At 60.5% G+C, this 113,436-nt stretch carries 104 protein-coding genes (2 of these 104 cut by a window edge); 57 read left to right on the top strand and 47 right to left on the bottom strand.

Features of this window, described 5'->3' with window-relative positions; translation table 11 throughout:
* Both ABD903_RS20500 and ABD903_RS20495 read left to right on the top strand, forming a co-directional pair.
* On the top strand, positions 1-393 hold the 3' portion of the coding sequence (locus ABD903_RS20500; protein ID WP_345227292.1) for a hypothetical protein. Its footprint begins 327 nt before the window's first position; the window shows 393 of its 720 coding nt (coding positions 328-720); the start codon falls outside the window, past its left edge; it ends in the stop codon at positions 391-393.
* A 17-nt stretch (positions 394-410) separates the two neighbouring features.
* Positions 411-1,196 carry an SDR family oxidoreductase gene (locus ABD903_RS20495; protein ID WP_345227290.1) on the top strand — a complete coding sequence of 262 codons (786 nt, stop codon included), beginning with the start codon at positions 411-413 and terminating at the stop codon, positions 1,194-1,196.
* Positions 1,197-1,225: 29 nt separating this feature from the next.
* Here ABD903_RS20495 and ABD903_RS20490 read toward each other — a convergent pair whose 3' ends face one another.
* The 4 genes from ABD903_RS20490 to ABD903_RS20475 form a co-directional block, all read right to left on the bottom strand.
* Positions 1,226-1,603, bottom strand: a complete 378-nt coding sequence (locus ABD903_RS20490) for a hypothetical protein (RefSeq protein WP_345227288.1) — start codon at positions 1,601-1,603, stop codon at positions 1,226-1,228.
* A 167-nt stretch (positions 1,604-1,770) separates the two neighbouring features.
* Complete coding sequence (locus ABD903_RS20485; protein ID WP_345227286.1) at positions 1,771-2,649, bottom strand: ATP-grasp domain-containing protein; 879 nt, start codon at positions 2,647-2,649, stop codon at positions 1,771-1,773.
* A gap of 125 nt (positions 2,650-2,774) precedes the next feature.
* Positions 2,775-5,213 (bottom strand): M4 family metallopeptidase, encoded by a 2,439-nt coding sequence (locus ABD903_RS20480; RefSeq protein ID WP_345227284.1) that lies wholly within the window; start codon positions 5,211-5,213, stop codon positions 2,775-2,777.
* A gap of 420 nt (positions 5,214-5,633) precedes the next feature.
* On the bottom strand, positions 5,634-6,950 hold the full coding sequence (locus tag ABD903_RS20475) for an amidohydrolase (protein WP_345227282.1): 1,317 nt from the start codon (positions 6,948-6,950) through the stop codon (positions 5,634-5,636).
* Between the two features lie 143 nt (positions 6,951-7,093).
* Here ABD903_RS20475 and ABD903_RS20470 point away from each other — a divergent pair, with 143 nt between their 5' ends.
* The 3 genes from ABD903_RS20470 to ABD903_RS20460 all read left to right on the top strand — a co-directional run bounded on the left by ABD903_RS20470 (position 7,094) and on the right by ABD903_RS20460 (position 10,378).
* A complete protein-coding gene (locus tag ABD903_RS20470) occupies positions 7,094-7,915 on the top strand; it encodes a WG repeat-containing protein (protein ID WP_345227280.1) in 822 nt (273 codons plus the stop codon).
* Positions 7,916-7,979: 64 nt separating this feature from the next.
* Positions 7,980-8,702: an energy transducer TonB gene (locus ABD903_RS20465; protein ID WP_345227278.1), complete on the top strand. Its 723-nt coding sequence runs from the start codon at positions 7,980-7,982 to the stop codon at positions 8,700-8,702.
* A gap of 119 nt (positions 8,703-8,821) precedes the next feature.
* Positions 8,822-10,378 carry a hydroxymethylglutaryl-CoA reductase gene (locus ABD903_RS20460; RefSeq protein WP_345227276.1) on the top strand — a complete coding sequence of 519 codons (1,557 nt, stop codon included), beginning with the start codon at positions 8,822-8,824 and terminating at the stop codon, positions 10,376-10,378.
* A gap of 105 nt (positions 10,379-10,483) precedes the next feature.
* Here ABD903_RS20460 and ABD903_RS20455 read toward each other — a convergent pair whose 3' ends face one another.
* Together ABD903_RS20455 and ABD903_RS20450 are read right to left on the bottom strand one after the other, a co-directional pair.
* Positions 10,484-11,008 carry a hypothetical protein gene (locus ABD903_RS20455; protein WP_345227274.1) on the bottom strand — a complete coding sequence of 175 codons (525 nt, stop codon included), beginning with the start codon at positions 11,006-11,008 and terminating at the stop codon, positions 10,484-10,486.
* A gap of 105 nt (positions 11,009-11,113) precedes the next feature.
* Entirely contained in the window at positions 11,114-12,319 is a 1,206-nt protein-coding gene (locus tag ABD903_RS20450; RefSeq protein WP_345227273.1) for a homogentisate 1,2-dioxygenase, read from the bottom strand.
* Between the two features lie 145 nt (positions 12,320-12,464).
* On the opposite strand from ABD903_RS20450, the gene ABD903_RS20445 reads away from it, so the two are divergent.
* The gene (locus tag ABD903_RS20445; RefSeq protein ID WP_345227271.1) at positions 12,465-13,211 is read left to right on the top strand and encodes a hypothetical protein; all 747 of its coding nucleotides are present in this window, start codon (positions 12,465-12,467) and stop codon (positions 13,209-13,211) included.
* Between the two features lie 23 nt (positions 13,212-13,234).
* Here ABD903_RS20445 and ABD903_RS20440 read toward each other — a convergent pair whose 3' ends face one another.
* Positions 13,235-14,920: a S41 family peptidase gene (locus tag ABD903_RS20440; RefSeq protein WP_345227269.1), complete on the bottom strand. Its 1,686-nt coding sequence runs from the start codon at positions 14,918-14,920 to the stop codon at positions 13,235-13,237.
* Between the two features lie 331 nt (positions 14,921-15,251).
* Between ABD903_RS20440 and ABD903_RS20435 the strand changes: the two genes are divergently transcribed.
* The 5 genes from ABD903_RS20435 to ABD903_RS20415 all read left to right on the top strand — a co-directional run bounded on the left by ABD903_RS20435 (position 15,252) and on the right by ABD903_RS20415 (position 18,782).
* Complete coding sequence (locus ABD903_RS20435; protein ID WP_345227267.1) at positions 15,252-15,872, top strand: hypothetical protein; 621 nt, start codon at positions 15,252-15,254, stop codon at positions 15,870-15,872.
* 43 nt (positions 15,873-15,915) lie between these two features.
* Positions 15,916-16,545 (top strand): hypothetical protein, encoded by a 630-nt coding sequence (locus ABD903_RS20430; RefSeq protein WP_345227265.1) that lies wholly within the window; start codon positions 15,916-15,918, stop codon positions 16,543-16,545.
* Between the two features lie 155 nt (positions 16,546-16,700).
* Positions 16,701-17,114: a Holliday junction resolvase RuvX gene (ruvX, locus tag ABD903_RS20425; protein ID WP_345227263.1), complete on the top strand. Its 414-nt coding sequence runs from the start codon at positions 16,701-16,703 to the stop codon at positions 17,112-17,114.
* Positions 17,111-17,698, top strand: a complete 588-nt coding sequence (gene def / locus ABD903_RS20420) for a peptide deformylase (protein ID WP_345227261.1) — start codon at positions 17,111-17,113, stop codon at positions 17,696-17,698. The genes ruvX and def overlap by 4 nt, the downstream gene beginning before the upstream one ends.
* A gap of 97 nt (positions 17,699-17,795) precedes the next feature.
* Positions 17,796-18,782 carry a zinc dependent phospholipase C family protein gene (locus tag ABD903_RS20415; RefSeq protein ID WP_345227259.1) on the top strand — a complete coding sequence of 329 codons (987 nt, stop codon included), beginning with the start codon at positions 17,796-17,798 and terminating at the stop codon, positions 18,780-18,782.
* Positions 18,783-18,875: 93 nt separating this feature from the next.
* On the opposite strand, the gene ABD903_RS20410 is transcribed toward ABD903_RS20415, so the two are convergent.
* A complete protein-coding gene (locus ABD903_RS20410; protein ID WP_345227257.1) occupies positions 18,876-19,391 on the bottom strand; it encodes a GNAT family N-acetyltransferase in 516 nt (171 codons plus the stop codon).
* A 73-nt stretch (positions 19,392-19,464) separates the two neighbouring features.
* Between ABD903_RS20410 and ABD903_RS20405 the strand changes: the two genes are divergently transcribed.
* Positions 19,465-19,836, top strand: a complete 372-nt coding sequence (locus ABD903_RS20405; protein ID WP_345227255.1) for a DMT family protein — start codon at positions 19,465-19,467, stop codon at positions 19,834-19,836.
* A 153-nt stretch (positions 19,837-19,989) separates the two neighbouring features.
* Here the strand turns inward: ABD903_RS20405 and ABD903_RS20400 are convergent, their stop codons facing one another.
* From ABD903_RS20400 to ABD903_RS20390, 3 genes are all read right to left on the bottom strand, one after another.
* Positions 19,990-20,430, bottom strand: a complete 441-nt coding sequence (locus ABD903_RS20400; protein ID WP_345227253.1) for a DUF1810 domain-containing protein — start codon at positions 20,428-20,430, stop codon at positions 19,990-19,992.
* Between the two features lie 216 nt (positions 20,431-20,646).
* A complete protein-coding gene (locus tag ABD903_RS20395) occupies positions 20,647-22,131 on the bottom strand; it encodes a T9SS type A sorting domain-containing protein (RefSeq protein WP_345227252.1) in 1,485 nt (494 codons plus the stop codon).
* A gap of 55 nt (positions 22,132-22,186) precedes the next feature.
* Positions 22,187-23,716, bottom strand: coding sequence for a T9SS type A sorting domain-containing protein (locus ABD903_RS20390; RefSeq protein ID WP_345227250.1), 1,530 nt, complete (start codon positions 23,714-23,716; stop codon positions 22,187-22,189).
* Between the two features lie 184 nt (positions 23,717-23,900).
* On the opposite strand from ABD903_RS20390, the gene ABD903_RS20385 reads away from it, so the two are divergent.
* Entirely contained in the window at positions 23,901-26,222 is a 2,322-nt protein-coding gene (locus ABD903_RS20385) for a patatin-like phospholipase family protein (RefSeq protein WP_345227248.1), read from the top strand.
* Between the two features lie 125 nt (positions 26,223-26,347).
* Positions 26,348-26,995 carry a hypothetical protein gene (locus ABD903_RS20380; protein ID WP_345227246.1) on the top strand — a complete coding sequence of 216 codons (648 nt, stop codon included), beginning with the start codon at positions 26,348-26,350 and terminating at the stop codon, positions 26,993-26,995.
* A 100-nt stretch (positions 26,996-27,095) separates the two neighbouring features.
* On the opposite strand, the gene ABD903_RS20375 is transcribed toward ABD903_RS20380, so the two are convergent.
* Positions 27,096-29,270 (bottom strand): T9SS type A sorting domain-containing protein, encoded by a 2,175-nt coding sequence (locus ABD903_RS20375; RefSeq protein WP_345227244.1) that lies wholly within the window; start codon positions 29,268-29,270, stop codon positions 27,096-27,098.
* 425 nt (positions 29,271-29,695) lie between these two features.
* Here ABD903_RS20375 and ABD903_RS20370 point away from each other — a divergent pair, with 425 nt between their 5' ends.
* From ABD903_RS20370 to ABD903_RS20355, 4 genes are all read left to right on the top strand, one after another.
* Entirely contained in the window at positions 29,696-31,498 is a 1,803-nt protein-coding gene (locus tag ABD903_RS20370) for a M61 family metallopeptidase (RefSeq protein ID WP_345227242.1), read from the top strand.
* Between the two features lie 337 nt (positions 31,499-31,835).
* A complete protein-coding gene (locus ABD903_RS20365; RefSeq protein ID WP_345227240.1) occupies positions 31,836-32,504 on the top strand; it encodes a carboxypeptidase-like regulatory domain-containing protein in 669 nt (222 codons plus the stop codon).
* Between the two features lie 191 nt (positions 32,505-32,695).
* Positions 32,696-33,106 carry a hypothetical protein gene (locus ABD903_RS20360; protein ID WP_345227238.1) on the top strand — a complete coding sequence of 137 codons (411 nt, stop codon included), beginning with the start codon at positions 32,696-32,698 and terminating at the stop codon, positions 33,104-33,106.
* A 251-nt stretch (positions 33,107-33,357) separates the two neighbouring features.
* Positions 33,358-33,738 (top strand): hypothetical protein, encoded by a 381-nt coding sequence (locus ABD903_RS20355; RefSeq protein ID WP_345227236.1) that lies wholly within the window; start codon positions 33,358-33,360, stop codon positions 33,736-33,738.
* A 158-nt stretch (positions 33,739-33,896) separates the two neighbouring features.
* Here ABD903_RS20355 and ABD903_RS20350 read toward each other — a convergent pair whose 3' ends face one another.
* Entirely contained in the window at positions 33,897-34,904 is a 1,008-nt protein-coding gene (locus ABD903_RS20350; protein WP_345227234.1) for a glycoside hydrolase family 43 protein, read from the bottom strand.
* Between the two features lie 220 nt (positions 34,905-35,124).
* Here ABD903_RS20350 and ABD903_RS20345 point away from each other — a divergent pair, with 220 nt between their 5' ends.
* On the top strand, positions 35,125-35,556 hold the full coding sequence (locus tag ABD903_RS20345) for a carboxypeptidase regulatory-like domain-containing protein (RefSeq protein WP_345227232.1): 432 nt from the start codon (positions 35,125-35,127) through the stop codon (positions 35,554-35,556).
* Positions 35,557-35,799: 243 nt separating this feature from the next.
* Positions 35,800-36,261: a carboxypeptidase-like regulatory domain-containing protein gene (locus tag ABD903_RS20340; protein ID WP_345227231.1), complete on the top strand. Its 462-nt coding sequence runs from the start codon at positions 35,800-35,802 to the stop codon at positions 36,259-36,261.
* A gap of 83 nt (positions 36,262-36,344) precedes the next feature.
* On the opposite strand, the gene ABD903_RS20335 is transcribed toward ABD903_RS20340, so the two are convergent.
* From ABD903_RS20335 to ABD903_RS20325, 3 genes are all read right to left on the bottom strand, one after another.
* On the bottom strand, positions 36,345-36,776 hold the full coding sequence (locus tag ABD903_RS20335) for a hypothetical protein (protein WP_345227229.1): 432 nt from the start codon (positions 36,774-36,776) through the stop codon (positions 36,345-36,347).
* A 68-nt stretch (positions 36,777-36,844) separates the two neighbouring features.
* The gene (locus ABD903_RS20330) at positions 36,845-37,939 is read right to left on the bottom strand and encodes a PAS domain-containing sensor histidine kinase (RefSeq protein ID WP_345227227.1); all 1,095 of its coding nucleotides are present in this window, start codon (positions 37,937-37,939) and stop codon (positions 36,845-36,847) included.
* A gap of 225 nt (positions 37,940-38,164) precedes the next feature.
* Positions 38,165-38,443 carry a hypothetical protein gene (locus ABD903_RS20325; RefSeq protein ID WP_345227226.1) on the bottom strand — a complete coding sequence of 93 codons (279 nt, stop codon included), beginning with the start codon at positions 38,441-38,443 and terminating at the stop codon, positions 38,165-38,167.
* A gap of 269 nt (positions 38,444-38,712) precedes the next feature.
* On the opposite strand from ABD903_RS20325, the gene ABD903_RS20320 reads away from it, so the two are divergent.
* The 6 genes from ABD903_RS20320 (at position 38,713) to ABD903_RS20295 (ending at position 44,398) form a co-directional block, all read left to right on the top strand.
* Complete coding sequence (locus ABD903_RS20320; protein ID WP_345227224.1) at positions 38,713-39,636, top strand: SMP-30/gluconolactonase/LRE family protein; 924 nt, start codon at positions 38,713-38,715, stop codon at positions 39,634-39,636.
* 342 nt (positions 39,637-39,978) lie between these two features.
* The gene (locus ABD903_RS20315) at positions 39,979-40,431 is read left to right on the top strand and encodes a carboxypeptidase-like regulatory domain-containing protein (RefSeq protein WP_345227222.1); all 453 of its coding nucleotides are present in this window, start codon (positions 39,979-39,981) and stop codon (positions 40,429-40,431) included.
* A 377-nt stretch (positions 40,432-40,808) separates the two neighbouring features.
* Positions 40,809-41,444, top strand: coding sequence for a helix-turn-helix transcriptional regulator (locus ABD903_RS20310; RefSeq protein ID WP_345227220.1), 636 nt, complete (start codon positions 40,809-40,811; stop codon positions 41,442-41,444).
* Between the two features lie 153 nt (positions 41,445-41,597).
* A complete protein-coding gene (locus ABD903_RS20305) occupies positions 41,598-43,286 on the top strand; it encodes a hypothetical protein (RefSeq protein ID WP_345227219.1) in 1,689 nt (562 codons plus the stop codon).
* Between the two features lie 434 nt (positions 43,287-43,720).
* Complete coding sequence (locus ABD903_RS20300) at positions 43,721-44,128, top strand: hypothetical protein (protein WP_345227217.1); 408 nt, start codon at positions 43,721-43,723, stop codon at positions 44,126-44,128.
* Between the two features lie 51 nt (positions 44,129-44,179).
* Positions 44,180-44,398, top strand: a complete 219-nt coding sequence (locus ABD903_RS20295) for a hypothetical protein (RefSeq protein WP_345227215.1) — start codon at positions 44,180-44,182, stop codon at positions 44,396-44,398.
* Between the two features lie 85 nt (positions 44,399-44,483).
* On the opposite strand, the gene ABD903_RS20290 is transcribed toward ABD903_RS20295, so the two are convergent.
* From ABD903_RS20290 to ettA, 5 genes are all read right to left on the bottom strand, one after another.
* Complete coding sequence (locus tag ABD903_RS20290) at positions 44,484-47,165, bottom strand: DEAD/DEAH box helicase family protein (protein WP_345227214.1); 2,682 nt, start codon at positions 47,163-47,165, stop codon at positions 44,484-44,486.
* Positions 47,166-47,168: 3 nt separating this feature from the next.
* Positions 47,169-47,414, bottom strand: a complete 246-nt coding sequence (locus ABD903_RS20285) for a hypothetical protein (protein WP_345227212.1) — start codon at positions 47,412-47,414, stop codon at positions 47,169-47,171.
* Positions 47,365-49,074 (bottom strand): DNA methyltransferase, encoded by a 1,710-nt coding sequence (locus tag ABD903_RS20280; protein ID WP_345227210.1) that lies wholly within the window; start codon positions 49,072-49,074, stop codon positions 47,365-47,367. The genes ABD903_RS20285 and ABD903_RS20280 overlap by 50 nt, the downstream gene beginning before the upstream one ends.
* Positions 49,075-49,367: 293 nt before the next feature.
* The gene (locus ABD903_RS20275; RefSeq protein ID WP_345227208.1) at positions 49,368-50,795 is read right to left on the bottom strand and encodes an ATP-binding protein; all 1,428 of its coding nucleotides are present in this window, start codon (positions 50,793-50,795) and stop codon (positions 49,368-49,370) included.
* A gap of 68 nt (positions 50,796-50,863) precedes the next feature.
* Positions 50,864-52,531, bottom strand: a complete 1,668-nt coding sequence (gene ettA, locus ABD903_RS20270; protein ID WP_345227206.1) for an energy-dependent translational throttle protein EttA — start codon at positions 52,529-52,531, stop codon at positions 50,864-50,866.
* 580 nt (positions 52,532-53,111) lie between these two features.
* Here ettA and ABD903_RS20265 point away from each other — a divergent pair.
* The 4 genes from ABD903_RS20265 to ABD903_RS20250 all read left to right on the top strand — a co-directional run bounded on the left by ABD903_RS20265 (position 53,112) and on the right by ABD903_RS20250 (position 56,621).
* Positions 53,112-54,431 carry a DUF349 domain-containing protein gene (locus tag ABD903_RS20265; protein ID WP_345227204.1) on the top strand — a complete coding sequence of 440 codons (1,320 nt, stop codon included), beginning with the start codon at positions 53,112-53,114 and terminating at the stop codon, positions 54,429-54,431.
* 118 nt (positions 54,432-54,549) lie between these two features.
* Positions 54,550-54,771, top strand: coding sequence for a DUF2795 domain-containing protein (locus tag ABD903_RS20260; protein WP_022821757.1), 222 nt, complete (start codon positions 54,550-54,552; stop codon positions 54,769-54,771).
* 70 nt (positions 54,772-54,841) lie between these two features.
* Positions 54,842-55,627, top strand: coding sequence for an ABC transporter ATP-binding protein (locus ABD903_RS20255; protein WP_345227202.1), 786 nt, complete (start codon positions 54,842-54,844; stop codon positions 55,625-55,627).
* Positions 55,628-55,790: 163 nt separating this feature from the next.
* Complete coding sequence (locus tag ABD903_RS20250; protein WP_345227201.1) at positions 55,791-56,621, top strand: hypothetical protein; 831 nt, start codon at positions 55,791-55,793, stop codon at positions 56,619-56,621.
* Between the two features lie 18 nt (positions 56,622-56,639).
* On the opposite strand, the gene ABD903_RS20245 is transcribed toward ABD903_RS20250, so the two are convergent.
* The 4 genes from ABD903_RS20245 to ABD903_RS20230 all read right to left on the bottom strand — a co-directional run bounded on the left by ABD903_RS20245 (position 56,640) and on the right by ABD903_RS20230 (position 61,276).
* Entirely contained in the window at positions 56,640-57,815 is a 1,176-nt protein-coding gene (locus ABD903_RS20245) for a lycopene cyclase family protein (protein ID WP_345227199.1), read from the bottom strand.
* A gap of 68 nt (positions 57,816-57,883) precedes the next feature.
* Complete coding sequence (locus ABD903_RS20240) at positions 57,884-58,531, bottom strand: RBBP9/YdeN family alpha/beta hydrolase (protein WP_345227197.1); 648 nt, start codon at positions 58,529-58,531, stop codon at positions 57,884-57,886.
* Between the two features lie 362 nt (positions 58,532-58,893).
* A complete protein-coding gene (locus tag ABD903_RS20235) occupies positions 58,894-59,763 on the bottom strand; it encodes an LOG family protein (RefSeq protein WP_345227195.1) in 870 nt (289 codons plus the stop codon).
* A 244-nt stretch (positions 59,764-60,007) separates the two neighbouring features.
* A complete protein-coding gene (locus tag ABD903_RS20230) occupies positions 60,008-61,276 on the bottom strand; it encodes an ABC transporter permease (protein WP_345227193.1) in 1,269 nt (422 codons plus the stop codon).
* Between the two features lie 208 nt (positions 61,277-61,484).
* Here ABD903_RS20230 and queA point away from each other — a divergent pair, with 208 nt between their 5' ends.
* The 7 genes from queA to ABD903_RS20195 all read left to right on the top strand — a co-directional run bounded on the left by queA (position 61,485) and on the right by ABD903_RS20195 (position 68,706).
* A complete protein-coding gene (gene queA, locus ABD903_RS20225; protein WP_345227192.1) occupies positions 61,485-62,537 on the top strand; it encodes a tRNA preQ1(34) S-adenosylmethionine ribosyltransferase-isomerase QueA in 1,053 nt (350 codons plus the stop codon).
* Between the two features lie 115 nt (positions 62,538-62,652).
* On the top strand, positions 62,653-63,333 hold the full coding sequence (locus tag ABD903_RS20220) for a 2-C-methyl-D-erythritol 4-phosphate cytidylyltransferase (RefSeq protein ID WP_345227190.1): 681 nt from the start codon (positions 62,653-62,655) through the stop codon (positions 63,331-63,333).
* Between the two features lie 81 nt (positions 63,334-63,414).
* The gene (locus ABD903_RS20215; protein WP_345227188.1) at positions 63,415-64,203 is read left to right on the top strand and encodes an enoyl-CoA hydratase-related protein; all 789 of its coding nucleotides are present in this window, start codon (positions 63,415-63,417) and stop codon (positions 64,201-64,203) included.
* Between the two features lie 226 nt (positions 64,204-64,429).
* A complete protein-coding gene (locus tag ABD903_RS20210) occupies positions 64,430-66,160 on the top strand; it encodes a DUF1800 domain-containing protein (protein WP_345227186.1) in 1,731 nt (576 codons plus the stop codon).
* A gap of 132 nt (positions 66,161-66,292) precedes the next feature.
* Positions 66,293-67,876, top strand: a complete 1,584-nt coding sequence (locus ABD903_RS20205) for a DUF1501 domain-containing protein (protein ID WP_345227184.1) — start codon at positions 66,293-66,295, stop codon at positions 67,874-67,876.
* Positions 67,877-68,008: 132 nt separating this feature from the next.
* Positions 68,009-68,329, top strand: coding sequence for a hypothetical protein (locus ABD903_RS20200; protein ID WP_345227182.1), 321 nt, complete (start codon positions 68,009-68,011; stop codon positions 68,327-68,329).
* A 164-nt stretch (positions 68,330-68,493) separates the two neighbouring features.
* Positions 68,494-68,706: a hypothetical protein gene (locus ABD903_RS20195; protein ID WP_345227180.1), complete on the top strand. Its 213-nt coding sequence runs from the start codon at positions 68,494-68,496 to the stop codon at positions 68,704-68,706.
* A gap of 59 nt (positions 68,707-68,765) precedes the next feature.
* Here ABD903_RS20195 and ABD903_RS20190 read toward each other — a convergent pair whose 3' ends face one another.
* From ABD903_RS20190 to ABD903_RS20150, 9 genes are all read right to left on the bottom strand, one after another.
* Positions 68,766-69,434 (bottom strand): SOS response-associated peptidase, encoded by a 669-nt coding sequence (locus ABD903_RS20190; protein ID WP_345227178.1) that lies wholly within the window; start codon positions 69,432-69,434, stop codon positions 68,766-68,768.
* A 130-nt stretch (positions 69,435-69,564) separates the two neighbouring features.
* The gene (locus tag ABD903_RS20185; protein WP_345227176.1) at positions 69,565-70,371 is read right to left on the bottom strand and encodes a class I SAM-dependent methyltransferase; all 807 of its coding nucleotides are present in this window, start codon (positions 70,369-70,371) and stop codon (positions 69,565-69,567) included.
* 99 nt (positions 70,372-70,470) lie between these two features.
* Entirely contained in the window at positions 70,471-71,322 is an 852-nt protein-coding gene (locus tag ABD903_RS20180) for an MIP/aquaporin family protein (RefSeq protein WP_345227174.1), read from the bottom strand.
* 63 nt (positions 71,323-71,385) lie between these two features.
* Complete coding sequence (locus tag ABD903_RS20175) at positions 71,386-72,141, bottom strand: alpha/beta fold hydrolase (protein ID WP_345227172.1); 756 nt, start codon at positions 72,139-72,141, stop codon at positions 71,386-71,388.
* 68 nt (positions 72,142-72,209) lie between these two features.
* On the bottom strand, positions 72,210-73,547 hold the full coding sequence (locus ABD903_RS20170; RefSeq protein ID WP_345227170.1) for a family 1 glycosylhydrolase: 1,338 nt from the start codon (positions 73,545-73,547) through the stop codon (positions 72,210-72,212).
* Between the two features lie 65 nt (positions 73,548-73,612).
* Positions 73,613-75,295, bottom strand: coding sequence for a GMC family oxidoreductase (locus ABD903_RS20165; RefSeq protein ID WP_345227168.1), 1,683 nt, complete (start codon positions 75,293-75,295; stop codon positions 73,613-73,615).
* A 10-nt stretch (positions 75,296-75,305) separates the two neighbouring features.
* Positions 75,306-75,920, bottom strand: coding sequence for a gluconate 2-dehydrogenase subunit 3 family protein (locus ABD903_RS20160; protein WP_345227166.1), 615 nt, complete (start codon positions 75,918-75,920; stop codon positions 75,306-75,308).
* A gap of 283 nt (positions 75,921-76,203) precedes the next feature.
* Positions 76,204-77,055, bottom strand: coding sequence for an SDR family oxidoreductase (locus ABD903_RS20155; RefSeq protein ID WP_345228111.1), 852 nt, complete (start codon positions 77,053-77,055; stop codon positions 76,204-76,206).
* Between the two features lie 209 nt (positions 77,056-77,264).
* Positions 77,265-78,410 carry a PA14 domain-containing protein gene (locus ABD903_RS20150; protein ID WP_345227164.1) on the bottom strand — a complete coding sequence of 382 codons (1,146 nt, stop codon included), beginning with the start codon at positions 78,408-78,410 and terminating at the stop codon, positions 77,265-77,267.
* Positions 78,411-78,703: 293 nt separating this feature from the next.
* Between ABD903_RS20150 and ABD903_RS20145 the strand changes: the two genes are divergently transcribed.
* The 4 genes from ABD903_RS20145 (at position 78,704) to ABD903_RS20130 (ending at position 81,879) form a co-directional block, all read left to right on the top strand.
* Entirely contained in the window at positions 78,704-78,829 is a 126-nt protein-coding gene (locus tag ABD903_RS20145; RefSeq protein WP_345227162.1) for a hypothetical protein, read from the top strand.
* A gap of 169 nt (positions 78,830-78,998) precedes the next feature.
* A complete protein-coding gene (gene crtD / locus ABD903_RS20140) occupies positions 78,999-80,510 on the top strand; it encodes a 1-hydroxycarotenoid 3,4-desaturase CrtD (RefSeq protein WP_345227160.1) in 1,512 nt (503 codons plus the stop codon).
* A gap of 25 nt (positions 80,511-80,535) precedes the next feature.
* Positions 80,536-81,228: a carotenoid biosynthesis protein gene (locus ABD903_RS20135; protein WP_345227158.1), complete on the top strand. Its 693-nt coding sequence runs from the start codon at positions 80,536-80,538 to the stop codon at positions 81,226-81,228.
* Positions 81,229-81,270: 42 nt separating this feature from the next.
* Positions 81,271-81,879: a TetR/AcrR family transcriptional regulator gene (locus ABD903_RS20130; protein WP_345227156.1), complete on the top strand. Its 609-nt coding sequence runs from the start codon at positions 81,271-81,273 to the stop codon at positions 81,877-81,879.
* Between the two features lie 84 nt (positions 81,880-81,963).
* On the opposite strand, the gene ABD903_RS20125 is transcribed toward ABD903_RS20130, so the two are convergent.
* The 6 genes from ABD903_RS20125 to ABD903_RS20100 all read right to left on the bottom strand — a co-directional run bounded on the left by ABD903_RS20125 (position 81,964) and on the right by ABD903_RS20100 (position 85,704).
* Positions 81,964-82,206 (bottom strand): DUF6952 family protein, encoded by a 243-nt coding sequence (locus ABD903_RS20125; protein ID WP_345227154.1) that lies wholly within the window; start codon positions 82,204-82,206, stop codon positions 81,964-81,966.
* Positions 82,207-82,215: 9 nt separating this feature from the next.
* On the bottom strand, positions 82,216-82,533 hold the full coding sequence (locus ABD903_RS20120) for a thioredoxin family protein (RefSeq protein ID WP_345227152.1): 318 nt from the start codon (positions 82,531-82,533) through the stop codon (positions 82,216-82,218).
* Positions 82,534-82,676: 143 nt separating this feature from the next.
* Positions 82,677-83,345 carry a phage tail protein gene (locus ABD903_RS20115; RefSeq protein ID WP_345227151.1) on the bottom strand — a complete coding sequence of 223 codons (669 nt, stop codon included), beginning with the start codon at positions 83,343-83,345 and terminating at the stop codon, positions 82,677-82,679.
* A 2-nt stretch (positions 83,346-83,347) separates the two neighbouring features.
* Positions 83,348-84,031 (bottom strand): phage tail protein, encoded by a 684-nt coding sequence (locus ABD903_RS20110; protein ID WP_345227149.1) that lies wholly within the window; start codon positions 84,029-84,031, stop codon positions 83,348-83,350.
* A gap of 10 nt (positions 84,032-84,041) precedes the next feature.
* Complete coding sequence (locus ABD903_RS20105) at positions 84,042-84,698, bottom strand: phage tail protein (RefSeq protein ID WP_345227147.1); 657 nt, start codon at positions 84,696-84,698, stop codon at positions 84,042-84,044.
* Between the two features lie 43 nt (positions 84,699-84,741).
* Complete coding sequence (locus ABD903_RS20100) at positions 84,742-85,704, bottom strand: hypothetical protein (protein WP_345227145.1); 963 nt, start codon at positions 85,702-85,704, stop codon at positions 84,742-84,744.
* Between the two features lie 92 nt (positions 85,705-85,796).
* Between ABD903_RS20100 and ABD903_RS20095 the strand changes: the two genes are divergently transcribed.
* Positions 85,797-86,549: an arylesterase gene (locus ABD903_RS20095; RefSeq protein ID WP_345227144.1), complete on the top strand. Its 753-nt coding sequence runs from the start codon at positions 85,797-85,799 to the stop codon at positions 86,547-86,549.
* A gap of 177 nt (positions 86,550-86,726) precedes the next feature.
* Here the strand turns inward: ABD903_RS20095 and glgP are convergent, their stop codons facing one another.
* Positions 86,727-88,376 carry an alpha-glucan family phosphorylase gene (gene glgP / locus ABD903_RS20090; RefSeq protein WP_345227142.1) on the bottom strand — a complete coding sequence of 550 codons (1,650 nt, stop codon included), beginning with the start codon at positions 88,374-88,376 and terminating at the stop codon, positions 86,727-86,729.
* Between the two features lie 425 nt (positions 88,377-88,801).
* On the opposite strand from glgP, the gene ABD903_RS20085 reads away from it, so the two are divergent.
* The 4 genes from ABD903_RS20085 (at position 88,802) to ABD903_RS20070 (ending at position 95,162) form a co-directional block, all read left to right on the top strand.
* Entirely contained in the window at positions 88,802-90,676 is a 1,875-nt protein-coding gene (locus ABD903_RS20085; protein ID WP_345227140.1) for a glycoside hydrolase family 13 protein, read from the top strand.
* A gap of 139 nt (positions 90,677-90,815) precedes the next feature.
* Complete coding sequence (locus ABD903_RS20080) at positions 90,816-91,523, top strand: SDR family oxidoreductase (RefSeq protein ID WP_345227138.1); 708 nt, start codon at positions 90,816-90,818, stop codon at positions 91,521-91,523.
* A gap of 95 nt (positions 91,524-91,618) precedes the next feature.
* Positions 91,619-93,487 carry an alpha-amylase family glycosyl hydrolase gene (locus tag ABD903_RS20075; RefSeq protein ID WP_345227137.1) on the top strand — a complete coding sequence of 623 codons (1,869 nt, stop codon included), beginning with the start codon at positions 91,619-91,621 and terminating at the stop codon, positions 93,485-93,487.
* A 58-nt stretch (positions 93,488-93,545) separates the two neighbouring features.
* Positions 93,546-95,162: an MFS transporter gene (locus tag ABD903_RS20070; protein WP_345227136.1), complete on the top strand. Its 1,617-nt coding sequence runs from the start codon at positions 93,546-93,548 to the stop codon at positions 95,160-95,162.
* Between the two features lie 96 nt (positions 95,163-95,258).
* Here ABD903_RS20070 and ABD903_RS20065 read toward each other — a convergent pair whose 3' ends face one another.
* Positions 95,259-95,669, bottom strand: coding sequence for a hypothetical protein (locus tag ABD903_RS20065; RefSeq protein ID WP_345227134.1), 411 nt, complete (start codon positions 95,667-95,669; stop codon positions 95,259-95,261).
* A gap of 192 nt (positions 95,670-95,861) precedes the next feature.
* On the opposite strand from ABD903_RS20065, the gene ABD903_RS20060 reads away from it, so the two are divergent.
* Together ABD903_RS20060 and ABD903_RS20055 are read left to right on the top strand one after the other, a co-directional pair.
* Entirely contained in the window at positions 95,862-96,971 is a 1,110-nt protein-coding gene (locus tag ABD903_RS20060; RefSeq protein ID WP_345227133.1) for a glycosyltransferase, read from the top strand.
* A 102-nt stretch (positions 96,972-97,073) separates the two neighbouring features.
* Positions 97,074-98,927 (top strand): family 10 glycosylhydrolase, encoded by a 1,854-nt coding sequence (locus ABD903_RS20055; RefSeq protein WP_345227132.1) that lies wholly within the window; start codon positions 97,074-97,076, stop codon positions 98,925-98,927.
* 295 nt (positions 98,928-99,222) lie between these two features.
* On the opposite strand, the gene ABD903_RS20050 is transcribed toward ABD903_RS20055, so the two are convergent.
* A complete protein-coding gene (locus ABD903_RS20050; protein ID WP_345227129.1) occupies positions 99,223-100,947 on the bottom strand; it encodes a M28 family metallopeptidase in 1,725 nt (574 codons plus the stop codon).
* 280 nt (positions 100,948-101,227) lie between these two features.
* Here ABD903_RS20050 and ABD903_RS20045 point away from each other — a divergent pair, with 280 nt between their 5' ends.
* Positions 101,228-101,770 (top strand): Riean_0653 family protein, encoded by a 543-nt coding sequence (locus ABD903_RS20045; RefSeq protein ID WP_486334023.1) that lies wholly within the window; start codon positions 101,228-101,230, stop codon positions 101,768-101,770.
* A gap of 10 nt (positions 101,771-101,780) precedes the next feature.
* Positions 101,781-102,323, top strand: coding sequence for a Riean_0653 family protein (locus ABD903_RS20040; RefSeq protein WP_345227125.1), 543 nt, complete (start codon positions 101,781-101,783; stop codon positions 102,321-102,323).
* Between the two features lie 82 nt (positions 102,324-102,405).
* On the opposite strand, the gene ABD903_RS20035 is transcribed toward ABD903_RS20040, so the two are convergent.
* On the bottom strand, positions 102,406-104,373 hold the full coding sequence (locus tag ABD903_RS20035) for a vWA domain-containing protein (RefSeq protein WP_345227123.1): 1,968 nt from the start codon (positions 104,371-104,373) through the stop codon (positions 102,406-102,408).
* A gap of 184 nt (positions 104,374-104,557) precedes the next feature.
* Between ABD903_RS20035 and ABD903_RS20030 the strand changes: the two genes are divergently transcribed.
* Entirely contained in the window at positions 104,558-105,166 is a 609-nt protein-coding gene (locus ABD903_RS20030; RefSeq protein ID WP_345227121.1) for an RNA polymerase sigma factor, read from the top strand.
* Positions 105,153-106,340: an energy transducer TonB gene (locus tag ABD903_RS20025; protein ID WP_345227119.1), complete on the top strand. Its 1,188-nt coding sequence runs from the start codon at positions 105,153-105,155 to the stop codon at positions 106,338-106,340. The genes ABD903_RS20030 and ABD903_RS20025 overlap by 14 nt, the downstream gene beginning before the upstream one ends.
* Positions 106,341-106,417: 77 nt before the next feature.
* On the opposite strand, the gene ABD903_RS20020 is transcribed toward ABD903_RS20025, so the two are convergent.
* Positions 106,418-106,789 carry a dodecin family protein gene (locus tag ABD903_RS20020; RefSeq protein WP_345227117.1) on the bottom strand — a complete coding sequence of 124 codons (372 nt, stop codon included), beginning with the start codon at positions 106,787-106,789 and terminating at the stop codon, positions 106,418-106,420.
* A gap of 159 nt (positions 106,790-106,948) precedes the next feature.
* Between ABD903_RS20020 and fumC the strand changes: the two genes are divergently transcribed.
* The 5 genes from fumC to ABD903_RS19995 all read left to right on the top strand — a co-directional run bounded on the left by fumC (position 106,949) and on the right by ABD903_RS19995 (position 111,726).
* A complete protein-coding gene (gene fumC, locus ABD903_RS20015) occupies positions 106,949-108,349 on the top strand; it encodes a class II fumarate hydratase (protein WP_345228109.1) in 1,401 nt (466 codons plus the stop codon).
* A gap of 204 nt (positions 108,350-108,553) precedes the next feature.
* Positions 108,554-108,988, top strand: coding sequence for an STAS/SEC14 domain-containing protein (locus ABD903_RS20010; RefSeq protein WP_345227115.1), 435 nt, complete (start codon positions 108,554-108,556; stop codon positions 108,986-108,988).
* A gap of 172 nt (positions 108,989-109,160) precedes the next feature.
* Positions 109,161-110,681 carry a hypothetical protein gene (locus tag ABD903_RS20005; protein WP_345227114.1) on the top strand — a complete coding sequence of 507 codons (1,521 nt, stop codon included), beginning with the start codon at positions 109,161-109,163 and terminating at the stop codon, positions 110,679-110,681.
* 13 nt (positions 110,682-110,694) lie between these two features.
* Complete coding sequence (locus tag ABD903_RS20000) at positions 110,695-111,126, top strand: secondary thiamine-phosphate synthase enzyme YjbQ (protein WP_345227112.1); 432 nt, start codon at positions 110,695-110,697, stop codon at positions 111,124-111,126.
* Positions 111,127-111,168: 42 nt separating this feature from the next.
* Positions 111,169-111,726 (top strand): hypothetical protein, encoded by a 558-nt coding sequence (locus tag ABD903_RS19995; RefSeq protein WP_345227111.1) that lies wholly within the window; start codon positions 111,169-111,171, stop codon positions 111,724-111,726.
* Here the strand turns inward: ABD903_RS19995 and ABD903_RS19990 are convergent.
* Both ABD903_RS19990 and gpmI read right to left on the bottom strand, forming a co-directional pair.
* Positions 111,723-112,331 (bottom strand): hypothetical protein, encoded by a 609-nt coding sequence (locus tag ABD903_RS19990; protein WP_345227110.1) that lies wholly within the window; start codon positions 112,329-112,331, stop codon positions 111,723-111,725. The genes ABD903_RS19995 and ABD903_RS19990 overlap by 4 nt on opposite strands.
* Positions 112,324-113,436, bottom strand: the 3' portion of a protein-coding gene (gene gpmI, locus ABD903_RS19985) for a 2,3-bisphosphoglycerate-independent phosphoglycerate mutase (protein WP_345227109.1). The gene runs 441 nt beyond the window's last position; only the last 1,113 of its 1,554 coding nucleotides appear in the window; its start codon lies beyond the right edge, outside the window; its stop codon occupies positions 112,324-112,326. The genes ABD903_RS19990 and gpmI overlap by 8 nt, the downstream gene beginning before the upstream one ends.

Genomic DNA, 113,436 nt, shown 5'->3' with positions numbered 1-113,436 from the left:
TCGTCGCTTACCAGCTTTCTGCGCTACGAGCCCTTGCACGACCCAGCTCGTTTTTCCGTGAGCGGAGCCAATCCCATCGGCATTAAGCCTTTCTTGCAAGCCGGCGCAGGCCTGCTGCTCTACAAGCCCATTTTGTACACCGGCAAGGGGCGCTACGACGGCCAGCAAGCCATTTTAGCGCCCGAACGCTCCGATTACCCCGCCACGGCCGTGGTGGCTCCGGTGGGTGGTGGCCTTTCGTTTTTGCTAACCAAAGGTTTCTATTTAACGGCTCAGGGCACCTACTTCTTCACCACCACCGACCACCTCGACGATGTAAGCCAACGGGGCAACCCCCGCCGCAACGACGGCTACGGCCTAGCCGAGCTGAAGGTGGAATACTCCCTGAAATAAGCCCCGATTACGGCCGCATGTTGCCCCCTTCCGATTTTTCGTCTCGCTGGTCGCTGCAGGGCCGGGTGTTTCTGGTTACCGGCGCCTCGGCCGGCATTGGCGCGGCGGTGGCCGAAGAGCTACTGCGTTTTGGCGCCACGGTAGTTACAGTGGCCCGCCGCCCCGAGGTGTTGCAGGCCGCCGTAACCACGTGGCAGCAGCAGGGACTGGACGCCCACGCCCTGCCCGGCGACGTTAGCCAAAGCGCCAGCCGCAAGGCCTTGTTGGCCGAAGTGCAAACCCGCTGGGGCCGCCTCGATGGGCTTATTAACAACGTGGGCACCAATATTCGCAAGCCCACCACGGCTTACTCCGACGAGGAATACCGGCACATTATGGCCACCAACCTCGACTCGGCATTTGCGCTGTGTCAGCTGGCGCACCCGCTGCTGAAAGCCAGCGGCGCGGGCGTTATCGTGAACATTTCGTCGGTGGCGGGGCTGACGCACTTGCGCACCGGGGCCGTGTACGGCATGACCAAAGCAGCCCTTGTTCAGCTTACCCGTAACCTGGCTGCCGAATGGGCCCCCGACGGCATTCGGGTGAATTGCGTGGCGCCGTGGTACATCCGCACGCCGCTGGCCGCCGGGGTCCTGAACAACCCTACCTACTTGCAGCAAGTAGTTGACCGCACGCCGGAAGGCCGCATCGGCGAGCCGCAGGAAGTAGCGGCGGCCGTGGCGTTTCTGTGTTTGCCCGCCGCCAGCTACATCACCGGCCAAACCCTGTCCGTCGACGGCGGCTTTGTGGTGAACGGCTTTTAAGCAACCGCTCTAAATAAAAAAATCACGAATCATCTGCGACGCTTCCACCAGCATACTTCTATCGCATTTGCATCGTATTCAGGCGTCCAAAGACCATTTTCTTCGCCCAATCTCCTGTGGTAATAATCAGTGATTTTGATGCGTTTCAAATTATCAAGCTGAGCTAAAGCTGCTTTTAAGTTCCACTTTACAAAAGTAGGATGAAGCATATTTTCAAATGGCAAGCCCTCTTCAATCCATTTGTCTCTGTACGACATTAGTGCATTGTCGCCATAGTTGATTTCATCAACTCCGTACAGAAACACACAACAAGGACAGGTGACTCCATACTTTACTTCCCGTTGTTCATCGTCCGACATGTCGTAGCCACAGACATAGCAATACCTATTCTTTAGACTTTGATCCATGTTGTTTCTGGTTGAGCTTCAAATATTCTGAGCCGCTATCGAATTTAAAGAGTCTATTACAGCAACACGTACCGGCTTCTCAGTACTTGCTGATGCGGGGTCCCCCCTTCTTTCGAGCCGCTAGTACGCGTTGCTATGTCATTTTGACGACTATTCGGTATCCGGCTCTACCGGGTTAACTGCAGCAGCGCCGCATGGTAGCGTGCGTACGCCGCTTCGCCGCCCGATTCCAGGTACAGGAACGGCTCAATCAGCTCCAGCTCCATCAGCCAGAAACCACCATCGGGCGCGTCCACCCCATCGACGCGGGCGTAGAGGCAACCCGGTGCAAACTGCTCGACAATGCGGTGGGCAATAGCGGCAATGTGCGCCGGGGCCGTGGCCGCCGCAATGCCGCCGCCCAGGTAATGCTGCACCCGGAAGTCGCCCGATTTTGGGGTTTTCAGGACCGTATGGCTTAGCTCGCCGCCGAAAAAGATGAGTGACCATTCTCCCGTGGTCTGAATTTGGGGCACAAAGGGCTGCACCAGAAAATCAGCTTCGTTGAGCAACGCTTGCAACTGCGGCGCGGCGGCTTCGGCCTCGGTCAGCGTAAGGGCGAAGGTGTCTTTGGCCCCACCGCTCACGGTAGGTTTCAGCACTACTTTCTCGGCGCCGTTGGCAAACCACGTGGCGGGCTGCAGCTGGCTGCCGCGCTTCAGCAGCTGCGAGGGCACCACGGCCACTCCCTGAGCTTCCAGGTCGAGCAAGTAGGCTTTGTCGGCGTTGTAGCGCACCACCGACGTGGGGTTCAGCACGCGCACGCCGCGGCGGTCCAGCTCGTCGAGCCAGCGGTGAAACGCGGCGGGGTGGTCGAAGTAGTCCCACGGCGACTTGAGCACCACGGCATCGAACGATTCCCACGCAACGCTGCTATCCGACCACACCACCGACGTTATCTGCAGGCCTTGCCGGCGCAGGTACGCTATTAGCAGGTCGTCTTCGTTGGCCACGTGGTCGGCCGCGTACTGATCCAGCACCGTGCTGGTAACCAAAGCTATGTGCATAAGAAGCAGGTAAACCGACAAACTGCGCCGGCGGGAAAGGCCCCGCAAAGTACGGCGGGTACGCAAAAACGGCCCGGTACCGCGGTGGTACCGGGCCGTTTTATCGGCTCATAACTCAGAAAGGACTATTGCTTGGTGAAGCGCTGATGGAAGGATTTCTGTCCATCCGACAAACTCAGCTGGTACATACCCGGCGCGAGGCGGCTCACGTCGAGGGTACCGTTTTCGCCCAGCTGCACTTGCTTCATGCGGGCGCCGCGCACGTCGTACACGTTCACGGAGCGTACCACGGCGTTATCGGGCAGCAACATCGTCAGCAGCTCGTTAGCTGGGTTTGGGAACACGCGGGCCGTACGGGCTTCTTCCTGCCCCAGTGGGGTGGCGCCGCTAACCCCGGCAAACGTGGTTGGGGCGATGGTGCCGCCGGTGATGTTGACGGTGTAGTCCTCGGTTTCGCCGTAGGTGTAGCTGTTGCAACTGGTGGTGGCCGAGTTGTCGCTCATCACCACGCGCAGGCGGGTGGCGCCGCTCTTAGCCGTGGCCGGCACCGTGAAGGCGCTGCTCAACGTGCCGCCGCTCGACGACGAGCCCGATACGATAAGTTCACCGGCGTCGGTAAACACGCCGTTCTTGTTGTAGTCGATGTAGATCTTCCAGTACTCGGTGTAGGCCGTGGACGTAAAGCCTGCCGAGAAGTAAATGGTCTGCGACGAACCAGCGGCAATGGAAGTGCTGGTGGCCGTGCCGTTGAAGTAGCCGGCGTCTTTACCGGAAGTGCGGTTGATAGAACCCAGCTGTACCAGGTCGATCCACTCGTAGCCCTGGTTGGTGCCCTTGCTGGCACAGTAGCTAACCGTGGTGGGCGGCGGGGTAGTGGTGCCACCGCCGTACGCGGCGCCCACGCCCACGGCGCTCCAGGCGTTGGTTACGGCAATTTCCTGGGCCGACCCGGCACCGTACAGGTCCTTGGCCGACTGAATGGAGTAGGTGCGGGCCGCGGCGTAATTGCTCGACGCAGTCAGGTACACGCTTTCGGTGCGGTAGGCAATTTTAGCGGCGGCATCAATACCGATGCCCGTTACGCTGAAGGCGGTGCCTTTGTCGTTGGTGCCGCTGCCGCCCACCGCTAAGCGGTAGAACCAATGGTTGAGCACGCCCGAATTCGTGTGCACGCCGCCGTTGTCACCGGAGCCGGCGTACCAGTAGGTGCCTTGGTAGGTATCGGGCTGGCTTTCGGCGTTGGGGTTGCTCATGGAGCGCAACGAAGGCCGCACTTTGTCGATGTCCTCGCCAATAAGCCAGGTTTGCTTGGTGGGCGCTTTGTAGTACTCCACGCAGGCACCCCAAATGTCGGAGAAGCCTTCGTTCAGCGCGCCCGACTCGTAGGAATACGTCAGGTTAGCGGTGCTGGAGCACACGGCATGGCCGATTTCGTGGGCTGCCACATCGAGCGAGGTTAGCGGGTCGAAGCGGGAGTAACCGTCGCCGTAGGTCATTACCGAGCCGTTCCAGTAAGCATTTTCGTAGCCACGGCCGTCGCCGGGCGTGTCATCGAAGTGCACGTAGCTCCGGATTTTGGCGCCGGCGTTGTTGTAGCTGTTGCGGTTGTGAATGTTCTTGAAATAGTCGTAGGTGCTCTGGGCGCCCCAATGCGCATCCAGCGCCGCGTTATCCAAGTTGGCGTTGTTGTACTCGGTCCAGCTGTTGTCGGCGTCGGTAAAGTCAACGGCGTTCGTGTAGCTGTTGCCCTTGCGGCAGTTGTAGGTTTCGATGCCCGAGCCGCGGGTTAGCTCGCGCAGGCGAAAGGTGCCGTTGAAGCTGTCGGTGGCACCGGTTTGCGTGCCGGCGTAGCGCGTGCCAAACGTGCCGGTAGCGGCCGCGTGCTTGATGATGTCGTCTTTGAACACGATTTCCCCGGTGCGCGCGTCCACGTAAATGAAAGCGCGGCTCACGGGCTGCTGGGCGTACACGTTAAATTTCCAGGCCAGCGTGGGCTTGCCGTTTTTGGCGGCGTCCACGCTCATCTGGTTGCGCACGATTACCAGCTCGCCCTGTGGGCGGTACGTGGCGGCGGGGTTGTTCTCGTCCTGCTTCAGCCGGGCTTCTTCGCCGGCATCCTGCCACATGTAGCGGCTGGCGCGCACGTAGCCCAGTGCCGATTGCAGGGCCGCTTCGGCCGACAGCGACGGGCGCACGTCCAGCTCCAGCAGCTCGGCGTCGCCGCTCATGGCCTCAATAGCGCCGTTGCGGGCATGCACACTGTACGTGGCATGTTCCACTTTCACGCTTTTGTAGAACTGCTGGAATTTCTCGTGGGTCATGCCCAGCTCGTCAACTTCGCTGCGCACGGACCGCATATCGGCTTCCGGAGCCAGGGCCAGCGCGGCGCGCAGGGCCTGCTTGGCTTCGGAGAGCCTAGGGTTTGTGCCGGGGCGAAACTGCACGAGTTCGGGCAGGCCATCGGCACCGCGTTCCAGTTGCGGCGCACGAGCCGCGTCTTGGGCCTGCACGGTGAAGGCACTGCCGAGCAGCGCCAGCGCCAGGGCCGGGTACTTGTTGAACATAGAGAATGGTGGTTTGGTAGTGGAAAAGAATGGGACGGAACCCATTTGGGGAAATGGGGTTCGGCAAATTAGGAAATTTTTAATACATCGAATATTTCAACTCCATTTTCGTAATTATTTTTTTATTCTCTGATTTTATCAAACACTAAAAAAACTTATCAATATCAATCCCGTAACGCGTACGCGCCTAACACACACCATTCCATCTGAAAAACCCTATTACTTTAAAAGCGCCTCTAGGCTAATTAAACCGCCATTTTTTCGGCATTTATTAAACCTATGTCCCTACATATAATACCATAGCAAGGGCGCTATTTCAAAGCAGCATTAAATCACATAATAATGGCACAAAAAAAAGTCGGACCCGGAGGGAGTTTCCCACTGGGTCCGACTTTGCACGCAGAGGGGCGGCCACTGAAATTACTTGCGCCCGGCGCCGCTCAGGTAGTCAACGGCTAGTTGTGCCAGGGTGCGTACGCCCAGCCCAAAGCCCCCTTCATCGAGGTAAAAGCCCGGCGTGTGATGCGGCGCGGTGGTAGCTGGGTCTACGCCTTTGGGCATGGCGCCCAGGTACAGAAACACGCCGGGTACTTTTTCCTGGTAGCAGCCGAAATCCTCGGCGCCGGTTACGGCTTTCATTTCGCTTACGGCGGCGGTGCCGGCCACGCTGCGCAGCGTGGGCAGCATACGGGCGGTGAGTTGCGGATCGTTGTAGGTGAGCGGCGCGGCGGCTTTAATCGTCACTTCGGCGGTGGTGCCGTGGGCTTCAGCGGTTTTGGTTGCCACGCGCTGCACGCTTTGGCGCAGCTTCTCACGGGTTTCCGCACTCAGGGCCCGCAAGGTGCCGGTTAGCTCCACCTGTTCGGGAATAATGTTGTTGCGAATGCCGCCGTGAATCATGCCCACGGTTACCACGGCCGCGTCGTCGGTAAGCTCCACCTCGCGGCTCACCACGGTTTGCAGCGCCACCACAATGTGCGCGGCGGCCACCACCGGGTCGGTGGCCAGCCAGGGGTACGCCCCGTGCGCCGATTTGCCTTTCACATTAACCGTAAATACATCGGCGCTGGCCATCATGCCGCCGGCCCGGTACTTCAGCTGTCCGATTTCGGTTTGCGCATTTACGTGCAGGCCAAACACGGCATCTACCTTTGGGTTATCGAGGGCGCCTTCTTTCACGAGCAGCGCGGCGCCGCCTTCCTCGCCGGCGGGCGGGCCTTCTTCGGCGGGCTGGAACAGAAATTTTACGGTACCGTGCAGGTCTTTCTTCATTTGGCTGAGCACGTTGGCGGTACCCAGCAGCATGGCCGTGTGGGCGTCGTGGCCACAAGCGTGCATTACCCCTACTTCCTGGCCGTTGTACTGGGTGCGCTCTTTGGAGGCGAAGGGCACTTTGCGCTCCTCGGTTACGGGCAGGGCGTCCATGTCGGCGCGCAGGGCAACTACGGGGCCGGGCTTGCCGCCGCGCAGAATGCCTACTACTCCGGTTTTGGCCACGCCGGTTTGCACTTCCAGGCCCAGGCGTTTGAGCTCGGCCGCCACCAAAGCCGCGGTGCGGGTTTCGCGGTTGCCCAGCTCGGGGTGCTCGTGCAGGTCGCGGCGCCAGGCAATAACCTGGGGCTCTATTTTGGCGCTTAACGTGGCAATTCGTTGCGCATCAGCATTTTTTTGGGCCGATGCCGCAGGGGCAATCAGCAGCAACGCACCGGGCAGTATCAGGCGGAAAGAAGGACGCATCGGAAGAGAAAAAGGTAGACGCCGGCAAAATACACCCGCCGCTGGCTTTGCAACAGGTAACCTTCGGACAGAGCGGAATGGATTTTTGCCGGATGATGTGTATTTTCGCCAGTCTGCGAAAACCGTTTGGTCCGCCACCTGCCATGAAAACGATTTTCTCGCTGCTGTTGCTTGTTTGGGGAATGGGAGAGCTGCGCGCTCAACCCACGGCTGCTCAACTGGTGCCCTACCGCCAAGGCACCAAGTGGGGCTATGCCGACCGCCGTGGCCAGCTGGTGCTGCCTTTGAGCTACGACGAGGCCGGTCCCTTTGTGGAGCGGGCGGCCTGGGTGCGCCAGGGGCAGCTCTACGGGTACATCGACGGCGGCGGTCACCCGCTCACGCCGGTGCAGTACGAGCGCGCCGGCAACTTTGCCAACGGCCGGGCCACGGTACAGCTCGGCGGCGAAACCTTTGACATTGACCGGAACGGCCTGCGCCTGATCGAACCCGCCTCCCGGGCCCCGGAAGAAGATTTCCTGGCCCAGGGCGACGCGGTGCGGCAGGGCGGCAAGGTGGGTTTCCGCTTTTCGATGGGCAGCAACAAGGTGGTGCCCGCCCTCTACGACGAGTTGCGCGACCTGTACCACGACGGCCTGTTACTGGTGCGCCAGGGCACCAAGTGGGGCGTGCTGAATGCCGAGGGCCAGCCCACCCTTCGCCCGGAATACGACGCCATTCGCGCCACCGATGCTAACGGCTACGTGTATCCCGTGGTGGAGCAGCGCGGCCGCTTCGGCTACCTGTCGCACACCGGCACCCTGCTCACGCCCATTAAATACACCGCCGCCGAGCCCTTTGTGGCGGGCGTGGCCCGCGTAACCACCCCCGACGGGTTGGTGGGCTACATCGACGAAACCGGCCGCGAGTACTTCGATGGCGGCGGCCTGGGAGCTATTGAGAGCAGCGTACAGCTCAAGAATTGAGCTAATTGTACCAGTATTACCTTTTGCGCCGTTAGCTTCCAAACTCTCCGTTGTGCTACGGCCTATGCTGCACCAACTCCCCATTACCAACGTCCGCATTAGCGCTTGTCGGGAAGACTGGGCGCGCATGCCTTCCACCGAGCAGGGCCGCCATTGCGCCCGCTGCAACCGGGAGGTTGTTGATTTCACGCACGCCTCTCACGCTACCCTGACCCAAGCCCGAGCCACGGCTGCCGATGGCCGGCTGTGCGGGCGGTTTCGCGTAAAGCAGTTGGCACCGGAGAGCCGGCCGCCCCGGCTGCAGCCCAAGCTGCGGCTGTTTCTGGCGGCGCTGGTGCTGGTGTGTGTGCAGGGGCTGAGCGCGCAGCAGGCATGGGCACAGGTACAAAAACAGGGTTCTGCTCGGTTGGCACCGCAGGGTAAGCAGACCGCTGTTGTTCCGCACGATGAGGCCTTTTTTCTCGGGACGGTGGTGGAACAAATGCCCGAGTTCAGAGGCGGTCAGGAGGCGTTTGTGCGATTTTTGAAAACAAACCTGCGTTATCCTGACGCAGCTACTCAACAAGGCAAAGTCTTCATTGGCTTTACCGTGCAAGCTTCGGGGCAGGTAACCGATGCCACGGTAGTTAAAGGCCTAGAGCCTATGCTAGATGCGGAAGCCCTGCGCGTGGTGCGCATGATGCCACCGTGGATTCCGGCTTCGCAAAACGAGCAACCGGTGAGTGTGCGTTACACGTTACCAATTTCCTTCAGCCGGCAAGCGGTGTCAGCTCCTGCCTCGCGGTAACAGCACCTGCACTGGGATGCTCACCGAAGCTCCATCAGAAGTGCTAGGTAAACCCGCAGTTATAGGATAAGCCTCGGAAATATTTACCTTAAACGCCACATTCCTCCACACTACCGGCCATGATTTTTACCCCCAGCCCAATGCTGCTCAAGCTGCTGTACACGCGCGGCAGCCTGCGCAACCTGCCCGACAACGGCGGCGTTGCCTTTTCCCTGAAAAACCGGCTCGATACCGTGCGCCTCACCCGCATCGACCACGTGCAGGTGAACGGCCACCGCCTCGGGCCCGAAAGCATAACCCTCGACCTCGGCGAGGGCGACGTGCGCCCGGCTACGGAGCTGGGGGAAGACGGCGGCGTGGAGTTTCAGGTGGGCCGCAGCATTACCGTGCGCCTACACACCGAGGCGCTGCCCGAAGGCATGCACCCCGTGCAGCTGCAGTTCGCGGCCGAGCCCTTCGGTGACCTGAGCGTGGACGTGGAGGATGCCATTGTGCAGCAGGATTCGCGGGTGAAAATCCCGCGACAGGATTCCGATGACTATTCCGAGGCCGCCATACAGGCCCGGCAGCGGTTTGCCCAGGACTTCTCGGGCCAGGAGTTCGAGCACATCACCAAGTATTCCTTCGATCCGCACATGCTGCAGGGCAACTGCGAGCATTTCACCGGCGTGGCGCAAATTCCCATTGGGCTGGCCGGCCCCCTGCGCGTGAACGGCGAACATGCCCAAGGCGACTTCCTGATTCCCATGGCTACCACCGAGGGCACTTTGGTGGCCAGCTACAACCGCGGCATGCAGCTGCTCAACCTCTGCGGCGGCGTGAAGTGCACCGTCATCGGCGACGCCATGCAGCGGGCCCCGGTGTTCGTGTTCGACGACGCCCGCGGTGCCCGCGACTTTGGCCGCTGGGTAGAGGAGAACATTGAGAAAATCCGCCCCGAGGCCGAAAGTACCTCCCGCGTGGCCAAGCTGCAGTACATCGATACCTACCTGGCCAATAAGTTCGCGTACCTGCGCTTCAACTTCTCTACCGGCGACGCCGCCGGCCAGAACATGGTGGGCCGCGCCACCTTCGCCGCTTGCTCCTGGATTCTGGAAAACTACCGCGGCGCGCCCATCAAGCACTTTTACCTCGAGTCGAACTTTGCCACCGATAAAAAAGCTTCGCAGATTAACGTGATGCGCACCCGCGGTAAGCGCGTGGTGGCCGAAGCGGTAATTAAGCGCGACATTCTGCAGCAACGCATGCGCGTTACGCCCGAACAGCTGGCTTACCACGGCCAAGTGAGCAACGTGGGCGCGTTCATCTCGGGCGCCAACAACAACGGCGCACACTCGGCCAACGGCATTACGGCCATGTTCATTGCTACCGGGCAGGATGTAGCCAACGTGTCGGAGTCATCGGCAGGCATTATTTATTCCGAGGTAACGCCCGAAAAGGACCTGTACCTGAGCATGACCATTCCCTCGCTGATTGTGGCCACCCACGGCGGCGGCACCGGCTTAGCCACCCAAAACGAGTGCCTGAAAATGCTTAACTGCGTGGGCCGCGGCACAGTAAATAAATTTGCCGAAATTGTAGCTGGTGTTGTGCTAGCCGGCGAGCTAAGCCTTGCTTCCGCCATCAGCAGCTCCGACTGGGTAAGCAGCCACGAACAATATGGCCGCAACCGGTAACCTGGGTTGAAGTCCGTTTCTTACTCAAGAAAAAAAGCCGGACTCGTGTCCGGCTTTTTTGTTGAATGGCCCCGGTTGCTGCCGGATCTATCAGTATGCATTACACTACAGCGGGTCGGCCGTAATCTTGAACTTGGTGTCGATGCGGACGCTGGTTTCCTGCGCTACGGCGCGGCGGGTTTTAGCCTCCGTGGTGAGGGTGTAGCTGGCGGCTTTGATGTACTTATCGAGCACGGCGCCGGTGGGCTGTAGTTCAATGGTTTTCTGGCCCAGGGGTACAGGGTTCAGCGAGGCCAGCGGCACCCGATCGTTCTGGTCGGTGCTGATGTAAATGGTGATGCTTTCGAGGAAGTCGAAGTTGGCGGCGCTGGGGTCGGTTACGGTCAGCGTGAGCTTGTCGAGCTTCACGTCCTTTACCAGCTCGGCGCTGGTGTTGGCGTTCTTAAATTTTTCCTCCGAGCGCGTGGTAACCGGCACCGGAATCAGCGGCAGTTGGCCCAATAGCGGCGTGGCCGGAATCTTGATGTTCTGGGAATCCTCGATGTAGAAGGTCAGCAGCTTGTCGATTTTTTCACAGGCTACCGTAGCCATTAGTACCACGGCCAGCAAAGCGAAGAGTAGGTTTTTCATGGGTATAAGCAAGGTGAAGGCAGCAATACGGGGCGCCGCTGCTGCCGGTTTGGCCACAACGGCACCCCGCGCCCAATTCGTTCCGAATTCCTATTGGGCGGCGGTTTAGTCCATCATGTCGGCCGCTTTTGGCGCCTCGTGCGGGTAATCGGGGTTCCAGCTCATGGGGTAGCCTTTGTCCTCGTACTGCAGGGCCACGTCGGTGAGGTAGAGGGGGCGGAAGGTATCCACCATCACGGCCAGCTCGTGGGTTTCCTTCTTGCCGAGGCTGGCCTCCACCGTACCGGGATGCGGACCGTGCGGCAGGCCGCTGGGGTGCACCGTAAACGAAGCCAAATCCACACCGCGCCGCGACATGAAGTTACCGGCCACGTAGTACAGCACCTCGTCGGAGTCCACGTTGGAGTGATTGTAAGGAGCCGGAATGCTGTCGGGATGGTAATCGAACAAGCGCGGCACGAAGGAGCAGATAACGAAGTTGTTGGCCTCGAACTGCTGGTGCACGGGTGGCGGCTGGTGAATGCGGCCGGTAATGGGCTCGAAGTCGTGGATGCTGATGGCGTACGGGAAGAAGTAGCCGTCCCAGCCCACCACGTCGAAGGGCGAATGGGCGTAAATCAGCTCGTGTAGGGCGCCTTCCTTTTTCACCAGCAAGCGGTATTCGTCCTTGCCGTCGTCTTCGGTTACCAGCTCCACGGGCGGCCGAATGTCCCGCTCGCAGTAGGGCGAGTGTTCTAGCAGTTGTCCGAAGTGGTTGCGGTAGCGCCGGCAGGTTTCCACGGGGCTAAACGACTCAATGATGAGCAGACGCACCGGAGCGTCGTCGAAATGCCATTGGTGAATGATGGTGCGCGGAATAACCACGTAGTCGCCGGGCTCGAAGCGCACTTTACCCAACTGGCTCCACAACTCGCCGGAGCCCTCGTGCACGAATACCACTTCGTCGGCCAGCGCGTTTTTGTAGTAGTAATCCATGCGCCGCTCCGAGGGGTTGCAGATGCTCAGCATCACGTCGGCGTTGCCCATCATGGTTTGGCGGGCCTGCAGGTAATCGGTGCCGGTGGTGGTTTGGCCGAGGGTGCGCAGGTGCGAGGGTTGCAGCGGCCGGTCCTTCAGCAGCTTGGGCGCGTACGGAATGGGCGTGCCCACGCGCTTGATCTGCGTCGGCGGATTTTTGTGATAAAGCAGCGACGAGACGCCATGGAAACCCAAGGTGCCTACGAGCTGCTCGGCGTAAAGCGAGCCGTCGGGCTGGCGGAACTGGGTGTGGCGCTTGTGCGGAATCTGGCCGAGGCGGGTGTAATACGGCATGGCAAAAGTCGAAAGCGGTTGAGGAAATCGGGAACGGAAACGCTGGCTAAAGATACGGGCCTCCGGCATTCGTGGCTGCCCGGCGGCTGGCTCACATCATTATGCTATTCCGCCACCCACTGCAAACCCCGACCTTGCCCCTGCCTTGACTTCGGCCTTCATTCCCAACGCGTTTCCCATGAAGCTGCACCTGACTTTCCGCTATGTGGTGGCGTTTCTGTTGTTGAACCTGCTGGTATCGGAGTTGCATGAACTGGCGCACCTAGCCATAGGTGGCCTGGTATGCGGCTGCTACGGACCGCGCGATTTTAACGCGTGGCATAGCTGCACCGCTTGCGCTAACCCCGAAATGATAAACCTGAGTGCCGCCGCCGGCCCGCTGTGGTCGTACGCCATGATGTGGGTGGGCGTGCTGGGCCTGCGCTCGGGTAACGCAACCCGGCAGGCCCTCGGGTTTAGCGTGTTGTTTGCCGCGCTGCCTTTTGCCCGCATCATCACCGTGCTCATGGGCGGCGGCGACGAGCTGGTTATCGTGCGCCGCTTGGTACCCGATGGCGCCAGCGTGCAACTGTACAAATGGCTGATGACCGGGCTGGTGCTGGTACTGGCCGGTACGCCGCTGGTGCTGGCATACCGCCGCGTGCGTAACGCACGACCGGGGTTGTGGATTGCTGGCTTTGCCGTGGGTCCGCTGCTGTTTCAGGCGCTGTACCTGTTTCAACTTATGAACGGCTTGCTTCACCGCGGCGTATTAGCCGACTCCTGGCTGTTGGGTACGCACGTGCTCATTTGGCTGCACACGGCCGTGGTAGCTACACTCCTGTTGTATTTCAGACGCTTTTTGCTACACCTCACCGCCCCCGCCAAGGAACCGGTATTGGTTACTGCCTGATCCGACGCGTACGCGTGCCAGTGCTACTTCACCGCTTCGCCCAGGGCCAGCTTGGTGCTGCCGTCGCTTAACGACTTTAAAGCCTGTTGTAGTTCAGCGTCCTGCTCCCGCCACACGCTGTAAAAGGCTTCTTTGCCGTAAGCGCTGCGGGCTACGTGGGCTTTCAGCTGGGTGCGCAGCATGGGCGCGCAGCGGCGCAGGCTGGCGGCATCGGGCTTCAGGCCATCCTGCGCGGCGCGCGCAGCCAGGGCCTGCAGCTGCGCGTCGCTTACCTGAAACACGCGCTGGAACTGCTCCGGGGTTATTTCCTTGAGTTCATCGCGGTGCTGCTGGTATAGCTGCAGGGCAAACTCGCGCACCAGATTCAGGCCCTGCAAGCGGGCAAGGTAGCGGTTCTGGGAAGTAGAGTCGCGGGGTACGAACACGTCGGGCATAATGCCGCCGCCGCCGTACACCACCCGGCCCTTGTCGGTGCGGTAGCGCAGGTTTTCGGCGAAATGAATGCTGTCGGCGTGGTAGGCCTCGCCGCGGCGAAAACGCTCCTGCAGGTCCTTGTCGTAAGAATCCACGCCCTTGCTGTACGACTTCTGAATGCAGCGGCCCGAGGGCGTGTGGTAGCGCGCAATGGTCAAGCGCAGCTCCGAGCCGTCGTTGAGGGTAATGGGCTGCTGCACCAGGCCCTTACCAAAGGTGCGGCGGCCCACCAGCAGGGCGCGGTCGTGGTCTTGCAAGGCACCGGCCACTACTTCCGAAGCCGAGGCGCTGCCCTCGTCCACCAGCACTACCAATGGGCCTTCCTCGAACTCGCCGGCTACGCGGGAAAACGTCTGAGAGTCGTACTGGTCGCCTTTGCCGTCGGTGTACACGATTTTACGCGTGCCACCGACGAACTCATCAGTTATTTTGGTGGCGCGGTCGAGGTAGCCACCGGGGTTGCCGCGCAGGTCCAGCACCATCTGCTCCATGCCTTCGCGACGCAACCGGCCCAGGGCTTCCTTGAACTCATCGAAGGTGCCCGCGGCAAAACGGCTGATTTTAATGTAGCCCGTTTGCCCGTCGAGCAAGTAAGCCACGTCGACTGACGCGTTCGGAATGCGGTTGCGCGTCATGGAGAACGTAACCGGCCGGGTTTGGCCACGGCGCAGCACCAGCAGGCGGGCCGTGCTGCCGCGCGGACCGCGCAGCTTGCTAAAAATCTGATCTTGGGTGAAGTGCGAGCCGGAAACCAACTGGCCGTCGATGGCCACGATACGGTCGCCGGGCTGCACGCCGGCTTGCTCTGCCGGGCCGCCGCTGAGCGGCGAAACCACCGTCACGGTGTCGCGGAACAAGTTGAATTCAATACCCACGCCGTCGTAGTCGCTTTGCAGAAACGCAGCGGCCTGCTGCTGCTCCCGGGCCGGAATGTACACCGAGTGCGGATCGAGACGCTCCAGCAGACGCTGAATAGCGTAATCCGACAGCTCCTCGGCATTCACAGTGTCCACGTAGTCGCGGTCGACGTAGCTCAGGATTTCCTTGAACTTGAGGTAGCCGCGGGCCGTGGCGTCGGGGTTTTGGCTGGAGGGCCGAAACGGGTTCGAGGCCAGCAGCATGCCGCAACCCACGGCGCACGCCAGCAGCAACGGCTGTCGTAACCGCCCCCACACCTTGCGGGCAGGCACATCAACTTGGCGCGACTGGCGAGTCTCGTCAGCGGAGGTGTTCATGCGAAGTGAAGGAGTAAAAAGCTGCTATACAGACAGGAACAGGGGCCAGACAAGGTATCAAATTTAGTGGAACGATTCCAAGATTGCAGTACGAAACATGTACGCATAGCCATTTTCCAATAAAAAGCCAGCTTTGTATTTCAACAATCCTAATTAGGCGGCTGATACCCAACGCCGAGGCAACGCCTGAACCGTTGGCAGCGGCAGTCCTGGGCGGCTTGCGAGGCCAGGGTAACGGTGGTAGCGTGTAGTCGCAACTTGCATTATTTGGCTGATTCCTTACCTTATCACCCGGTATTATCAGTAGCGTACTTTTTATTCCCCTATCCCCATGACGCCCCCTCCGTACTATTTGGTTGTTGCCTGGCTGGCCCTGGCGGGCTGCCGAAAAAACGACGGCCCGACGCTGCTGGAAGGCCAGGTGGTGGACCGGGCCACGGGCCGGCCGGTGGCCGGGGCCTGGGCCCAGCTGCAGGCGCAGCCCGGCAGCGGGGGCGTGGGCGGCTACCAGCCCGCCGGCGACCGGCAGGCCTGCGACGCGCAGGGCCGCTTTTCCTTCGCTGCCGAGCCGCCCGGCGGCCACCTGATCGTGATGGCCGGCTCGGCCCAGGGCCACTTCAGCAGCTACGGCGAGGTGCCGGCCGTGCGCGCCGGGCGCCGCAACCGGGACTTGCGCGTGCCCGTGCAAGCCCCCGCCTGGCTGCGCGTCCGCCTCACCGACGAGCCGCCCGCCTCCCGCGTCTGGCTATTTGTCGGCGGATTTGGCCTGTCTTCCGCCAACCACATTAGTATCGCTCTTCCTCGCGACACCACCGTGCTCCGCCCGATTGTGGCCGGCCAGGACCGCCGCATTGTGTGGCACATAACGGATATACAAGCGGTGAAACGGGAATACAGCCGCGAGGTGAACGTGCCGGCGCTGGACACGCTCACCCTCGACATCCGCTTTTGAGTAGTTTTCGCTTTCGTTTTTTACGCCATTTTATCCTACCCCTATGAAGCCCTTCCCGTACTATTTGATTATTGCCTGGCTGGCCCTGGCGGGCTGCGAGAAGCGGGAGGGCTCCACGCTGGTGGAGGGCCGGGTGGTGGACAAGCACACGGGCCAGGGCGTGGCCCATGCCTCGGTGCAGGTGCTGGCCCAGCGCGGCAGCGGGCTGGCCGGCGGCTACGCCCCGCTGGGCGACCCGCACCCGGCCGACGCGCAGGGCCGGTTCGCCTTCCGCTTCGAGGCCGAGGCGCACAGCAACTACAAGCTGGCGGGCTACGTGCCGCAGCGCTACGAGGCCTCGCTGCAGGACAGCCCCGGGCTGCGGCGCGGCGGCCGCAACAAGGACCTGCGCCTGCCCGCCCTGCCCTACGCCTGGGTGCGCGTGCGCCTCACCAACCGGCCCCCGCGCCAAGCGGCCGATGTTTTCGTGGCGCCGTTTTTACAGGATGCCCGTGGATCAAATGCTATTGATCTATCTCGTCAAGTGCGCGACACCACTATCCTGCGCATGTACTACGCACACTTTGAGCACATGCTCAGTTGGCAGATTATCATTAATGGCCAGGTAGTGACAAATCAACGCCGTGTTCGATATCCAGCATCAGACACGACTGAGGTCGAAATACCGTTTTGAGGCTTCTTCTTACAAGCTTGCATTTTGAGCTTCAGGACTGATTGCGCTTTTTTGGCAATTCTCTTCCGAGCCCGGCCCCCGCGCCGGGCTCTTGCGTTGGGTCGCGTATCTTTGCCCGCGTAAACCGCCCGCTTTCCTTCGTTCCCGCTTTCCTTATGGCCCGTCTGCTTGCCATCGACTATGGCCACAAACGCGTGGGCCTCGCCGTTACCGATCCGCTGCAAATCATTGCCACGGCCCTGGATACGGTGCATAGCAAGGACCTGCTGGCCTACCTGAAAGCCTACCACCAGCGCGAGCCGCTGGAAGCCATTGCCGTGGGCATGCCCCGCACCCTGCGCAACGAACCCACCGACGCAACCAGCGCCGTGGTGGGCCTGGTGCGCCAGCTGCGCCGGGAGTTTCCCGACGTACCGGTGCACGAAGTAGACGAGCGGTTTACCTCCCGCATGGCCCACCAAACCATGCGCGACGCCGGCCTGGGCCAGAAAGCCCGCCGCGACAAAGCCACCGTGGACCGCATCAGCGCCACCATCATTCTGCAATCTTTTCTCGAATCCCGCCGATGATTTACCCCATCGTAGCCTATGGCGACCCGGTGCTGAAAGCCCGCGCCAAAGACATACCCACCGACCTTCCCGCTGCTGAGCTGCAAAAGCTTATTGCCGACATGTACGAAACCATGTACTACGCCCACGGCGTGGGTCTGGCCGCGCCGCAAATCGGCAAAAGCGTACGTCTGTTCGTTATCGACTCGGCCCCCATGGTAGAAGATGACGAGGACGACAACGAGCCCGCCGAAACTGGCATCAAGCGCGTGTTCATCAACCCCGTGATGGTAAGCGAAACCGGCGAAGAGTGGGCTTTTGAGGAAGGCTGCCTGAGTATTCCCGGCGTACGCGAGCGGGTAATGCGCTGCCCCGACATTGTGCTTCGCTACGAGGATGAAAACCGCCAGGTGCACGAGGAGGCCTTCAGCGGCATGACGGCCCGCGTAATTCAGCACGAGTACGACCACCTCGAGGGCGTGCTGTTCACCGACAAGATTTCGGGCTTCAAGAAGCAGCTCATCAAGGGCAAACTCACACGCATTGCCAAGGGCGAGGCCAAAGCCGATTACCGGCTGCGCTTTGCCGGCCAGCGCGGGCGGTAAATGTTGCTGATGCTCATGCCTTTCTTTTCGAAAACGCCCGGTTGCTCCGGGCGTTTTTGCTTTCTTTGAGTGGACTCTAGTGCCTTACCCATTCCCCATGCGTCGCCGCCCCCTGCTTGCCGCTTTCCTTGCCCTTGCATTTTGGCTCGTGCCCCCGCAGCCCGACAGCCGCGCCTGGGGCTTTTACGGGCACCGCAACATTAACCGGCTGGCCGTGTACACCCTGCCGCCCGAAATGGTGGGCTTCTTTAAGGCGCGCATTGAATACCTCACGGTAAATGCTACCCGGCCCGATTCGCGGCGCAACGTGGTGCCGGGCGAAGCACCTCGTCATTTTATTGACCTAGATGTGTACGGCGACAGCGCCGCCTACAAGCTGCCCCGCAACTACGCCGACGCCGTGGCCCGCTACGGCGAAGACACCCTGCAACGCCACGGCATTGTGCCCTGGCACGTGGTGCGTATGAAGGCTCAGCTCACCGAAGCCTTCCGCAAGCGCGACGCCGACCGCATCATCAGCCTGGCCGCCGACATGGGCCATTACGTAGCCGATGCCTGCGTGCCGCTGCACACCACGCACAATTACAACGGCCAGCTTACCGGTCAGCGCGGCATTCACGGCCTATGGGAGTCACGCATGCCCGAGCTGCTGGCCTCGAACTACGACTTTTTCACCGGCCCCGCACCCTACCTGAAAAACCCCACCACGGCCATTTGGGCCACGGTAACGCGTTCCAGCGCCGCCGTCGACTCGGTGCTGCGCTTTGAAAAGGAGCTGACGCAGAAGATGCCCGAGGACCAGAAGTATGGCTTTGAGGAGCGTGGCGGACGCACCAACCGGGTGTACTCGCAGGAGTTTACCCGCGAGTACCACCAACGGCTCAACGGGCAGGTGGAGCGCCAAATGCGCTACGCCGTGCGCATGGTGGGCGCCTTTTGGTACACCTGCTGGGTAGATGCCGGCCAGCCCGACCTAAAGAACATGCCCACGATTTCGGAAGCCGAAATCAAACGGTTGGCGGCCGAAGACAAGCAGGCCCAGCAGGCCGCGCCGCTCGTGAACGTGCCGGGTCATACGGACTGATTGTTCATCAACCGCCGGGGAGCAGCCAGGAACACCCCGATAGCTCCCGATTACAACCGGCCGCCCATTTAACCCGCCCGACGGGTGGCCCGGCTATGGCCGGCGGCGGACCATGTACACCACACCTACCGGGGAGCCGTCGTCGGTGGAAAAGGCGCCGGGCAGACGGCCGAATTCCACAAAGCCGGCCCGCTCATACAGCCGCCGGGCTGCCGGGCTTTGTTCCGACACCATCAGCTCAATTTGCTCCAGGCCCTCAAGCGCGTCGAGGCGGTGCAGTAGGTGTTCGAATAAGCGCATGCCGATGCCGCAGCTCCGAAATTCCGGCGTTACAAACATGCCCCAGATGGAGCCGCGGTGCTGGGCGTTACGCCGCGTTTCGCGCACGAACCCCAGCATGCCCACAAGCCGTTCGCCGGCAAACGCGCCCATAATGAAACGACCTGCAACGCTGAACTGCTGGGTAAAGCGCCTGTCAATAAAAGCCATTTCCTCTTCCAGCGACGAGCCGAACGCTTCGGGGTTGCTTTGCAGCGCCTGCGCACGCAGGTTGTGAAACGCAGCCTGATCGGCGGGCACTAGTTCCCGGTAGTGAATGGGCTCGTTCATGGCGCGGGCAAACGTTTTAAATCAATTGCGGTATGTTGGGGCTTACGGCTCCTGTAGTTTTCCGATTCGTCCGATGAAAGGCTTGCTCACCCTGGCGTTGCTTACTGTTTCTAACCTGTTCATGACGTTTGCCTGGTACGGGCACCTGCACTTCAAGAAATTGCCCTGGTTTAGTAAGTTAGGGTTGTTTGGGGTGATATTATTCAGTTGGGGACTGGCCTTTTTCGAGTACGTGTTTCAGGTGCCGGCTAACCGCGTGGGCTTTGCCGAGAACGGCGGCCCGTTCAGCCTGTTCCAGCTCAAGGTTATTCAGGAAGTGGTGTCCTTAACGGTGTTCACGCTCTGCGCCGTGTACGTATTCAAAACCGACAAGCTGGCTTGGAACCACGTACTCGGTTTCGCGCTGTTGGTGGCGGCCGTGTACGTTATTTTCCGGAAGTGGTAACGGCCCAATCGGCACCACAGAAATCGGCCGAGGGGCCATCTTATTGCCTATGCGCAGCAAAGCGCCGGACGGAGTCTTGCTTTAAACTGGGGTAACGACCAGCTGTACGGTACTCAGCGGTGCCTTGGTGTTGTAACAGCGCTGTCTAAGCCGCTACCCGTTATGCTGGCCGAGAAGATGCAGTGTACGCTCATCGGGCTGGCCTTTGTAAAACTTGTGTAGCACCGCCTGGAATACGGGATGGGCATTGGGCAAGGCCGCAAACAGCGTCATGCTCGACCTCAGCTTTAGGTCGTCGGGGCTGCCCAGAACGGCGGTGGCGTTGTTGCCAGGCAGCGCAAGCAAGGCCCCGCTAATCTCCACCAGCCGTGCGCCCAACTCTGCGTGCTGCGCGTACGCCTGGGCTTCCTGTGCATCGCGAAGGGCGTAGTATTGGGCGGTGGAGCTAAAGCCCAAGCCCTGGATCTGGGGAAAAATGTACCACATCCAGTGGCTTTGCTTGCGGCCGCGCTTAATCTCGGCCAGTGCCACGGGGTAATCGGTTTCCTGCGCGTCCAGGAAGCGCTGCAGGGAGGTTGCGGGAGCTTGCTTCATGGGCTTCTTACGAGGAATCGGCCACCAACGGCTTCGGATGAGCTTGCCCCGGCGGGCCGCCCGCAGGTTTTCCCCGGTGCCGCGCCTCTGGTGGAGATTGACGGCTGAAGCCGGGCGCCCCCGGCGCAAGCCGGCCGGGCGCGGCCCCTTTGCCCGCCCAAAGAGCGGGGCTACGCTCGTCAGCCGGGGGCTGCTGATTAGGCCGCCGGCCCGGGCTTACTGCGCCCGCAGTACCTTCAGCACTTCCGTACGGCCGTCGTGGCGCAGGTGCAGGAAGTAGAGGCCGGCCGGCAGCGCGGGCAGGGCCAGCGGCACCCGCTGCTCGCCTGCCGTAACTGGCTGCCTGGCCGCCCAGACTTGCTGCCCCACATGGTTAAACAGGGAAACGGCAAGAACCTGAGTGCGCTCCACGGTTACTTGCAGAGACAAGTCGCGGGTGAACGGGTTGGGCAGAGCCACGGCGGTGCCAGCCGGCTGCCGGGCAGCGGCGCTTAGCACGGGCCGGCAAAGTGGATACGTAGTTCCCCACCAGTCGGGGCCCTTGCGGTAGCCAATAAGGATGGTAGAGATTTGCGTTGCGGTCATTTCGTCGTCGTACGACAGAATCATACCCAAGCCAGTGCTGTAGTAAACCTCTTGGCTATAGTCGATTGGTGGCGACGTCACCCACGAGGTATCTGCTGGGGAACATATGAAGGCCATCCGTCCTTCGTGCCGCAGGACGGGGCGCCCTTTAATTGACAGATAATTGACGATGGCATCGTGCAGCCGTGTTCCCATGGTGCTGGTTCGGCTTTCGCGCACGTATTGGCCGGTTGCGGCCGCCAACAAGGCGGGCTGGGTGTTCGAGACGGTGAGCGTGTGGACGTAGGCGTTGGTGCGGTTCTGGGAGCAGCGCCACAGGCGGTAGGTAAGCGTATCGCCGGTGCGGCTGGCCGTGCGGGTGAGCACGCTGTCGCCGTAATTGAAGCTGTAGCTCGCGCCGGGCTGCCGGCTGTTATGGGTGTACTGGTACCAGAACACGTCGCCGGGCTGAAAATCATACACCGCCAAAGGGCCGAACACGGCCTGTCCCAGCCGCTGCGTGGGCAACGCGGTTAGGGCCAGGTTACGCACCGGGCGGCGCGGGCTGAAGTAGTCGAGAATGGTCGGGCCACCAACAAAGCCGTAGGTTTTGCTCAGGCGCAGCACGCGACCGTCGCTAAAGGTGATGCTCACCACCGAGTCGGGCTGGCCCAAAACGGTAGCAACAGAACGGCTGCTAACCCATGCATTTACGCCTCCGCCGGCAAACCACAACTGGTTGAGCGGCGCGTATGGCTTTAAGACAAACGTGGAATTGAGCGCTTGCCGCTGGAGCTGCAATACATACTCAGGCCGCGCAGTTGCCGCGGCCGTGATACGCAACGTTGCCCCGAACAAGTTCTCGGCGTAGCGGTACAGGGCGAAAGGCAGCTGCGTCCCGCAGGCACTGGTTCGGTTGGTGGGATGGGGCCCCAGTCGCCGGTTGAAACTGTAAATAGAGTCGCTACCGATAATACCACCCTGCTTTTGCAGGCGCAGGCTGTAAATGGTGTCGCCGGGGCTTTGGGTGAGTTGATAGAGCAGGCCCGGCCGAAACGGGCAGTACCGATGGGCCAGCGCCGCTTGCTGAGTGCCTATCAGCAGCAGTAAAAAAGACAACAGAACACGAGTCTGCATAGGGCATTACAACTAACCTGCTGCTCTATATGGCTTGCCTTCGCAAGGATGAAACCTAATCCGCCCGCACGATTTTCACGATTTCCGTACGGCCGTCGTGGCGCAGGTGCAGGGAGTAAAGGCCGGCCGGCAGCGCGGGCAGGGCCAGCGCGAGCTGCTGGGTACCGGCACTTACGGGGCAGCTCGTTTCGTGCACCAGCTGGCCCAAGGCGTTGAACACGCGCAGCTGCGCCGTGTGGGCGCGCCCGGATTCGAAGCGCACCGTCAGTTCCTGGGCAAACGGGTTCGGGAATACGGCCGTGCTGGCAGCCGGGCGGTAGTCGGCTACTTTCAGGATTTGGGAAAACGTACGCAATGTGCCCCACTGCTCGGTGCCGCTGCCAGTGGGCAGGTTCACCTTGCGGTAGCCCAGCAGCGTGGTGGTGAAAGTTGCGGAAAGACCCCATGTGGAAGAAGACACCAAGCCTAACCCAGCGGCAAAGCGTTGCTCGAAAGTATTATCAATGATTTCGCTCAGCCGCACACTGTCGCCGGTAAAGGGGCCGCATGCTACTTGCCGGGTTATAAGCGGCGTAATAGGGCGGCGCATGTAGGCAGCTGCCGAAGAGGACGTTGCCAAACTTACCCTCACCACTCTCGTCCCGGTATTAACGGGACTCATAGCCGAATTAGTTAGCATGGGCACATTTCCCACCGAGGAGCTACCGCTTCGCGTTACTACAACCGTTCTTACCACGGGCGGCAACAAGGTAGTGCCCGCCGGGCCGGAACACGAGTTCGGTGGCGCGTTGGTATAACTGTACTGCCGCCTTAACGTTCTCGACCAGATAGTGTACGTGATAGTGTCGCCAGTCTGGTTAGGAGTACGCGTGAGTACACTATCCCGCTCCCACTCCTCCGAGCACAACCCAACAAAGGCTTCATGCTGGCTATGTTTTAGAAATACGTCATTAGGCTGAAAATCATGCACGGCCAACGGACCGGTTAGCGCCGTACCCAGGCGCAGCTCCGGCAACGCCGAGAGGCTCAGCTGCCGTACCCGCTGCCCGTTCAGGTAAGCGCCCAAGGCGGGCCCGCTCAGCAAGCCGTAACGCTTGCTTATTTGAAGGGTCTTGCCGTCCGATAGCGCAATGGTCACCACCGAATCGGGCTGGCCCAGCACGGGCGCTACGGCGCGGCTGGTTACCTGCGCCGTAAGGCCGGCGGCCGTGGCGGGCCAGGGCTGATTGAGGGCGGCGCGGGGGCGCAGGGTAAAGGTGCGGCCGTTGGCAGCGCTTAACCGCCATTCGTGGCCGGGACGCTTGGTGAGCGTGGCCCCGAACAGGTTATCGGGGCGCTGCACGTGGGTAGCATAGCAGCCCGGTGCCACAAACCGCTTGCCCACCACGCGGCCGTTAAACCGAAACACCGAATCGGCACCCACTAACGTGGCGCTTTCCAGCCGCAGGGTGTGAATGGTGTCGGCGGCCGTTACGGCTTCGGTAAACTGATAAGCGGTGCCCATGCGAAAGGGACGGTAATCCTGAGCCTGAGCGGCCGAGGCTACCAACGCCAGCAGGACCGGCAACGCGTACAAGTGCTTCATAACAAACAAGTAAGAATGATACCCAATGCTTTAATCCACCTTCGCTATACCTCATCCGTAAAGCATTGCCAAAGTACAGATTTGACATTTTCCGGACGCAATTATCTTTTTAAAACTTAACCGCCTACCCTCTGCGTACTAGGCATACTTTCCCGGCCGGCCATTCGGCCCCTGAACCTGTACTATGCTCCCTTTTCTACGCCGCTGCTTGCCGGCTTTTTTTCTGTTGTTAACGGCCGTTTCGGTGGCTCCCGCCCAAAGAGTGGGCTTGGTATTCAGCGGCGGCGGGGCCAAAGGCCTGGCTTACGTAGGCGTGCTGAAAGTGCTGGAGAAAAACGGCATTCCCATCGACTACATCGTGGGCACCAGCATGGGCTCGGTGGTGGGCGCGCTGTACTCGGCGGGCTACTCCCCCACCGAAATCGAGAAGCTGGTGCTCGACCCCGAGTTTCAGTACTGGGTATCGGGTAAGCAGTCGACCGACAAAACCTTCAACTACATTACCGCCGACCCTAACCCCTCGGCCCTGCGCGTGGGTCTGGCCATTGACTCGTCGTTTAAAACCCGCGTGACGCCTAACTTGGTGAACGACGTGAGTTTGAACTTTGTGCTGGCTAAAATGCTGGCCCCGGCCGGGGCCATTTCGAACTACAACTTCGATAAGCTCTTTGTGCCCTTCCGCTGCCTGGCGGCCGAGGTGTTCACGCGCAAGGAAGTGATTCAGAAGGAAGGCTCGATTTCCGATGCCGTGCGCAATTCCATGGCCGTGCCGCTGGCCTTCCGCCCCATTCGCAACCCCGATGGCCGCTACCTCTTCGACGGCGGTATTTACAACAACTTCCCCGTGGACGTGATGCGCACCGAGTTCAAGCCCGACATCATCATTGGGGTGAACGTGGGCGACGTAGCCTACAAAAAGTATCCCTACGGCAAAGACGACCAGCTGCTGCTCGGCTCCATCGTGTTTCTGGGCGCCGACGTGGCCGATACCCTGTCGGTGGGCCCGAACGGCATCTTCATACAGCCCGATCTGGAGGGTTACGGCGCCACCGATTTTGCCCGCGTGAAAGAGCTGATTGACCTCGGCACCAAAGCCGCCGAAGCCAAGCTGCCCCAAATGAAGCGCCGCATTGCGCGCCGCGCCGACACGCTGGAGCTGGCCGCACGCCGCCTGGAGTTCCAAGGCCGGGCACCCCAGCCGCGCTTCGACCGGGTAACCGTGCAAGGACTGGAAAACCAGCAGGCAGCCTTCGTGCGGCGGTTTTTCCGGCGCAGCAGCAAAATGTACACCATCGACGAAATCGAGGAAGGCTACTACCGATTGTCGTCCGATGACTTCTTCCGCAACATTTACCCGCGCATCCGCTACGACCAAGCCGCGCAGGGTTACGTCTTCAGCCTCGATGCCCGCCAGAACAACAACCTCACCGGCGAAGTAGGCTTTGCCCTAGCCACCCGGCCCGTCGATAACTTCTACTTCGGCATTGAGTACCGTTTCTTGAAGAACTTCCTGTACCAGGCCGCCGCCAGCGTGAACATCGGCAGCTTTTACAACGCGGCCAAGGGCTCGTTCCGCATTAACGTGCCGGCGCGGGTATCGTACTACATCGAGCCGAACATCGTGTACAACGAGTGGAACTTCCAGAAAACCGGGGGCCTGCTGGGGCGCGATGTGCAAAGCACCCAGGTACGGCAGCAGGACCTGAAAGCCGGGGTACAAATTGGCGTAAGCCCCAACTACCGCAGCCGCATGCTGCTGGAAGCCGCCTGGTTTACGCGCCAGGATGAGTACGCCAATGTGAACGAGCTGGTAAACACCGACAAGCTCGACGAGACCGACTTTGTGGGCTATACCGGCGCGGTGCAGTTTGCCCGCAACACCCTCAACCGCAAGCAGTACGCCACCGATGGCCGCCGGGCGGTATTTACGGTGCGCGGCGTGTACGGACGCGAGCAATTCATGCCTGGCTCCACGGCCCAGGTGCGCGACGTACTGGAAAGCGACCGGCGTTGGCTGCAGATCCGGGCCTTTACCGAGCAGTTTTTCCCCTTGAAGGAAGGCAAGCAAAGCTGGGGGTACTTTGCTGAAATCATGGTGAGCGGCCAGCCGCGTTTCTACAACTACCGCTCGTCGCTAACCACGGCGCCCGTTTTTGCCCCGCTGGCCGATTCGCGTACCCTGTTTTTGGAGAATTACCGCTCGGCGCGGTACGTAGCCGGCGGCCTGCGCTTCTCGCAAACCCTGTTTGGCAAGCTGGAATGGCGCTCCGAAGGGTATTTGCACGTGCGGCACCAGCCCCTGCGCCTGGGCACCGACCAGCGCGCCGAGCGCGACAGTCGCTTTTCCCTGGACCGCCCCCGTTTGACGGCCAGCACCGGCTTTATTTACGAAACGCCCGTGGGCCCACTGGCCCTGCACGTCATTCACTACGACGACAAAGCCAAGAACTGGGGCGTGTTCGGCCACATCGGCTACCTGCTGTACCAGGCCCGGGCCTTGGAGTAAGCCCAGCGGCTGGTAATGCCTTTGCCCGTAAAAGCAAACCTTAGCCCATGAAAATCATGTGATTGCGCCCAGCCGGAGCGCCCTCTAGTTTTGTGCCGAACCTGACCTATAACCTGCACAACGCTATGAAACGCTTCCTGCTCACCGTACTGCTGGCCACGGCCTGCTTCACCGCCAGCTTCGCTCAATCACGCGAGATTTACGAAAGCCCGCAGTTCAAAACCCTCAGCAAAAACCACAAGCAGCTGGCCATTCTGCCCTTTGCCGTTACCATGACCACCAAGCGCCTGCCCAAGGGCATGACGGCCGAAACCGTGCGCGAGCAGGAGCTGCAAGAGGGCAAGAACATTCAAAGCGCCTTGCACAGCTACTTCCTGAAGCACCAGGAATCGGACCACTTCACGGTAGGCTTTCAGGACATCAACAAAACCAATACCCTGCTGGCCAAAGCCGGCATTACGCCCGATAACGTAGCCACCAAAACCAGCGAGGAACTGGCCCAGCTGCTGGGCGTGGATGGCGTGGTTTCCGGCTCGTTCGTGACCGACAAACCCCTCTCCGATGGTGCTGCTGTGGCCATGACGGTACTCGTGGGCGTATCCGGCCCCACCAACTCGGGCCGCACCAGCATCAGCATTAACGATGGCGCCACGGGCGAGCTGCTGTGGAAGTACGACAAGAGCCTCTCGCGCGGCCTTGGCTCCGACACCAGCACCATCATCAACGCCATTATGCGCAAGTGCTCCAAGATGTTCCCTTACGCCCGCTCGTAAGGCCTCTGCACCTGCGTTTAATCGACAACGCCCCGGCTGGTTGAGCAGCCGGGGCGTTGTGCATTTGCATCAGGGGAATACCGCTGCTGCGGCCCCTGGTTTAGGGGTGGCTCACAAAGGGCAACGTACGGCTGAACCCGGCCGCGCCGCGCACCTGAACCAGGTACGTTCCGGCGGGCAGGTTATCGGCTTCCACGGGGTGCTGCGCTGCCCCGGTTAGGGTGCGCTCCTGCAGCACCCGGCCCGTGAGGTCCGAAATCAGCACGGTGTACGCTCCGGCTGGCAGCGCTGTTAAATCGAGGGTTGCACGGCCTTGGGCGGGGTTCGGGTAAATAGATAACGCCACGGCCGGCTGCTCGCCAAAATGCACGGCCCTGATGCCGCTGTACTCCGACTGCCCATCGAAATCGACCTGGCGCAGGCGGTAATACACCGTGCTGTAGCCCAGGCGGGCTGCGCCAGCGTCGCGCAGGCGGTATTCGGTGGGGCTGGCCGTGGTGCCCTGGCCGGTTACAGCCGCTATCTTCTCGAAGCTGCGGCCGTTCAGGGAGCGTTCCACGTCGAAATGGTCGTTGTTCTTCTCCTGCGCGGTGGCCCAGGAAAGCAGCGCATCGGCACCCTGAGCGGTAACTACGAAACGGCTCAGCTCGACCGGCAGCGGAGGCCTGATGGCGGTGGTTACGGAGGCTTCGTTGTTGCTGAGCTGAGGATCGGGCACGGAGCCGGAGGCGGTAGCCACAATGGTAAGCGTACTCACGCCGGGGGCCCGGAAGGTTACGGTATTCACCGTGGCGGGTGCATTGCTGCCTATGGAATTGATGGGCGGGAAGCTCACCACGCCCGTAGAGGGGTTGTAATTGCCGCCGCTTACGCTGCCGGCCGGCAGGTTTTGGGGCAATTGAAGGCGGGGCACCACGTTCAGCGCCGGCACCGTGCCACGGTTGCTGGTGGTCATGGTGTAGGTAACCTGCGAGCCGGCCGAAGCCTGCGCAGGTCCGGTCACGGCCGCCGCTACATCGGCGCCCTGCACGCTAATCTGGATGTTCGCGGGGCTGGAGGTGTAATCGGCCCCCAGAATGGACTGAATGGTGTAAGGCACCGTAACCGTGCCTGCGAAGGTACCGGCGGGGCGGAAAACCACCAGACCGCGGTTGTTCACGGTAAATTCACCCTGGCCCGGTACCGTTATGGCCGTTTGCCGGCCCGCGGTGTTGGGGTCGAGGTCTACGGAACCCAGGTCGATGCTGCTGCCCGGCGCCACGTCGTTGCTGAGCACGTTCAGGGTAACGGCGGCATTGTAGTTGGTGGAGGCCAGGTCGTCGTTGGCAAACGGTACCTGCACAATGTTCAGGTTTCTGATTTCGTGCACGTTGGTGCTACCACCCGTGGAGCCCGCGAAACCCAGCCGCAGGTTTTGGGGCGGCGTGGGCACGGTGAAGTTGCTGATGGCCGTTTTGACCAAAGCGCCGTGCTGAATGCGTACCGTAATGCGGTACGTGGTAAGCGCGCCGGTTCGGGTGGGCACTACGTCGATGAAGGCGCGGCGGTAATCCGTGGAGCCGGGCTGGGCGCGGGCCGTGGGTACGTCGAGACTGAAGTCCAGGTCGCCGGGCTGGGTGCCGGTAAGGTAGGGATAATCGGTAGCCGACGAGCCGTTGCCGGCGCCGCGAATGGCAATGGCGTTGGGCACGCGGCCGGTGGCATCGAGCGTGGCGCTGCTGCCCGTACGCCCTTCGCGGGCATTAGAGAAGTTGCCGAACTCATCGATACCAATGCCGATGTACCCCCGCGACACGCCATCGGACATGGGAACAACGGTTTTCTGCGCGTAGCCGAGCGAACCGCCCGACGCCCCGATGCGAAAGCCCGAGCTAGGCTGGTTGGCATCGACGAGGAACAGCGAAAAGCCGTCGGCACCGTCGGTGGTGGTTTTGCCGTACGAGAAGAACTCAAACGAAATAGTGAAGCCCGCGCCGGAAGGAAAGCCCACGTTGTCGATGGTATAGCCCGCCTGGTCGGGGAGGGCGTCGGTCAGGCGCAGGTAGCCCTGGCCCACCGCGTCGTTGCCGGTGCCGCCGATGCCGGTTAGCCGGGCAGCTCCGCCAAAGCTAAAATTGCTGGCGGTGCGGTTCCGAAAGGTTTCGTTGCGCGGAAATGCCGGCGTTGTTTGGGCCAGCGCCGAGGCGCACGAAGCGGCTGCAGCCACTGCCAGCGCGCTTTTTCGAACCCAGGACAGCCGCGTAACCCGCGACGACAGAGTAGTAAGTTGGTTCATAGAGAGTATGGTAGAAATGGAAGGAAAAGACGGTATCGAAATTTGGTTTTATGAAGGAAGGCACCTGCTTTGCAAATCCCAATAGCCGGTCCTACCGCTTTCTTTCTTTAATGCCATAAATTCAAAATATTCACGGCGTATGAAATGATATTTACTGAATAGTCCTACTCAAATACTCACGACGAACAACTCACTTTTGTGCTTTCCTTACCTCTGAACACACTGCAGGTATTATAACTTATCAAACAACTGATTTGATTCTACACGGAATAATCGTAGAGTGTGCCTACCCCTCGTGGTATTCATTTTCCCTGAACCTCAGCCGCTGGCAGGTTTAGGCGCACCGGAATTGCGCAACATTTACCGGGCGCGGCGCAACGCAACGCGCCATTTCTGCATCCGTTGACGGATCTATCATCAACCGCATGAACGCACTTCCGCGCCTGGGCCTGTTGGCCGGCCTACTTCTTACCGGCCTCTCGGCTGCCGCTCAAAAAGAGCTGACCTACACCGTTACCATGGACCCGGCGGTTTCGACCAACGAGTTTCAGGTGGCCTTGCAGCTGCCCAAGCTCAAGAAAGACCAAGCCGTGTACCAGTTTGCTTCTACCGCGCCCGGCACGTATCAGGTCATGAACATCGGCCGCTTCGTGCGCAAGTTCGAGGCCTTCGATGCCAAGGGCAAACCCTTGGAAACCAAACAGCTTTCCACCAACCAGTGGCAGCTGGCCCGGCCCGACAAAACGCGCGAAATCCGCTACACCATTGCCGAAACCTGGGACACGCCCGTTACCGAGCACCGCGTGTACCGCATGTGTGGCTCGTCGTTGGAAGCCGACCACGCCCTGATTAACGCGCACACCATTCTGGGCTACCCCCAGGGCATGCAGGCCACGCCCCTGCGCATTAAGCTGAACTACCCCCAGGGTTGGAAAGTGGGTACTCCGCTCACGGCCGATGCCAAAGGTTACTACACCACCAAAAACTACGACCACGCCGTGGATTCGCCGTTTTTGCTGGGCCGCCTAACCGAGGCCACCACCAAGCTTGGCGACGCGGAAGTGGCCCTATACTGCTACTCCAAAACCGACCAGATTCAGGCCCAGCCGCTGCTCGGGCAGATGCAGAAGATGCTAAATGCCGCGCAGGCGTTTCTGGTAGAGCTGCCCGTGAAGCGCTACACTTTCCTATACCACTTCGAAGACCAAAGCCAGGGCGCCTGGGAGCATTCCTACAGCTCGGAGTACGCCTTGCAGGAGCAGCCGCTCACGCCCGAGTACGCCCAGCAGATTACCGACATGGCCGCGCACGAATTTTTCCACATCGTTACGCCGCTTAACATTCACTCCGAAATCATCGAGCGGTTCAACTTTGTGCAACCCACCGGCTCGCAGCACCTGTGGCTGTACGAGGGCGTGACCGAATGGGCCGCTCACGCCATGCAGCTGCGCGGCGGGCTGGTACCTCTTGAGGATTACCTAACCACGCTGCGCAACAAAGTGGCCTACGACCACCAGCGGGCCGACACCACTTACTCGCTCAAGCGTCTCGGGCTCAACTCGTTTTCCGACGAAGGCCAGCAGCAGTACGGCAACATTTACCAGCGCGGCGCCATGACGGCCGCCCTGCTCGATTTACGCCTGCTGGAGCTAAGCGGTGGCAAGCGTGGCCTGCGCGAGGTGCTGCTGGAACTAACCAAGCAATACGGCCCCAGCAAGCCCGTGAGCGAACAAACGTTCTTTGACGACTTCACCAAAGCCACGTACCCCGAAATTCGGGACTTCTTCCGGCGCTACGTGGAAAACGCCGAGCCGCTGCCGTTGCAGGAATACTACGCGAAAGTGGGCATCCGCTACGCCCCGGCGTTTGACACCGGCCGCAAGCTGGCGTCGCTGGGTACCAATGGGTACGCCATGCAGCCCACCGGCGTGATGTTCACCGAGGTCAGCCCAGCGCTGCAAACCTGCGGCGTAAGCCAGGGCGACCTGTTCGTAGCCTTTAATGGCATGGCCCTGAAGCCCGAAACCCTGCGGGAAACCTTTACCGCCATGCAAAACGCCAAACCCGGCGCCGAGGTAGAGCTGACCATCAACCACGAAGGCAAGGAGAAAAAGGTGCGCTGCCGTACCGTGGAGCGGCCCGAAATTCAGCGCTACCACTTTGCCCTCGATCCGCAGGCCACGCCCGCGCAGCTGGCCCTGCGCCAGATCTGGCAGAAGAACATCTAGGCCGAGCGTATTCCATTGCAAAGCCCCGGTTGCCTCGGCAGCCGGGGCTTTTTGTATGCTGGTAGCTGTAGTTACGAAAGCCCAGCCAAGCGGTAATAGCAAGGTTATTAAAAGCGAAGCTGCTACGCAAACCTCTGTTTATCACGACCATTTTAGCGGCGGGCTGTTTCCGTTCGCGCACAATCCAGGTCCTTTCGCACAGCCGAGGTTGGTATCAGGCCAATTTCCGGGGGCCGGCGCGCACCATGCGCTACTCTTGTAATGTCAACGGGCCAGCAAGTTATGAGCGACTCCCGGTGATGATGCACTCCCACACACACCTTACTAGTTTAACGCAATGGCCCTCTCTGCCTCCCCTTTCCATCCTACCACGGGCGAACTGCTGCCCGTGTACCGCGACGCCTACTTGCGCGGCGACCTGTCCAAAGCCCACAGCGCGGCCGTGGATGCCTACTTCAAGAAATACGGCACCAGCGGCACCGACGCGTGGCAGCGCTTCCACCAAATGCAGCAGGAAGGCGAATCGGTACAGGCCGTGGGTTGGGTACAACGCCAGTTTGACCTGTTGAAAGTGCAACCCCAGCGCATGCGCCGCCGGGCCGCCACCTTGGTTACCGCTGCTGCCTTAATAGCCGGGGCTACCATGGCCGGCAACCACGTCACAAGCCCCGCCGATAACATCGCGCTGGACCTGAGCGCTGCCGAATCCTCGGCTGCCATGCGTACGGTAACGGTACGGGGCCGCATCCTCGACGAAAACGGCAAGCCGCTGGTAGGCGCTACCGTGTTGGAGAAAGGTTCGCTGCGTGGCGTGAGCACCGATGCCAACGGCAACTATTCCTTGCGGGTATTAGCTGGTCGCCCCACCACGCTAGCTTACGGCTACGGCGGTTACGCCGACGACGAACTGCAAGTGCGCGGCAACGCCACCAACAACGTGACCCTGGTGCCCCGCGACAACGAAGCCCCCGTGGTGAAGAAGCACCGCCGCTGGTTACTGTTCTAGACCTTGGCCTCTTAACCCAGTATTGCGCCGGTGGGCTGCGGTTGCAGTAGCAGGGCGGTAACGCCATGCCGTCGTGCAAAGCTTTCGTACCCACCGGCCTTTGCTGTGCCATAACGCCCCCGGCAATTTGTCGGGGGCGTTGCTGTTAGGTATCTGTCACCTCTTTATGCTACTCTCGGTTCTCCTTTGCCATGAAACTGCCCTTTTTCTCGCGTGCTAAATCCCCGGCCGACCCCTCTCCCGCCGCAACCGTAGTCCAGAATATGCTGCGCGAACTACCCGAGCTTATTGCCGTTGCTGTGGGCGATGTAAGTACTGGGCGCACACTGGCAAGCCATACTACTGCCAAAGGATTTAACCCGGCAGTAGCTGTTACCTACAACGCGGCTGTCATCCGGGAAAAACGCAAAGCCACCGTTGCATTGCAATTAACTACCGAGCACATCGATGACATTCTTATAACCCTAACCACGCAGCTGCATCTGCTACGGGTCACGCCCGACGGCCAAAGCTTTTTATACTTGGTTGTCAGTCAAAAGGAAATAAATCTAGCCATTGCACGTGCTGTACTACGCCAGCAGGCCGAACTCTTTGCGCAATAGCAAAACAGCGTTTCCCCTTTCATCTAGCACATCCTCTCCTTCGGCCAGCCAGAACCATCATCCGTCAAGAATCCCATTTGCAGCGGCTCTTGCTCTGCTACTTTTGATTCACCGCTTGGGACTACATAAGGCCTCTACTGCTACTCGTAACCACCCTTTGCGTGAAACCAAAAAACTACCGCCGCAAGCCACCGACTAAAGCTGGTCTTGCTCCGTCGCGACTTTCCACCACTTCTTTTTCTTTGTTACCCATGGCGTATTCTACCTCCAATGCCGCCGGCCAAGCCGTGCAAAACATCATCAACGAGCTGCCCCAGCTGGTGGCCGTGGCCATCGTGGACGCGCAGTCGGGCATGTGCCTGGCCTCGCACACCAACAACCCCAGCATCAACCCCGAGACGGCCGCCGCCTACAACACCGAGGTGGTGAAGCAAAAGCAGAAGGCCATGGCCGCCCTCAAGCTGCAGGGCGAGCAGATCGACGACATCCTCATCACGCTCACCAACCAGCTGCACTTGATCAATTTGCTCGACGACGGCAAGAAGTTCATCTACCTGGCCGTCAACAAGCGCGACATCAACCTGGCCATTGCCCGCGACGTCGTTCGCCAGCAGGCCGACTTGCTCAAGTAAGCTTGCCAAAAGGCCCTTGTACGGCATAGGTAACCCGAAAAGCAAAGTGCCGCCATTCTTTTCCAGGAATGGCGGCACTTTGCTTTTCGGTTAGTTTTTACGTGTACCCATCGGGCACAAGCAGTCAATACTTACCCAACCTACTGCCTGCCCAGTACTTATTGCCGCTCGGTTACGGGCACCGGCTGCGGTGTGCGCGACGGCGTGCCGCCCGTAACCAGTCGCGGCCACCCGTCCACATATTCCAGCCGGTCCAGCAGCATCACCCGCCGCGAGTAGCCCTGGTCGGCGTCGATGGCGTCGAAGGTGGGCTGTTGCGGATCGATGGCGTGGTAGGCCAGCCAGTCATGGCCGGCCGCGTCGCGGATAACGCAGTTGTGGCCGGGCGCGTGCCAGTCGGCGTTGCCTTCGAGAATGGTACTGTGGCCGTGGCCCAGAAAGCTGGCCAGGGTCTCGAAGGGGCCGGTGGCGTGGCGGGCGCGGGCTACCATTACGCCGTAATGGGCATCGGGCCCGCAGCAGTTGTTGCCCGAGTAAAAGAGGTAGTACCAATCGTCGCGCAGCACCACCCAGCTGCCTTCCACTAGGCGCTGGTAGTTGGCGGGGTCGTCGTTGGGTACGGGCTGCACCAGCTCCAATACTTCACTGCCGGGCAAAAACGACACCCGGTCGGGAGCTAATTCGCGCACCATCAGTGGCCCGAACCCCGAGCCCCAATACAGCAGCCGCTTGCCCGTGGCCGGGTCATCGAATGCCATGGGGTCGATGTGTACGAAGCCGGGGCCGCACTGCAGGGGCTGGCCTACGTCGCGAAAAGGACCGGCCGGGTTATCGGCCACAGCCACGGCCAGGCACAAGCCGTGGTCGGGCTCGGGGCTCAAATTGGGCTTGGCTGAATAATAGAGGTAATATAGCCCTTCGTGGCAGCTGACGTGCGGCGCCCAAAATTTCTGAGTGGCATCGGCCCAAACCGGCTTTTCGGGCAGCGCGTCGCCCAAGTGCTGCCAGGTTACCAAGTCCGGCGAGCGGGCCACCTGTATGCTCAGGATGAGGGTACCGCGCCATTTGGTTTGGGTGCCGTAGGCATAGTAATAGCCGTCGGGTGCCAGAATAATGGTTGGGTCGGCGAAATCGTCGTCGAGAATGGGGTTTTGGTAGGTGCTCATGGACAGTCCTGCTTCACAGAGGCCGCCGCTGCAACGGCCCCACGGCGGAGGTTAATACGATTGAAAACAGGTGTACGAAAAGTGTTCAGCTTGGTGCTAGGCAGAACATAGGCTAGCTAAAAACGAAGCACGCACACGGCGGCACCTATTTTTCACAACTCTTCTCGGCAAAGTGCGTTTGTAAAAGCCTGTTTTTCCTTTTTCGTCCAATTTCCGACGTATGCGCTCCACCGCTTTTTACTTGCTTTGCCTTGGTTTCGGTCTGGCCCCAGCTTGCTCCTGGGCACAAAATTCGGCGCAGGTGGCCGTAGCTCAACCCAACCGTGCGGCCGCTCCGGCCGTGCTCGGTTGCAACAGCATTACCGGCCGCGTAACCGACGAAAACGGCAAACCGCTGGCCGGCGCCACCGTAATGCTGCGCGGCAGCCATGACGCCGCCAGCACTAATGGAGAAGGCCGATTCCTGGTGCCCGTAAAAACCGCTTTGGCGGCTGGTTCGGTCCTGGAAATAGGCTCGGTGGGCTACGCCAGCCGCGAGTTGCAGCTGAGTTCTTGCCAAGAGCAGGAAGTAAGCTTGCTGCTGCTGCCTGGCACCAAACTGAAGTCGGATGGCCGTGTGAAAAAGACCAGCAGCACCGGCAAAATTCGTTAGGGCTAGTTACCCTGGGTGAATAACATGCCACCCTTGCGCACTAAGGAAAAAGCTGCGCAGGGGGCTGTATGCTCCTGAATCCTCTTTCTGGCTATATAAAATACGCTTGGTAACTCAGCAGTAGCCGCAGCGGTAAGAAATCATGCAAAGACAACTTTACATGTTTTAACAAATATTTTATTGCACTTATAAATAACATCATTTACATTTGATTGCCTTTTATTACCAAACACCTCCACTGCCATGCACCGCCTACCTACCTTCCTGCTTGTGTTTGCGTTTGCCTTGCTCGCTAATTCTGCTCATGCCCAGACCACCGCGAGCAGCGCAACTCTGTCCGGCGGCGAGCGGGACCAACGGTTGGCTTTGGCTGTGTCCGATAGGCCCATCACTGCTACAACTCCCGCTTGCCAAATTGTTCGGGGGCAGGTGCTGAACGAGGATGGGCTTCCCTTGCCCGGTGCCACCGTGATGCTGAAAGGCACCCGCCTGATTTACAGCACTAATTCCGAAGGCTTTTATTCCTTCACCACCAACTCCCTTGCCCTGCCTAACCTGCAGATTAGCTACGCCGGCTACTCCGATGTCGAGCTTCCCGTGCGCCGCTGCTCCCCCGAAACCATAACGCTGGCCCTTATTCCCGGCACCCGCGTTAAGCAGGGCGGACGCAACCACGGTAAGATCCTGGCGGTAGGCCGGAATTAAGACTTCCCCTAACTTCTGGCCTGCTTCCTACCCCAAAATACCGGCATACGGTTCTGTAGGCGGGTACACGTGCGGAAGCTAGATTAAACCGGAACCTGCTTGGAGGTTTGGGGCTGGCGGTGTTCGGCCAGCCACGCCATAGCGGCTTGCTCCTCAGTAAAACGGGCCACTTGGTAGGGCCGGTTGCCGAAAAACGACAGCGGCGGCAGCTGCGGATCGGTTTCGATGTCGCGCAAATGGCCGGGGGTAAACAGAAAGGCCAGATGCACATTGCCGGGTAGGCGTTCGGCCAGTCGCGGAAAAAAATGCTGCACCATCCAGGTCGTGCGGTCCTTGTTCGAGTCGGCACGGCGCCCCGCGTCAATGAGCCAGGTGTGGCATTTGTATTCGACGGCCACGTTCAGCAGGTGTTCGTAGCCGTTCTGCAGCTCGTCGGTACTGGGCTGCCGCATCCAACGCGCTACCAGCACTTGCAAATCGGCGCGGTAGGTAATTTGCAAAACGTCGGTGGGCACGGCAGGCATTAACAACTGGGTTTGGCGGCGCAAGGTAGAGCCTTGGCCCTCGGCTTTCAGCAGAGAGTTTAGTGCGCCGGTACGCTTTTGGGCAACTCAATGTGAAAAGCCGTTCCCTGGCCCTCGGCGCTTTCCACCCAAATACGGCCCTGGTGCAGCCGAATGATGGTTTGGATAATGGACATACCCAGTCCGGTGGCTTTTTCGCCGCGTAAGCCGGGCCGGCGCGCTTTGGTAAACTTCTCGAACAGCTCCGGTTGCAGTTCCAGCGGAATGCCAATGCCGGTATCGGATACCACCACGCGCACGTGCTCGGGGTGCTCGGTGATATCGACGCGAATCTGCCCGCCGTCGGGCGTAAACTTGAGGGAATTGCTGATGAGGTTGTTAAACACCTGCATCATTTTGTTTTCGTCGATGTGCAGGTAAATGGCCGGCGCCGAAGTGTGCAGCTGAAAGTCCATTTTCAGCCCCAGTTGCATGTGCCGGTAATTGTCGATGGTAATGCCCAGCCGCTCCACCAGGTTTACCCGCTCGCGCCTTAGCTCCACGTTCACCGACTCGTAAAACTCGTTGTCCACGAAGTCGTGGATGAGGTCGGTACCCTCGCGGCAGGTTTCCTCAATAATGCGCACCAGTTCCTGCACTACCGGATCGGTGTGCTGCTGGGTACGGGCGCGCACCTCCACGGCGGCGCTGCGGATGATGTTTAGTGGCCCAGCTAGGTCGTGCGACAGGATTTCGAGGGTGGAGTTTTTCTTGTTGTTAAAGCGTTCGGCGTTGCGGGTGTACTCCTTACTGGTCGTAACGTCCTCCACAAAGCCACTGAGCAGCGCTTGCCCGTTGGGGCGCTGTTGCACGGCGGCCTTCAGGCACAGCCACTGCACGCTGCCGTCGGGCCGCACAAGGCGCACTTCCACGTCTTCGTGTAGCCGCTGCTGCAACAGCTTTTCCAGGCACTCGGCGGCGTAGGCACGGTCGTCGGGGTGCAGTTGCCGGAGCAGGCCGGGCAACTCTTCGTTGGCTTGGCTGCTTCTACCGCCCATCACTCGCTCGTAGGCGCTGTTTACGTACACCAGCCGGTTGGCCGAGAGGTCGTACACAAAGAACACCTGACGGAAGTTTTCTACCAACTCCTGGAAAGAGGGCTCGGTCTCTAGCATGGCATTAGTAGGTGAGGGAATAAGCGCAATGTAGTACCCAAACGGCGGCCGAGATAAGAAAATCAGGCATTTGGGTACTGGCCCTTGGCGTGCTGCTGATTTACGGCGCGGGTGCGGGCTGCGTTTTGGTTTCCTGCCGAACGGCGGTTTCCCGTCGGACCGGCTACTTGCTGGCGCCTGCCAAAGCCCTCCGCAAAACCCGCCGTACGCCGGCTACGCAGCTGGTTAGGCGCTGATAGTGGGCTCGAACGGCTTCACCGAATACCACACGTTGCCGTCCTCCTCAAAGCTGCGCACGTCGATGAGCACAATCAGCCCCTGCTCCACGTGAATACGGTCGCCCACGCCGGGCAGTACCCCGTGGCGTTGCACCACCAGGCCCACGGCAGCCCCAATTTTATCTTCCAGCTCGCTTACGGCTTCCTGGCCCTCGTCGCGGCCGTGCTGCTGATAGAGGGATTCGGCGTACTGGTGATTGAGGTTGAGTTGAAAAGGAATGGTCATGCGGAACTGTAGTAAAATAAGAGGTCGAAGATACGGAGCAACGGGCGGTATCCGGAGCGGTAACGGCGCCGCCCGCTGCCTGTGCCCACCTTATTCGTCGGTTCTGCCCGGGCGTTGAAGTTGTCATCGGGCCCAGCGCAAAACCATGGCCTGACTTGTTACGCCGTAGCCGGCTGCCCGTTGCGCTGGCCTGCTGCGGCCGGAATGTGGCTACCTTCCGGCTTCCCGCTGCGGGCCCGCCTGTACGCCAGTTTTTCTGCTCCAGCTTTATGCGTTACTCTGGTTTCCGTTCCGGCCTGTGGCTGGCATTCCTACTTGTTACGGCCAATGCCTGCACCACCGCTTCCAGCGGCGGTAATACGGCCGCCGGTGTTACCGCTCCGGGTGCCACTCTGCGGTTGGTAGCCAGGCAGTTTTCGTTTACCGAAGGCCCGGCCGTAGACAAAGCCGGCAACGTGCTTTTCACCGACCAGCCCAACAATACCATTTGGAAGTACGACACCCACGGCCAGCTCAGCAAGTTTCTGGCCCCGGCCGGCCGGGCCAACGGTCTGTACTTCGACCAACGAGGCAACCTGCTGGCCTGCGCCGACGAGCAGAACCAACTGTGGTCTATTGCGCCCGACGGCAAGGTAACCGTGCTGCTGGCCGACCTGCAGGGCCGCCGCCTGAACGGCCCCAACGACCTGTGGGTGCATCCCGGCACCGGCAGCATCTACTTCACCGACCCCTACTACCAACGCCCGTACTGGACGCGCACTGCCCCCGAAATTAGCAGTCAACGGGTGTATTTATTGCCGCGAGGCCAGACGCAGCCCCTGGTGGCCGACGACCAGCTGCAAAAGCCCAACGGCATTATGGGCACTCCCGATGGCCGCCAACTTTACGTAGCCGACATCGAAGCCCACAAAACCTACCGCTACCGGATAGCCCCCGACGGCTCGCTCACCAACCGCCAACTCTTCGTGGCGCAGGGCTCCGACGGCATGACCATTGACCACGAGGGGAACGTGTACCTGACCGGCGACGGGGTAACGGTGTACAACGCCGCAGGCGTAAAAATCGACCACATTGCCGTGCCCGCCGCCTGGACGGCCAACGTCTGCTTCGGCGGCCCCGACCGAAAAACCTTGTTTATAACCGCCTCCGAAGCCGTATTCACCTTACCAATGCGGGTTCAGGGTGTGCAGTAGCTACGGCAACCTCCGCCGGCGACGATACGGGGCAACTTCGCCGGCTGCCACCGCTTAACCTATCATGTTATAGTTCAAAATAATACCGCTCACCCAACTTTATGGCAAAGACGTTTGGCCAGGCATTTCGATAACTTATACTATCTACAGCTACAAAACAGCCCGTTTGGGACAGTCGAGGAAGCGAAAATGCAAATCCTTTCTTAACTTAGCTGACAGGCACTAATGATACTTGTGCAATTTTCCTCCGAACAGCACTTCTTTTTCGGCCCTTTACACAACCACTGGGGGCCAGCAAACCCGGCTCAAATCAGACCTTCTCCGCCCTACTTATTCCTAGCCATGAAACAACTTGCTACCCTTACCATTGGCCTGTTTTTCGGGGTTGTTTCGGCCCAGGCGCAGGAGCAGGCAGCCCGCGCCGATACTGCCCGCAACGCGGCTCCGGTTGCGCCCCCCAATCCTGCCGTGCTCGAGTGCAACACCCTCGTCGGCCGCGTAACCGACGTCTTCGATTATCCGCTAACCGGCGCCACCGTTATGCTACGGGGCCGTAACAACTCGTTCAGCACCGACGCCTTCAGCACTAACTCTGATGGCCGCTACCTTATTACTTCCAAGAAGCCCATTCCCCGTAACACCGTGCTGCAGGTTACGGCCGGCGGCTATAACAGCGTAGAGCAGCCGTTGGCTAACTGCAAGCCCCTGGATATTTCGCTGGAGTTGCTGCCCGGCACCAAGCTAAAGTCGGACGGCCGCATTAAGAAGACCAGCAGCACCGGTAAAATCAAGTAGTACCGCCGGCCACCCCATTACCAATTAGCCTGTTTAGACCCTCTCACCCGCTTTTATGCTGGTAAGGCTGCTTCCGTGTGCCCATTCACCTGCATCCCACTTGAGCCGACCGGACGAAACGCCGTCTATTACTGTTTGACGCTTCCAGTCGGCTGCTGTCAACTTCGCATCTGAGGAAGCCCTCTAAGCAATTAGTATTTTCCGGTTTATTATTTGCTCAATTGCAAGTAACAACCTCAAGGTTTGTATATATTACCCCCGAATTAGAACTCACTCCGATCTGCCCCGGCTTCTGCGCAAACCAGCGGCTTTCCTTACCCTTAACACACCTTATTTCTGGTTTTTGATCCTCTTCAGATACTTCTGCTGCTATTGCTATGTCCGCTCCCGACGCCCATGTGCTGGTGGCCGCCCCGCCTACCCTGCACCGGCAAGGCCTGGTAACCACCCTGCGCGACGCGTGGCCCGGCGCCACCCTCACCGTAACCGCCGACGTACAGTACCTGCCGGTGCTGCTGCTGCACCAACCCTACGCGCTGGTGGTAGTCGATGGCAGCCTGTGTGCCGCGCCTTTACCCCGGCTCCTCGCCACCCTGCGCGGCACGCGCACCCACCAGCCGCTGCTGCTGCTGCTCGTGGGGAACCGACTGCCTCCCGCCGTGCGTGAGGCCTTGCTCCGTGCCGAAGCCACTACCCTGCTTTCCCGGCACGCCTCCCCGGCCGATGTAGTTAGCGCCGCCGCGCCCTGGCTGAGCGGCCGCCTCACCGGCTCCCTCACCACGTTTCATACCCCCACCCGCCGCGCCACCCCGCCCACGCCCTTCAGCCGGCGCGAGTTGGAAGTGCTGCGCCTGGTAGTGGCCGATTGCTGCAACCAGGAAATAGCCGACCGCCTGTTCCTGAGCGTGCGCACCGTGGAAAGCCACCGCCGCGCCCTGCTCCAGAAAGCCGGCGCCAAAACCCTGGTGGGCCTGGTAGTGCGGGCCGTGCGGGAGGGGTGGGTAACGGCATAAAATTCAGTGCTGGCACGGAGGGAAGCCCGGCACAAGGAAGCGCATCTTGACTGACTACCAGTAAGCCATATTAAGTAGGCGCTGCTGGAAGATTACCGTGCCGACTTGGGAAGCTTTCCAAGACTTTTTCACCTCACTCTCTTCCCAATTCAGATGAGCATATCTGTCTACCGCCAACTGCCAAAAATTTGCTTGCTCGTTGTGGTTGTAACGACAGGCTTGGCCTATAGCGCCTGTAGCCCGGTCAGGCCGTTGCTCACGCGTGAGGAGGCGAGGAGTCAGCGCAACGAAGAAGCTAAAAGGCTAACGGTATACCGCGACACGCTTGCCCAAAGGATAGCAGAAAAAAAACTAGACGCGGCCACCGCTGCTACATTGTGGGCTGATACGTTGCGGCAGCACGAGGAGCGTCTCGGTCGAATAGGCGTACTCCGGCAGCCTCCCAGTGCGCCGCAATACGCCAGCAGCATCGTCTTTGACCCGTTTGGGGCGGGCATCTCCGGTCCGCGCCGGATGCGGGCCAATCGTCAGCTACGGGTAGAAGCCGTGAATATTAACCCCTTCAAGTACGATGTGGAGTTGGATTCCAAGGTATTTTCGTACACCTACGAAAATCCGGCCGCGCCAAAGGCCGGGACTGCAGCTGAAAACGACAAAACAAAAGAATTCTTCTCCGCGACCTCGCCCAACAACTCCGTTAAAAAACTTCCTTCCTTCGCTGCTATCAAGCGAAGGCTTGCCCTTTACGACTTAATTACTCAGCAGCTTACCAAGCTTTATCGTCAGGATACAAGGCCAATTGCTGGAGCAGCACTTAATAGAGCCGCCGATACGCTCTTCAATAACGCTTCATTAACAGCAGCCAATTTTGCCGCTTATCGCGGAAGCCAAGCTGATGCGTTGACCGCCGTTATAGAACAGCAGGATGGTGTAGTTGAGAATTTAGAAGAGTCCATCAAGTCTCTAAAGCCCAAACGCGGGGAAAACACGACCAACAAGGAGACACGAGAGAAAAAGCTAGCGGGGGAAAAAGTCAAATTAATGAATGTGACCGAGGAACTGGCGGTCATGAACCTGCTACTGACGCAAACAAAAGGTCTTATGGGTGGACTAGATGCCGCGAAAGCAGCTGCCGTAATCAAGGAAGCAGAAACGCTAGGGCGGTTTCTAATAGCTCTCCGGGACGAGTCTGAGCCACGCTTCCAGACGCAATTCCAAACCAAGGGCGACGAGATGGACACCAAGCTCAAGCTCACGGTGCGTGCCGACTACCTTATTCCCCCCGGCCGGGCGGCGGGCAAGCTGCTGGAATGGCAAACTACCACACAGGTCACGCACCGCTTCCGGGTGTCGGCTTCGGCGGGAGCATTTGTCACGGGGCTGCGCGACTACAGCTACGGGCTGCTGGAAGATTCCAGCAAGGTGCGGCGGCGCACCGACGCCACTTCTACTACCGATACCACTACTGCCATCGGCTACAAGCGCGACAAGCGCATAGCTCGGCTTAATGGAAACGAGAAAATCAACATTGGCTTTACGGGACTCACCCATTTTCACTACCGGCTGTTGCCCGCCTTCGATGTGGCCGCCAGCCTGGGGTTGGGGGCTCAGCCAGCGGGCCTGCAGCTGCTGGCCGGCCTTACCGTGCTGACGGGCGGCGAAAAGCAGCGCCTGTGCTTAACAGGTGGGATGGTAGCCGGAAAAGTCAACCGGCTTTCGGGCGGCTACCACGAGGGGCAACGGTTGAGCACCGGCATTTCTATTGTGCCCACGCAAGCAGTAAATGAGCATTCCTGGTTTTTTGCCCTTACCTATAATCTGACGGGTACAAGGACCGAGTAGCGTACAACAGCGTGTTTGTGCACCAATCCGGTGCGGCTCGCCACCTGTTCAATTCTGCTTTCGTGAGAAGCTGTTTCCATTCAGCCGCTATCCAATTACGTGTTGTGCGCTGAATAGAGCCGCCTTCCCCGCCCCCGAAGCCCCACTACCGCTTGCTAAAATCCTACTAGCGGGTGCGGGAACGACGGTGGCGTACGTGGGAAGCCCGCTGCCGGATGCGGGAAGGGCGCTGACGAACGGGGAAATCTTACTGCCGATAGATTTTGTGCTAGTGACGCACGCGGGAAAGCCGCCGCCGGGGGCGGGAACGGCCGGGCCGAAGCCGGGCAGGGCGCTGACGACCGCGGAAACAAGGCAAACAGTAGGAAATGACGCCGCCGATGGGCATATTCCCGGCATAATACAATTTTCATCTTTTTCCCTACTATTTTCGTATGAACCGCAAGCAGGAATCCCAGGTATTGCGCCACCGCAAGGTGGTGGAGGTGTTAGACGAATATCCACAGGACGCGCAGGCGGTAGCCGCTTTCGCGGAGGTGGCCCAGGGGCTGCGGGAGCGGCTGGCGCTGGTGGCGGGCATTGGCCCCCGGCGGCAATCAGAGGGGGCCACGGAGCAGAAGGGCCTGCACCGCGACGCGCTGACGGCCGGCCTGGTGAAGGCGGCCAACGCGCTGTACTTGCTGTACCGGAAGGAGGGCAACCTGGAAGCGGCCCGCACCCGCAGCGAGTACCGCAGCCTGAGCGCCTTGCTGTTTAACGGGCAGGCCACCGCCGTAAGCAAAGCCGCCAATCAGCGGGCGGCCGACCTGCAGAGCTACAACCTAACGCCCGCCGCCGCCTAGGCCTACGACGAGAGCATCGACAAACCCAAAGCGGCCACCGAGGCGGGCAAGGTGGTAACTACGGCCACGGGCCAGCTAATTCAGGATTTAAACCGCTACCTCAGAGACGACTTCCGGCCCGCCACCGAGCTGCTCGCCGACTCACACCCGCTGCTGTATGCGCGCCTGCGCGAGGCCATGCGCGTAGACGATGCCAGCTACGGCCGGAGCGCCGAAGCCAAGGCCCGGCGGACGGCGAAAGCCGCCGGCACCGTGCCGCCGGTGGCGTAGGCTGCGGCTGATGCCAAAACCAAGAGCCCCGTCCGCAGCACGTGCGGGCGGGGCTGTTTTTTGTTTGAACGGGGTTAAGGCTCTGCTAAATCGTTACATCTGTCAGCTTTTGAAAAGCGGCAGTAAAAACAGCCTGGCTGGCATGGGTATAGAATGGCAGGCCGTGAAGGCGCACCTCGTCGTTTTCAAACAGTAGCTGCAAGTTCGCGTTGGTAGCATGGGTTTCGATGCTGAGAAGAAAGGCTTCCTTCCAAGCGTCAGCCAGCCGCAGATGCTCGCCTTTCGGCTCAACGAAAACCTGCCAAGTAAGGGCCTTACCGGTGGCGGCTTCGATAAGAAACAAAACAAAATCGGGCTCGAAGGGGCGGCCGTCGTCGAAGCTGTAGAGTTGAAACAGCTTATCGTTGCGCAGCAGGTAAATATCCTGGAAGCGTGTTCTCAGGTCGGGCAGGGCGGCGGCCAGGTAACGGATGAAGTATTTTTCTTCGGAGGTACCGTAAAACTCGTCGTAGATAAGCCAGTCATTTGTGGCTACGTCCAGGCGGAGGGCCGTGTCGGGGTTATCCGTCATGGGGCGGGCGGTTTCGCGGTCGTCGCCGTCCTGCGCTACGGTTATCCGGTCGTTGGCTAAGTATTGCTTGAGCGGCCGGCCCGTGAAGGCGGTGCTGCCTACGTACTCGTGCAGGCTTTTGCCCAGCAGCGCTTGTAGCTCCTGGAATACGTGGCGGGCGGCAGCTAGCTTTTGATGCGGGCGCAGGGCGTTGCGTTGCGCTGCGGTGGCGCGGAGGGTAAAAGTGGAGCCGCCCAGGTACTCGGCCGCCGTGAGCAACTGCCGGATAGAGGTCAGCTGCGGCAGTAGCTGGCGCAGGCGGCTGAACTCATAAAACGGAAAGCTTTCCAACGCCTTGCGCAGCACGGGCAGGCCCAGCTCGCTCAGGCGCACAGGGTAGTCCAGCCGGTCGGGGCTGGCGGGGGTGGCGGATTCTACGGCCTCGGTGGGGTCAAATACGGTGGCCTCGGTGGTGCCGTCGGGGGGCAATTCGTAGGCGATGGGGAGCAGGGCATTGGCATAAGTGGCCGTGAGCGTGACGCGGCGCTGAGTGCCGGTACGCACCCGCTCGTTGGTATAGAGCAGGCCGGTTTCCCAGATGGGCAGTTGCTTGAAGGCGGGCTTCACGCGCACGGTGCGCGGGGTGCCGTCGTCATTGGCCGGGTCGTAGATGCCGGCCTCTACCAACTCGTGGGTAAGGGCAGCCACGTAGCGGTTGTCGTTGATGGAATGGTAGTACAACTCTTCCAGGCAGCGGAGCGGGTTGCCGAGGTCTTTGTCCAGCTTGCGGCGGTTCAGCTCGGCATCGGTAGGGCGCTGCCAGGGGAAATAGCGGGCACCTCGCCCGATGAGCTGGGCCTCCTGGGTGGTGCCTTTGGTGGGTTTGGGGCGGGCGGCGGCGGTTACGCCGGTGCCTTCATCCAGCCGCACGATGTCGTAGAGGTTGAGCACATCCCAGCCTTCGGTGAGCATCTGCACCGTGAATACGGCCCGCACGGGGCCTTCTTCGAGGCGGTTTAGCTCCAGCTGCTTGCTTTCGCTGTCGTTCTGGTTGTTCACGATGATGCAGCGGTCGGGCCGGAAGGCTTCGCGCAGCTCGTCGGCCAGGCGGGCCAGGGGCAGGTTGTGAGCCTGAAACCAGGTTAGCGCCTTTTGCAGCGTGGGGCCAGGGTGGGCCGTTAGTTCGGCCAGCACGTCGCCGCTGAGGGTGTCGAGCCACTGGCCAAACGCGGTGAAAAAGGCCTCGCTCTCGGCCACGGTGGGCGACTTGAACAGCAGCGCCGGCTTGAACGGCGCGTAGGGAGAGACCAGCGCCGGGCTGGCCGCGTTGTACACTTTCAGCCGCCACTGGCTCAGGAGCAGCGCCTGGGCCACGCGGGCCCAGCGCGACTCGCCCGACTTGAGCAGCCGGATTTCCTTGGAGTACCCGTCTTGCCGGAACTCCCTGAGAGAGTAGCGCACCAGTACCTTATCCTGGTACTTTTCGGCCAGGGCGCGGTCGGTGAAGTCTACGGTGGCGGTGTATTCGAGCAGCACGTTATCGGGCCGTTGCTGCAAGAGCTGTAAGATGGTGCCCTCCCAGGTAGTTTCCTCAACATCGACCTGCCCACGGGCACGGGCGGCGCGGTTGAAATGGTGGGCTTCGTCGGCCAGCAGCACCAGCGGGTGGCGGGCCAGGTCTTCGTAGCTCAGGCCCTGCTCGCGGGGGGTGCGCAGGTCGGAGTGCAGCCCGGCGGCGGTGGTGAACAGAATGCTCAGGTCGTCGGCGTTGCTGCCCTCAAACGACTCGACGGCCACCACTGGCACCGGCCGGCCGCCCACCACGATTTTCGGCGCGAAGAGGTACTTGGGGTTGCCGGGGTCGGTGAAGTTGGCGCGGGTTTTTTCCACGATGTTGCGACTGTCCACTACGAACAGGAAGCGGCGGTAGCCCTGCGCGTACAAGGCCAGCATATTGGCGGCCATGAGCATGGTTTTGCCGCTGCCGGTGGCCATGTTAAACAGCAGGTGCGCGGGCCGGGCCAGCAGCTCGGCATCTTCGGCCCGCAGGGTATTCCAATAGAAATCGAACCGGGCCAGCGCGTCTTCCTGGTAGGGGCGCACGGTGAGGGCGGGGTTCAGGTTGCGCACCACGTTGGGCTGCGCGTGGTACTTGAGCAGCTTGCGCTTTTTGTAGAGGTCCAGCTCGTCGGCCAGAAAGGTAATAGGGGCAGGCATGGCTTACTCGGCAGCGGCCCCGGACAGGCCATAGAAGGAGCGGTTGAGGGCAATGTCGGCGGCGCTAAGGCCGTGGTCGGCATCTTCCATCTCGGTCAGGTTCACATAGAGGCGGTTTTTGTCGAGGCAGTCTAGCAGTACCCGCTTTTGCTCAGCCAGGGGCAGCTCGGCAAAAGCGGCCGGGTCCCAGCTCTCTACCTCAATGCGCAAAAACCCGTGCTGTTCCATCTCGGCGTACAGGGCCAGCAAGGCAGCAGTGTCCGGGGCGGCCTCTACGCGGGCCACAAAGCTGGCGTTGTCCTCCTTTAGTTCGACGTACAATAAATCCCCCCCCCGTCCAATTCTGCGCTTTCGACACGCCGCCCTGCTCGCCGGCAATGACTTTTTGCAGCCGGGGCACGGTTACGGTATTGATGTAGTCCATCTGCTCGATGGCGATGTAGCGGCGGCCCATCTTGTGGGCTACGGCCGCCGTGGTGCCGGAGCCAACGAAGAAGTCCAGCACGAGGTCGCCGGGCTTGGTGCCTATTTCCAGAATGCGCTGAATGAGGCGTTCTGGCTTTGGGGTGGCAAACGCTTCTACTTCGGGCAGCACGGCTTTTATCTCGGCTTTGGCTGTGCGGTTGGAACCTACTTCAGTGTGCGTCCAGATAGTTTCCGGGGGACGGGTACTGTTTTCGGAAGCGTAAATCCGGTAGTAAGGTGTCCAGCCGTTGCGGCCGTTCACCCATTCAATCCGGTTTTTATCAGTGGCAGCTTTTTCTTTTTTCCAACGCCACCGACCATCTACACCATCTTGTTTTTTTGGCAATACTTTGGTGCCATCTGGGGCCTCCAGTGCATAATACATAGTAGGTCTTGCTGCTCGCGTATCCGCAATTCCCATCGCACGCAATGGCTTGGTATAATAACGCTTCCCTTCGGCATCGGTGCGGTCATAATGCTCAGGGTGCTCTCCTTCTAAACGTAGTTGATTTAATTCAAACTGTTCAATGTCTCTGGCATAAATCAGGGTATTATCGTGCCGGCTGGAGAAATACTCCGCATCCATACGCGGGCTGTCAGCCTTTTCCCAAATGGCGTTGGCAACAAAATTGGGTCGGCCGAATATCTCATCGCACAACACCTTGCAGTACCCGGCTTCGTTATCGTCAAGCTGGATAAAAATGCTGCCTGAACGGTGCAACAGCGCTTTAGCCACCTCCAGCCGATTGCGCATAAACGTTAACCAAGTTGAATGCGTGAACTTGTCGTTATACTGAAAGCTGTCGGTTTCAGTGTTATAAGGCGGGTCGATGTAAATCAGCTTTACCTGGCCGCGAAAGCGAGGCAGCAGGCTGTGCAGGGCCAGCAGGTTGTTGCCTTTGATAACCAGGTTTTCGGTGGTCGGGTCGGGGGCGGCATCGGCGGGCAGCGGGTGCGCGCCGTCGGCATCGTAGCGGGTGAAGTTGGTAAGCGCTTTGGGAGCCAGCAGACGGGTTATTTCGTCGGGGGCCAGGGTTTCGTTGTAGAAGACCTCGTCGCGCTTCTGGTCGTCCTTGTCCTGGCCGCCTTCCAGCACGCAGTCTTTGTAGGGCCAGGCCAGCACCACGTCGTTCGACTCGCGCAGGTAGCGCCCCCGCGCCACGCGCAGCCCAATTCGGTCGCGGTAGGCGGTGTAGGACTGCGGCAGCAGGGTGCGATTGTGTAGAAAGTTTTCAAACTCGCCCAGCTTAAACACCTCGGCTTCGCCCACGGTCTGGAAAAACTGCCCGCGCAGTCCGGCATGGCCCAGCAGTAGGGCCAGTAGGCCGGCATCGTAGCGGTAAGCGGCTTCGGCCACCTGGTCGGTGTTGAGGCGGTTATTGGCGAAGAAATCGGGGCGGTGCTCACGGAGCAGCTCGATGAGGTCGTGTTGGAGGTTTTGCATAGATAGGCAGGTGTTAGCCGGGCAAAAGTACGTGCTGTGCTAATCGGTTTGCCAGCCGTGCGCAAACTCTTGCCGGGGCCGCCCCGGAGCGCCGCTACCAAACGCAACCCAGAGCCAACCCGGCCGCTACCCATTAGCGCCGGCCCTATGTATTTGGGCGGCCGGTGACATTTGCAGTGACATCCAATGTCAGAGTAAATGTCACTACAGATGTCACCGCAAACTGCGGCGGCGCGGTTTTACTCTGACATTTACTCTGACACCGGATGTCAGAGTAAATGTCAGGGCAGCCGTTAAGAATCCGCAGAGTGTTTCAACAGCACATAGCGGCCGGTTTTAAAAGCACCCAGGAAGCCCACCAAATCCGCTTCCTGCAGCTGTCGAATATCGCGACGGGCCGTGCGGTCGGTTACTGAGAACTTATAAATAATGTCTTCTGCCTTAACCTGATAGCCATCGGCCAACTGGGCCATAAACCACTGCTGCCGTTCGTTTACTCTGACATTTACTCTGACATCGGATGTCAGAGTAAATTCTTCGCCGGTTGGCAACTGCAGCTCCGGGTGCGGCAGCAGCTTGGCCCGCAGCACGGTGCCTTTGTCTTCCCACTGCGGCAGGGCGTAGCCCAGCTGCCGGGCGTCGGTTTCGATGCGCTCAAAGCCCGAGCCCCAGTTTTCCATGATGGTGAGCTTGTGCAGCACGCCCGCAATAATGGGGTTGCGGGCCCGGCTCACGCCGTTGCGAAAATCCTCCTCACTCAGCCCCAACGGCCAGCCACCGGGGTTTTCTACCTCAATGCGGTTGCTGAACACGGCTACCTTAATGGTCATGCCGTGGCGGCTGTAGTCGGCGTGGGCCAGGGCATTCACCAGCACCTCGCGCAGAGCCACGGCCGAATACTCGGGAATATCCTGGCGGCGCAGGGTTTCGCCGGTAATGCGCGAGGCCGTGCGCGTGTTGCGCCGCACAAAGCGGGGCACTTCTTCCAGCGCGGCCATGATGGACACACCCCGGCTGTCGGGTTCGAGCTGGTCCAGAAACTCCGCTTTGGTTGAGCCGGCAAACCGGGCGGCCTGCACCCGCGCATCGGGGAAGCAGCGGGCCCGGGCGGCGGGCGTGCCAAATAAAATGATGGCGCCGTTGGTGGGCAGCCAGGTTTCATCGGAGCGCACCAACAGGCCCAGCGTTTCCATCTTGGCCGGCAGCAACGAAACCCCTACGGCCTCGAACAGCCGCTGGGCGGCTTCCTGGTCGAAGTCGGCCAAGCGGGCACCGGCGCACACCTGGCTATCAAAGGTGCCGGCTTGGGCCTGGCGGCGCAGCTCCGTGAGCTGGTCGGGGGTGGCCTGGCGGTTAGTGGAGCCGTGGCGGGTGTACACGCCGGCTTCGGGCCCTTCCTGCTTGACATAGAATACGCCAGGAAAGCGCGGCACCCGCACCACGAGGAAATCAAACCCGTTTTCCGTCACTACCTGAAAGTCGGGCGAAATGGCCGGTTCAATGCCGTTGGCTATCAGGTTGGCCAGGCGCTCTTCTTCCATGGCCGCGTCTGGCAATCCAACGGCCCGCCGGTCGTCGGTGACGCCCACCACCAGCGTGCCGCCCGTGGTGTTGGCAAAGGCCACAATAGCCCGCAGCACCCGGCCAGGAGACGATAAGTCTTGCTTGAACTCCAGGATTCGGCTTTCGTTGCGGCGCAGAAAATCGGCAATAGCGGGCATAGTCAAGTCAAAAAAGAAGAGACGCAAAGATGCGTCTCTTCCTGCTTCAAACTATACGGGCAGCTGGCCTACCCCAAACTCCGGTACCGCACGCGCTTGGGCTCCACGTCGCCGAGGCGCTTCTTTTTGGCCTCCTCGTAATCGGAGAAGTTGCCCTCGAACCACACCACCTGCGAGTCGCCCTCGAAGGCCAGGATGTGGGTGGCCAGGCGGTCGAGGAACCACCGGTCGTGGCTGATGATAACGGCGCAGCCGGCGAAGTTCTCCAGCGCGTCTTCCAGGGCCCGGATGGCATTCACGTCCAGGTCGTTGGTCGGTTCGTCGAGCAGCAGCAGGTTGGCGCCCTGCTTGAGGGTGGTGGCCAGGTGCACCCGGTTCCGCTCCCCGCCCGAGAGCGAGCCGACTTTCTTTTCCTGGTCGCCGCCGCGGAAATTGAAGTTGCTCACGTAGGCGCGGGCATTCACCGGCCGGCCGGCCAGCAGCATGGTTTCGGTGCCGCCCGAAATGGTTTCGAACACCGACTTGTTGGGCTCCAGCGTGTCGTGCTGCTGGTCTACGTAGGCGGTTTGCACCGTGGGGCCCACCACAAACGTGCCCGCGTCGGGCTCCAGCTGGCCGGTAATGAGGCGGAAGAGCGTGGTTTTACCGGCGCCGTTCGGCCCGATGATGCCCACGATGCCGCCCTGGGGCAAGGAGAACGAGAGGTTCTCGAACAGCAGCTTGTCGCCGAAGGCCTTGGTCAGCCCTTCGGCCTCGATAACCTGGGCACCGAGGCGCGGACCGTCCGGGATGAACAGCTCCAGCTTCTGCTCCTTTTCCTTGGCGTCGGCCGTCACCATTTTGTCGTAGCCGGCGAGGCGGGCCTTGCTCTTGGCCTGACGCGCTTTGGGGGCCATGCGCACCCATTCCAGCTCGCGCTGCAGGGTTTTCTGGCGCTTGCTCTCGGTTTTCTCTTCCTGAGCGAGGCGGTTCGATTTCTGCTCCAGCCACGAGGAGTAGTTACCCTTCCACGGAATGCCTTCGCCGCGGTCAAGCTCCAGAATCCAACCCGCCACGTTGTCGAGGAAGTACCGGTCGTGGGTTACGGCTATTACAGTGCCTTTGTACTGCTGCAGGTGCTGCTCCAGCCACAACACCGATTCGGCGTCGAGGTGGTTGGTGGGTTCGTCGAGCAGCAGCACGTCGGGCTCCTGCAGCAGCAGGCGGCACAGGGCCACGCGGCGCTTTTCCCCGCCCGAGAGGTTGCCGATGATGGCATCCGGGGCGGGTGTGCGCAGGGCGTCCATGGCGCGCTCCAGCTTGCTGTCGAGGTTCCAGGCGTCCAGCTGATCAAGGCGCTCCTGCACGGTACCCTGGCGCTCCAGCAGCTTATCGAAATCGGGGTCTTCGCCGCCAAAGGCTTCGTTGATTTCCTCGAATTCCTTGAGCAGGGCCACGGTTTCGGCGGTGCCTTCCTGCACTACTTCCAATACGGTTTTAGTAGGGTCCAGCTGAGGCTCCTGCTCCAGGTAGCCCACCGTGTAGCCCGGCGACCAAACCACGTCGCCCTGAATCTGCTTATCGACGCCGGCAATAACCTTCAGCAAGGAAGATTTACCGGAGCCGTTCAAGCCCAGCACGCCAATTTTGGCGCCGTAGAAAAACGAGAGGTAAATGTTTTTAAGAACCTGTTTCTGGGGTGGGTACACCTTGGTTACCCCCGCCATGGAAAAAATAATGGTGGGCTGGTCGCTCATCGGGAAAGGATGGAATTAGATGCGGAAGGTACTGAAGAACCAAAAAACTCCCCGCCTTTTTCAACCGAAGGAAGGCGTTAGCCAAGGCAGGGACGCCGTACCGAAGGTGCAGCCGGGGTGGTTGCGGCGTTAGCTTCGCTGACCTGCGGTTGACGACGATATTTACCAGCACGTCATGTCGAGCGCAGCCGAGACATCTCGCCGGATAGTAAAATCACTCCCTCACATCAGCACGCGAGATGTCTCGGCTGCGCTCGACATAACGGTCCAAGTAAACAACGGCGCGGCCGGCCAACCACCCCAGCGGCGAGTAAGCTCGCCGCATCTTCTCCTTGGCTAACGCCTTCCTTCGGTTGAAAAAGAAGGAAGTTTGTTCGGCTTGCAAAGCTACTTGCCTCGCGCTACAGTACCTTGCCCCGGCCGAGGTCAACCTTTGCCCGTTTGCCTACGTTCGGGCTAATCGACCTAGGACGGCCGGATTTTCCGTTGCTTCTTTGGAAAACCCAAAAGCCGTACATTCGTCCGTTTCCGCGCTCCGCCTTTCTCCGCTCACATTTCTATTTCCGCCGCTACTATCTCTATGGAACAGCAAGAGCACCTGCTGAACCAGGCCCGCCAGTTTGGCTACATCGAAGACACCCAGGTTTGGCTGAAGCCGTTCATGGAATTGCCCGCTCGCCAAGTGGGTCAAGTCAAAGATACCCCGGAGGCTGCCCTCGTTTATTTCGCCCAACGTTTCGAAGCTTTCCGCGCCAAGGTCGACGATCTGCTGGCCCGCATTGACGAATCCGAGAACAAAGGTTCGTTTCTGATGAAAGCCCTGCACCTGAAGGAGCAGATTGCCTCGTTCGATGGCCTAGGCGACTTCACGGCCCTGCACAACCGCCTCACCGAGGCCGAGGAAAGCATCCGCAACCTGGTGGCCCGCAACCGCGAGAAAAACCTGGCCACCAAAATCAGCATTATCGAGGAGGCCGAGGCCCTCAGCCAGACTATTGATTGGCAGGCCGGCGCCGATCAGCTCAAGGAACTGCGCCAGGCCTGGATTAAAACAGGCCCGGTGAACAAGGAACTGACTGACGAAATGGAGCAGCGCTTCCAGGCCGCCGTCGACTTGTTCTTTACCCGCCGCAAGGCATTCCAGGCCGATAAAAAGGCCATGACCAACCGCTCCCTCGACAAATACAAAGCGCTGATTCAGCGTTCCGAGGCGCTGCAAAACTCCGAAGACTGGGAAAACACCACCCAGAAACTCAAAGTGCTGCAGCAGGAGTGGAAAGACATTGGCGGCTCGTTGCCGCGCAAGCAGGCCAACGAGCTGTGGACGCGCTTCCGCGCTGCCCATAACCGTTTCTTCGACCGCCTGAAGGACCACATCAGCAGCAAGCGCGTGGAGGCCAAGGACACGTACATGGACGACAACCTGTCGCGCAAGCGGGCCCTTGTGGACGAGGCCACCGCCCTGCTCGAGCGGCCCATGCACGAGGCCGTGAGCCGCGCCAAGGAGCTGCAGGCCGCTTGGAAAAAGGTGGGCCCGGTGCGCGGCCCCGAGTCGGATCAGGTGTGGGAAGCCTTCCTGAGCGCCTGCGACAAGGTGTTCGAGCTCAGCGCCTTGGAACACTACGTGCGCAAACGTCTGCCCGTAGACGGTCCAAAACCGTCGGATCAGGAACAGCTTACCCTGCGCCTTACTGCCCTCAAGGAATTCATTAAGTTCGACCGGCAAGAGCAGGCCGTGCTGGAGGAAAACCTAGGAAAACTCTCGGATGCACCGGCTAACGAAGCCTTCCGCAACATGCTGCAAAGCAAAATCCGCACGTTTGAGCGGAAAATCCGAACAAAAAACGACCTGATGGAATTGGTGAAGCGGCGCTATGCGGGCGCAACCAACATTTCCTGATATTTTACGTTGTCGGGGACACCGTGCGTTCCTGACACGCTGACAACGCCGCCGCACACGGCCGCATTTTTGCTTTTCGCAAGCCTCTTCATTTACCCACTTTTTTCGTTTACCCGATATGTACTGGACCCTGGAACTCGCCTCGTACCTGGAAGATGCTCCCTGGCCCGCCACCAAGGACGAGCTGATCGACTACTCGATCCGCTCGGGCGCCCCGATGGAAGTAGTAGAAAACTTGCAGGCCCTCGAAGACGATGGCCAGCCCTACGAGAGCATCGAGGAAGTGTGGCCGGACTACCCAACCAAGGAGGACTTCATGTTCAACGAGGACGAATACTAAAACTGGTTGCCGTTTTTTAGTTGTCAGTTATCGGTTTGAGAGCCGCCAAAGCTCTTGGGCCGCGCACCGAATGTCTGCTTCCACGCACCACAACTATCAACTGGCAACTGACAACACTTCGGCCACGCTCAGCGTGGACAATCTGGTTGCGGGGTATGAACAGCGTGTTCTGCTCCGCAACCTTTTTTTGCGCCTGACCGAGCCGGCTTTTGTGGCCATTGTGGGTCACAACGGTGCCGGCAAAACCACGCTGTTTCGGGTGCTTACGGGGCAGTTGTCCTATCAGGGCCACATTGAGCTGAACGGGCAGGACCTGCGCCGCCTCGGCACCGGCACCGCCAATGGCCTGCTGGCTCATTTGCCTCAGCGCAACAGCGTTACGTTTCCCATTCAGGTACGCGAGCTGGTGGTTATGGGCCGCTTCCGTCACCGCCGCAGCTTTATGGCCGGCTATTCCCCCACCGATTACGCCCTGGCCGACGACGCCCTGGCCCAGGTGGGCGCCACGCACCTCGCCCACCGCGACTTCCCGCAGCTCTCGGGCGGCGAGCAGCAACTGGTGTGGCTGGCCCAGCTCCTGCTGCAGGACGCCGCCCTCTGGCTGCTCGACGAGCCCACCCAGCAGCTCGACGTGTATTACCGCCGCCGCGTGTTCGGGCTGCTGGAAGACTGGGTGCACACCCGCGGCAAAATCATCCTCTGCATCACTCACGACCTTGACCAGCTGCCCCACCTGCCGGGCTATTTGCTGAACCTTTCAGCCCCCACTCCGCACCTGGAGCCGCTCAACGAGACCAGTGTAACCGCCGCCCGCCTGTGGCTGGAAAACGAAGCCTCGTTGCCGGTGCACGGTTAAGCACAAGCGCTATTACCCGAAACATTCCAACGGCCTAGTGGTAGCTTGTTATACATTCGCCCCTGACGTGGCTAGCGTCAATGTGCCGCCTACTTAAGCGGCGAAAAAGCCACCGGTGCGTAGAAGCCGTCAGAACCTTCACTCCTGCCAACCCATTCGCTCTATGCGCCCGCCCTGCTCCCGCTTTCTGCTGACTTTCTCGCTCCCCGTCGTGCTGCTGACCGGCGCCGGCGGCTGCTCTACTACCAAGCCAACCGGCACGGCTGCGACTACCGCTACCAGCGGCTACCCGGCTGCCGAGGGTTTTGATCAAGCCAACTCCGATGCCCGCGCTATTGCCCTGGCCGACAAAGTGATGGAGCAGATGGGTGGCTACCAGGCCTGGCAGGGCACCCGTTTGTTGGGCTGGGACTTCCTCGATGGCTCCTACCAACTTTGGGACAAGCAAACCGGCGACTTCCGCTGGCAGAAAGGCGACTTGGTGGGCATTTACAACCTGAATACCAAGCAGGGCCGCGCTTACAAGGCCGGAGAAGACATTTCGGCTACGCCCGATGGGGAAAAGTTGCTGAGCCGCATGTACCCCATTTGGGTGAACAACTCGTGGTGGCTGCTCATGCCCTTCAAGCTCAAAGACTCGGGCGTTACGCTCACCTACAAAGGCACCGGCACGCTCATGGACGGAACCACCCCGGCCGAGGTGCTGCACATGACCTTCAAGAACGTGGGCGTGACACCCGACAACCGCTACGAGGTTTTGGTAAATCCGAAGACCAACCTGGTGGAAGAATGGGCCTACTTCCCTAAAGCCACCGATGCGCAACCGGCTTTCCGCCGCCGCTGGGCTGAGTACCGCCGCTACGGCAACATTATGCTCGCCTCCGACCGCTCCGACGGCAAAGACGCACGCCGCATCGACAACATTGCCGCCCTTGCAACCGTGCCTGCCGGCCTGATGGACAGCAAAACGCCGGTGCAAAAGCTGCAGAACTGAGGCTTTGCCCGCCCCGCTTTAATCAGGAAGCCGTTGCCCGGGCCGGCCGCGCAGCACGTGAACAATGGACTGCATAAACGGGCCCGGCGTCACGGAATTCATGATGCGCAGGTTGCCCGGCCAAGTGGTACGCTCGTCCAGGAAATCGAAAATGTGTTCCACGGAGTTGTTCGCAAACAGCTCCGTGAAAATGCCGCTAGTGGTTTCGCCTTGGCGCTGCATGATATCGAGCAGCAGGGTATCGAACAGGCGAAACTGCCATTGGTCGCCGGTGAGGTTAGCTGGCGGCTCCCCCGTACTGGCTAATGCTGCCGTGAGGCGGGCGGCATGTTGCTGCATGCGCAGGAAAGCATAGCCGGTGCTGGCCTTCACGCGCCCGGCACGGGTACCCAGGTGAATGATACGGGCACCGGTACGGTCAGCAAAGGGCTGGTCGGTCATGGGAATGGCGCTTTGCTCCACTTCGGTAATGCGGTACGGGCGGCCGCCCAATAGCTCCGCTAGGTACTGGCGCAGGGCCGCTTCGTACTCTTCCGTGGCCAGTAGCTTGCCCGAAAACAGTGTGTACTCTACCAACGCCCGCCGTTTGGTGAAGGGCAGCACGTACATAAACCGACATTCCTGCTGCTGCGGCACCCGAAAGTCCATGAACACCGGCGTATCGGCATCGAAAGCATCGTACTCGGTTTCTACTTCCCAGCCCACAAAGTGCTGCCAGAGGTAACGGTAGCGCACATCGTACAGGAGTTTCGGCGGGCGGCTATCGAAGGCGTAGCGGGCGGTAAACTCGCCTTGGGGAGTGCGTGCTACCACGCCATTGGTGGTGTTTTCGAGTGCATCAACGGTGGTAGGCACCCACGTAAACTGCTCGGGCCGGGCAGCCAGAGCCTCGCGCACAAAGCGGTAAAAATCGATGCCCCGAATGGTGCAGTAACGGTGCCGCTGCAGGGGCCGCACCACATCCAGTTCGGGGCTGCGGAAAGCCAGCTGCCGCCACTCGCGGGCCACCACCGAATCGAACAGTGTGGGCGTATCCGTCCAGAACGACCACGTCCGGTCGTTCTGATCTTTGGGCTCGGGCTCCAGCAGCAGCACGCGCTTGTTCCGCAGCCGGGGCTCCTGGCTGATATGGTAAGCAAAGCTTAGCCCGGCAGCGCCGCCGCCTGCCAAAATATAATCGAAATCGAAAGTCACAGCTACAAAAGAACACCGCCGGCCCGAATGTTCGGGCCGGCGGTGTTTTGGGCAGTGAATTAGGGGTGCTAGGACCGCGGAGCCCGAACCGAAACCGGCGCGGTACCATTAAAGGCGCCAGCCAGGTCCCGAATAGCGTCGCGTACGTCCAGGTCTAGCGACTTGCTGAAATGCTGCCGACCGGGCAAGATGTTTACACTGGCGTGCATGCGTTCCAGCCACAGCTTCTGGTTTTGCTGATAGCCGGTGGTGTAGGGGTCATCGTCGGATAGCAGTACCGTAAGCTTGTCTTCCGGAATCAGGCGTCGGGCGCCCTCGTAGTCAATGGGCGCATCCATCCAGTTCAGAATATCCTGCCAGGGGTTGTCAATCAGAAACCAGCCAGCCACGCACAATACCCCACCTACGCGAGCCTGAGGCTCCTGCTTGGCTACCTCGGCAAGGTGGTGCAAAATGGCCAAGCACCCTACGCTGTGCCCCACCAAATAGGTTTCTTCGTTTAGTATGCGTTCGGCCGGCAGCAACTCGGCGAGGTAGTCAACGGCGTTGCCTATCACGGGTACATCCCAGGCGGGCATGTTCAGCGGACTAACAACGTAGCGGCAGTTGTCTTCGGCCGCAATTTCTTCGAGCTGAACTTTCAGCCACGGATACCAGTCGCTGCAGCTGTTACCGCCCCAACGGGGCACCACGTACACGTGTTTAACGGGGAGCATGCTAAGAAGTATGAAACGGTAGAATTGGACACCAGCGCAGCAATGCGCCATGATTTTAGGCCGCTATATAACTGAATGGAAAGCAAGCGAGCAACTGATTCCAGAAATGGGTCGCATTCCAAGAATGAGAACACCCCATTGTGCGCTCAATCACATTGATCTTCTGTCAGATGCACGCGAGACGATTCTTCCAACGATTGTTTGGGGTATATGTGTTTGGGTGTATCGGATATGAAATAGGCACCTCCCAGCCACGTGTTCAGAACTACTGACAAAAGCCAAGTCAGAGAAGTATACAAACAAAAAATCGGCGGACGCAGCCGAGCCGCATCCGCCGATTAAGTGTATTCCTTTCGCGCCGCTTAGAAGTTGGGCGAGAGCAAGTACTTGTGGTAGAAGTCGTCGATGATCTTCACGGCTTCGGCCGCGTCGTCCACGATTTGCACCAGTTGCATGTCTTCGGCCGAGATGTTGTGCTCCTCGTGCAGCATCACGTCCTCGATCCACTGGAACAAGCCTTTCCAGTACGCCGAGCCCACCAGCACGATGGGGAAGCGCCCAATTTTGCGGGTCTGGATCAGGGTAATGGCTTCGAACAGTTCGTCGAGGGTGCCGAAGCCGCCGGGCATACCAATGAAGCCCTGGGCGTACTTCACGAACATCACCTTGCGCACGAAGAAGTAATCGAAGTTGATAACCTTATCGGGGTCGATATAGATGTTGTGCGTCTGCTCGAAAGGCAATTCGATGTTCAAGCCCACCGACTTGCCGCCCTCGGAGCGGGCGCCTTTGTTACCGGCTTCCATAATGCCGGGGCCGCCGCCCGTAATTACGCCGTAGCCGTGGCGTACCAGCTTGGCCGCAATTTCTTCGGCCATTTGGTAGTAGGGGTTATCGGGCTTGGTGCGCGCCGAGCCGAAGATGGACACGCAAGGGCCGATTTTGGACATCTTTTCGAAGCCCTCCACAAACTCGGCCATTACCTTGAAGATCTGCCAGGAGTCGGCAATCTTAATCTCGTTCCAGTCCTTATCGACAAACGCCTTGCGAATGCGCTGCTCGTCTTCCAACTCGCCGGTAGGCGTGGTGTTGGCGCCGGCTTGCTCGCGCAGCTCGGTAATGGAGGTAACCTTGTTATCGTTAACGTCGGGCTGCACGATGGTGCGGCCGCTGCCGGCGTTGTGGGCTTCTTCCTGAAGCTTGGTCTTGCTGGTTTTGTTGAGTTTGGTCATGCTTGACTACGTAGACAGGTCCGCCAGGAGGCTGAGCTACCGCACAATGTCGAGCGCGGCGGACCGGGTGAAGGGTAAAAGGGGAAAGAGAAGGGCAAAAGAAAAGCCGCTCCGCCAACGGGCGGAGCGACCAAAAGTACGGACCCGCAATTTAACGATTTATTAACATTGCCCTAGTGCATGTAGCTAAATTGTTATCCGGGCGCCGCCGGGCCACCACGCAGGTCTGCCGCAAAGCCCGAGCTTACTTAGCGCGAATGGCAATAACGGGGTCGAGGTTGGAGGCCAGCACGGCGGGAATAATCCCCGACAGAATCCCAATAACTACCGACACGCTCAGGCCCAGCACGATGCGGTTCATCGTCATGAAGATCTTGAGCGCGTCTTGCGGGATGAGTGTTACCAAGAACACCAAGAACAGACCTGCCAAGCCCCCAATGAGACAGAGAAAAATGGCCTCGAACAGAAACTGGAACAGAATGAAGTAGTTTTTAGCCCCTAGGGACTTTTGAATGCCGATGATGTTGGTGCGCTCCTTTACCGACACGAACATGATGTTGGCAATGCCGAAGCCACCCACCAGAATGGCAAACGAGCCGATAACGGCGCCAGCAAATCCAATGATGCCGAACAGCTTGGAAATGGCATCGGCCAGCATTTCGGGCCGGTTCAGGGCAAAGTTGTCTTCCTCCCGCGGCTTCAGGCCCCGAATGTTGCGCATGGCACCGCGTATTTCCGCCTCCACGTTCAGCATGCCGGGGTCTTCGGCCTCGGGCTTGCCCTTGATGCCCAGCATCAGCTGGGCGCCGCCGAAACCGCTGGTGTTAAGGGCAAATATTTTCCGGAATGACTCCAGCGGAATCAGGCAATTGGTATCGTTGCTGGGGGTATCCAGCAGTTTTTTGCCTTCTTTCTGCATCACGCCCACAATCACGAATTTCTGTCCCCGGGTGCGAAACACCTTGCCCAGCGCCGAGCCATACGGGTACAAGTTGTGGGCAATGTCGTACCCCACCACGGCCACGTTAGTGCCGCCTTCCACCTCCTGGGGCAGGAAATAGCGGCCCTCGGCTACCGGAACTTCGGAGACTTTATTGTAGGAATAGGTTACGCCTTGCAGGGCAATACTTTCCACGCTGTTTGTGCCGGCCTTGAGGGTGTTGCCGCCCTGCGCGGCAAACGCGGCAATGCCGTTGTGGCTGTTTGCTGGCAACAGACGGTTCAGTTCGCGGTATTCCCGCAGAGTGGGCGTAGGGCGGTTAAAGTACTTCCACCAAGGCGAGTCAGGGGAGAAAATCCACGGCCACTTCTGCACGTAAATCACCTTGTCGCCCACAAAATTCATGCTTTGGCGGATGTTCGCTTCCAGCGAATCGACCACCGTAAACACGGCGATAATGGCGAAAATACCCACCGTTACGCCCAGCAGCGACAACACCGTGCGCAGCAAATTGGAGCGCAGGGCCTGCCACGCAAACCGAAAGCTTTCGAATACCAGGCGCAGCGTTTTCATTAGCAAAAATCAGGTTGTTAATCGATTCAAAAGCAGATGGATGGAGCAAGTGATGCTACAGTTAGCCAACTAACAATTTATCCCGTCCGTTTGTCCGGCCATTGAATTCCGGGCGAAAAGTAACGATATATCCGGGCGGACTGCGTACTTTTGCGACTCGAAATTTTTTAGTATTTACCCCAGGTCTTGCCTGCCCATCCCGACGGCCATGAAACTGTCCGAATTTAAGTTCGACCTGCCCGAAAGCCTGGTAGCCCAACACCCCGCTAAAAACCGCGACGAGTCGCGCTTGATGGTGTTGCACCGCGACAGTGGCCGCATCGAGCATCGCATGTTCAAAGATATCATCGAATACTTTGATGAAGGCGACGTACTCGTGGTAAACGACACGAAAGTGTTTCCGGCGCGGCTGTACGGCAACAAGGAAAAAACCGGTGCCAAAATCGAAGTATTCCTGCTACGCGAGCTGAACAAAGAGCTACACCTGTGGGACGTGCTGGTGGACCCGGCGCGTAAAATTCGCGTGGGCAACAAGCTGTACTTCGACGACGATGGTATTGTAGTAGCCGAGGTAATCGATAACACGACCTCGCGCGGCCGCACTATTAAGTTTCTGTACGACGGCCCCGACGAGGACTTCTACAAAGCCCTGCACGACTTGGGCGAAACGCCACTACCCCGCGAAGCCATTACCCGCGAGGCGGAGCCCGCCGATAAGGAACGTTACCAAACCATTTACGCCAAGCACACCGGTGCCGTGGCGGCTCCTTCGGCCGGCCTGCACTTCACCAAGGAGGTGATGAAGCGCCTCGAAATTAAGGGTGTAGACATGGCCGCGGTTACGCTGCACGTAGGCTTGGGCACCTTCCGCCCGGTAGACGTGGAGGACCTGACCAAGCACAAGATGGACTCGGAGAACTTCTCGGTGCCATCGGAAGCTGCTGCCGTGGTGAACCGTGCCCTCGACAACAAAAAGCGCGTGTGCGCCGTGGGTACTACCTCTATGCGCGCCATGGAGTCGTCGGTGTCGGCCAACGCCCGCCTGAAGCCCACCGAAGGCTGGACGGACAAGTTCATTTTCCCGCCCTTCGACTTTAAGATTGCCAACGCCTTGGTTACCAATTTCCACTTGCCGGAAAGCACCCTTATGATGCTGACCTCGGCTTTCGCCGGGCACGAGTTGCTGGTGGAAGCTTACAAGCTGGCCATTAAGGAGAAATACAAGTTCTTCAGCTACGGCGACGCCATGCTGATCCTCTAAAAGCACTGCGCTGAATTGCGCAGCACTTTCACACCGCAGCAGCCCGGTTACCTTTGGTGACCGGGCTGCTGCTTTTTCAGCAAGCCCTACCTGTTGCCTACTACTAGTAAGTACCATGTCGACCCACCGATTTGCCATTCTTGTTGCCGGGGGAAGCGGCACCCGTATGGGCGCCGATCAGCCCAAGCAGTTTCTGCCCTTGCTGGGCCAGCCGGTGCTGCTGCATACGCTGCGGCGCTTCGCCGAGCCGGCCTTGCAGGTAGAACGTATTGTGCTGGTGCTACCCGCCGATCAGCTGGCTACCTGGCAGCGGCTGTGTGCCGAACACGCGGTGGAAATTCCGCATACGGTAGTGGCTGGAGGAGCTTCGCGCTGGGCATCCGTACGCAAAGGACTGGCAGCCCTAATCGACACTTCCGAAGGTGTGGTGGCGGTGCACGACGGTGTACGGCCTCTGACTCCGTTTACGGTAATTCACAATACCTACGCAAAGGCGGAAGCGCACGGGGCGGCTATTGCGGCCGTGGTGCCCAAGGATTCCGTGCGGGGCTTATCCAAAGAGGGCTCTTACGCTTTGAACCGTTCGCGGCTGCGGCTGGTGCAAACGCCCCAGTGCTTTGAACTGAACTTGCTGCGTCGGGCCTACCAACTCCCCGAACTCCCAACTTTTACCGACGACGCCAGCGTGGTAGAAGATTTGCACCCCATACAGTTGGTGGAAGGCGACTACCGTAACCTCAAAATAACTACCCCCGAAGACTTGGTCTTGGCTGAGGCCCTGTTAAACGCTGGGTAAAATGTCCACCGCCGGCAGCGGAACGAGTGTACCAAGCCACATTTTGCCAACTTGCCAATCCGTACCATTTCCCAGAACCAGATGCCCGAATTCACCTGCCTGCTTTACGACGTGCGCCCCGACGGCGTGGCCACCATTACCCTCAACCGCCCCGACGTATTTAATGCCTTTAATGCCTCGCAGAGCTACGAGCTACAGGACGCTCTGAAGCAGGTGGCAAATGATGCGCAAGTACGCGCCGTGGTGCTAACGGGCGCGGGCAGGGCCTTCTGCTCAGGGCAGGACTTAAAGGATGCCAGCAGCGGCGAAAAGATTTCCTTTTACGATACCCTGCACCAGCGCTACAACCCCATTATCAGGGCCATGCGTGCCTTGCCCAAGCCCATTATCTGCCGCTTAAACGGAGTGGCGGCCGGAGCGGGCTGCTCCCTGGCCCTGGCCTGCGACGCCATCGTGGCGTCCACCGACGCGTCCCTCATTGAGGTATTCATCAATATCGGTTTGGTGCCCGACTCGGGCTCGTCGTACTTCCTGCCCCGGCTGGTTGGCTCGCTCAAGGCGTTCGAGCTGTGCGCCCTGGGCTCGAAAGTTTCCGCTGAGGAAGCGTTGCGCCTCGGGCTGGTAAGCCAGGTAGTAGCTCCCGAACAGCTTGATGAAGCAGCTTATAGTCTGGCTTCACGCTACGCATCAGCCCCCACCAAAGCCATTGGGCTGATCAAACAAATGTTGAATAAATCCGGGGCTTCTTCCCTCGATGAAATGCTCGATTACGAGGCCCTTTGCCAGCAGATTGCGGGGGATTCGGACGATTACCAGGAGGGCGTGAAGGCCTTTGGCGAAAAACGAAAACCCGTGTTTAAAGGCAAATAATCAACGATTTGACTTGCTAACGCGGCGTGCTACTCACGTAGAGTAGCACGCCGCGTTGTCGTTTTAGGCAGTCGTGGCCAAAAGCAAGCAGGAGTAATTATCGGAAAACGCATTAAACTTTTTTAATTATGATATATCTTAGGCACTGGCGCACAGACTCCTTTCGGCTGCGGCACCTCTTCTGCCTTCTATTTTCTCTACATCCCTTGGCCTCGGCGCGCTGCTTATGGACCGAAGAGCTTTTCTCCGAAAACCCGCCGCCGTACTGGTGGCGCCGGTAGCCGCTAAACCCACTCCGGCGCCCAGCGCGGCCGCGCCACTGGCCACAGACCCGCCGGAAACCGTAAGCCGCTACGCCAACACCAAGCTGCCCACTTTTTCCCGCACCAGCGCCGGCCTTAGTCCTTATACCGGGCCTTGGACCCGGGTGCAGGCGGCACATTTACTGCGGCGCTGTTTGTTTGGCCCGTCAAAGTCGGCTATTGCGGCAGCGGCGGGTGCCTCCCTCTCCCAGGTGCTCAATGCGCTGTTCACGGTACCCGCGGCGCCGGCGCCCCCGGTTAATGTTTCGGCTACCGACACGAGCGTGCCCATCGGACAAACCTGGACCACGCAGCCCTTCGATCAGACCTTCGAAAGCGCCCGGCGTTCCTCGTTGCGGGCGTGGTGGCTGGGGCAGGTACTTCAAGGCAGCACCCTTACCGAAAAGATGTGGGTGTTCTGGCACAACCACTTCGTTATCGAGTTTTCCGATATCAACGATGCCCGCTACGGCTACCAGTACGTGGCCCTGCTCCGGCAGCACGCCATGGGCAACATTAAGCAGCTGGCCAAAGACGTAACGGTGGCGCCCGCCATGCTACGGTACCTGAACGGCAACCAGAGCACGGCCACCGCCCCAAACGAAAACTACGGCCGCGAACTGCTGGAGCTTTTCACCGTGGGCAAAGGCCCGCAGATTGGCCCCGGCAACTACACGAACTACACCGAGGCCGATGTGCAGGCCGCCGCTAAATGCCTAACCGGATGGCGCGACAACGCAACGACCATCAGCGGCTACTTTACCGCCTCGCGCCACGATACCTCCACCAAAACCTTCAGCAGCGCCTTTCAGAACCGCACGCTGCCCAACACCGGCGACCAGGAATACAAGGCCTTGGTGGACTTGGTGTTCGACCAGGCTGAAACCGCCCGGTTTTTAGTGCGCAAGCTCTACCGCTGGCTGGTGTACTACGTCATCGACGCCGACGCCGAGCAGAATGTGATTCTGCCGCTGGCCCAGCAGCTGCAGCAAAACGGCTACAACGTGGCTCCCGTGCTGCGCACCCTGCTCAGCAGCGAGCATTTCTTCGATGCCGTGAACGTGGGCTGCTACATCAAAGGGCCGCTCGACTTCACGCTGGGCCTGTGCCGGCAGCTGGAAATTGCCATGCCGCCCGCCGCCAGCCCCGCCGTGCAGTACGGCATTTGGGACTACCTGAACAGCATCACCAACCTGCAGCAGCAAGTGCTGGGCGACCCGCCCAGCGTGGCCGGCTGGCCCGCCTACTACCAAACCCCGCAGTTTAACGAGCTGTGGATTAACGCCGTTACCTTGCCGCGCCGCAGCCAGTTTACCGATTTAATGGTGAGTACCAATGGCACCACCCGCAACGGCTTCCGGCTGGTAGTCGACCCCGTGACCTGGGTGGAAAGCCTGCCCGGCAGCGTGGCCTCCGAGCCCAACCTGCTCATTCAGGCCTTCGTGGAGGTGCTCATGCCTTTCCCGCTCACGGCCAGCCAGCTCGCGTTCCTGAACGACACGCTGCTGCCCGGTTTGCCCGACTTTGAGTGGACCACCGAGTGGCTGGATTACGTGGCCAACCCCACCAATACGGCCAAGAAGAACGCGGTAGCCACCAAGCTGCGCGCCCTGCTGCGAACCATGCTCAGCCAGGCCGAATATCATCTTAGTTGATGATTGAATGACTGAATGGTGGAATGACTGCCGAGAAGCAGCAGAGCGCCGAAAGGAAACGCCCGCACATGCTTCTTTAATCATTCATCAATTCGATCAATCATTCATTCGCTCATTCTATCATTGACTTCCATGAAACGCAGAGACTTTATCCAGACCACGGCGGCGGGCGCGGTGTTGCCTATGCTGCTGAACGGCTTTCCGGTGGCTGCCTACGGCGAGGAAAACCCGATTCTGGCGGCCCTTACCAACGCCGCCACCCAAACCGACCGCGTGCTGGTGCTGGTGCAGCTGAACGGCGGCAACGACGGCCTGAACATGGTCATTCCGCTCGACCAGTATTCGGCCCTGATGACGGCCCGCGCCAACATTGCCATTCCGCAAAACCAAGTGCTGACGCTGACGCCCCAAACCGGCGTGCACCCGGCCATGACCGGCCTCAAAAACCTCTACGACAACGCCCAGATTGGTGTGGTGCAGAGCGTGGGCTACCCAAACCCTAACTTTTCGCACTTCCGCGCCACCGATATCTGGGCCTCGGCTTCCGATTCGAACGTGAACTGGACCACGGGCTGGGCCGGCCGTTACCTGGAAAGCGAGTACCCGAGCTTTCCGACCGGCTACCCCAACGCGCAGGCTCCCGATCCGCTGGCCATTACCGTGGGCTCGGTGGTGAGCAATTGCGTGCAGGGCCCCACCGTGAACATGGGCATGGCCATTGCCAGCACCTCGTCGTTTTACCAGCTGCTCAGTGGCACCGTGGGCACGGCCCCCAACACGCCGGCCGGGCACGAGCTTACGTTTATCCGGCAGGTAATTCAGCAAACGCAGGTGTATACTACGGCCATTCAGCGGGCTGCCGCCGCCGCCCAAAACCTGTCGCCGATGTGGCCTGCGGCGGGCCAAAACACGCTGGCCGATCAGCTTAAAATAGTAGCCCAGTTGATTGCCGGCGGCCTGCAAACCCGCATTTACTGCGTTAGCCTGGGCGGTTTCGATACGCACGCCTCGCAGGTGCCCACCACCGGCAGCACCGCCACCGGCACGCACGCCACGCTGCTGGGCAAGGTCTCGCAGGCCCTCGAGGCTTTTCAGGATGATTTGCGCCGCCTGAACGTGCAAAACCGAGTGGTGGGCATGACGTTTTCGGAGTTCGGGCGGCGCATAAAATCGAACTCCGGCTACGGTACCGACCACGGGGCAGCCGCACCACTCTTCGTGTTTGGGACCAGCGTAAACCCGCGCATACATGGCCAGAACGTGCAATTGCCGGCCAACGCGGGCGTGAACGACAACGTGCCGATGCAATTTGATTTCCGGTCGATATACGCCTCGGTGCTGCAGGACTGGTTTGCCGTACCCGCTGCCACCCTCACGGCGCTGTTCGGGCGTAGCTTTGCTTACGTGCCCGTGCTGCGCCCCGGCGTGGTTTCCGGTACCGCCACCGCTGCCGATTTAAACGTGCCCGGCTTCAGCGTGTACCCCAACCCCGTACGCGAACGAGCCACGGTAGCTTTCGAGGCGGGTGGGGGCCACGTGCAAGTAGTTATTTACGACCACGTGGGCCGGGAAGTGCGCCGCCTGGTCGACCGGGTGCTGCCGCGTGGCAAGCAGGCTTTGCCGTTTGAAACCGCGGGCTTGGCGGCCGGTACCTACTATTGCCACGTGCAGGAGGAAGCCCGCCTCAGCGCCCGGCTGGTGGTGGTAGAGCCTTAAAGCGCCTTCCGCTTTTTTCTTGCAAAAAATTCCGCCCGTCGAGCTACCTCGACGGGCGTTTTTGCGTAAACGCCCCACGGCCCCGGCCTCATTTTCTGACTTCATCAGCCAAACACCTACGACTCCTCTCCCATGGACAACCAACTGGAGCAACAAATCGACAAGATTTTGCCGGAAGACCTGACGCGCACTTTCGAAAGCGCTTACCACGTAATTACCGGTAACAACGAACGTATTGAAGACTTGCTGCACCACGGCGGCGCGCTCCTGCGCAAGGCCAGCCAGCGCATGACCACCACGCAGCTGGTGCTGTCGATTGCGGCCCTGGCCATTGGTACGGTGTTCGTGCTGAACCGCTACTCCGACGAAATTGGCGACGCCATAGAGGACCTGACCGACGGTGACAACAACACCGCCGGCGGTAAAGGCGGCAAGCAAAACCAGAACAAGTAGCTTTAAATAAAGCTTTTGCAAACAACCGGGCCCGACTGCACACATGCAGTCGGGCCCGGTTGTTTGCGTTTCACATGTTCATGTGGTTGCACTCAGAAGGGTTTGGCTTGTAATCTTGCATCACCAAACAGTCACACAAGCCCCCAATAATACAACCCTCTGCTATGAAAACGCTTTGCTTTTCCTTGATCCTGGCCGTGTTGGCCGCCGCACCATTCGAGGCCAGCTACGCAGCTGAAGCTGCAGCAACTACAACAACCGTGGCTACTGTGGCTAAACCCGGCGTAGACGGTCTGCCTACCTTCAAGCGCAAGAAGCGCAAGAAAAACCGCCGGTTGGCGGCACGGCGCCGGCTGCGCATGCGAGGTGGTTTTTAACGGTACAGCGCCCGAATTGTAAGTGAGGCAGCGGTATTGCCCACCTCACCACAGCGCTGTTACGCCGCCGCGGGCTCCAGTACCGAAGGGTCGTTGTGGGCCGGGGAATTCACCCGGGTAGTTACGGCGTAAGCTTTCAGCAAGCCGTCGGGCAACGGGCGCAGCAGCGCTTGGTGCTCGGCGGCTGTTGCGTTATCGTCGAGCCAGGCCAATTCGGCTTCGCGGGAGGGCAGAATGACGGGCATGCGGTTGTGCAGGCTGGCCATCAGCTCGTTCGGATCGGTAGTAATGATGGTGAACGACGGCACCACTTCGCCGGTGCTGCGGTCGGTCCATTCGTCCCAGAGGCCGGCGAAAGCGAAGGGCTGCTCGTCGTCGCGCAGGATGCGGTAGGGTGTTTTACGGCCCGCCAGCTGCTGCCATTCGTAAAAGCTGTCGGCCAGCACGAGGCAGCGGCGGCGGTTAAGCAGCTGCTTAAACGACGGTTTTTCGGCCAGCGTCTCGGCGCGGGCGTTAATGGGCTTGGGCGCCTGCTTCAAGTCCTTGGTCCAGCCGGGCACCAAGCCCCAGTTCAGCAGGTGAATTTTGCCCGGGTCGTGATTAGTAATGATGGGCAGCTGCTGCGACGGCGCCGCGTTGTAGGTGGTGGGCGCCGGGTCGGCAAAATTTGCATCGAAGCGCTTTTCAACGCTGGGCGCAGGGGTACTGAAGGTGTATCGGCCGCACATGGAGGTAAGCAGTTAGCAGGAGCTTCCTGTTACTGGAATAGCAGCGGTAGGTTGCGCTTTCGGCGTGCAGCCAGCTTCGGCACCTAGCTCACCCGCCCCGCTAACGGACCGGAATGAGCACGCCGCGGCGCTAAGCCTTGGTAGCCACCACGGCATACACCAGCGGGGCTTTGTCGCCGAGCGGACCAATGCGGTACGTGCCGTCGCCCACGGGTACCGTATGCGCGAAGCAATTGTAGGGAGAGTAGTCGTACTCCGAAAAGTGGGTGAGTTGCATACCGGCCCGTAGCAGGCTGCCCACCACTTCGCCTAAGCCGTGGTTCCAGGTAACGGAGCGGTGCGTGATGGGCGCCGCAGGGTCGGCGTAGGTGCCCACTTCTATTTCCTCGATGGGCCCCGCGTTAAAGTAGCTGTATTGCACGCGGGCAAAGTCGTTGTCGAACATCCACACCACGGGGTGAAATTCCACGAGCACCAGCCGCCCGCCCGGCCGGAGGTAGCGCGCCACCAGCGCGGCCCAACGCTCCAAGTCGGGCAGCCAGCCCAACACGCCGTAGCTGGTGTACACCACATCGAACTGCGCCTCAGCGGGCAACTCCTGCGGCAGGTCGTAAACGTCGCAGCAAATGAACTCGGCCGGCAGGTCCAGATCCGCGCTTAAGCGCTGCGCGGCGGCAATGGCTTCGTCGGATAAATCCACGCCCGTGACCTGCGCGCCCAGGCGCGCTAACGACAGCGTATCCTGTCCGAAATGGCATTGGAGGTGCAGCACGCGCTGCTCGGCAATATCGCCCAGCAAAGCCAACTCAATACGGTTTAGCGACGATTCCCCCGCCCGGAAAGCGTCGAGCGCGTAAAATGCCGATTCCAGGTGCGGACCGGTGCGCGCATTCCACAACGCGCGGTTTACCTCGAGGTAATCAGACGACTTTTCCATGGTAACGGGGCGCTTGACTTGCACGCGACGCCAATATAGAGCCACCAAACCACTTCTGCTTTGGCAGCCCCAATGCCCCCGATTCCGCCGGCTTAGTCTCTATTCCTCCCGTTCGGTAGCGTTTGGATCGGGATATACGGGGGGCTCGGTTTCGGGGGCGTGGGGGCTGTCGGGGGCGGCGTCGCAGCCGGCCAGCACGGCGCAGGACAAGGGCTGGCCGTGGCGCCAGCGCAGAAAAAGCACCGTAGCTAACCAGGCCCCCGCACAGGTGGCGACCAAGTAAATCCAGTACCCGTGAAAATTGCCAGCCGCCACGGCCGATGCCAAGGAACGGGCCGGGTTTAGGCTCATGCCGGAATACGGCGATTCGAACACGATGTACAGCGCCAGCACCACCCCCACCAGCCAGCCGGTCAGCTTTTTTAACCGCTGGGAGTGCAGCGCGCTCAGGATAACCAGCATCAGCCCAAAGGTTATGGCGAATTCGGCACCGAAAGCCAGCCACCAGCCGTTAGGCCCAGGCGGCGGCTGGGTTTGCACGTAATGCACGGCCGGGTGCGCGTACCAGTGGCCCAGCACCGCTTTCCAGAACAAGGCCGCGCTTACACCGCCCGCCACCTGCGCCACTACGTACCACAGCGCGTCGGGCAGGCTGATTTTGCCCAGCTGCCAAAAGCCCAACGTAACCGCCGGATTAATGTGTGCGCCGGAGCGTTTGCCCCACGGGCTGTATACCACGGCCACAATTACCAGCCCCATGCACGCGCCCATTATCCCCAGCCGGCCCACCGGGTGCGGGGCCAGCGCCTGCCGCACCGGCGACGACGGATGTTCCAGCAGCACTGTGAGCAAGCTGGCACAACTAATAAAAAAGGCTAGCCCGGTGGCTTCGGCCACATAATGGGGCCAATGCCGCCGGGCAGTAGTTAGCAGAGAAGCGAGAAACGTCATGCGCTGACGAACTGAAAAACGAAAGACGCGGCAAGCGCTACAACGGCTCCGGCCCCTGTCGGGTTAGTGCAGGGCGGGCAAGGCACTGAGTTCGGCAATAAACTGGTGAAGCGCCAAGGCTACTTCGCCGGGCGCTTCGAGCGGCAGTAAATGGCCGGCGCCTTCAATGAGGTGCAAGGTGGTGCCGGCGGGTAAGTACGGCAGCGTTTCAGATTGCTGCACCTGTACGGGAATGGCGGCATCGGCAGTGCCCGTGAGCAGCAGCACAGGTACCTGCACCAAGGGCATTCGGGCGGCTATATCCTCGCGGCTGCCGTGCTGCAACCACGCGTCCCAGGCGGCTCGGCTGGTGCGGAGGTTATCGGCCAGCACCTGCTGCTGCTCGGCATCGGGCAGGGGGCGAGCCGTAATGCGTACGAAAGTGGCCGCGGCGGCGGTGGGCGAACCGTACGCGCGCTGCGCCTCGGCGCGGGCTTTATCGGTCATGGGCTCGGGCGTGGGCGGAGAGGGCGCCAGCAGGGCTACGCCGCGCAACCCAACCGGGCGGCGGGACGCCAAGGCCAGGGCTATTTTTCCGCCCATGCTGTGCCCCACCAGCAGGTATTCCGTAAGGCCGCGTTCGGCAACAAACTGCGCTACGGCATCGGCGTACGCATCCACGGTTAAGCTGGCCGGAGGCGGCGCATCGCCAAAGCCCGGCAGATCGGGAGCCAGGCATTCGTAGTCGAGGCCGAGGGCCGAAACCACGGCGTGCCATTCCCGGCCCGACCCAGCCCAGTAGTGCAAAAACACCAGCGAAAAAGAAGGCGACTTGGGCATGGCAGCAGCGCTTAGAAACAGACCATGCTTTTACGTGGAATGCGCGTGCGCGTACCGGCCGGTGCCGCTTACACCTCCACTTTCAGCGTAGCCGGAGCCTTGGTTACCTCGAACATTTCGCCGTGCGGCACAATGGTTATCTGGCCGTACTCCTTGAGTAGCATTTGGTAGGCCTCGCCCACGGGCCGAATGTTGCGGTCGAGGTCGTAGAGGCCGCAGGCGTTTACCTTCCCTATTTTCTGGCCCAGGGCAATGTCCCAGTCGATTTGGTCGATGAGCGAGTACCACGTGAAGCCGAGTACGGGCACGCCGTCTTCGCGCATGCGCAGGATGTTTACCCACTGCTTCCAGAGCCAGCCGGGTGCGTCCTTGGCCTCGAGCACGTTGGTTTCGGTGTGCATTACGGGCTTGCGGTACCGCTCGTAGTACTCCTTGGTGATGTTGTACCAGCCCAGCACGTCCATGCTGGTTTGCCGCTCTCCGTTGGGCAGAATAATCCACTCGTTGCGGCCGTAGTAGTCGTTGCCCATCACCTGGTAACCGGGCGGCTCGCCGGCCATAAACCAGTCGTACTCCTGGCGGGTGAGGCCGTTGTCGTACAGAAAATTCAGCACGTCGGCATCGGGGTGGTGTGCGTAGAGCAGGTCTAGGGCCAGAAACCGCAGCTTGTTTTCGAGCTTGTACTGGTCGTTGGGCGTGGCGCAGAGCTGGTGCACAAACTCAGCCGATTCGCTCTGCACAATCACGCAGTCGGGCCGGTATTTGGCTATTTGCTGGTTGGCCATGATGCTGGCCGCCACGCAATGCTTCAGGCAGGTTACAAAGCCGCGGTCGGTTTTCAGCTGCTCGTTCCACACGCCTTCGCGGGCACTGAGCTTGGCCGTCACGTAAATTTCGTTGATGGGCGTGTAGTAGCGCACCCAGGGGTAGCGCTGCGCCACGGCCGCGGCGTAGTCGGCAAAATGCACCGGCAGCTCGGGGTTCTGAAAATTGCCCAGCCAATCGGGCACGCCAAAGTGCAGCAAATCCAGGATGGGCGTAATGCCGAGGCGCTTCATTTCGTGCATGGCGGCATCGGCGAAGCTCCAGTCGTACTGGCCGGGACCCGTATGGATGCTGTAATACGGCAACCCGTAGCGCAACACTTTCAGGCCCATTTCCCGCACCAAGCCCAGATCTTCCCGGTACCGCTCGTAGTGAAAGCACTCGGCCAACTGGTCGCGGCGGGTGCGGCCATTGTCGATGGTGGGGTACGAGCACTCGATGCCGGTGGCAAACATGAAGTTGTTGGGCGTGCCAGTAGGCAGGCCACTGCCGTCGTGCCCGTTAGCGCCGCCGTACTGGTCGCCGTCGTAATTACCCTCTCCAAACCGCTGCTTGATGAGGGCGAGAAAGTCCTTGGCCATGGAGGTGAAATGGTGTGGTTAAGCAGAATAAGAAAGCCGGCGGAATACGGTATTGTTTGCCTCGGCTAGCTCCGGGGCCGGTCCAACCGGTTCTGCTTTTCCAAGAATTTATCGGCAGTGCGCAGGCTTAAGGCCATAATGGTCAGGGCCGGATTCACGCTCAGGGCGCTGGGGAAAACCGAGTTGTCGCAGATGTACAGGTTGGGCACGTCAAAGGCGCGGCCATCGGCATCCACCACGGCGTCGTCGCCGGAAAGGCCCATGCGGCAGGTACCGATAACGTGGGCGCTCCGCTGGAAGGCCCAGATATCCTGGGCACCGGCGGCTTCCCAAATGCGGCGCATCAGGCGGTCGGCGTGGGCGGTCATGCGCTCCTCGTTTTCGTGGAAAGAGAAATGAATGCGCGGCTTGGGCAAACCGCGGGCGTCTTTTTCTTCGGCCAGCTCCAGGTAGTTTTCCTCGTGCGGCAAACAGTCGCCGAGAATGTTAATGCCGGCAATGTGGTTGTACTGGCGCAGGTAGTCGCGCAGGGGCTGGCCCCACAGGCCGCGGCCGCGCGCCACTTGGTTGGCAAACGTTACGGGCATTACCCCAATGCTTTGCAGCAGGTAGCCGCCGGCAAAATCGGCGTCTTTGGGGCGGTGGGTGTCTTCCGAAATCAAGGAACCAGGAATGCCTTTGTAGGGCCGCACCATTTCCTCGAACGTGCCCCACACCTGCAGGCCGGGATGGGCCATGAAGTTACGCCCCACGTGCCCGCTGCTCAGGGCCAGTTCGTTGAGCATGAGCAAGCGTGGGGTTTCCACGGCGCCGGCGCACAGGAACAGTGTGCGGCAGCGCTGCCGGTGCTGCTGCCCCTCGCGCTCGTACACCACGCCGGTTACACGGCCCTGGGCGTCGCGCTCAATTTCGGTTACAAAGCAGTTTGGGCGAATTTCGGCGCCATAAGCTTCGGCCAGGGGCAGAAACGTAACGTCCATGCTGGCTTTGGCGCCCACCGAGCAGCCGGCCTGGCAAAAGCCGCGGTTGGTACAGGCTTCGCGCCAGCCAATGCCTTCCTGGTAATAGCGCGCCGACAACGCCGCGTTGGCCGCCGGCGAGGTGCCGATGCCCAGCTTTTCGCAGGCCCGCTGCATGAGCTGGGCCGCGCCGTTCAGCGGCAGCGGCGCCAGCGGATAGCCGCGCTTGCGCGCCGGCCCCCAGGGGTACGGGGTGGGTCCGGAAACTCCCAGCAGGTGTTCCAGCTCGTCGTAGTACGGCGCCAGGTCGTCATAGCTCAGGGGCCAGTCCTGGCCCACGCCAAACTCGGTGCGCAGGCGCAAATCGTCGGGTTGGGCGCGGGGCGTGTAGGCGGTATAGTGCAGCGTGGAGCCGCCCACACCGGTGCCCGAGTTGTTGTTGCCGAAGGAAGTGGGCGTGCGGCCGGCCGAGAGCCGCTCGTCGTTCCAGAAGAGAAAATCCTGGGCTTTTTCATCGGTGGCAAAGTCGCGGCGGGCATCGTGGCGGGGGCCGGCTTCCAAGGCCACTACTTTCAGGCCGGCCATGGCCAGCCGGGCCAACAGCGGTGCTCCCCCGGCGCCGGTACCAATGATAACGCAGTCGACTTCGTCGATGGGCTCGGGTACCGGTTGGGGCTGAGGCTCTGGGGTGGGCGCTTCCTGAACGAGCCTTTTAAGCAGTGGGTCCTGAATATCCGGCGTCAGGCTGGGGTTCAGCACGCCTTCTTCTACGGTTTCTTCGTCGGGCATAACCTCTTAATTATGCGTTAGTAGTTGCGTCCGGCTCCCGGTCTTCGCGCTCATTCAAGCCTATTCTAGACCAAGCCGGCAAATCGGCCATGCCCACGTAGCCAATTTCCTCCTGCGCCAGCGGGTGGGCGTAATACAAGCTGGTGGCTTCGGCCAATAATTCCTCGAAAAACCGAACGGGCGGCACGGTAGCCCAAGCTTCGCCAGCGGCCGTGCCCTGCTGTACCTGCAGCAGCACCTGATCTTGCTGATCGGGGGCTAGTTGTTCGAACGCATGGCCAAACCGAGCCTGGGCAGTTTGCTGCACACCCCCCAGGCCGAGGCGGTAGGCTTCGCGGTCGGGCGGCAGCACGTCGTAACGCCAGCCGTTGGAACGGCCTTCGGCCAGGCGCTGATCGATGCACCACGCCACCTCAATGGGCTCGGGGCGCTCGGGCTGGGGCAGCAAGCGGGCGCAAATCATACGCAGCAGCTCGTACGAGCTGGCATCGAGAAACTGCGGGGCGTAAGGCTCGGCGGCTGCGGCGAGGCGGGCCTGCAGTGCGGCGCGCGTCGGCTCGCTTACGTGCGGCGACTCGAGCAGGGCGCGAACGGTGCCTTCGGGGTAGTGGGGTGCGGCGGGCATACGGGTGGAATAGAGGCCGGGTGTGGCGGCTGCGAAGTAGATTAACCGCTAACGCGGCGGATGTTCCTTGGTCAGGAGGTAATGAAAGGAATACGACGCGGGCCCAATGCCAGCCGCTGCGGGTTGGCAAAAGCTGAGGATGGCACCGAAAAGCTGCGCCGGGGATAGAGGGAAACAACGCCAGCAACCCATGCAACGAAGCCAACGACCCTCAACCACCCCAGCTGCGCCCTCGGCACGGCGTCCCCTCCTCATCTGAAAAGAGGAGCTTCGTTCTGGCGGCTTATTGATCTGAGCTGAGCTTGCCGCCGGTTACGTGCACAAGGCTACCGGTCATAAACGAGCCGTCCTGCGAGGCCAGCAGCACGTAGGCGGGCGCCAGTTCCTCGGGTTGCCCGGGGCGTTTCAAGGCCACCTCGTAGCCGAAGTTCTTGATGTCTTCGGCCGGCATGGTGGCGGGGATATTGGGTGTCCAGACCGGGCCGGGCACCACGCAGTTCACCCTAATATTCTTCTCGCCCAGGTACTGCGCCAGGCTTTTGGTGAAAGCGTGAATGGCCGACTTGGTAGCGGTGTAGTCGACGAGCGTGGGGTGGCCGGTGAGGCCCACAATGCTGCCGGTGTTAATGATGGAGTCGCCGGCCTGCAGGTGCGGCAGCGCAGCCTGCGCCATCCAGATGTACCCCAGAATATTGGTGTCGAAGGTGCGGCGGACCTGCTCCTCGGTGATGTCCTCGAACTTAGGCTGCGACATTTGAAACGCGGCGTTGTTCACCAGCACGTTCAGCCCGCCCAGCTCCATGCGCGTGCGGCGCACGGCCTGCTTGCACTGCTCGGCGTCGCGCACATCGAGCTTCAGCACCAGGCAGCGGCGCTTTTGCTTCTCAATGAACCTGCGCGTTACGTCGGCGTCGGCGTCGTTTTCGTTGTACATAATGGCCACGTCGGCGCCTTCCAGGGCAAAAGCCATGGCCACGGCCCGCCCAATACCGGAGTCGCCGCCGGTTATCAGGGCCACTTTGCCTTTGAGTTTATCGGCAGCGCGGTAGTTCTTGAAATCCGAATCGGGTTTCTGCCGCATTTCCTCCTGGCTGGCCGGATAAGGCAGCTTTTCGGCTTTCATTTCCGACGCCATGCGGCGCTTTTCCACCTTGGGCGCAGGAGCCGCTTTGGTCGACGATTTGGCCGCCGTGCCTTTTGCGGTTGACTTAGCCGGAGCAGGCGCCTTCGCGGAATCAGCTTTCTTGGTAGCCATGGGTAGTAGGTAGAGCGTTTAGTTGTAAGGCTCTACGCAAAACCCCGGCGGGCGGACAGCTCAGCAGTAATTGGCGGTTAAGCGGCCGGCTAACGCACCACCACTTCCACGCGGCGGTTGCGGGGCCGCTGGCGCGGGTCTTGGTTGTCGGCCACGGGGCGCGAGCCGCCGTAACCCCGCGCCACCAAGCGCACCGAGTCGATGCCGTGGCGCACCAGGTACTGGCGCACCAGCAGCGCCCGTTGCTCCGACAGGGCCAGGTTCTTGGCCGCGTCGCCCACGTTGTCGGTGTGTCCGGCTATTTCCAGCTGCAAGTCGGGTTGGGTTTGCAAGGCCTTTACCAAGCGGTTCAGCTCGGGCTGCGAGGTAGGCAGCAGGCGGGCCTTGCCCTGCTCGAAGTACAGCTGCTTTAGTTCTACGGTGCGGCCCTTGGTTAGCTCGGCCAGCTCGCCAAGCTCAATGGCTGGTAGGGCCGCCGCCTCGGTAGCCGCGGCCGGTGGCGTGGGCGTAGGGCGCGGCGCAGTCGTCGTTACTGGCCGCGCAGTAGGTTTAGCGGGGCGAGAAGCGGGTTTAGAAGCAGGCGTTACGGCGGGTTTTGCGGCCACCGGCTTGGTAACGGCAGGTGCCACCGGGCGCGCCGCTACGGGTTTGGGCGGCGCTGTTGCAGCCGGCGGCGTGGGCGACGTGGGGTAAAGGTAGCGCGTGGGTATGGGCACGGGTACCGGCTCGTCCGTCATCAGCCCAAACAGGTTGTCCAGCCTTTTTTCGGGTTCTTTGGCAGGAACCACCCAGGCTAGCAACGCCCGCGTGGGTGCGCTGCCCTGAAAGTAGTCGACGCGCAGGGCGTACACCCGGCCGCCTTCCAGCTGCACGCGCCGGCTGGCCATCATAACGGGCTGGTACCGCCACTCGTCCATGATTTTGCGGCCGTCGAGCCACACGCGCATGCCGTCGTCTACTTCGAGGTGAAAGGTGTACTCGCCCGACACCGGCGCGTACAAAAAACCGGTCCAGCGCACCGAAAACTGTTCGGCGGCCACGGAGCTGCCCGGCGAGGCCTGCCGCCAGTCGAAGTCAATGGCGCGGTCGGTGCGGGTGAAGGCGTACCGCTCGAAATTTTCGCCGTGGTGGTAATCGGCCCGTAGTCCGGTGCCGGCGGGCAGCCCACCCGTTTGAGCACCGGCGGGCAGGCTCAGCATCAGAATAAGAACCAGAATAGCGACTCTAATTTGCATGCTGCAACAACGGCAAAAAGTCGTAAAACCACATACCCAGAGTTGAATCCATCTGCCCAAGCCCTTGAACAGGCCTTTTAGGAATGCTTCCGATCAGCAAACAGCTCCTGGCCCGGGCACCCCATGCTGCTGGAACGTTCAACACCGGATGCACCGTCTTTCGGTGGCTCAGGCGGGCATTGCCGCTTCCGGTCGAAGCCACAGAAGTTGCCGTAACGCTGTTAACCCGTTCCGTTACTCAGCGTACACTCAGGGCTCCGACCCCCGATGTTTCACCCAAACACCCTACGGTCATGCCTACCAAGAAAACCACCACCGCCACAAATAAGAAAGAAGACCCCTGCTGGAAAGGCTACGAGCAAGCCGGCACGAAGAAAAAGGACGGCAAAACCGTACCCAACTGCATCAAAAAAGACTAGCACCCATTGCCTCCGCTTGCTTTACCGAAGCCCACTGCCCTACCCCGGCAGCGGGCTTCGGCCTTTTTTGTCGCGTGGCCGCAACATTGTTCCCGTTCGCCGTTTATTGTGCTGCCCGCGGCCCACGGCCGGGGCAGTTCTCCCGATTTCGCTCTGTTTCCTGATTTGTATGGCTTCTGGTTCTCCTCGTCGGTCGGTAGCGGCGCCCAAACAGCCGGTGGCCGTGGTGGGCGCGGGCATTGGCGGCATTGCGGCGGCGGTGCGGCTGGCCGTGGCCGGGCACCGCGTTACGGTGTTTGAGGCGCAGGCGTCGTTCGGGGGCAAAATGCACCAGTTCGACTTGCCCGGCGGTTACCGTTTCGACGCTGGGCCGTCGTTGTTTACCCTGCCGGCGTTGGTAGATGAGCTGTTCCGGCTGGCCGGCCGCGAGCCGCAGGATTACTTCCGCTACGAGCGGCTGGACCCCATTACCCAGTACTTTTTCGCCGACGGCACCCGCCTCACGGCCTGGGCCGATGCCGATAAGTTCGCCGTCGAAATCGAGAACAAGCTGGGCGTTCCGGCCGCCGAGGTACGCGGTTTTCTGCACCGCAGCGCCCGCGCCTACGACGCCACCGCCCAAACGTTCCTGCACAAGTCGCTGCACCGGGCCCAAACGTACTTCAGCACCGACACCCTGAAGGCCCTGGCTGGCATGCCCCAGCTGGGTTTGCTGGGCACCATGCACAGCCGCCACCGCCGCGCGTTTCCGCAGGAGCCGCGCCTCGTACAGCTCTTCGACCGGTTTGCTACCTACAACGGCTCCGACCCTTACCAAGCACCGGCCACCCTCAGCCTCATTCCGCACCTCGAGCACGGCCTGGGCGCGTATTACCCCGAAGGCGGCATTTACAGCATTGCCCAAAGCCTCGTGCGCTTGGCCGAAGACCTGGGTGTAACCTTCCACTACGGCGAGCCGGTGGAGGAAATCCTGACGGCCGGCGGCCGCGTAACCGGCCTGCGCACCCCGCTGGAAGTGTATGATTTCGGCCGCATTGTGAGCAACGCCGACGTGATGCCCACCTACCGCCGCCTGCTGCCCAAACACGCCGCTCCCGAGCGCACATTGGCGCAGCCGCGCTCCTCTTCGGCCCTCATTTTTTATTGGGGCATTGGCCGTGAATTTCCCGAGCTCGACCTGCACAACATCTTTTTCTCGGCCGATTACCAGCGCGAGTTTCAGGCGATTTTTCAGGACCAAACCGTGGCCGACGACGTAACGGTATACGTGAACATCACCTCCAAAAAAACGCCCTCCGACGCCCCTCCCGGCCAGGAAAACTGGTTTGTGATGGTAAACGTGCCCCACGACCAGGGCCAGGACTGGGACGCGCTGCGGCAGCATACCCGGGCCGCCGTACTGCGCCGCCTGAACCAAGCCCTGGGAGTCGACGTTGCTCCTTTAATCCGGGCCGAACGTGTGTGGACCCCGCCGGGCATTGCCGCCGATACGTCCTCGCACGGCGGCGCCCTCTACGGCAGTTCTTCGAATACCTTGATGGCGGCTTTCCTACGCCACCCTAACTTTTCGCGCCAACTGGAAGGGCTGTACTTTTGCGGTGGCTCGGTACACCCCGGCGGCGGCATTCCGCTCTGCTTGCTGTCGGCTAAAATTGCCGCTGATTTAATTAATAATGGCTAATTATTAATTAACACTCTCGTCCCTAATGGCTTATTCCGAATCGACCACTTCGGCACCCGCGCCGCCCACCAAGCGCCCCTCTACCAAGCGCCTGCGCGTGGCCCAGGGCATTTTGCTGCTGTTTCACGTCACCGGATTTGTGGGGCTGGCGTTTTCGCAGGACCCTGATTTTTACCTGCAGTTCGTTCCCCTGAACCTACTGCTTACGGCGGCCCTGCTGCTGGCCCACGACCGGCACAGCCCTGCCCCCATGTTCGGCTGGTTCTGCCTCTCCATCATGGTCATGGGCTTTGGCATTGAGGTAGCAGGCGTACGCACCGGCGTCATCTTTGGCAGCTATACGTACGGGAACGTGCTGGGCATTCGGGTGTTCGACACGCCCCTTATCATTGGCCTGAACTGGCTGCTAATGACTTACCTGGCGGGCGGACTAGCCCAGCGCCTGCCGCTGCCTGGGTTAGTACGGGCCATATTGGCGGCCGTGCTCATGGTGGGCATGGATGTGTGCATCGAGCCCGTGGCCGTGCATTATGGCTGGTGGAAGTGGGCTTTCGATGTAATACCGCTGCAGAACTTTAAAGCGTGGTTGGCCGTGTCGTTTATCTTTCAGCTGTATTACAACAGCAGCCACGTAGCCGCCGGCCGCAACCCGCTGGTACCCTTCGTGTACCTGGTGCAGCTGCTATTCTTTTTTGGTTTGGGCTTGCTAATCCGCTAATTTCGGAGCTGCCGCACTTTTTTCGCTCCCCATCCTTCCTCTATGGCCCCTACCCTGCGCGAGACCTTGCTCGACGAAGCCTACCAGTTGTTCCTGCGTGAGGGCATCGAAGCAAACTCCGAAGAGCAGATAGCCGGCATTCTGGACGTGTCGCCGGCCACCTTTCGCGAGATGTTCCGCGACAAAGCCGACTTGGTGCTGCAAACCATTCAGTTTGAAATAGACCGGCAGAAGCGCGAGCATGCCGCCCTGTTTGCCGCCGAGCCCAACGCCATAAAACGCCTGCTGTCGTTGCTGGAAATTGGCATTCGTGACCTGCGCAAAGTGTCGCCCCAGTACATTACCGACGTGCAGCTGTACCCCGCCGCCTGGGACTTGTCGTTGCAGCACCTGGCCGAATACTCGGGCCCCATGATGCACCAGATTCTTAACGACGGTGTGCTGCAAAAGATGATTCGCGGCGACATCAACATCGGGTTGGTCACCAAAATCATTCTGGAAATGGTGAACCTGCTGCTCAACGAGCAGGTGTTTCCGCCCAGCCGCTACAGCATTGCCGAGGTGTACCGCAGCATTTACCTCTACTACATCCGCGGCCTCTGCACCGACGAAGGCATTCAGGCCGCCTCCGCGCATTTTGCGCGCATGTAAAGCCAGCCGCTAAACGCCAAACGGGCCGGTCGTTCCTGAATTCTTGGAACGAACGGCCCGTTTGCCTTTGGCACGTTTTCGTGCTTAGCTGATGGACACGCGCACTTTTTTGGTGTACTCGCGCAGGGCGGCGGGAAAATCAGCACCGTGGTCCTTCATGTGGTTCAAAATCCAGATGGCGGCAAACACGTGAGTGAGCTGCTCGCCTTCGTCGGCTCCTTCCACCTCAAACGAGGGCTGCCGCTCGTCGAGCAGGGCTTCTTCGGCCTCTACCAGCGTTTGCAGCGTCTGGCTTTCCACGAGGCGTTTAATAGCGGGAATTTTCATGGCGGCGAACTAGCGGATTTTTTCGATGAGCGACACCACGGCTTCTTCCTTGCTGGCCGCCACGGTATCCACTAACTGACCGTTCTGGAACACTGCGAAAAACGGCAGGTTGGTTACGCTGGCGGCTTTGCGGGCTTCGGGGCTGTGCTCGGCGTTTACATCCAGGAAAGCCACGCCTTGGTTGTCTTCCTGATCCGAAAGACGCTTGAACTTGGGGCTGAACAGGCGGCAGTTACCGCACCAGTCGGCGTAGTATTTCACCACCACTTTATCGTGGTCGGCGAGGAGTTGGTTAAAGTCGGCGTCGGAAGCTTTGGTAACGGGCATTGCAAAAATGTAAGTTCAAAAAAAGCTGCTCAGATAAGAATGGTTCTTATCTGAAGTGCAAACGTAACGCGTTTCGGGCAGAAAAAAGTTTGGCCGCCGGAAATCCGGCGGCCAATAGCATACGCAGCAAGGTGGTAACGGGGCTAATTGCGCGGCGGGAAAATCCCCTGCAGAGCAATGTAATAGGCCAATGCCTGATACGGCATAAGGTTGTTGTGCGCCTGTGGACTACCGATAGCGCCTGTGACCATGTTGCCGGTGCTGGTGGCCGCGTACTGCGGCAGGCCGGAGGCGTTGCTGGCCAGAAAGGCATTGGCCGGTGAGCCGGTGGTGCCCAGCGCGGTGCTGTAGGTTAGCTCCAGGGAATGGGTATGAGCCGGGATTTCCGAGGCCACCAGCGTTACTGCGGCTTCCCCACCGCTTTCGCCCAGAAACCGTTCGGTTAGGCCCGGACCCTGACCCGCCCCAATGGGTACGCGGCCGTTCAGGTTGGGTAGGGCGAAGGTGGACCGCCCATCACCGCCGTAGAACGTACCCAGTAGTGCAAATAGGGCAGTATTTTGCGAAATGGGCATCAGTTGCCCGTCGCAGCGGGCGTAGCCCCGGGGCGCAAAGTTGAAGCCCGCCAGAATGATTTCGCCCACGAAGGGGTCGTTGCTGGTGAGGACGCCGGCCGCTGCCGGGGTAGCGCGCCCAAACAGGGCCTGCAGCGGGCCGATCAGGAAGCTACTGGCCACCAGAGCCGACAAGCGCTTGAGCAGGCTCCGGCGGCTCGGCTGGGCTGCAGTGGCTGGTGAGGTTGGAGTCGTCACGGTTAGGTAGGTGAGGGGAAGACGCCCTGCAGGGCAATGACGAAGTTTATGCACTGATAGGGCTGCATGTTGTTGTGCGGCTGCGAGCCCCCCGCGCTGGTGGAAACGTTCACGGTGCTGCCGCCCACGCCGGTGGTGGCCAAGCTGGCATTGGGACTGAAGCCAAACTGCGGAGCCCCGCCGCCACTATTCGCCAGGTAGTGATGAGTTAGGGGCGTACTCGTGCCCGACACCTGCAGGCTACCGAGGTCGGTGCTGCTCCGCATGCCGTGCAGGTGTGGCACCAGCTCGTTTAATGAAACCGTGTGGGCTTCCGCGCCGCCGCGCTGGCCTAAAGTGAAAGTGCTGTTGCTGTAGGATACCGGAATGCGGCCGCGCAAATCGGGGAGGGCGAAGGTGGTTTGCCCGTTACCGCCGAACTGCGTACCCAGCAGCGAAAACAGGGCCTGGTTCTGGTTAATGGGTAAAAACTGCCCATTGCAAAGGGCCCAGCCGCGGGGAGCGAAGTTCCACGAAACCATCATGATTTCGCCGAGGTAAACGGTCGTGTTGTTCGGGGCCAGCGCCTCGGCATCAGCCGCCCGGCTGTTGCCCAGCACCAGCCCGCCGGCCAGCAGCCCACCCAGGCGCTTCAGCCAACCGCGCCTCGACGATGACGAGCCGGAAAATTCAAAAGCGGAGTTCATACGCGGAGGGTTAGCTGGGGGAGGGATAAACGCCGAAAAGCGAAATGATGTAATTGACCACCAGGTAAGGCTGCATATTATTGTGGGGCTGCGAGCCGCCGACAGGAGGCAGCACCTGGGCCGGCTGCCTTACCAGGCTCCCGGTGCCGGTGGTATACTGAGCCGAGCCGTTGCCGCCATCGGCCGGAATGGCGCCTGTGGGCGACGCCGTAACCCCCGGCGAGAAGCTGGCCGGCACGGTGTGCGTATGCGCGGGTATCTGCTGAATGGTAAGCGTTACTTGTTCCACGCCGGCCGTTTCCCCTACTACGCGGGTACTTAGGCCGGCGCCGGCGCCGAAGTGCATGGGCGCCCTTCCGCGCAGGTCGGGCAAGGCAAACGTCTCCTGCCCGTCGCCGCCGTAGGTGGTGCCGATGAGCGTGAACAAGGCTTCGTTTTCGCTGATGGGGAGCACGCTACCGTCGCAGAACGCCCAGCCAAGTGGGGCGAAGTTGCCTGCAAAAATGCCTATTTCGCCTATGTATGGCGGATTAGAACCGCCACCCAGCGGCGAGCGGCGCGTGGAAAAGGCCGGAGCAACAGGTGCGGCGGCCGCTGGTTGCAGCCAGCCCTGCAGTCGGCGCAGCCAGGAGCGGCGCGTGGGAAGGAAAGAAGAGGAGTGTGCCATGAATCCGGCGAAGTCCGAAAAGATAAAAAGCCGCGGGCCGGGCCTACGACTCGCGGCGCCAAGCCCCAACAGTGTAAATAAAGCGCACCGCGTAGCCCGGCAGAATGTTGCCCATGCCGCTGGCCGATACCACCGGCAGGAACTGGTCGTCGTTGTTAACCACCACTAAACGCTGCCCCTCGGTGCCAGCGCCCAGCGTTACGGCGCCGTTTGCGGCGGCGGAGCCATTGGCAGTATACACCACCGTAGTAGCCGTGGGCACGAGCGACGCACTGGCCGTGGGCGTCACGATTTCCACCTTGCTTTCGGTGTTAAGCGTACCCAGCGAAGCCCAGCCCAAGGCAGTACGCTGGTAAAGGCCAGGCGTGCCGTTGGTCTGGTAAATGACCAGGCCTTCGGAGGGGGAAACAATGGCATCGCGCTGGGCCTGCGTCATGCGTGGAAACAGCAGGCCCTTGGTGGTGCTGCTGATTTCCAGAGCCGCGGTGCTGGCGGCCGTGCCGGTGCCCACGCTCAGCGCGCCCGTTACACTGCTGTTGCCCGTTACCGCATGGTTACCGGTCACGGCATTGTTCCCGGTAACCGTGCTGTTGCCGGTAACGGTAACGTTGCCCGCGTCGGTAATGCTGATGCCGCCGGTGCCGTTGTTGGAGAGGGTGTTGCCAGCCAGCCTCAGGGACGTGGTGGCGGTGTGGTTACCCAGGTTGTCGCCGGCAGCGGCTTTATCGGGCAGCCAGAGCCAGTTGGGGGTGGCGGTGGCGCTGGCGTTGTAGTAAAAGCCGGCCTGGGTACCGTCGGTTTGGTATACGAGCAGGCCTTGGGCCGGGCTGCCGATGGCCGTGCGCTGGGCCTGCGTCATGCGCGGCACCAGCATGCCCTTGGCGGTGGAAGCCACATCCAGCATGGCCGAAGCCGCGGGAGTAGTGGTGCCAATGCCAACGCTTTGGCCGTATGCGCCGGCTGCTGTCAGAAACAGGCCGGCAAGGAGAGGGTAGAGTTTTTTCATAGCCACACATCGGAAGGACCAGCAATATAACAATATCCCGATTTAGTTATCAAAGAAATTCCTAAACATCAGCCGGCCTACGGGCTTAGTGCTTGCCCCACGGCAACCACGGGCCCGGCCTACGCCGTACAGGCAGCATGATTTACCGCGTGCTGCTGCCTTTCCTGCTTGCGCTGTTCAGCCTAAGCTGCTCATCCGATGGAAGTGCGGCCCGCACTTCCGAGCCTGCGGCTCTTCCTCCTCCTGTTATGCGCAACATCGTGTTTTTTGGCAACAGCCTCACCGCCGGTTACGGCCTGCCGCCGCAGCAGTCGTTTCCCTCGCTTATTCAGCAAAAAATAGATTCGGCGGGGCTTTCCTGGCAGTGCATTAACGCGGGCGTAAGCGGTGAAACCACGGCCGGCGGCTTGCAGCGCCTGCCTACCGTACTGGCCAAGCGCCGCCCCGATGTGTTTGTGCTGGAACTGGGCGCCAACGACGGCCTGCGCGGCATTCCCGTGCGCGAAACCACCCAAAACCTGCAGCGCATTATGGATGGCGTGCACAAGCAGTACCCACAGGCCGAAATTGTGCTGGTGGGCATGGAGTTTCCCTTCGATCTGAGCGCCTTCGGGGAACACCGCTATGCCCGCTACGCCGACGAGTTCAAGGCCCAGTTTCGTCCGCTGGCCGAGAAAAACCGCGCCGCCTTTGTGCCTTTCCTGCTGCAAGGCGTGCTCGGCCGGCCCGAGCTAAACCTGCCCGACCGCGCCCACCCCAACGCCGCTGGCTACCGCATTGTGGCCGATAACGTGTGGCAGGTGCTGGAACCGGTGCTACGCAACTACAACGTGGCTGGCAACTAGCAGGGCCGTGCTTTTTACTTATGCTCCTCTTACTGTCATCCTGAGCGCAGCGAAGGACCTTATTACGTGTGAACGACCGTCATAACAACGACTCGTTTCAGCGTAATAAGGTCCTTCGCTGCGCTCAGGATGACAGACAATCTAACGCAAGGGCAGCCGTTCAGGCAGCCGCTTGCCTCACCCGTTGTACATCAGCTCGTAGTACTCCTGCGCCATGCGGCCCGAGTCGAACGTGGGTTCTACCTCGCGCATGGCGGTTTGCACCAGCTGCCAGTAGTTGGCGGGCTCGTCGTAGTAGAGCGGAATGAGCTCGTTTTCCAGCACGTCGAGCAGGCCGGCGGCTTCCACGTCGTCTTTGTGGGCTTCGGGCTCGTTGATATTGGCCAACGGAATCAGGAAGCCGTTTTCGCCGTGGCGCACGAACTCCGGAATCCAGCCGTCGGGGATGCTCAGGTTTACAGAGGCGTTCATGGCGGCCGTCATGCCGCTGGTGCCCGAGGCTTCGCGGGGGAAGCGTGGGGTGTTTAGCCACACATCGGAGCCCTTTTTAAGCAGCGCCGAGAGGCCCAGCTCGTAGCCGGTAAGCACGGCGCAGTTTTTCAGGTGGCGCGTGCTCTTGATGAGCTCGTTGAACAGGCCAATGGCGGCGTAGTCCTTAGGGTAAGGCTTACCGGCCCAAATCATTTGCACGGGGCGGCCGCTGCGCTTGAACAGCTCCTCGAAGCGCTGGAAGTGGTGCAAAACGAGGTTGGCGCGCTTGTAGCCGGCAAAGCGACGAGCCCACACGATAGTCAGGGCGTCGGGGTCGAAGAGGTTGCCGGTTTGGTTGGCTACTTCCTTGAACAGTTCCTGCTTGAGCTGGCGCTTGCGGGCCTTCAGGGCGTCTACGTCTTTGGCTTCGAGGGCCGCGTGCAGCTGCTTGTCGCGCCAGTAGGTGCCGTTTTGGGCATTGGTGATGTGCACAATGGGGCAAATACCGGCGTTGTTCTTCCACATGTCGTTGGCCACGCGTCCGTGCACGGCCGATACGCCGTTGGCTTTGCGCGACATGCGCAGCGCGGCCAGGGTGTAGTTCAGTCGCTCGTTTTCCACGAGGCCCAGGTGGCGTACTTCGTCGAGCCCGAGGCCGGCGAAGAAGGTCATGTCGTCGAGCAGCTTCACGCCGTGCTCTTCGTTGCCGGCCAGCTCGGGGGTGTGCGTGGTAAACACGAGGCGCTCCTGCACCGCTGGCAGCGACTTGCCGTGCTTGTTGTAGAGGTAAAACGCCAGCGGCAGGCCGTGGCCTTCGTTGAGGTGGTACACCTCGGGGGTGCGGTTCAGCTCATCAAGCAGCTTGCCGCCGCCCACGCCCAGCAGAATGCTCTGGGCCACGCGGGCCGCCAGGTCGGCGTCGTAGAGGTGGTGCGAGATGGTGCGCGAGAGGTAGTCGTTTTCCGGAATGTCGGTAGTCAGGAAAAACATGGGCGCGGTGCCAAAAACCTCCGGGGCGAGGTAGTAGGCGCGCACTTTAACCGGGGCGCTGTGGATGCTGATGTCGAACACGAAGCCGGTGTCCTGCAGGAAGCTGTAGTGCTTCTGCACGTAGTCCACGCGCAGGGTTTCGTCTTGCTGCCGGGCCTGGTCGTAGTAGCCGTAGGTCCACAGAATACCAATGCCGATGAGGTTTTGCTTGAGCTCGTAGGCCGAGCGCATGTGCGAACCCGCCAGAAAGCCCAACCCACCCGAGTAGGTTTTCAGGGCTTGGTCGATGGCGAATTCCATGGAAAAGTAAGCGGCGCTGCGGCTGTACTCGGCCGCCGGCTGGTACGCGTCAAAGGTGAATGGCATGGAGACTGGTGGAATTGAGCAGGAAGAGTCAAAAAATTGAAAAGGCACACGCCCGGCATTCTGCCCGTACGGGCAAAGCACCCGGCGCGGATTTGGGCCGGTAAGCTACGAAAGCCCGCGGAGCCGTGCAGCAAGCGAGTGGCCGAAAACCGAAACCAGACGCCCTGCACTGGTGCCATCGGCATCTGTAACTACTTGCCGAAATGTGCGTTGACCCCGCAGTGCGCACGGGCTCCTTTCGAAAAGCGGCTGTAACCGGGGCGCAAAAATCATAAAAAAATAACGCAAATAATAAGGCTGTATATCTTGCAGGGCCATCTGCCCTGCGGCAGAGCCGGCCGGCGTTTTGACGCCACCGCCGAAAGCTTCTATTTTACCATCCCCGGCCGTTGTTCGGGGCTGTTTGTCGCTTACTGTTTACCGCCATGTTTCGTCCGTTTCCCCTGCTGCTGGTGTTGCTGTTGTTGCTCGCCACAATCGTTCCCGGTCGGGCCGCCGCGCCGGCCGGCATCACCCGCATCGACCCCACGTTTTGGTGGGTGGGCATGAAAAACCCCAAGCTGCAGCTGCTCGTGTACGGGCCCGGCATTGGCGGCAGCACCGCCAGCGTAAAGTACCCCGGCGTGACCCTCGACGGCACCCAGAAGCTGGAAAACCCGAACTACCTGGTGCTCAACCTCACCATTGGGGCCGATGCCAAACCCGGCAAGCTGCCGCTGGAGTTTGCCGGCGCTAAAAAGGTGAAGTACCAGTACGAGTTGCGCGCCCGCACCACGCCCGGCGACAAATCAAAGGTGCAGGGCGTAAACTCGTCGGACTTCATTTACCTGATCATGCCCGACCGGTTTGCCAACGGCGACCCAAAAAACGACATCGTGAAGGGCACATTTGAGCCGCGCATCAGCCGCGACTCCATGTTTGCGCGCCACGGCGGCGACCTGAAGGGCATCGAAAACCACTTCGACTACCTCAAGGAGCTGGGCGTAACCACGCTCTGGCTGAACCCTGTGGTGGAAAACAACCAGCCCAAAGCCAGCTACCACGGTTACGCCGCCACCGACTGGTACAAAATTGACCCGCGCTTTGGTACCAACGAGGACTACGTGCGCTTTGTGCAGCGCGCCCACCAGCAGGGTCTGAAAGTGGTACACGACGTGGTGCTCAACCACATGGGCTCGAAAAACTACCTGCAGCTCGACCCGCCTGCCAAGGACTGGGTGCACCAGTGGGAGAAGTTCACACGCTCCAACTTCCGCGACGCGGCTTTCAACGACCCCTACGGCTCCCAGGCCGATAAAAAGCAGTTTGAGCAGGGCTGGTTCGACGGGCACATGCCCGACCTGAACCAGAGCAACCCGCTGGTGGCCAACTACCTCATTCAGAATTTTATCTGGTGGATCGAATACACCGGCCTCGACGATTACCGCATCGATACTTACGCGTACTCCGAACCTAAATTTCTGCAGGACTGGACCAAGGCGATGCTCACGGAGTACCCGCAGCTGAATATGTTCGGTGAAACCTGGGTGCAGGGCATTGCGCAGCAGGCGTACTTCACGGTGAACAACTACCAAGGCCCGCAAGTGGGCTTTCAGGCAAATCTGCCTGGCGTAACCGATTTCCAGCTGCAATACGCCATTCAGGAAGCCTTAACCAAGGATGCCGGCTGGACCGAGGGCATTAACCGCCTCTATTACACCATGCAGGCCGATTACCTCTACCAGAACCCGCTGAAGAACGTGGTGTTCCTGGATAACCACGACATCAGCCGTTTCTACTCGGTGGTGAACGAAGACCTGAACAAGTACCGCATGGCGCTGGCCTGGCTGCTCACCACGCGCGGCACGCCGCAGCTGTACTACGGCGCCGAAATCCTGATGAAGGGCTACGCCAGCCCCGACGGCCTGGTGCGCTCTGATTTCCCCGGCGGCTGGCCCACCGACAAGGTCAACAAGTTTACCCGCGCCGGCCGCACCGAACCCGAAAACGCCACCTTCAACTACATCAGCAAGCTGGCCAACTACCGCAAGGCCCACCCCGTGCTGCACACCGGCAAGTACATGCACTTCATTCCCGATAACGGCGTGTACACCTACTTTCGCTACGACGACGCGGGCAACACCGTGATGGTGATAATGAACGGCAGCAAAGAAGCCCGCACCGTGGATACCTCGCGCTTTGCCGAGCGCATGCAGGGCTTCACCTCGGCTACGGAAGTAGCTACGGGCGCCGCCGTTTCAGATCTGAAATCGATGCAGCTACCGGCCTACACGGCGTGGGTGCTGGAGCTGAAGCGGTAGGTTTTAGAGCGGGGCTACTGGCGCCGAGCTGGGACTACCCACTATCTTAAAGCGGATAACGCTCAGAATCGGCATCTTGCCCACTCAGTTCCTGCGAAGTGAAAAGCAGATTCCGCTACCGGCCAAACGCACTAGCCCCATGAACGACCTAACCGATAAAGTTGCCATTGTAACCGGAGCCAGCCGCGGCATTGGCCGGGCCATTGCCACGCTGCTGGCCATTCAGGGCGCCAAAGTGGTGTGCGTGGCCCGTTCCGAAGACGAGCTGCTGGAAGTAGCCCAGAAAGCCAACGGGCTGGCCGTTATTGCCAACGTGTCGGACGAAGGCGACGCCCAGTCGGTGGTGGCTGAGACGCTAAGCCAGTACGGCCGCCTGGATATTGTGGTGTGCAACGCCGGGGTGGGCTCGTTTAACCTGCTCGAAAATTTCAGCGCCGAAGAGTGGGACCGGATGTTTGACACCAACGTGAAGGGCACTTTTCTGCTCTGCAAAGCTGCCTTGCCTTACCTCAAGCAGCAGGGTTACGGCCACATTGTGGGCATTGCCTCCGACGTGAGCAAGCGCACCTTCGTGCACGGCACGGCCTACGGCGCCAGTAAATACGCCCAGCATGCCGTGCTCGACGCCCTGCGCAAAGAAGTGCGCGGCCACGGTATTAAGGTGAGTGTGGTATACCCCGGTTTGGTCGACACGCACTTCAACGAAGCCAAGCCCGGCACGGTGGAAAAGGAAAAAACCCACCTCCAGCCCATTGATGTAGCCCAGGCCGTGCGCTACGTGCTCGAAGCCCCACCCCACGTGGTAGTCGACGAGTTAATGATCCACCCCCTCAGCCAGGAATGGTGAGTTACAGGGCCATTTATTAATCCAAAGCGCAAGAAGCGGCTCTTCACAACCGCAACCTGGCTACGGTAACCAATAAATGCCCACTTTACATGATTATGCAACGCAAAATCCTGCTGCCAGCCGCCGCGTTAACGCTTGGGCTGGCGTCGTTTACCCTTCTTCACCGTTCATCGGTTACTGCCCCCGTGGAACCCGCTGCCGATTCTTCCCCGGCCTCGTTAGCCGACCCCAATACCACCGACGAGGTGCCCCAGGACCGCAAGCTGGTGATTTACCAGATGATGGTGCGCTTGTTCGGCAACCAGAAAACCCTGAACAAGCCCCACGGCTCGGCGGCCGAAAACGGCGTGGGCAAGTTCAACGACATTAACACCAAGGCCTTGCAGGAGCTCAAGAAACTGGGCGCCACCCACGTGTGGTACACCGGTATTCTGGAGCATGCCACCATGGCCGATTACACCAAAATCGGAATTCCGCTCGACGATGCCGACGTGGTGAAAGGCCGCGCCGGCTCACCCTACGCCGTGAAGGACTACTACGACGTGGACCCCGACCTGGCCGTGGACCCCAAGAAACGCATGGCCGAGTTCGATGCCTTGGTGAAGCGCACCCACGACAACGGCTTGAAGTTGCTCATCGACTTCATCCCCAACCACGTGGCCCGTTCGTACAAGTCGGACGCCAAGCCCGCGGGCGTGGTGGATTTGGGCGAGAAGGACGACAAAACCAAAGCCTTTGCCCCAAATAACAACTTCTACTACCTGCCCGGTAAAAGCTTTGTGGTGCCGAAGGGCAATGACCCGTTAGGGACGGCGCTAAAAGGCCCCAAGGAAGACCAGAAGTACCAGGAAACGCCCGCCAAAGCCACCGGCAACGACGTGTTTTCGGAAGCACCCAAGCTGGACGACTGGTTCGAGACAACCAAGCTCAACTACGGCGTCGATTACCAGAACGGCCGCAAAACATACTTCTCGCCGGTGCCCGATACCTGGCTGAAGATGCGCGACATTCTCGTGTTCTGGGCCAAGAAAGATGTAGACGGTTTCCGCTGCGACGTGGCCGAAATGGTGCCGGTGGAGTTCTGGGCCTGGGTTATTCCGGAAGTCAAGAAAGTGAAGCCCGACGTGATTTTCCTCGGCGAAGCCTACGACCCCAAGCAGTACAAACGCTACCTCACCGAGGGCAAATTCGATTTTCTCTACGACAAAGTAGGCCTCTACGACGGCCTGCGCCGCCTGATGCGCAACGAAGGCAGCACCGAGGACATCACCAAAGTGTGGAGCCAGGAAAGCCGCGGCTTTTCCTCGCAAATGCTGCGCTTTTTGGAAAACCACGACGAGCAGCGCATTGCCTCAAAGGACTTCGCCGGCAACACCGCCCCCGCCATTCCGGCCATGACGGTTTCGGCCACCCTGGGCACGGGCCCCATTATGGTGTATTTCGGGCAGGAAGTGGGCGAGCCGGGCCGCGGGGCCGAAGGCTTTGGCGGCGAAGACGGCCGCACCACCATTTTTGATTATTGGGGCGTGCCCGAACACCAAAAGTGGGTGAACGGCGGCAAGTTCGACGGCGGCAAGCTCAGCCAGCAACAGCAGCAGCTGCGCGACTTTTACGTGCGCCTGCTCAACCTGAGCACCAGCAACGAGGCCATTCGCAAAGGCAAGTTTTACGAGCTGCAGGACGCTAACAACCTCAGCAAAGAGTATGACCAGCGCAAGCTTTACAGCTACCTGCGCTTTACCGATAAGCAGCGGCTGCTGGTGGTGGTGAACTTCAGCCCCACTCAAACCTACGTGCCCACTCTGCAAATTCCGGAAGCTGCCTGGAAGCTCATGGGCCTCGACCCAAAACGCCAGCAGTTCAACTACACCGACCTGCTGAACAACCGACCCGCCACCAACGGCACCCGCATAACCCTGGCCCCGCTCTCGGCCGTGGTGCTCGACATTACCCCGAAGCCCTAACCTTGGGCCAGTAACCCGCTTTCTTCACAACCACACCCACTGCCTCTTTTTCCCCTGTATGGCAACTGTTTCTGCCTCGCCGGCAAGCACAAGCACTCAACAGAAGCCGCGCCTGAGCTTCTGGCAAATCTGGAACATGAGCTTCGGCTTTTTGGGCATTCAGTTCGGTTTCGAGCTGCAGAACTCCAACGTGAGCCGCATTTTCGAAACCCTGGGGGCCAACAAAGACGACATTCCGATTCTGTGGATTGCGGCGCCGGTAACCGGCCTGCTGGTGCAGCCCATCATCGGCTACCTCTCCGACCGTACCTGGAGTCCGCGCTGGGGCCGGCGGCGGCCGTTTTTCCTGATTGGGGCCATTCTGGCTTCCTTGGCGCTGATTGTGATGCCGAATTCTTCGGCCTTGTGGATGGCGGGCGGCATGCTCTGGATTATGGACGCCTCCATTAACATTTCCATGGAGCCGTTCCGCGCGTTCGTGGGCGACAAACTGCCCTCGGAGCAGCGCACCTCGGGCTTTGCCATGCAGAGCTTTTTTATTGGCGTGGGCTCCGTTATTGCAGCCTTGCTGCCCTGGGTGTTTACCAACTGGCTGGGCATGAGCAATACTGCGCCGGCTGGCGAAATTCCGCCCTCGGTAAAATGGGCGTTTTACGTGGGTGCGGGCGCCTTCTTGTTGTCGGTGCTGTACACCGTGTTTACCAGCACCGAAACGCCGCCCGAAGACATGGAAGCCTTTCGGGCCGAAAACGCCAAAGTGGGCATGTGGGATGGGTTCCGCGAGTCCTTCACCGGCATTCTGCACATGCCGCCGGCCATGCGTCAGCTGGCGGTGGTGCAGTTCTTTACCTGGTTTGCGCTGTTCGCCATGTGGATTTACGCCACCAATGCCGTAACCAGCAACATTTACAACATGCGCGTAGATGCGCCGCTGTACGAAAAGGTAAAAAGCCAGATTCTTGGGCCTGTAACTACCGAAGCAGCCCCCAAAGAACTGGACGGCCTGAAGCGCGACGTGCAAGAAATCGAAAAATTCCAGCAGGGCAGCAGCGACAAAATCATTACCCTGAACATGGCCAATTATGCCCTGAGCAAAGGCCAGCTGACCCCGGAAGAAACCGCCACCGCCAAGCGCGTGCAGCAGCAGTACAACGACGGCGCCGACTGGTTGAGCCTCTGCTCTTCGGTACGTAACGGCGTGGCAGCCGTTTTTGCCTTCATCATCCCGCTGATTGCGGCCCGCACCAGCCGCCGCAAAACCCACATGCTGTGCTTGCTCATCGGCGGTTTGGGTTTAGTGTCGCTCAAGTTTATCGAGAATCCGCAGTTTATCATCGTGTCCATGGCTATGGTGGGCATAGCCTGGGCTTCCATACTGTCGATGCCTTATGCTATTCTGGCTGGCTCTTTGCCCGCTAACCGCATGGGTTACTACATGGGCGTGTTCAATTTCTTCATCGTCATTCCGCAGATTGTGGCGGCTACTATTCTGGGTTTCTTCACCGTTAACCTGTTCCAGGGCAACACCCTGAACACGCTGGTGCTGGGCGGTGCCAGCATGGTACTTGCCGGCCTGCTCACCCTGCGCGTGCGCGACGACGACGATACCCACGTGGCCGCGGTTATGGAAAACCCGGGCTTCGATACGCCGGTGCTCACCAACCCGAAAGCGTAGTTTGGCTTACGCCCAAAAACGCCGCGCCCCGGTTCTGTAGTGGAACCGGGGCGCGGCGTTTTTAGGAGGTTGTAAACGCTAACTGAGTCAGCGGTATTACGCGCTTCGCAACCAGGTTAGGGCCATTTGCTCTTCGGTGAAAATACGTACTACGGCGGCCTTGCGTAGCTTTTCCGGCATCACGGCTTCCTGCTCGATGAGGCGGGCCGTAATGGTGGCAGCGTGATAAGGCGTGACCAGGTACGCCATGCGGTGCGGCTCGGGCAGCGGTTTAAACTGAGCCCGCATGTCGGTTAGTACCCAATTAAAGTCGTCGGCGGAAGCCAGGCCGCGGGTGCGCAGGTCAATCATCCAACGGCCCACTTTTTCGGCCCGGGCCAAGTCCAGGGCCGCATTATAACCTACGCGGTGCTCCTCCGACGTCACCGGCCGGGTCCAGCGCAGCAGCAGCAGCTGCAGGTCGGGGCGGTAGGTGAGGTGCAGGAAATCCAATTGAACGGCTTGCATGCGGTAGTTGATGTTTCGTGCAATGTACGAAGGCAAGGGACGGTTGGTCGGGCTCCACCGAAAAAAGCATGAGGCGCTGCCAGGGCTCAGCCCGTCGGTAACATTTAGGAGGGGTTTGTGCGTATGGAGCAAGTACCGGAGTTGCCGCTCGGTGGTGTTTTCTTACCTATTCTCGAGCCTGGCTACGGTTTTATGCTGCTATTCGCGTCGTTTTTCGCGGTCTTCTTTCTGATTTGTGCCGGCCTGCTGGGGCGGTTGTTGGTACGCCGCCGGCCGCACGCCACGTCGGCTCGACCCAAGGTGAGCATCCTGGTTCCGGCCCGCAACGAGGCACACCACATCGAGCGGTGCCTTCGGTCGTTGGCCCAGCTCAACTACCCCGTCGAGCAGCTCGAAATTCTCATCGGCAACGACGCCTCCACCGATAACACGGCGGCCGTGGTGCAGGCGTTTATTGCCGACAAACCGCAGTTTCGGCTGGTGCAAATAGGCGGCGAAGTGGGCCGGGCCAAGGGCAAAAGCAACGCCATTGCCCAGCTTACCCGCCACGCCACCGCCGATTACTTCCTGCTTACGGACGCCGACATGCAGCTCTCCCCCAATTGGGTGCAGTACATGCTGGGCGCGGCCGAAGAAACTGTAGACGGCCGTTCCGTGGGCGTAGTAACCGGCTCCACCGTAGCCCACGGCAACTTGTTCGGCCGCTTGCAAGGACTGGACTGGCTGTTCGGCCTGAGCGTAATTCGGGTGCTGTCGGACGCGGGCCTGCCCGTTACGGCGGTGGGCAACAACATGCTGGTAACCCGCGCTGCTTACGACAGCATTGGCGGCTACGAAACCCTGGCGTTTCAGATTACCGAAGATCTGCAGCTTTTCGCCTGCATTGTAAACGCCGGCTGGGGCTACCGCAACCTCTGGCACAAGCACGCGCTGGGCGTATCGGCGGCGCAACCCACGGTGAAGGCCTTGCTAGAGCAGCGCAAACGCTGGATGCGCGGCACCACGCGGCTGCCGTGGTACCTGTCGGGGCTGTTTGGGCTGTACGGCCTGTTTTACATGGTGCTGTTTTTTCCGCCGTGGGTAGCGTGGCCGCTCACGCCGCTGATTTTTGGTGCGAAAATGCTGCTTCAAACCCTCTACCTCTGGATTAGCCTGCGCCAAGTAGGCCGGCGCGAATCGTGGCCCGTGCTGCTGCTCTACGAGTTTTACCTGGCGGGCATGTCGTTGCTGGTTCTTGGTTACACGCTGCTGCCGGGCCAAATCCGGTGGAAAGAGCGCCGCTACGCCTGGGCCGAAGTGTAAGCGGCGGGTTGGTTTGCGGCGGGCACATAACCTACTGTCGTGGTTGCGTTACCGCTGAAGGGAAGCGTACTTGGTGGCACTTTCCACGCCACCTTCCTGCCCATGAAGCAAACCTACTTTCCCCGATTTAGCCGTTTCCTGTTAAGTATGGCGCTGGCCTGTGGGCTGATGCTGCTTACCAGCTACGCCCAAGCTCAAATGGCCGGCCCCAAGCGCGAGTTCCGCGCCGTGTGGGTGGCACACGTGTTCAATCTCGACTGGCCCAGCAGCAGAACCCGCACGCCCGCGCAGCAACGCGCCGAGTTCATCAGCCTGCTCGACCGCCACAAGCAAAACGGCCTGAACGCAGTGGTGGTGCAAGTGCGTGCCTCCGGCGACGCCATTTACCCCAGCACGCTGGAACCATGGAGCGAATGGCTGAGCGGCACCCAGGACGTAGGCCCGCAGCCGGCCTACGACCCGCTGGCCTTCATGATTCGCGAGACGCACCGCCGCGGCATGGAGTTTCACGCGTGGTTTAACCCCTACCGCGCCGTTACCAACGCCACCACCTCCAGCATTGCCGCCAACCACGTGTCGCGCCTGCACCCCGATTGGATAGTACCCTTTGGCGCGCTGCGTGTGCTGAACCCCGGCCTGCCGCAGGTGCGCACCTACCTGAACCGCGTGGTAATGGACGTGGTGCGCCGCTACGACATCGACGGCGTGCACTTCGACGACTACTTCTACCCCGCTCCGGCAACCGGACTCACTTTCGACGACGACGCGGCCTTTACCGCCGACCCGCGCGGTTTCACCGCCAAAGCCGACTGGCGCCGCGACAACATCGACTTGTTCGTGCGGGCCGTATCCGACAGCATCCGGAATGTGAAACCGCGGGTAAAGTTTGGCATTTCGCCGCCCGGTGTGTGGCGCAACGGCACCAGCGTGGGCGGCACCGCCACCACCGCTTTTGCTTCCTACTCCGATATTTTCGCCGATTCGCGCAAGTGGCTGCAGCAGGGCTGGGTCGATTACCTCGCGCCGCAGGTGTACTTCAGCATCGGCCAAACGGCCGCTAACTACTCGCTCATTGTGCCGTGGTGGAGCCAGCAGGTGCTGCCCACCATGCCGCGCCATGTGTACGTGGGCCAGGCCGCTTACAAAGTCAGCGCCACGGCTAGTGATGTTAATTTCCGCTCTCCCAGCCAGATTCCCAGCCAAATCCGCTTGCTTCGGCAGCAGCCCAACATTCAGGGCAGCATTCATTACAAAAGCACCGAGCTGCTGGCTAACCCGTTGGGCGTGGCCGATTCGTTGCGCCTGAACTTCTACCGCAACCCGGCTCTGGCGCCCACCATGCCGTGGAAAGACAACGTGCCGCCCACCACGCCGGTGCAGGCGGGCTTGTGGAACGATGCCAACAACTCCGGTTTCGTGTACATCGGCTGGCAGCCCGGCCCCGCCGCTTCCGACGGCGAGCAGTCCCGCTGGTACGTGGTGTACCGCATTCCCGGCGCCACCGGCCCCGTTACCGCCACCGATTTAGCCGACCCTGCCAACATTGCGGCCGTTATCGACACCACCGTTTACCGCGACATTGCCCGCCCCGGCGTGCCCTTCCGCTACGCGGTTACGGCCCTCGACCGCCTGCACAACGAAAGCGCGCCGGTGCAGAACTTCATTCTGCTGTTGCCCACCAAGCCAGCCACCGTAACGGCTCTGCTGGAACCAGCTTACCCCAACCCGTTCCGTGAAAGCACGCAGCTAACCTACACGCTGCCCGCGGCCGGACAAGCCACCGTGCGCGTGCTCGACCTCACGGGCCGCACCGTGACCACGCTCACCAACGGCCGCGAAACCGCGGGCCGGCACACGGTAACGCTGCAAGCCGGCAGCTTATCGGCGGGCCTGTACGTGGTAGAGCTACGGACCGAAGGCGGCACCTGGCGCCAGAAAGTGCTGCTGACGCGGTAAGACCCCGCTAAGCCAGAACGTCATATCGAGCTTGCCGAACCGCAGAAAAACCTAAGCCAATCTTTTCTACTGCTTCACCGGAACGTCATGTCGAGCGCAGTCGAGACATCTCGCCGGATAGTAAAATCCTCGTTGAACGAGCCAGGTTACTATTCATCATCAGCACGCGAGATGTCTCGGCTGCGCTCGACATGACGGTTAAGTGTGCATAAACTGAACAAGTAGAACCGCGGCAAACGAGACGCGCCCCGACCTATGAAGGTCGGGGCGCGTCTCGTTTGCTGACTGCGGAGTGTTACATCGTGGGTTTGGCTTTCAGGCTTTTCTCCCGGGCGGCTTTAAACTCGGAGCCGACTTTCCACTGCGGGAACGTGGTTTCGTTGGCTATGCGCTGACCGATGCGGAATAGCAGGCGGGCATCTTGCTCCATGCCGCGCAGGTCCCACTTGGGGTCAAACTCGTCGGAGGGCTGGTGGTAGCGGTTGGCTTTGTAGTCTTCGGCACTGCGCTTGGCGGCTTCTTTTCCGCCTTTCCGCGCATCGAAACCACCGGCGGCGTAGAGGGCCGGTACGCCCACGTGGGCCAGGCTGAAGTGGTCGGAGCGGAAGAAGTGGCCTTGCTCGGGCGTTTGGTCGGGCACGATGTAGCGGTTTTGCTCTTTGGCGGCCGCTTCGGCGTAGTCGTCCAGCTCCGATTGGCCGTGGCCCACTACCGTCAGGTCGCGCATGGGGCCGTTGGGCGAGAGGGCGTCCATGTTCAGGTTAGCCACGGTTTTGTTGAGCGGAAAAACCGGGTTGGCGGCGTAGTAGGCCGAGCCCAGCAGGCCCTGCTCTTCGCCGGTTACGGCCAGAAACACTATGCTGCGGCCGGGCTTTTCTTTCGCCTGCTGGTAGGCTTTGGCAATGCTGAGCAGGGCGGCGGTGCCCGAGGCGTTGTCTACGGCGCCGTTGTAGATGGAGTCGCCGTTCACGGCCGGACCCACGCCCAGGTGGTCCCAGTGGGCGGTGTACACAATGTACTCATCGGGGCGGGTGGTACCGGGCAGCACGGCCAGCACGTTTTTCGAGGCCTTTCGCTCGATGGTGGTTTTCAGGCTGGTGCTTAGGTTCAGGCCCATGGGCTGCGGCTTGAAGCCGGGCTTGTTGGCGGCCTGAAACTGCTGCTCGTAATTCATGCCGGCGGCGGTGAACAGGCGCTTGGCGGCGTCCAGCGTCAGCCAGCCTTCCATGGCGCACTTGCCGGCGCCTTTGTCGGCGCTTTGCGGGAACAGTTGCTCGCCGGCCCAGCTGCTTTCCACTACGCTCCAGGGGTAAGAAGCTGGCTTGGTATCGTGCACGATGAGCACGCCGGTAGCGCCCTGGCGGGCGGCCTCCTCGTATTTGTAGGTCCAGCGGCCGTAGTAGGTCATGGCTTTGCCCTTGAACAGGGTGGTGTCGCCGGTGCCAAAACCGGGGTCGTTTACCAGCACCACCACGGTTTTGCCTTTCACGTCGAGGCCGGCGTAGTCGTTCCAGTTGTACTCGGGGGCTACCACGCCGTAGCCGGCAAACACCAGCGGCGAGTTGCTGACGGCAATGCTGGGCTGCTCCCGCTCGGTTACGGCCATGTAGTCCCGCTTATAATTCAGCGTGAGCGGCTGGCCTTTGCCGGTAATCTGCATGGTGGGCGCGGGCGTGGTGTTGATTTGCACCAGCGGCACGTTCTGGAAGTAGGTACCGTTGGGGCCGGGCTGCAGACCGAGCTTTTTGAACTCGGCAGCGAGGTAGTTCACCGTTTTGGTTTCGCCGGCCGAGAAAGGCTTGCGGCCCAGAAACGCGTCGGAAGCCAGTTCCTGAATGTGGCGGCTGAGGTCGGCGGCGCGGATGCCGTCGTTGGGCGCGGCCACCACGGCGGTATCGGCGGCGGCGTCCGGAGCGGCAGAGCCGGTGGCGGTGGCAGAATCGGGGTTGCTTTGGCAGCTGGCCAGCAGCAACAGGGCGGCCGGTAGCGCCCAGGCGGAGGGGAAGAAGCGGGTTGTCATCGGGCGTAAAGTACGGCGGCGCGATGGGTTTGGGATACAGCGCTGAAAGGGCAAGGATATTGGATCGGCTGTTTGAGAGTATGCCCGGCCGAAATAATGTCTGGTGCTGCACAGGCACCAATGAGGCGGAGCGGCGTGAAACGGAATTTAGCGTCTGTTTTCAGCCCGTTTCTGTCCTTGCTTAATGTCTGATTACACAATTAATTGGCTTTACGCTTCCGATGTCTATGTGCACCTTGTTTCAGTGGCTTAGCTTCTTACAGCAAGTCATGCGCTTTTTATGAAACTATACTTACTCTGCGCCTTGCTGCTTGTACTGATGATAAGCTGCAAGAAAGCCGACGACGACTGGATACCTACCGGCAGCAACACCTTTTCCTGCAAGGTGGACGGTCAAATGTTTGCGCCCAAAGAAAGCGGGGGTGTCTTCTCCAGCACCAAACCGCTGCACGCGGGCTATGACAGAAGAAGAAAACTCTTGCTTGTAGAGGCGGAAAGAAGTTCACAACAAGTATCTTTTTACCTGAGCAATCTTGTATTAGCTGGTAAGTATTCCCTCGGTTTTACTTCTCTCCCTTATCCTGCATCTACCTCCCCAATTAGCTATGGTATTTATGTGCAGCCTGTGCCGGGCCCAGACCCCTACAACCAGCCACCGCCCATTCGCTACTACACGGACTCGGTGTACGCGGGCACGGTTCAAATAGTACGTTTCGACACGCTTGCGCGCATTGCGGGTGGCACCTTTGAATTCGTAGCTCGCGAGTCGGCAACTGGCAAGCTCGTGCGCATTACTGATGGGCGCTTCGATGTGCGATTTTAATCACTCGGCCATGAGCACCACGCGCTTCTTCTGTTACGCAGCTTTGCTCTTGCTCACCCAGTGCAGCAAGTGTAAAGACAACGACCCCAGCCCCGAAAAGCAGTTGCCGCCGGCCACCCAAACTGGCGCTAACACCTTCGGTTGCCTCGTCAACGGCCAGGCTTGGACACCGCGCGGCAACAACGGCACATCTAATTACTCGGTAGTGTACGAGCAAACGCCCAACGCTCTGTTCGACCTGCGTACTTACCGCTACTTCGATACGGGCCAGCCCGACGCCTTCCAATACCTGATCTTGTTCGCCCGAAACCTGCGCGGGGCCGGTGTGTACGACCTGGCTGATGCCAGCAATACCCGAGTGAGCCTAAATGACCGCCTGAGCGGTTGCTACTACAACAGCCAAGACGCAGGCACTTATCACAAGGGCACGCTCACCATTACGCGACTGGATTTGCAGGCCGGCATCATCGCAGGCACGTTCGACTTCACCCTCTACCTGCCCGGCTGCGACACGCTCAAGGTCACCAACGGCCGCTTCGACAAGAAACTGTAGTGCCCCACCCAAAAGCAGCGGCCCGCCAGAAGCGGGCCGTTGCCGGTTGGTGAGTGAATGGGCAAACAGAATTTACATACCATCAGCGGCGGCCGACGCTGCCGGCACCGGGGGTGAGCCCGGCGGCGGTTTCCATCAGCCGGATGCACTCGGCGCGGTACCCATCGTCATCTTTACCACGGGCTGCGCGGGCCAGCTGTAAAGTAGAGTCATAAGTACCCCTGCCGGGTTGCGTTGACTGATGAAGCAATTGGCCAAATTGTGCGACGGCCGCCGCCCACCGCAGGCTTTCCGAGGCTTCCTGCACCGGCCGGCCTTCTCCCCCGAGTGGCTGGCTAATAAGGCGGCTTTGCTGGCCCTGTGGTTCTTTGTAGCGCATTTTCACTGTTAACCACTCGGTGGTGGCTGGGACTTTGGTTGCTTGCGCGGGCGCTTGGTATTTCAAGGGGTCGATGAGGCCGGGGGCGCCCACGGGCACCACTTCGTAGAGGGCGGTTACCTGCTGGCCTGCGCCCAACTCGCCGGCGTCTTTTTTGTCGTTGTTGAAGTCCTCGGCGGCCAGCAGGCGGTTTTCGTAGCCGATGAGGCGGTAGGCCTGCACGCGGGCGGGGTTAAACTCCACTTGCAGCTTTACGTCTTTGGCCAGGGTAAAGAGCGTGCCGCCGAACTGCTTTACCAGCACGCGCCGGCCTTCGTCGAGGTTGTCGATGTAGGCGTAGTTGCCATTGCCTTTGTCGGCGAGGCGCTCCATTTTGCTGTCCTGCAAGTTGCCGGTGCCAAAGCCCAGCACCGAGAGAAACACGCCCGATTCGCGCTCCTGGGTAATGAGGTGCTCCATGGCGTCGTCGGAGGATTCGCCCACGTTGAAGTCGCCGTCGGAGCACAGGATAACGCGGTTGTTGCCCTCTTTCAGGAAGTGCTGGCGGGCCGTGGCGTAGGCCAGCCGCAGGCCCTCACCGCCGGCCGTGGAGCCACCGGCTTCCAGCCGGTTAAGGGCAGCCAGAATATCGGCGCGCTGGGTGCCGGGCGTGGGCGGCAGCACTAGGCCGGCGGCCCCGGCATACACCACCAGGCTCACACGGTCCTGCGGGCGCATTCGCTGCACCAGCTGCGTGAGCGAGGCCTTTACCAGCGGCAGCTTATCGGCCGATTGCATGGAGCCCGAGACATCGATGAGGAACGTGAGGTTGGCGGGCGGCAGCTTCTCGGTGGGCACGTTGCGGGCCTGCACGCCCACGAGTACCAGCTGATGGGCGGGCGCCCAGGGGCAGCGGGCTATTTCGGTGTGCAGCGCGGCGGGCGCCTCGGTGGTGGGCTGCGGGTAGTTGTAAGTGAAGTAGTTAATGAGTTCCTCGGTGCGCACGGCGTCGGCGGGCGGCAGCTGGGCCTCCTGCTGCAGGTAGCGGCGCACATTGCTGTAAGAGGCCGGGTCTACGTCGATGCTGAAGGTGCTCAGCGGCTCCTTGCTTACTTGCTGAAAGCCGTTTTCGGGCAGGTGGGCGTAGGATTCGCGGTTTTGTGGTGGGGGTTGCTGGTAATAATCAGCCGACATTGCTTTGCGGGCTTTATGGTCCCCTCGAATGGTAGCTAATCCACGGATTCGGATACTTGGCGCTGCTCCGGGTTGCCCGCCCGTTACCACTACTTCATTCAACTGCTTGGTATCGGCAGCTAAGGCAACATTCACCCGCTGACCGGCCCGAAACGGCTTTTCCACCATTTGGTACCCAACCGAGCTTATTTGCAGCGTGCCTTGCGTTAAACCCGCGGGTAAGCGCAGCTGATAAGAACCGTCGTGATTGGTGCTGATGCCCGTGGTGGTGCCTTTCAGCAGCACCGTTACGCCGGGTAAACCCTGGCCGTTGGAGCGGTCGGTAACGCGGCCGGCTACGCTCATAGAGTCAAGAGCCGCAGCCAGCGCCGCGGTGGGATTGGCCTGCTCCGCACCGGTGGTTACCGCAGTAGGGGCCGATTGCCGGACGCAGGCCGGCAGCAGCGCGGCCAGCAGCAACAGGCGGCCGGCAGGAAGTACACGTGAAACGAATAGCATAGTCGGTGGTGGTTGAGGTGGTGAGTTGTTGATTGGATGCCGCCTCGTTTTCGATTCCACACGCCGGACGTAATTTTTTTAGTTGTCAGTTGTCAGTTGGGGTACGGGCTGCGAACCGTGGGTTGTCGGTTGCGGCCATTTCATTGTTAATTGCTCATTGTTAATTGCTCATTGCCCCGCCCGCATGTTCCTGTTCCGCCGCCGTAAGCCCACCGAGCCCGCGCCTCTTACCGAGGCCGAGCTGCTGGCGCGCTACCGGCAGCACGGCGACGTGCAGGACCTCGGCCGCCTCTACGAGCAGTACATGCCGCTGGTGTACGGCGTGTGCCTGCGCTACCTGCGCCGCGAAGACGACAGCAAGGATGCCGTAATGCAGATTTTCGAGAAGCTGGTAGTGGATTTGCGCCGCCACGAGGTGCAGCACCTCAGCAGTTGGCTGCACACCACCGCCCGCAACTACTGCCTCATGGAGCTGCGTCGCCGCAAATCGGCACCCGAAACCATAGAATTAACGCTGCCCGCGGCGGCCGATATGGAATCCGGTACCGGCGCGCATCCTTTCTCTGCCGACGGCGAAACCAGCTCTGAAGAACAGCTTCAGCAGTTGGAAGCTGGTATGGCCCGCCTCCCACCCGAGCAATACCGCTGCCTCGACTTGTTTTACCGCCAACAGAAATCGTATCAGGAAATTGCGGCCCTCACCGGCTACGACTTACCCAAGGTGAAAAGCTACCTGCAGAACGGGAAGCGCAACCTCAAACTGTACCTAACCTCCCCCCATGCGGCCCGCTAACCTCCGCCCTGCGCCCGATCCACCCGCCCCGCACCTGCCGGCGGCGGTGCTGCGGCAGTACGCGGCCGATACCCTTACGCCCGCCGAGCGCCGCCGCGTGGAAGACCACGTCCTCGACTGCGACCTGTGCAGCGACGCCCTCGACGGTTTTATGGCCGCGTCCGCCGAAGCTACTTCGCCGGCTGCCTTAGCTGCGTTGCGCCAGCAACTGCACACCCGCGTAACAGCTGAACCGGCGGTGCCACGCCGCGCCGTGGCTTGGTGGCCGGCTGCTGCGGCTACGGTTATTCTGCTGATTGCGGCCTTTGCCGTTTTTCGGCTGTGGGCGCCATCGGCGCAGGTGCAAGAGCAGTCTGCGCCGGTTGCAGCTTCGGCACCAGCCCAAACCGAATCGGCCGCTGCTGATGCGGCACCTGCGCCCGCCGCACCGGCCGCACCGGTTCAGGAAGAGGCGGTGCCGGCCGTGGCTTCAGCACCAGCAGAACCGTCTTTGGCTGCACCTCGCAAGGCTGCCCGGAAACGCCCGGCGTACGCTGTTGCCTCTCGTTCGCGCGCCAATCAGCCCACTACGACGGCGGAAACTGCCAGTACATTATCTACTAGCAGCGAAGCCAACGCAGCTGCTGATGCAGGGAGTGTTGCCTCGGCGCCTGTTGCAGCGGCTCCGGCGGCCGCCGACGCGGCCCGATTGGAAGAGCCCAAAGAGGCCGTGGCAGCGGCCAAAGTCAAAAGCGCCGCCCCTGAATCGGCTATGGCCATGCGCCGCAAAGCTGCTACGGCGGCTCCCGACAGCGCACCACCCAGTGCCGCGTTTACCTCGCCATCTGGCGAACCAGCCGCAGCCACCAAGGGAGTATTACCTGCTCCACCCAATGTTAGCCCCCTGCCGGCCGGTGGCTACCAAGCGTACCGCACCTATCTGCGCCGCAACCTCAAGTACACCGACGACGCCCGCACCGACCGCGCCCAGGGCGACGTGAAAGTGCGCTTTACCGTGGGCCCCGATGGCGCCGTTCAAAACCTGCAAATCATCAACAGCGTCCACCCCGACCTCGACGAAGAAGCCCTGCGGCTGATTTGCGAAGGCCCAGCGTGGTACCCCGGCATTGAAAACGGCAAGCGCGCTGCCCGCGTGGTGGAGCTCAATATTTCGTTCCGCCTGCCGCTGCGCTAACCCCAGCAACGGGCATCAAAACGCCCCGCCACTTGGTTGTCTACCAGGTGGCGGGGCGTTGTTATTACAAAGCTTGCTTAGTTGCTGTAACCGCCGCCGCTTTCGGGCGAGGTGGCACTACCGCCGGGCACCACGGGGCGCGGCAGCTGCGGCTCGGCGTTAATGTTCATGCCCGAATAATCGGGTACGCCTCCGCCGTCTACTTCGGCAGCTGCGGCGCCTGAGGCGTGATTGGGCTGCCACTTGTGCATTACCTCGAAGGTGATTTTGGCCGTGATGCGGTACTCCACAATCAGGTTGTCCCTCACCTTGCAGCTTTGGTCCTTGATGTAAATGCTCTTGATGCCGTTTACGGTGGTGCTGGCTTCGCGCAGGGCGCGCTGCAGGGCATCCTCAAAGCTTTTGTCGGACGAGGCCAGCACTTCGATGACTTTCTTGATGGTGCTCATGGTTGGTCGGGGTTGGGGTTAGTGAATCCTCGGAAGCGGATATCCATGTACGCAGCCCGGCACGTAAAGGCTACCCGCGGCTTGGCCCCCGGTTCGGGCTTCGCTACTTTTGCCCCGCCCTTCGGGGCCTTCGTTCGTTTCACCGATTTTGCTTTCCTGATGCAGTTCCGCACCGAAAAAGACACCATGGGCACCGTACAGGTCCCCGTCGACGCCTACTGGGGCGCTCAAACCCAACGCTCCATCGAGAACTTCCAAATCGCGCAGGACATCAACCGCATGCCCAAGGAAATCATCCGGGCGTTTGCGTACCTGAAGAAAGCCGCCGCGCTAACCAACCGCGACGCCGGCATTCTGCCCGCCGACAAAGCCGAGCTCATCGGTCGCGTGTGCGACGAAATTCTGGAAGGCCAGCTCGACGACCAGTTCCCGCTGGTGGTGTGGCAAACCGGCTCGGGTACCCAGAGCAACATGAACGTGAACGAGGTGGTAGCTTACCGCGGCCACGTGCTGCAGGGCGGCCAGCTCACCGACGAGAAGAAGGCGCTGGCCCCGAACGACGACGTAAACAAGAGCCAGAGCTCGAACGACACCTTCCCCACGGCCATGCACATTGCGGCCTACAAGATTCTGGTGGAAGTAACCATTCCCGGCATCGAGAAGCTGCGCGACACCCTGCGGGCCAAGTCGCAGGAGTTTATGCACGTGGTGAAAATCGGCCGCACGCACCTCATGGACGCTACCCCGCTCACCGTGGGCCAGGAGTTCAGCGGCTACGTGTCGCAGCTCGACCACGGCCTGCGCGCCATCAAAAACACGCTGGCTCACCTTTCCGAGCTGGCCCTGGGCGGCACCGCCGTGGGCACGGGCATTAACACGCCTCCCGGCTACTCCGAGAACGTAGCCAAGCACATTGCCGACCTTACCGGCCTGCCCTTCATCACGGCCGAAAATAAGTTCGAGGCCCTGGCCGCCCACGACGCCATTGTGGAAGCCCACGGCGCCCTGAAAACGGTGGCCGCCTCGCTGATGAAAATCGGCAACGACATCCGCCTGCTGGCATCGGGCCCGCGCGCCGGCATCGGCGAGCTGTTCATTCCGGATAACGAGCCCGGCTCCAGCATCATGCCCGGCAAGGTGAACCCCACGCAGAGCGAGGCCATGACCATGGTGGCGGCGCAGGTAATGGGCAACGACGTGGCCATCAACATCGGCGGCATGAGCGGCCACTTCGAGCTGAACGTGTTCAAGCCTGTCATGATCTACAACTTCCTGCACTCGGCCCGCCTCATCGGCAACGTGTGCGTGAGCTTCAACGACAAGTGCGCCGTGGGCATTAAGCCCATCGAGGAAAACATCAAGAAGCACGTCGATTCGTCCTTGATGCTGGTAACGGCCCTCAACCCGCACATCGGTTACTACAAAGCCGCCGAAATTGCCCAAACGGCCCACCGCGAAGGCAGCACCTTGAAGGAAACGGCCCTTAAGCTCGGCTACCTCACCGAGGAGCAGTTTAACGAGTGGCTGAAGCCCGAAGACATGGTGGGCGAAATCAAATAAGCGTAGCGCACTGACTCCCGGCGCTACGTAGCGCTGCGGAGTAATGCCTTCTTCCAAAGACCACAGCTAAATCAGGCTGTGGTCTTTTTTATTATAATAATTAGTAAAATATTTAAATATTTAGCAAACTTATTATCGGATTATTGGTAAAATGGCGGACCCTGCACACCAATAGCCTTTCTCGTTCGTTCTGCTTCCGCCTTTATGATACTGTACGAAAACGCCCACCTGCGCATTCTATACGATGGCCGCTTGCGGCTGTTGGAAGCGCATTGGCTGGGTCCGGCCAGCAGCGACGAGTTCCGAAGAAGCCAAACCCACTTGCTGGATCTGGCCGAACGCTACCAGGCCCGGGCCTGGCTGGGCGACCTGCGCCGCCTGCCCGGCATTTTACCCCTCGACCAAATCTGGCTGGAGCAAAACTGGTTTCCGCGCTTCTTAAAGCTGGGCCTGGAAAAGCTGGCCATCGTGAATGCCGACGACCCCTTCAGCCGCGCCGACGTAGCAGCCGTGGCCGAAGCCGCCAAGGCGCCGCAGCACCCCGGCCGGCCCGACGTGCGGTATTTCAACGATGTGAGTGAAGCCCGCGAGTGGGTGAGCACGCCCCTCTCGGTGGCCCGCTTGCCGCGGCTAGGCTAGCAACGGCAGCGGTAAAGGGGCGGGCACTTCGCAGTCGGTTTCGTCGTTAAGCGGCTGACGCGTAGGTTTGTCTTTAAATCAGTGACCGACTTGGTGACTGATTGAGTGATTGAATGTTGATTAAGCATTCCGTCAGCCATTCATTCGCTCAGCCATTCATTCTTTTTTGCCCGTGCGCTACCTCTTCCCTTTGTTGCTCTTGCTCTCGATGCTGACCGTGCTCTTGCCGGGCTGCGAACCGAAGGAGGAGATTGTAACCACCGACACCAGCGCCAAGCTCGAGTTTTCCACCGACACGGTGAAGTTCGATACCGTGTTCGTGCAAACGGGCACCGTAACCAAGCGCCTGTGGGTGTACAACCGCAACAAGCGCGCGGTGCGGGTCGAGGAAATTCGGCTGGCCGCCCAGCAGGGTGCTACCTATCAGCTCATCATCGGCGGCGACGCAGGCCCTACGGCCCGCAACGTGGAAATCAGGGGGCGCGACAGCCTGCTGGTGCTGGTGCGCGCCACCGTGCAACCCGGCGCCGACAAGCCGTTTCTGGTAGAGGACCAGCTGCTGTTTCGCACCAATAAAAATGACCAGCAGGTGCGCCTGATTGCCTACGGCCAGAACGCCTACTTTCACGACGCTGAAACACTGCCCTGCAATGCCGTGTGGCGCAACGACAAGCCGCACGTTATCTACAACTCGGTGCTGGTGGACTCGCTCTGCACGCTCACCATTGAAGAAGGCACCCGCATTTACTCCCACGCCGGCTCGGCCATCATCGTGAAGGGCACCTTGCGGGTAAACCCGAACCTGTCTCCCACCGACGAGGTAAAGCCCGACGACCGACGCATCGTGCGCTTTGCCGGCGACCGGCTGGAACCGTTTTACAACGACATACCGGGCCAGTGGGCCGGCATCCAGTTTGTGGCCAGCACCCGCAACACGCGCAACAACGTGCTGCGCTACTGCGAAATCAAGAACGCCTCGTTTGGGGTGCTTATTTACAACATCAACGATGCGCGCCCCCGCCCCCGGGTAACGGTAGAAAACAGCGTCATCCGCAACATCTCGGGCCAGGGCCTCACGTTTGCCAGCGGCGGCGCCAGCTTTGCCGGGGGCGGCATCCTCAGCTACTCCGGCGACTTTGACCTGCGCAACCTGCTGCTCACCAACTGCGGCGAGTATGCGGTGGGCGGCTTTCAGGGTGGCACCTACAACCTGCAGCACTGCACCGTAGCCAACTACACCCCGCAGTTCCGCCGCGAAACGGCGTCGCTCACGTTTTCCAATGCGCTGCCCATCACGTCCCCCACGTACCGCACGGCTCCCACGGTAACCATCAGCAACAGCATCGTGTGGGGTTCTATCGAAGACGAGTTGTTCTTCCAGAACGGCAACCAATACGTGGGCGGCGTGAACATCAGCCACAGCCTGCTGCGTACCAAAGAGTACAACGTTCCGGGCACAGGCAGCACGCTCGGGTTTGCCGGTACCACCAACATCCTGAACGTCGACCCCAAGTTCCGGCGCACGCCGCTTAACACCTCGAACAACCAGTTCGACTACCGCCTCGACACCTTATCGGCGGCCAGCAACCGCGGCACGGCCGTTTCTTTGCCGGTACTAACCCGCGACCTGCGCAACATTTCGCGTAACGCCTCGACGCCCGACCTCGGCGCCTACGAGCGGCTGAACCCGTAACCGCTAGTACGCCATGATCTGCGTTCAGAAACGCCTGCGCCTACCGCCCCTGCGCCGCGGCTTCCACCTCATTACCGATTTGCTCACCGCGGAGCTGCCCGAGCTGGACCAGGTAGCGGCCGGCACCTTGCACGTGTTCATTCAGCACACTTCGGCCAGCCTCTCCATCAACGAAAACGCCGACCCTACGGTGCGCCGCGACTTCGAAGAGTTCTTTAACCGCACCGCGCCCGAAAACGCCCCCTACTTTCAGCACACCCAGGAAGGCTCCGATGACATGCCCGCGCACCTGAAAGCGGCCATGTTGGGCAGCAGCGTTACCATTCCCATTACCAACGGCGAGCTGAATTTAGGTACTTGGCAGGGCGTATACCTGGGGGAGCACCGCAACCACGGCGGCCGCCGCTGGGTGGTGCTTACGCTGCTCGGGGCCGGGCGCAGCTAGCACCTTCGCCGGGGCTTGCGTATACGGCCGAAAGCATTTCCCATGAATAAGCGCCTTGGCGCCGCCTGCGTAGCGGTGCTTTCCCTCACAGCCGCCTGCCGCGACCAGCCCCAGCAGCAAAGCGAGTCTCCCCGCCGAATGCCGGTGGCTACCGCTGAATCGGTGCCCGCTCCGGCCGAAGTTGTACCGGCTCCGCAGCGCACCTGCTCCATCGAGAATACCCGTACGGCCAACGAGCCGTTTGGCCCCGAGTTATCAGTAGCCGATGTGCTGCAACTCGGCGGGCGCATTAGTGGGCGCGAAGCCGTGGAGAACAACCACGAAAAAGGGCAAATGGATACGCTGCTCACGCTTACGCACGCCTCCAACCGCTTCACCTTTTACCGCTCGCCCGATAAAGACCTGATGATTCAGGCCACCATCACCAACTTCGAAGCGCCCTACAGCCGCACGTTACGCACCCGCATAGAGGCCGCCCGGCGCGGTAGCACCAGCTGCGACAGTTTGGTAATTGCCGACAGCCTCCAAATGAACACGGTATCGGCGCGGCTGGTGCAGGGGCAGCTGCGCCGCGTATCCGTCGATCCGTACTACGATTAGCGGAGCACCCGCCCGCGGGCCGCGTAGCGCGTTGAGTCGAACACCACGAGTTTTTGGGTGCCTATCACGCGGTAATCGGTCAACAGGCCATCGGCGCCGAAGCGCATGCGTAACTGCTTGCCCGAGAAAAACAGCGGGTTATCTTGGCTAATGGAGGCGCGCAGCTCCCGCACCACAGGCCCCGCTTCCAGCACCGCCATTTCGATTACCGGGTGGTCTACCTCGGGCCGACGACGGAAGACGCGGCGCTTTAGGCCGGCGCTGTCGGTCGTGGCTACGTCGTAAGCACCCCGCAGAGCGGGCTTGTTAATGTCGGCTTGGTAGAAGAGCTGCAGCTCGTTGGCCCAGTTCACGCCGGTGAGCTGCCGGGTTTCGGTTTGGCCGTTGCGTAGCGCCACTTGTTTTTCCAACGTGGCTCCTTTCAGGCGCTGCAACTGGGTGTTGAGCAGGGCCTGGGTATCGAAGTAGCCCGCGGGTCGGCGGGCCGGGCGCTCGGCGGGGTCTTTGCCGGAGCAGCCTGCCAGCATCAGCCCTAAAACAGCCAGACCGAGCCAGCGGCGGAAGCCGGCCCGGTCTGTTGAGGATGCAGGGCGGTGCTTAAACATGAACCGCGTTTTGGACCACCGGGCGCAATAGCGACTCGCCCGTCATTTCCGGCGGCTGGGGCAAGCCCATAATGGCCAGCACCGTCGGGGCAATGTCGCCCAGTTTGCCGTCGGCAAGGGTGCCCTGGTAATCCGGATCGGCCAGAATACACGGCACCAGATTGGTGGTGTGGGCCGTGTTGGGCGAGCCGTCGGGGTTCACCATCATGTCGGCGTTGCCGTGGTCGGCAATGATGATGCACGCGTAGCCGTTATTCAGGGCAGTTGTTACCACGTCGCGGGTACACTCATCCACTACCTCGCAGGCACGCACCGCCGCCGAAAACACGCCGGTGTGGCCTACCATGTCGGGGTTAGCGAAGTTGAGCACTGTGAAATCGGTGGAGCGGGCCTGCAATTCGGGCACGAGGGCGTCGCGCAGGTTGTAGGCACTCATTTCCGGCTGCAAGTCATAGGTCGCCACTTTTGGCGAGGCACACATCAAACGTCGTTCGCCTTCGAACTCGTTTTCGCGCCCGCCCGAGAAGAAGAACGTTACGTGCGGGTACTTCTCGGTTTCGGCAATGCGAATCTGGCGCTTGCCATGGGCAGCCAGCACCTCACCAAGCGTGTGCTCCAGGTTGTCCTTCTCAAAAATGGGCGTGACGCCGATAAACGTAGCGTCGTAGTTCGTGAGGGTAAGGTAGTGCAGGTTCAGCCGGTGCATGTTAAATGCGTGGAAGTCCTGCTGCGTGAGGACCTGCGTGATTTCGCGGCCGCGGTCGGTGCGGTAGTTAAAGCAGATAACCACGTCGCCGTCCTGAATGGTGGCCAGCGGCAGGCCGTCGGCGCCGGTTTTCACCAGCGGCAGCAGGAATTCGTCCGTCACGCCCTCCTTGTAGGAGTCGAGCATGGACTGAATGATGTTCTGCGAGGACGTGCCTTTTCCGTTCACCAGCAGGTCGTAGGCCACTTTCACCCGTTCCCAGCGGTTGTCGCGGTCCATGGCGTAGTAGCGGCCCACTACCGAGGCAATTTTGCCACTGGCGCCGCGCTGCAAATGCTCTTCCAGGTCGTTCACGTAGCGCACCCCGCTTTTGGGGTCGGTGTCGCGGCCATCGGTAAA

Origin of the sequence: Hymenobacter koreensis (assembly GCF_039541855.1) — a bacterium.
Lineage (GTDB): Bacteria > Bacteroidota > Bacteroidia > Cytophagales > Hymenobacteraceae > Solirubrum > Solirubrum koreensis.
Note: the sequence above shows the minus strand (reverse complement) of the source record. Positions and strands in the feature narration are given on the sequence as shown.

Excerpts from the sequence above, each read along its gene's own strand:
- ABD903_RS20495 (WP_345227290.1), top strand. The coding sequence starts at position 411 with ATGTTGCCCCCTTCCGATTTTTCGTCTCGCTGGTCGCTGCAGGGCCGG.
- ABD903_RS20490 (WP_345227288.1), bottom strand. The coding sequence starts at position 1,603 with ATGGATCAAAGTCTAAAGAATAGGTATTGCTATGTCTGTGGCTACGAC.
- ABD903_RS20485 (WP_345227286.1), bottom strand. The coding sequence starts at position 2,649 with ATGCACATAGCTTTGGTTACCAGCACGGTGCTGGATCAGTACGCGGCC.
- ABD903_RS20480 (WP_345227284.1), bottom strand. The coding sequence starts at position 5,213 with ATGTTCAACAAGTACCCGGCCCTGGCGCTGGCGCTGCTCGGCAGTGCC.
- ABD903_RS20475 (WP_345227282.1), bottom strand. The coding sequence starts at position 6,950 with ATGCGTCCTTCTTTCCGCCTGATACTGCCCGGTGCGTTGCTGCTGATT.
- ABD903_RS20470 (WP_345227280.1), top strand. The coding sequence starts at position 7,094 with ATGAAAACGATTTTCTCGCTGCTGTTGCTTGTTTGGGGAATGGGAGAG.
- ABD903_RS20465 (WP_345227278.1), top strand. The coding sequence starts at position 7,980 with ATGCTGCACCAACTCCCCATTACCAACGTCCGCATTAGCGCTTGTCGG.
- ABD903_RS20460 (WP_345227276.1), top strand. The coding sequence starts at position 8,822 with ATGATTTTTACCCCCAGCCCAATGCTGCTCAAGCTGCTGTACACGCGC.
- ABD903_RS20455 (WP_345227274.1), bottom strand. The coding sequence starts at position 11,008 with ATGAAAAACCTACTCTTCGCTTTGCTGGCCGTGGTACTAATGGCTACG.
- ABD903_RS20450 (WP_345227273.1), bottom strand. The coding sequence starts at position 12,319 with ATGCCGTATTACACCCGCCTCGGCCAGATTCCGCACAAGCGCCACACC.
- ABD903_RS20440 (WP_345227269.1), bottom strand. The coding sequence starts at position 14,920 with ATGAACACCTCCGCTGACGAGACTCGCCAGTCGCGCCAAGTTGATGTG.
- ABD903_RS20435 (WP_345227267.1), top strand. The coding sequence starts at position 15,252 with ATGACGCCCCCTCCGTACTATTTGGTTGTTGCCTGGCTGGCCCTGGCG.
- ABD903_RS20430 (WP_345227265.1), top strand. The coding sequence starts at position 15,916 with ATGAAGCCCTTCCCGTACTATTTGATTATTGCCTGGCTGGCCCTGGCG.
- ruvX (WP_345227263.1), top strand. The coding sequence starts at position 16,701 with ATGGCCCGTCTGCTTGCCATCGACTATGGCCACAAACGCGTGGGCCTC.
- def (WP_345227261.1), top strand. The coding sequence starts at position 17,111 with ATGATTTACCCCATCGTAGCCTATGGCGACCCGGTGCTGAAAGCCCGC.
- ABD903_RS20415 (WP_345227259.1), top strand. The coding sequence starts at position 17,796 with ATGCGTCGCCGCCCCCTGCTTGCCGCTTTCCTTGCCCTTGCATTTTGG.
- ABD903_RS20410 (WP_345227257.1), bottom strand. The coding sequence starts at position 19,391 with ATGAACGAGCCCATTCACTACCGGGAACTAGTGCCCGCCGATCAGGCT.
- ABD903_RS20405 (WP_345227255.1), top strand. The coding sequence starts at position 19,465 with ATGAAAGGCTTGCTCACCCTGGCGTTGCTTACTGTTTCTAACCTGTTC.
- ABD903_RS20400 (WP_345227253.1), bottom strand. The coding sequence starts at position 20,430 with ATGAAGCAAGCTCCCGCAACCTCCCTGCAGCGCTTCCTGGACGCGCAG.
- ABD903_RS20395 (WP_345227252.1), bottom strand. The coding sequence starts at position 22,131 with ATGCAGACTCGTGTTCTGTTGTCTTTTTTACTGCTGCTGATAGGCACT.
- ABD903_RS20390 (WP_345227250.1), bottom strand. The coding sequence starts at position 23,716 with ATGAAGCACTTGTACGCGTTGCCGGTCCTGCTGGCGTTGGTAGCCTCG.
- ABD903_RS20385 (WP_345227248.1), top strand. The coding sequence starts at position 23,901 with ATGCTCCCTTTTCTACGCCGCTGCTTGCCGGCTTTTTTTCTGTTGTTA.
- ABD903_RS20380 (WP_345227246.1), top strand. The coding sequence starts at position 26,348 with ATGAAACGCTTCCTGCTCACCGTACTGCTGGCCACGGCCTGCTTCACC.
- ABD903_RS20375 (WP_345227244.1), bottom strand. The coding sequence starts at position 29,270 with ATGAACCAACTTACTACTCTGTCGTCGCGGGTTACGCGGCTGTCCTGG.
- ABD903_RS20370 (WP_345227242.1), top strand. The coding sequence starts at position 29,696 with ATGAACGCACTTCCGCGCCTGGGCCTGTTGGCCGGCCTACTTCTTACC.
- ABD903_RS20365 (WP_345227240.1), top strand. The coding sequence starts at position 31,836 with ATGGCCCTCTCTGCCTCCCCTTTCCATCCTACCACGGGCGAACTGCTG.
- ABD903_RS20360 (WP_345227238.1), top strand. The coding sequence starts at position 32,696 with ATGAAACTGCCCTTTTTCTCGCGTGCTAAATCCCCGGCCGACCCCTCT.
- ABD903_RS20355 (WP_345227236.1), top strand. The coding sequence starts at position 33,358 with ATGGCGTATTCTACCTCCAATGCCGCCGGCCAAGCCGTGCAAAACATC.
- ABD903_RS20350 (WP_345227234.1), bottom strand. The coding sequence starts at position 34,904 with ATGAGCACCTACCAAAACCCCATTCTCGACGACGATTTCGCCGACCCA.
- ABD903_RS20345 (WP_345227232.1), top strand. The coding sequence starts at position 35,125 with ATGCGCTCCACCGCTTTTTACTTGCTTTGCCTTGGTTTCGGTCTGGCC.
- ABD903_RS20340 (WP_345227231.1), top strand. The coding sequence starts at position 35,800 with ATGCACCGCCTACCTACCTTCCTGCTTGTGTTTGCGTTTGCCTTGCTC.
- ABD903_RS20330 (WP_345227227.1), bottom strand. The coding sequence starts at position 37,939 with ATGCTAGAGACCGAGCCCTCTTTCCAGGAGTTGGTAGAAAACTTCCGT.
- ABD903_RS20325 (WP_345227226.1), bottom strand. The coding sequence starts at position 38,443 with ATGACCATTCCTTTTCAACTCAACCTCAATCACCAGTACGCCGAATCC.
- ABD903_RS20320 (WP_345227224.1), top strand. The coding sequence starts at position 38,713 with ATGCGTTACTCTGGTTTCCGTTCCGGCCTGTGGCTGGCATTCCTACTT.
- ABD903_RS20315 (WP_345227222.1), top strand. The coding sequence starts at position 39,979 with ATGAAACAACTTGCTACCCTTACCATTGGCCTGTTTTTCGGGGTTGTT.
- ABD903_RS20310 (WP_345227220.1), top strand. The coding sequence starts at position 40,809 with ATGTCCGCTCCCGACGCCCATGTGCTGGTGGCCGCCCCGCCTACCCTG.
- ABD903_RS20305 (WP_345227219.1), top strand. The coding sequence starts at position 41,598 with ATGAGCATATCTGTCTACCGCCAACTGCCAAAAATTTGCTTGCTCGTT.
- ABD903_RS20300 (WP_345227217.1), top strand. The coding sequence starts at position 43,721 with ATGAACCGCAAGCAGGAATCCCAGGTATTGCGCCACCGCAAGGTGGTG.
- ABD903_RS20290 (WP_345227214.1), bottom strand. The coding sequence starts at position 47,165 with ATGCCTGCCCCTATTACCTTTCTGGCCGACGAGCTGGACCTCTACAAA.
- ABD903_RS20280 (WP_345227210.1), bottom strand. The coding sequence starts at position 49,074 with ATGCAAAACCTCCAACACGACCTCATCGAGCTGCTCCGTGAGCACCGC.
- ABD903_RS20275 (WP_345227208.1), bottom strand. The coding sequence starts at position 50,795 with ATGCCCGCTATTGCCGATTTTCTGCGCCGCAACGAAAGCCGAATCCTG.
- ettA (WP_345227206.1), bottom strand. The coding sequence starts at position 52,531 with ATGAGCGACCAGCCCACCATTATTTTTTCCATGGCGGGGGTAACCAAG.
- ABD903_RS20265 (WP_345227204.1), top strand. The coding sequence starts at position 53,112 with ATGGAACAGCAAGAGCACCTGCTGAACCAGGCCCGCCAGTTTGGCTAC.
- ABD903_RS20260 (WP_022821757.1), top strand. The coding sequence starts at position 54,550 with ATGTACTGGACCCTGGAACTCGCCTCGTACCTGGAAGATGCTCCCTGG.
- ABD903_RS20255 (WP_345227202.1), top strand. The coding sequence starts at position 54,842 with ATGTCTGCTTCCACGCACCACAACTATCAACTGGCAACTGACAACACT.
- ABD903_RS20250 (WP_345227201.1), top strand. The coding sequence starts at position 55,791 with ATGCGCCCGCCCTGCTCCCGCTTTCTGCTGACTTTCTCGCTCCCCGTC.
- ABD903_RS20240 (WP_345227197.1), bottom strand. The coding sequence starts at position 58,531 with ATGCTCCCCGTTAAACACGTGTACGTGGTGCCCCGTTGGGGCGGTAAC.
- ABD903_RS20235 (WP_345227195.1), bottom strand. The coding sequence starts at position 59,763 with ATGACCAAACTCAACAAAACCAGCAAGACCAAGCTTCAGGAAGAAGCC.
- ABD903_RS20230 (WP_345227193.1), bottom strand. The coding sequence starts at position 61,276 with ATGAAAACGCTGCGCCTGGTATTCGAAAGCTTTCGGTTTGCGTGGCAG.
- queA (WP_345227192.1), top strand. The coding sequence starts at position 61,485 with ATGAAACTGTCCGAATTTAAGTTCGACCTGCCCGAAAGCCTGGTAGCC.
- ABD903_RS20220 (WP_345227190.1), top strand. The coding sequence starts at position 62,653 with ATGTCGACCCACCGATTTGCCATTCTTGTTGCCGGGGGAAGCGGCACC.
- ABD903_RS20215 (WP_345227188.1), top strand. The coding sequence starts at position 63,415 with ATGCCCGAATTCACCTGCCTGCTTTACGACGTGCGCCCCGACGGCGTG.
- ABD903_RS20210 (WP_345227186.1), top strand. The coding sequence starts at position 64,430 with ATGGACCGAAGAGCTTTTCTCCGAAAACCCGCCGCCGTACTGGTGGCG.
- ABD903_RS20205 (WP_345227184.1), top strand. The coding sequence starts at position 66,293 with ATGAAACGCAGAGACTTTATCCAGACCACGGCGGCGGGCGCGGTGTTG.
- ABD903_RS20200 (WP_345227182.1), top strand. The coding sequence starts at position 68,009 with ATGGACAACCAACTGGAGCAACAAATCGACAAGATTTTGCCGGAAGAC.
- ABD903_RS20195 (WP_345227180.1), top strand. The coding sequence starts at position 68,494 with ATGAAAACGCTTTGCTTTTCCTTGATCCTGGCCGTGTTGGCCGCCGCA.
- ABD903_RS20190 (WP_345227178.1), bottom strand. The coding sequence starts at position 69,434 with ATGTGCGGCCGATACACCTTCAGTACCCCTGCGCCCAGCGTTGAAAAG.
- ABD903_RS20185 (WP_345227176.1), bottom strand. The coding sequence starts at position 70,371 with ATGGAAAAGTCGTCTGATTACCTCGAGGTAAACCGCGCGTTGTGGAAT.
- ABD903_RS20180 (WP_345227174.1), bottom strand. The coding sequence starts at position 71,322 with ATGACGTTTCTCGCTTCTCTGCTAACTACTGCCCGGCGGCATTGGCCC.
- ABD903_RS20175 (WP_345227172.1), bottom strand. The coding sequence starts at position 72,141 with ATGCCCAAGTCGCCTTCTTTTTCGCTGGTGTTTTTGCACTACTGGGCT.
- ABD903_RS20170 (WP_345227170.1), bottom strand. The coding sequence starts at position 73,547 with ATGGCCAAGGACTTTCTCGCCCTCATCAAGCAGCGGTTTGGAGAGGGT.
- ABD903_RS20165 (WP_345227168.1), bottom strand. The coding sequence starts at position 75,295 with ATGCCCGACGAAGAAACCGTAGAAGAAGGCGTGCTGAACCCCAGCCTG.
- ABD903_RS20160 (WP_345227166.1), bottom strand. The coding sequence starts at position 75,920 with ATGCCCGCCGCACCCCACTACCCCGAAGGCACCGTTCGCGCCCTGCTC.
- ABD903_RS20155 (WP_345228111.1), bottom strand. The coding sequence starts at position 77,055 with ATGGCGTCGGAAATGAAAGCCGAAAAGCTGCCTTATCCGGCCAGCCAG.
- ABD903_RS20150 (WP_345227164.1), bottom strand. The coding sequence starts at position 78,410 with ATGCAAATTAGAGTCGCTATTCTGGTTCTTATTCTGATGCTGAGCCTG.
- ABD903_RS20145 (WP_345227162.1), top strand. The coding sequence starts at position 78,704 with ATGCCTACCAAGAAAACCACCACCGCCACAAATAAGAAAGAAGACCCC.
- crtD (WP_345227160.1), top strand. The coding sequence starts at position 78,999 with ATGGCTTCTGGTTCTCCTCGTCGGTCGGTAGCGGCGCCCAAACAGCCG.
- ABD903_RS20135 (WP_345227158.1), top strand. The coding sequence starts at position 80,536 with ATGGCTTATTCCGAATCGACCACTTCGGCACCCGCGCCGCCCACCAAG.
- ABD903_RS20130 (WP_345227156.1), top strand. The coding sequence starts at position 81,271 with ATGGCCCCTACCCTGCGCGAGACCTTGCTCGACGAAGCCTACCAGTTG.
- ABD903_RS20125 (WP_345227154.1), bottom strand. The coding sequence starts at position 82,206 with ATGAAAATTCCCGCTATTAAACGCCTCGTGGAAAGCCAGACGCTGCAA.
- ABD903_RS20120 (WP_345227152.1), bottom strand. The coding sequence starts at position 82,533 with ATGCCCGTTACCAAAGCTTCCGACGCCGACTTTAACCAACTCCTCGCC.
- ABD903_RS20110 (WP_345227149.1), bottom strand. The coding sequence starts at position 84,031 with ATGAACTCCGCTTTTGAATTTTCCGGCTCGTCATCGTCGAGGCGCGGT.
- ABD903_RS20105 (WP_345227147.1), bottom strand. The coding sequence starts at position 84,698 with ATGGCACACTCCTCTTCTTTCCTTCCCACGCGCCGCTCCTGGCTGCGC.
- ABD903_RS20100 (WP_345227145.1), bottom strand. The coding sequence starts at position 85,704 with ATGAAAAAACTCTACCCTCTCCTTGCCGGCCTGTTTCTGACAGCAGCC.
- glgP (WP_345227142.1), bottom strand. The coding sequence starts at position 88,376 with ATGCCATTCACCTTTGACGCGTACCAGCCGGCGGCCGAGTACAGCCGC.
- ABD903_RS20085 (WP_345227140.1), top strand. The coding sequence starts at position 88,802 with ATGTTTCGTCCGTTTCCCCTGCTGCTGGTGTTGCTGTTGTTGCTCGCC.
- ABD903_RS20080 (WP_345227138.1), top strand. The coding sequence starts at position 90,816 with ATGAACGACCTAACCGATAAAGTTGCCATTGTAACCGGAGCCAGCCGC.
- ABD903_RS20075 (WP_345227137.1), top strand. The coding sequence starts at position 91,619 with ATGCAACGCAAAATCCTGCTGCCAGCCGCCGCGTTAACGCTTGGGCTG.
- ABD903_RS20070 (WP_345227136.1), top strand. The coding sequence starts at position 93,546 with ATGGCAACTGTTTCTGCCTCGCCGGCAAGCACAAGCACTCAACAGAAG.
- ABD903_RS20065 (WP_345227134.1), bottom strand. The coding sequence starts at position 95,669 with ATGCAAGCCGTTCAATTGGATTTCCTGCACCTCACCTACCGCCCCGAC.
- ABD903_RS20060 (WP_345227133.1), top strand. The coding sequence starts at position 95,862 with ATGCTGCTATTCGCGTCGTTTTTCGCGGTCTTCTTTCTGATTTGTGCC.
- ABD903_RS20055 (WP_345227132.1), top strand. The coding sequence starts at position 97,074 with ATGAAGCAAACCTACTTTCCCCGATTTAGCCGTTTCCTGTTAAGTATG.
- ABD903_RS20050 (WP_345227129.1), bottom strand. The coding sequence starts at position 100,947 with ATGACAACCCGCTTCTTCCCCTCCGCCTGGGCGCTACCGGCCGCCCTG.
- ABD903_RS20045 (WP_486334023.1), top strand. The coding sequence starts at position 101,228 with ATGAAACTATACTTACTCTGCGCCTTGCTGCTTGTACTGATGATAAGC.
- ABD903_RS20040 (WP_345227125.1), top strand. The coding sequence starts at position 101,781 with ATGAGCACCACGCGCTTCTTCTGTTACGCAGCTTTGCTCTTGCTCACC.
- ABD903_RS20035 (WP_345227123.1), bottom strand. The coding sequence starts at position 104,373 with ATGCTATTCGTTTCACGTGTACTTCCTGCCGGCCGCCTGTTGCTGCTG.
- ABD903_RS20030 (WP_345227121.1), top strand. The coding sequence starts at position 104,558 with ATGTTCCTGTTCCGCCGCCGTAAGCCCACCGAGCCCGCGCCTCTTACC.
- ABD903_RS20025 (WP_345227119.1), top strand. The coding sequence starts at position 105,153 with ATGCGGCCCGCTAACCTCCGCCCTGCGCCCGATCCACCCGCCCCGCAC.
- ABD903_RS20020 (WP_345227117.1), bottom strand. The coding sequence starts at position 106,789 with ATGAGCACCATCAAGAAAGTCATCGAAGTGCTGGCCTCGTCCGACAAA.
- fumC (WP_345228109.1), top strand. The coding sequence starts at position 106,949 with ATGCAGTTCCGCACCGAAAAAGACACCATGGGCACCGTACAGGTCCCC.
- ABD903_RS20010 (WP_345227115.1), top strand. The coding sequence starts at position 108,554 with ATGATACTGTACGAAAACGCCCACCTGCGCATTCTATACGATGGCCGC.
- ABD903_RS20000 (WP_345227112.1), top strand. The coding sequence starts at position 110,695 with ATGATCTGCGTTCAGAAACGCCTGCGCCTACCGCCCCTGCGCCGCGGC.
- ABD903_RS19995 (WP_345227111.1), top strand. The coding sequence starts at position 111,169 with ATGAATAAGCGCCTTGGCGCCGCCTGCGTAGCGGTGCTTTCCCTCACA.
- ABD903_RS19990 (WP_345227110.1), bottom strand. The coding sequence starts at position 112,331 with ATGTTTAAGCACCGCCCTGCATCCTCAACAGACCGGGCCGGCTTCCGC.